Origin of the sequence: [Actinomadura] parvosata subsp. kistnae (genome assembly GCF_900323885.1) — a bacterium.
Taxonomy (GTDB): Bacteria; Actinomycetota; Actinomycetes; order Streptosporangiales; family Streptosporangiaceae; genus Nonomuraea; species Nonomuraea composti.
The window spans coordinates 4,311,760-4,425,597 of the sequence record NZ_OOHJ01000018.1 but is presented as its reverse complement, the minus strand read 5'-3'; the positions used below and the strand labels follow the sequence as shown (position 1 = coordinate 4,425,597).

Below are 113,838 nucleotides of genomic sequence, written 5' to 3'. Positions count from 1 at the left end.
ACTTAGGTGAGCCTTCCCTCATCTACCGGCGGTGCAAAGAAACGTGTTCGCCAGCTTTCTCATCGGACTACGCGAGGGACTGGAGGCGGCGCTCGTCGTCTCCGTCCTCATCGCCTTCCTCGTCAAAAGTGAACGCCGTGACCGGCTCCCCCACGTCTGGGGCGGGGTCGGCGCGGCCGTCGCGCTGTCCGTCGCCTTCGGCGCGCTGCTGACGTTCACCGCGACCCGGCTCGACTACTCCGGGCAGGAGTTGTTCGAGGCGATCACCTCGCTGCTCGCGGTCGTGTTCGTCACCTGGATGATCTTCTGGATGCGCCGGGCGGCCCGCGCGCTGTCCAAGGAGCTGCGCGGCAGGCTCTCCGACGCGCTGGAGCTCGGCTCGATCGCGGTCGTCGTGATGGCGTTCCTGGCCGTGGCCCGCGAAGGGCTGGAGACGGCGCTGCTGTTCTTCGCCTCCGTGCAGGGCGCCACCGCCTCCGCCGAGCCGCTGATCGGCATCTGCCTCGGGCTGCTCACGGCCGTGCTGATCGGCTGGGGCCTCTACAGCAGCGCCGTGCGGATCAACCTGACGAAGTTCTTCACCTGGACGGGCGTGCTGCTGATCTTCGTGGCGGCCGGCATCCTCAAGTACGGCGTGCACGACTTCCAGGAGGCCGGCGTGCTGCCGGGGCTCAACGCCCAGGCCTTCGACATCAGCACCGCCCTGCCCGCCGACTCCTGGTACGGCACCCTGCTGTCCGGGATGCTCAACATCACCCCGCAGCCCAGCGTCGCCGAGGTCGTGGCGTGGGCCGCGTTCCTCGTCCCCACCCTCTTCCTCTTCCTGCGCCGGCGGGTCCCCGCGCCCGCGTCCTCCGCGGCCTGAACAGGAGCGTCATGCGCAACGTCATCCGCCTTTCCCTCGCCCTGCCCGCCCTGGCGGCGCTGGCCGCCTGCGGCTCCGGCACGCCCGCCGCGCCGTCGGGCTCCGCCGCCGCCCCCGGCAAGGTCACCGTGGCGGCGACCGACACCGAGTGCAAGGTGGCCGCCTCCGAGGTCGCGGCGGGCACGACCACCTTCACGATCACGAACGGCGGCAGCAAGGTCACCGAGTTCTACGTGTACGCGCCGGGCGACCGGATCATGGCCGAGGTGGAGAACATCGTGCCGGGCCTGACCAGGGAGCTCATCGCCGAGCTGCCCGCCGGCTCGTACGAGACCGCGTGCAAGCCCGGCATGGTGGGCAAGGGCATCCGCAACGCGCTCAAGGTGACCGGCGAGCACAAACCGCTCAACGCGGACGCCAAGCTGGCCGAGGCCACGAAGAGCTACCAGCGCTACGTCAAGTCGCAGACGGACACGCTGCTGGTCAAGACGCAGGAGTTCGTGGACGCGGTCAAGGCGGGCGACCTGGACAAGGGCAAGGAGCTCTACCCGGTCGCGCGGACGTACTGGGAGCGCATCGAGCCGGTCGCCGAGATCTTCGGCGACCTCGACCCCGCCATCGACGCTCGCGAGGCGGACCTGACCGAGGGCGAGGAGTGGACCGGCTTCCACCGCATCGAGAAGGACCTGTGGATCCGCAAGGACGTCAGCAAGGACGGCCCCGTGGCCGACAAGCTGATCGCGGACGTCAAGGCCATCGTGACCAAGGCCAACGCCACCGAGCTGACCCCGCTCAACCTGGCCAACGGCGCCAAGGAGCTGCTCGACGAGGTGGCCACCGGGAAGATCACCGGTGAGGAGGACATCTGGTCGCACACCGACCTGTGGGACTTCGACGCCAACCTCGAAGGCTCGCAGGCGGCCGTGCAGGCACTGCGGCCGGTGCTGGAGGAGCGGGCGCCCGACCTGGTCAAGACGCTGGACGAGAAGTTCGCCGCGGCCGAGGCGGCGCTGGCGGTGCACCAGAAGGGCGACGGCTGGCGGCTGCACGACGAGCTGTCCAAGTCCGAGCTGAAGGCGCTGTCGGACGCGATCAACGCGCTGGCCGAGCCGATCAGCAAGATCGCACCCATCGTGGCGAAGTAGGGGGCCGGCTGCCATGGTGACCAGGAGAAAGCTGCTCGGCCTCGGCGCCGCCGGCGCCGCCGTGCTGGGCGCGGGGGCGGTGGCCGGGCGGTCGGTGCTGGACGAGCCGCCGCAGGCGCACGCCTCCTCGGCCGCCGACCCCGTCCCCTTCTACGGCGAGCACCAGGCGGGCATCGTCACGCCCGCGCAGGACCGGCTGCACTTCACGGCCTTCGACGTGATCACCGACGACCGGGCCGAGCTGGTGGAGCTGCTGCAGGAGTGGACGGCCGCGGCGGCCCGGCTGACGCAGGGCAAGGAGGCCGGCTCGTTCGGCGCGGTCGGCGGCGCGCCCGAGGCCGCGCCCGACGACACCGGCGAGGCGCTCGGCCTGCCCGCCTCCGGGCTGACGCTGACGATCGGGTTCGGGGCGTCGCTGTTCGACGAGCGGTTCGGGCTGGCGGCCAAGCGGCCGGCCCAGCTCGCGCCGCTGCCGAAGTTCCCCGGCGAGCGGCTCGATCCGGCCATCTCCGGCGGCGACCTGTGCGTGCAGGCGTGCGCGCACGATCCCCAGGTCGCCGTGCACGCCATCCGCAACCTGGCCAGGATCGGCTTCGGCCGGGTCTCCGTACGGTGGTCGCAGCTCGGCTTCGGCCGCACCTCCTCCACCTCCCGCAACCAGGTGACCCCGCGCAACCTCATGGGCTTCAAGGACGGCACGAACAACCTCAAGCTGGAGGACTCCGCGCTGCTGAACGACCAGCTCTGGGCCGCTGCCGCGGACGGCAGCCCGTGGATGGCGGGCGGCAGCTACCTGGTCACCAGGAAGATCCGGATGATGGTCGAGACCTGGGACCGCACGTCGCTGGCCGAGCAGGAGCAGATCTTCGGCAGGACCAAGGGCGAGGGCGCGCCGCTGGGCGGGAAGGCCGAGTTCGACGAGCTCGACTTCGCGGCCAAGGGGCCCGACGGGAAGCCGTACATCTCCGACGTGGCGCACGTGCGGCTGGCGCACCCCAGCTCGCACGGCGGCGCGCGGCTGCTGCGGCGCGGCTACAACTTCGTGGACGGCTCCGACGGGCTCGGCCGCCTGGACGCGGGCCTGTTCTTCATCGCCTACCAGCGCGACCCGCGCAGGCAGTTCGTGCCGATCCAGCTCAGCCTGGCGCGCCACGACGTGCTGAACGAGTACATCCAGCACGTCTCCAGCGGCCTGTTCGCCTGCCCGCCGGGGGTGCGGGACGCCGGCGACTACTGGGGGCGCGCCCTTTTCGAGGGATAGATCAGGAAATGTCGGGCGGATCTGGTAGGACAGGAGCCGCCGAACCCCCCGACTCTAGGAACCATCCGTGATCTTCGACATCCAGCCGACCAACAGCGACGACTACCGCGAGACGTACGCCGGGCTGCCGGTGCAACCCACGCCGCTCGACGAGGAGGACCCCCAGCCCGACCCCGGCGCCGTCGCCTGGTACCTGGACGCCTGCGACGGGGGCGAGTTCGAGGCGATCTCCGAAAGTTTCGACTGGTTCTTCGACAATGTCGACACCGCGAAGGTCAAGGCCATCGTCATCGGCGAGTGGGAGGACGCGTACGACACCGGCAGCGCCCCCATCGTCGCCCGCCTGGCCAAGAACGCCGACCGGCTGCCCGAGCTGCGCTCGATCTTCCTCGGGGCGATGACGTTCGAGCAGTCGGAGATCTCCTGGATCCAGCAGACCGACGTCACGCCGCTGCTGGAGGCGTACCCGAAGCTGGAGCGGCTGGAGGTGCGGGGCGGCACCGGGCTGGCCTTCTCGCCGCTGCGGCACGAGGGCCTGCGCGTGCTCCGGGTCGAGACCGGCGGCCTGCCCGCCCAGGTCGTCCGCGGGATCGGCGCCAGCGACCTGCCCGCCCTGGAGCACCTGGAGTTGTGGTTCGGCGTCGAGGACTACGGCGGCGACGCGACCGTCGGCGACTGCGCCGACATCCTGAGCGGGCAGCGGCTGCCCGCCCTGCGTTACCTGGGCCTGCAGAACAGCCCGTTCGCCGACGAGCTGGCCGCCGCCGTGGCCGCCGCGCCCGTCGTGGCCCGCCTGGAGGCGCTGAGCCTGTCGATGGGCTCGCTCGGGTACGAGGGCGCCGAAGCCCTGCTGAGCGGCCAGCCGCTCACCCACCTGCGCCGCCTCGACCTGCACCACAACTACCTGACCGGCGCCATGGCCGACCGCCTGCTCGCCGCCCTGCCCAGCACCGACGTGCGCCTCGACGACCGGCGCAGCCGCGAGGAGGACTGGCGTTACGTCGCGGTGAGCGAGTGACCACGAACCCGCCCACCGGCCCGACCACCGGCCCGACCGGCGACAACGTGAACGACTTCCACGACGAGGACTACGAGAGGCCGGCCGATCCTCGTGACCCCGGCGACGCGTTCTTGCCCGAAATGGCCGTCTACCGGGAAGACCTGGGCGGTATGCACCGGGAGCGGTTCGCGGGACTGCCCGTCAGGAGCCTGGACGAGGGGGTGCCCCGGCGGCCCGATCAGGTCGCCTGGCTGGTCACCGACGAGACCGGCTTCGGCTTCGAGGACGACAAGGACGACACGGCCCTGGCCGTCGGGCTGGACCAGCTGCTGCGCCGGGTGAACCCCGCCCAGGTCACGGCCATCGCCGTCACCGGGCACGGATGCGTCAACGCCCCGCGGCTGCTGGCCGCGCACGCCCGGCGGCTGACCCGGCTGCGCTCGGTGTTCCTCGGCTTCATCGAGCCCGAGTACTGGGAGATCTCGTGGATCCGGCACGGCGACATCACGCCGCTGCTGGAGGCGTACCCGAAGCTGGAGCGGCTGGAGGTGCGCGGGTCGCAGGGGCTGGAGCTGCGGCCCGTCACGCACGACCACCTCAGGGTGCTGCGCTTCGAGTCCGGCGGGCTGCCCGGGGCGGTGGTGCGGGCGGTCGGCGCGAGCACGTTCGCCGCGCTGGAGCACCTGGAGCTGTGGCTCGGCGTCGAGCGGTACGGCGGTGACGGGACGGCCGCCGACCTGGGCGGCATCCTGGCCGGCGCCGGGCTGCCCGCGCTCAGGCGGCTCGGGCTGCGGGACAGCGAGTGGCAGGACGACGTCGCCGCGGCCGTCGCCGCCGCGCCCGTCGTCGCCCGGCTCGAAGAGCTCAGCCTCGGCATGGGGATGCTCACGGACCGGGGCGCCGAGGCGCTGCTCAGCGGCCAGCCCCTGACCCACCTGCGCGTGCTCGACCTGCGGCACCACTTCCTCGGCGACGCCATGATGCGGCGGGTGCGCGACGCTCTGCCCGGGGTGGCCGTCGACCTGGAGGAGCGGCAGCCGGCCGAGGACGACGGCTGGATGTACGTGGCGGTGGCCGAGTGAGCGTCGGCTCGATGTACGTGGCGGTGGCCGAATGAGTGTCGGCTCGATGAACGGGGCGGTGACCCAGTGAGTGTCGGCTCGATGAACGGGGCGGTGACCCAGTGAGCGTCGGCTCGGCGAACGGGGCGGTGGCCGGGTGACCGTGCGGTTCGCCGTCGTCGGGACGCCCGGCGACCGGCGGGTGACGTTGTTCCGCGACGCCGTGCTCGCGCGCGGCCTCGCGGAGCCGTACGTCATCGCCTGGCGGGACGTGCTGGCCGGGCGGGAGCTCGAAGCGCCCGAGGGGGCGCTGCTGCGCGTCGACTCGCCCGGCGAGGACCCGCGGGCCGACGCGCTGCTGCGCGGGCCCGGCGAGCCGGCGCGGGTCGGCGGGGGCGCCGCGTGGTACCGGGCGTTCACCGCCGGGCTGGAGCGGGTCGCGGCGATCCCCGGCGTGCGGCTGCTGGGGGACGTCGGCGAGATCGGGGTGATGTTCGACAAGCGGCGCTGCCACGCGGTGCTGTCGGGGGCCGGGGTGCCGGTGCCGGAGGGGTTCGCGGCCGGCTCGTACGAGGAGCTGCGGGACGGCATGGCGGCCCGCCGGTGGGCCCGCGTGTTCGTCAAGCCGGCCCACGGCTCGTCGGCGTCCGGCGTGATCGCCTTCCAGGCCCACGCCGGGCGGATCCACGCCGTCACCTCGGCCACCTGGACGGACGGGGCGTGGTGCAACTCGCTGCGGGTCAGGACCATCACCGACGAGGCGCAGGCGCGCCGGCTGGTGGACTTCCTGGCGCCCGACGGGCTGCACGTCGAGCAGTGGTTCCCGAAGGCGGCGAGCGGCGGGCGGGCGTTCGACCTGCGGGTGGTGACCGTGGCGGGCCGGCCGACGCACGCGGTCGTCCGTACGAGCCGCAGCCCCATGACGAACCTGCACCTGGGCGGGACGCGCGGTGACCTGGAGACGGTGCGGGGGCGGGCCGGGCTGTGGGAGCGGGTGCTGGAGGCGGCGGCGAAGGCGGCCGGGTGTTTTCCGAACAGCCTGAGCACGGGGGTGGATGTGATGGTCGGATCGGACTGGCGGTCGGTGGCGGTGGCGGAGGTCAACGCGTTCGGCGACCTGCTGCCGGGGTTGGGGGATTTTTCGGGACATGGGCGGGACACGTACGCCGAACAGGTCGAGGCGGTGCTGACGACATGGACCTGAACCCGAACGCGGCGCCCGACCTGGCGCCGGGCCCGCATACGGACGCGGCACCCGACCTGGCGCCGGGCCCGCATACGGACGCGGTGCCCGATCCGGCGCCGATCCTGCGTACGGACGCGGTGCCCGATCCGGCGCCGGGCCCGCGCACCACCGCGCACACGCTGCCGCACCTGGACATGAACGCCGTCGTGGGCAGCCACGACCTCCTCCTCGTCACCCTGGACACGCTCCGCTACGACGTGGCCCAGGCGCAGGCCGAGGCCGGGCGGCTGCCCAACCTCCTGCCGCCCGGCGTGCGCTGGGAGCGGCGGCACAGCCCCGGCAGCTTCACCTACGCCGCCCACGCCGCCATCTTCGCCGGCTTCCTGCCCACGCCCGTCACCCCTGGCCCGCATCCCCGGCTGTTCGCGGCCACGTTCCCCGGCAGCGAGAGCACGGCGGCGGGCACGTGGGTGTTCGACGCGCCCGACCTGCCCACCGGGCTCGCCCGCGCCGGCTACCACACGGTGTGCATCGGCGGCGTCGGCTTCTTCAACAAGCTGACCCCGCTCGGCTCGGCGCTGCCCGGCCTGTTCGCCGAGAGCCACTGGGAGCCCGCGTTCGGCGTCACGAACCCCGCCTCGCTGGAGCGCCAGATCGACCGCGCCGCCGAGGTGCTGGCGCGCGTGCGCGGCCCCGTCTTCCTGTTCCTGAACGTCTCGGCCCTGCACCAGCCGAACCACCACTACCTGCCGGGGACCACCGGCGACTCCCTCGACAGCCACGCCGCCGCCCTGCGCTACGTGGACCGGCACATCGGCCGCCTCTACGCGCTCATGCGCCGCCGCCGGCCCTGCCTGGCCATCGTCTGCTCCGACCACGGCACCGCGTACGGCGAGGACGGGCACGTCGGCCACCGGATCGGCCACGAGGTCGTCTGGACGGTCCCCTACACCCACTTCGTCCTGGAGCGTCATGCGGCCGTATGAGAGTTACGTCTACGCCTACCCCCACAAGACCGCGTACCGGCCGCTCGACCCGCGCCCCCGGCTGAAGGAGGTCTGGGCGGGGGAACGGCCCGGCGCCCTGTACGTGCACATCCCGTTCTGCGAGATGCGCTGCGGATTCTGCAACCTGTTCACCCGCACCGGCGCCCCCGACGAGCTGGTCACCGCCTACCTCGACGCCCTCGAACGGCAGGCCGAGCAGGCCCGCGAGGCGTTGCAGGAGACCGGCTTCACCACGGCGGCGTTCGGCGGCGGCACGCCCACCTACCTCGGGGCCGGCGAGCTGGCCCGCCTGTTCGACCTGACCGAGCGCACGATGGGCGTGGACCTGGCGCGGATCCCGCTGTCGGTCGAGACCTCCCCCGCCACCGCCACGCCCGACCGCCTGTCCGTGCTGGCCGGGCGGGGCACGTCGCGGATCTCGATCGGCGTGCAGAGCTTCGTCCCCGAGGAGGCCCGCTCCGCCGTCCGCCCGCAGAAGCGTGCCGAGGTGGACGCCGCGCTCGACGCGATCAGGGCGTCCGGCGTGCCGGTGCTGAACATCGACCTGATCTACGGCATCGACGGCCAGACGCCGCGCTCCTGGCTGTACTCGCTGGACACCGCGCTCGGCTGGCGTCCCGAGGAGCTCTACCTCTACCCGCTGTACGTGCGCCCGCTCACCGGGCTCGGCAAGCAGGGCAGGGCATGGGACGACCAGCGGCTGGAGCTCTACAGGACCGGGCGGGACCACCTGCTGGCGGCCGGGTACGAGCAGGTGTCGATGCGCATGTTCCGCCTGCCCGGCGCCTCCACCGGCGACGCCGACTACTGCTGCCAGACCGACGGCATGATGGGGCTCGGCTGCGGCGCCCGCTCGTACACGAGCACCCTGCACTACTCCTTCGACTACGCCGTCGGCGCCCGCCACGTGCGCTCGATCATCGACGAGTACGTGGCCCAGACCGACTTCACCACCGCGAACGTCGGCTTCGCCCTCTCCCCCGGCGAGCGCCGGCGCCGCCACCTCATCCAGTCGCTGCTGCGGGCCGAAGGCATGTCACGAAGCCTGTACGCCGAGCGGTTCGGCACCGACGTCCTGGACGACTTCCCCCTCGCCACCACCTTCGCCGGCTGGCTCACCATCACCGACACCACGATCACGCTCACCCCCGAGGGCCTGGCGTACTCCGACGCGATCGGCCCCGCCCTGTTCTCCCCGCAGGTCAGGGCCCTCATGGACGGATACGAGGCATGCTGACCATCCTCTACCGCGGCCCCTCGCCAGCTGCGACTACGACTGCGCCTACTGCCCGTTCGCCAAGCGCCGCGACACCCCCGAACAGCTGCGCGCCGACCGGGCCGCGCTCGAACGCTTCACCGCGTGGGTCGCGGGGCGCGACTTCGAGGTGTCCGTCCTGTTCACGCCCTGGGGCGAAGGGCTGGTCAGGTCGTGGTACCGGCGCGCCCTCGTCGAGCTCTCCCTGCTCCCGAACGTGGCCAGGGTCGTCATCCAGACGAACCTGAGCTGCCGTACGGACTGGCTGGCGCAGGCGTCCGAACGGGCCGCGCTGTGGGTCACCTACCACCCGACGCAGGTCCCGTACGAGCGGTTCCTCGCCAAGGTACGCTCCCTCCCCGTCCGGCACAGCGTCGGCATCGTCGGCGACCCCGCCCACCTGCCCCACGCCCGCCGCCTCCGCGCCGACCTGCCGCCCTCCACCTACGTGTGGGTCAACGCCGAGGAAGGCCGCCTCTACACCGACGCCGAAGCCGCCGACTGGACCGCCATCGACCCCCTCTTCGCCTACAGCCGCTTCCCGCACGCCAGCGCCGGCCTGCCCTGCCGCACCGGCGACACCGTCATCTCGGTCAACGGCGACGGCACGGTCCGCCGCTGCCACTTCGTCCCGGAAGTGCTCGGCAACCTGTACGACGGCTCCTACCGCCCCGCCCTCCGCCCCCGCCCCTGCCCGGCACCCACCTGCGACTGCCACATCGGCTACGTCCACCTGGAGCCCCTGGGCCTCTACGACGTCTTCGCGGGCGGCATCCTGGAACGCATCCCCCACCTCCTGTGAACCGCCGATCGCGGTGCGCCGTCCCCCGAACCGGCATCAGGCGGCTGTGACGGTCACGTCTCGCGCTGCGGGTGGTAGTCCTGCTCGGCGATGCCGAACGTCCACGCCACGCCCTCCCGTGCCCGCCGCACCCACGGCGGGACCCGCAGGAAGTACGTGCGGCTGGTGCCGTCGGGCTCCGGGGTGGAGTTGACCACCTCCACCATCGCCAGCGGCTCGTCGTCGGGCAGCTCGACCCGCCACAACACGCCCGTCTCGTCGGACTGCACCGGCTCGGCGCCCGACTCCGCCAGGTAACGGTCGATGCCGAAGTGCTCCAGCATGGCGCGGCGCAGCTCGGTGTTCGGCTCCGCGCGGATGCGCTCCGGGGTGAGGCCGGTCATCGTGGCGCCGAAACCCGGCGGGACGGGCATGCCGTGCCAGGCGTGCAGCGCGAAGCCGTCGGCGTACGAGATCGCCGGGCCGTCGGCGCGGTGCGGCCTGCCCAGGTCGTCGAGGTGCAGCTCCACCGGACGTTCGGTGACGATGGCGAGCCGCTCGTACGGCCACCACCAGCCCGCCTGCTCGGCCACCCGCTTGAGCCCGTCGAGCCCGTCGAACGCCGACAGCCAGGGGGCGTCGTGCTGCCCGAGCACGGCGTCGAGCGTCACCCGCCGCAGACCCTCCCCGACCTGGCGGGCCTCCGCGGCAGCGCCCAGATCGCGGCCCGAGCCCACGTTCTGCCCCGAGCCCACGTTCTGTCCCGAGCCCACGTTCTGTCCCGAGCGCGTGTCCTGACTGGCGTTCGTGTCGCCGCCGGAGCTCGTGTCGCGGCCGGAGCTCGTGTCGCGGCCGGAGCTCGTGTCGCGGCCGGAGCTCGTGTCGCGGCCGGAGCTCGTGTCGCGGCCGGAGCTCGTGTCGCGGGTCGCGGCCCAGTCGGCGATGGCGCGGCGGAGGTCGCTGACAAGCCGCTCGGCCTGGGGCCACAGCCGCCCGCCCGTCTCGGCCCAGTGCTGCGCCCACCCGGCGTGCCCCAGCTCGGCGCACACCGCCGCCCTGGCCCGCTCCCACGGCCCGGTGCGAATCGTGTCCCGCACCAGCCGCCCGGGATCACCGTCCGCCAGCACGGCGAGCACCGCCGGGTCGGCGAGCACCGCTCCCGCAGCGGACGCGGCCGGGTCGGCGGGGGCGGAGGCTTGTACTTGTCGGAGGCTCGCGCGCAAGCGGGCGTCGCCGGTCAGGAAGCCCGCCACGATCGCGCCCGCCAAGGGGGACGGCAGGACGAGCACGTGCTCGGGCTCGGCCAGGCCCGCCTCGCGGTACGCCTGCCGGACGGCAGCCTCGATCCCCGAGCCGGGGCCGGTCGCGACCGTGACCCGTTCCCATGTCATGGTCGTCATCAGTCGGCCACCACCCGGTAGGAGCCGGGCACGTACTCGCGCTGCCGCACCACCCGGTACCAGCCCTTGGGCAGCGAGATCGCGGCGTGCTCCTCGTGGACGAGCCGGCCGCCCTCGGGCAGGTGCAGGAAGCCGCGGGACAGCGTGCCGGGGCCGGGGATGGCGTGGCAGTGCCCGGTGGCCTCGCCGTGCGCCAGCACGAGCCGCCCGCGGGCGTCGCGCGGCTCGGGGCGCAGCCCGGCGGGCACGGACTCCTCGGGCACGGGGACGATCAGGATGTCGCCCTGTCGGTACATCGACCAACCTCCAGAAGATCGGGGGGATGATCGAAAGCTAGCGGGGGGCACCGACAGAATCGCGGGTGTAGCCGCTCGTGCTGGTGTAGCCGGCCGCGTTGGTGGCGGTGACGGTGGTCCAGGGCCAGGTGTAGGGGACCCACGCGGATTCGAGCCGGGCCTCGGCGGTTCCGGGCCCGCCCCCGGCCGGTGCGCGCCCGGAGCCACCGGTCGGTGCGGGTCCGGCCTCGGTCGGTCCGGGCCCGGAGCCACCGGTCGGTGCGGGCCCGGCCTCGGTCGATTCGGGCCCCGCCCCGGTGGGATCGGGCCGGCCCTGCGAGGGCCGGCCCGGCCAGTGGCGTTCCTGGGGGACGACCGCGCCGCCCGGTTCGAAGCGCAGGGTGCCGCCCGTGAGGTGGTAGCCCTCGACGAGGACGCCGGGCCGCCCGTCCAGCTCCTGCGGGATCGCGTTGACGATGATCGGCTGCTGCCAGCCGGCGGCGATGTCGTCGGCCAGGGAGGGCGTGTCGTAGCGGGCCTGGCAGGTGAAGAAGGGGTCCCACCCGTACGAGATGATCTTGGCGGCGTGCGGTCCCGCGGCCATCACCTGCTGGTCGAGCCGGGCTTTGGTGGTGCGTCCGCGCGGCGGCAGCGGGTCGGCGCGCCCGCACTCGCCGGCAGCGGGTGTGGGTTCGAAGCCCTCGGCGTTCACCCACAGCTCGACCCCGTCGGGCACCCGGCGGGCCGCCGCCGCGATGTAGGCGCTGGTGGGGCCGTAGTACGCCTGCTCGTTGGTGACGTTCCCGACGACGGGGACGAGTCGCGGGGCCACCTTGGCGGGGCCGTCCTGGGGGCCGTGGACGGGGACCTTGCCGGTGCCGCGCCCGTCCTGGACGGCGACGGCCATGGGGGCGCCGGCCCGGGTGCCCGCGATGGCGGCCAGCCCCTGCTCCACCTGCGAGGGCGGGAAGCCGCGGCCGCGCCGGGCGTCGATGTAGGGGCTGACGACGATCCTCTTGCCGGGCAGCGCGGCGGCGACGACGGCGTGCTGGGCGGCGTACAGGGAGATGATCGGGTCGTTGCGCGCCCGCTTGCGCATGGCCAGCTCGAACGACTGGTACACCCCGCCGAAGGAGGCCAGCCCGCCGAACCGGGCCCGGTAGTCGGCCAGCACGCGGGCGGTGAACGCGTTGAGCGCGGCGGTGTGGGCGGTGTCGGGCTCCCACGGCTTGTCGGCGCGCTGCGCGGCGGCGGGCAGCCCGGGGTAGACGGTCATGCCGTACGCGTGCGCCTCCCGCATCAGGTTGCCCAGCCCGTCGCCGTCGGTGGCGACGAGCACGAGGTCGTGCTCGGTGGCGGTGCAGGTGGCGGCCAGCGTCAGCCGGTAGAAGGTACGCCCGCCGCCGTCGATCCGCCGGTCGATGCCGGGGCAGCGGAGCATGCCGGGCCCGAACTCCTCGCTGGTCGCGTACGTGTAGACGTGGCGGACGCGCACGCCGGGCACCTCGGCGCAGGGCCGGCCGTCGGCGGCGCAGGCGGGGAAGTCGGGGTCGGGCCGGGCGTTGAACCGGGGCCCGAAGGTGATGAGCGTGTCGCCGCCGATGGCGTGAATGGCCTCGACCATGCGCTGGGTGACGCACCGGTCGGCGCGCGGCATCACCCAGTAGCCGGTGACGGCGTAGGGGGCGATGACCCGGGTGTCGCGGGCCGGGCAGTCCTGCGGCTCGGGGTCGCCGGGGACGACCATGCCCACGACGAAGGCGACCGCCACGACCAGCCACAGAGCCTTCTGCACTCACGCCCCTTTCACGCCCGTCCTCCAGCCTACGCGGCGACCCCGCCGCGGGCAGTCACGATCCGATCGCGGAGAATGACATCATGCGGATCGATCTCAGTGGTAAGACGGCGCTGGTCACCGGCTCGACCCAGGGCATCGGCGCGGCCATCGCGACCGGCCTCGCGCGGGCGGGGGCCCGGGTGGGCGTCAACGGCCGCGGCGAGGGCTCGGTCGCGGCGGCCATCGAGCGGATGGACGGCGAGCGCATCGAGGCCGAGCGGGTCGGCGGCGAGCAGCTCCGTTACGACCTGGTGGCGGCGCCGGGCGACGTCTCGACCGACGAGGGCTGCGAGCAGGTGGTCCGGATGTTGCCGCACGTGGACATCCTGGTGAACAACCTGGGCATCTTCGGCGCGAAGCCGGCGCTGGAGATCGATGACGACGAGTGGCGGCGCTACTTCGAGGTCAACGTGCTGGCGGCGGTCCGGCTGACCCGCGCGTACCTGCCGGGGATGCGGGAGCGCGGCTGGGGCCGGATCCAGTACATCGCCAGCGACTCGGCGGTCGTCATCCCGCAGGAGATGATCCATTACGGCATGACGAAGACGGCGTTGCTGGCGGTCTCCAGGGGGTTCGCCAAGGAGGCCGCCGGCAGCGGGGTCACGGTCAACTCGGTGATCGCGGGGCCGACGCACACGGGGGGCGTGGAGGAGTTCGTCTACCAGCTCGTGGACAGGGAGCTGCCGTGGGAGCAGGCGCAGCGGGAGTTCATGCGGCTGCACCGGCCGCAGTCGCTGCTCCAGCGCCTGATCGAGCCCGAGGAGATCGCGAATCTGGTCGTCTACCTGAGCTCGCCCTTCGCGTCCGCGACGACGGGCGCGGCGGTGCGGGTGGACGGCGGGTACGTGGACTCGATCCTCCCCTGACCCAGGCGATCAGTACGACTGCAGCTCGATGAGGTTGCCCTCGGGGTCGCGCAGGTGGGCGGTGCGCAGGGTGGGCGCCCAGTCGGGGCGGTCCTGGGGCGGGGCGACCACGGTGGCGCCGTGCCCGGCCAGGCGGGTGGCCGCGGCGTCCACGTCGTCCACCTTCATGACCAGCATCGCCGTGTCCCGGCCGGACGGCGGCAGGTCGGCGGTGCCGATCGCCTCGGCGAGCCGGTTCCGTCCGAACAGGACGAGGCCGGCCTCGCCGCCGATGTCCCAGTTGGCGTAGCCGGGCAGGACCTTCACCGGCTCGACGCCGAGCAGCTCGCGCAGGACGGGGCGGTAGAAGGCGACGGCGGCGGGGAAGTCGCGCACCAGCAGGCGGGGGTAGAGGGCGTCCATCCTGAAGCCTCCAAATAGTTGGTGACCACCAATGATTGGTGACACCCTACACTTGGACACCATGGACCTGCCGCCCACCCTGCTCGCGACCACCACGTTCGTCCTGCACAAGGTCGGCGCGGGCAGCCGGCGTGCCCTGGCGGGGCGGCTGGCGGACGAGACGGGGCTGAGCCTGTGGGAGTTCGCGGCGCTGGCGGCGCTGGCCGACTTCGGGCCGGCCGCGCAGCGCGAGGTCGGCGACCGGCTGGGGCTGGACCCGAGCGACATGGTGCGGCTGATGGACGGGCTGATCGCGGCGGGGCTGACCGAGCGCGACCGCGACCCGGCCGACCGGCGCCGCTACCGGCTGTCGCTCACCCCTGAGGGGCGCCGGGCGTTCGAGCGGGCGCGGGAGCTGGTGGAGCGCGTGGAGCGGGAGACGCTGGCGCCGCTGACCCGGGCCGAGCGGGAACGGCTGCGCGAGCTGGTGACGAAGATCTTCACTCGTTGATCGCGGATGACCCCGCCGGCCCCTGAGCACCCGCGGCGACCAGGGGCCCGGCCATTTTCGTGATAGCCATGGCCAATCACCGGAAACGGCCGCGGAAAAACGGCGGTAACACCGTTCACAAGCGTCACACAAGCGCTCTTTGCAGGCCCATACAGATCATGTTAGAAGGGAGGGAAGCAGAGAGGACCGGGCACAGTGACGGTGATTCTCGACGGCATCTCCGTACGGCAGCGCGGAGAGACCTGGCTCGACGACATCAACCTCGAATTATCCGACGGAATGACCACCCTCATCGGCCCGATGACGGCCGGAAAGACGACGTTGATGCGCGTCGTCGCCGGCCTGCTGACGCCCGATTCGGGCCGCGTCGTGGTCGACGGGAAAGATGTCACGAAAATCTCCGTGCGAAAACGTTCGGTGGCTTTCGTCTACCAGCAATTCATCAATTATCCCTCGCTCACCGTCTACGAGAACATCGCCTCCCCCCTCCGCCTCGACCCCCGCTTCCGCCGCGCCGGCATCGACCGGCGGGTGCGCGAGGTGGCCGAGCTGATGGGCATCGCGGGCCTGCTGGAGCGCCGCCCGTCCGAGCTGTCGGGCGGGCAGCAGCAGCGCACGGCGATCGCCCGCGCGCTGGCCCGCCCCGTGGACGTGCTGCTGCTCGACGAGCCGCTGGCCAACCTGGACTTCAAGCTGCGCGAGCAGTTGCGCGCCGACCTGAAGACCATGTTCGGCGGCTCCTCGGGCGTGGTGCTCTACTCGACCGCCGATCCGAACGAGGCGCTGACGTTCGCCGCGCCGACCGTGGTCCTGGGCGAGGGCCGGGTGCAGCACGCCGGTGACGTCGCCGACATGTACGCGCACCCGCCGACGCTCGCGGTGGCGGCCACGCTCAGCGACCCGCCGCTCAACCTGCTGCCCGGCGTGGTCAGGGACGGCCGGATCGAGCTGCTCGGCACGTCCTTCCCCGCGCCGCGCGCGCACGCCTCCGGGCAGGCGGTCATGCTCGGCATCCGCCCCCACCAGGTGACGATCGAGCCCGTCGGCCCGGGCGCGCTGGAGCTGCCCGCCGAGATCAGGCTCGCGGAGGTGACGGGCAGCGCGACGTTCCTGCACCTCCTCCTCCAGGGCGGCCGTCACCTGGTCGCCCACCTGCCGGGCACGCAGCTCTTCACGCCCGGCGAGCCGGCGGTCGCGTACGTGAACCCCGCGCACATCTTCGTCTTCGACGAGGCGGGCGGGTCGGGCGGCCGGCTGCTGGCCACCAGTGCCGCGGAGGTGGACCTGCATGGCTGACATCCGGCTGGAGGGCGTGGGCCACAGCTACGACGGCGGCCGGACGTGGGCGGTCAAGCCGATGACGTGGACCTGGCGCAGCGCGCGGGCGTACGCGCTGCTGGGCCCGAGCGGCTGCGGCAAGACGACGCTCCTGAACATCATCTCGGGCCTGATCACCCCCACCGAGGGCCGCGTCTTCTTCGACGACCGCGACGTGACCGGCGTGCCCACCAGGGGCCGCGACATCGCGCAGGTCTTCCAGTTCCCCGTCCTGTACGAGGAGATGTCCGTCTACGACAACCTCGCCTTCCCGCTCAGGAACAGGAAGGTCCCCAAGCAGGAGGTGGACCGGCGGGTCCGCCAGGTCTCGCGGCTGCTCGGCCTCGACCAGGTGCTCGGCCGCAGGTCACGCCGGCTGGACGCGGGCCGCCAGCAGATCGTCAGCCTGGGCCGCGGCCTGGTGCGCTCGCAGGTGGCCGCCGTCCTGCTCGACGAGCCGCTGACGGTGGTGGACCCGGCGCTGAAGTGGACGCTGCGCAGCAAGCTCAAGGAGATCCACCGCGAGACCGGCCACACGCTGATCTACGTCACGCACGACCAGACGGAGGCGCTGACGTTCGCCGACGAGGTGGTGGTGCTCAACGAGGGCGCGATCGTGCAGGCGGGCGAGCCGTCGGAGCTGTTCCTGTCGCCGGCGCACGAGTTCGTCGGGCACTTCATCGGCTCGCCCGGCATGAACATGCTGCCCGCCGAGGTCGTCGGCCACGTCGTACGGGTCGGCGCGGCCGAGGTGGGCACCACGAAGGACGACCTGCCGCCCGGCCCGGTGCGGATCGGGGTGCGGCCGGAGTTCGTCCGGATCGCCCCGGCCGGCACCTCGCCGGGCGTGCCCGCCCGGGTGACCGGGATCGACCGGATGGGCGCGTACGACCTGGTCCACACGCTGGTCGGCGAGCACCCGGTGATCGCCAAGACCGAGGCGGGCTCCCCCTACCGGCCGGACGCGGCCGAGTACCTGCACTTCCCCGCCGAGCGCACGTTCCTGTTCCGCGACCAGGTCAGATGCGGCTCCCTCGCGCCGCTCGACGGAAGGGGGCCGGCGTGACCGTCGCAGGCAGCCAGGTGGGCGGCGAGGTCGTCGCCGCGCAGGAGCCGCCGCAGGCCGAGGAGGAGGCGCCGCGCGCGGCGCTGAAACGCAAGGACAACCGGGCCTGGTGGCTGGTCCTGCCGGTCGTGGTGTCGGTGGCGTTCACCGCCGTGATCCCGCTGATGACCGTGGTCAACTTCTCCGTGCAGGACGTCTTCAGCCCCGTCGACCGGGTCTTCGTCGGCCTGGAATGGTTCCGGACGATCTCCCGCGACCCCGAGGTGCGCGCCGCGCTCGTGCGCACGCTGCTGTTCTCCTTGCAGGTGCTGCTGCTGGAGATCCCCCTCGGCGTGGCGCTGGCCGTGGTGATGCCGCGCAGGGGCGTGTGGGTGTCGGTCGCGCTGGTGCTGGTCGCGCTGCCGCTGCTCATCCCGTGGAACGTGGTCGGCACGATCTGGCAGATCTTCGCCCGCGGCGACATCGGGCTGGGCGGCTGGACCGTCAACAACGTGCTCGGCATCAACTTCAACTACACGCTGGACTCCACCGACGCCTGGATCACGGTCCTGGTCATGGACGTGTGGCACTGGACGCCGCTGGTGGCGCTGCTGGCGTACGCGGGGCTACGCTCGATCCCCGAGCCGTACTTCCAGGCCGCGCAGATCGACGGCGCCTCGGCGTGGGCCACGTTCCGGCACATCCAGCTGCCCCGGCTGCGCGGGGTGCTGACGATCGCGGTCCTGCTCAGGTTCATGGACAGCTTCATGATCTACACCGAGCCGTTCGTGGTGACCGGCGGCGGACCCGGCAACGCCACCTCGTTCCTCAGCATCCTGCTGTCGAAGATCGCGGTCGGCCAGTTCGACGTGGGGCCCGCGGCGGCGTTCTCGCTGCTGTACTTCCTGATCGTGCAGGTCTTCTGCTACGTCTTCTTCACCGTGCTCACCAGGTCGGGGAGGTGAGCGCGATGACCAAGAGGCTGCCGTGGGCGCGCACGGTCTTCTGGTTGTACGTGGCCACGCTCATGCTGCCGCTGCTGTGGATGTTCGGCATGTCGATCCGGCCGAACGAGGACATCCTCGGCAGCTTCTCGCTCGTGCCGCAACGGGTCACCTTCGCCAACTACGCCACTTTCTTCACCGACTCGGCGTGGTATTCGAGCTATCTGAACTCCATCATCTACACCTCGCTGAACGCGGTGATGTCGCTCGTCGTGGCGCTGCCCGCCGCGTACGCGTTCTCGCGTTTCCGTTTCGCCGGCGACAAGCACCTGTTCTTCTGGCTGCTGACCAATCGCATGGCCCCGCCCGCGGTATTCCTGCTGCCGTTCTTCCAGATTTACCAGAGCGTCGGCCTGTTCGACACGCACCTCGGCGTGGCCATCGCGCACATGCTGTTCAACGTGCCGCTCGCGGTGTGGATACTCGAAGGATTCATGTCCGGAATTCCGCGGGAAATAGACGAGACCGCGGCGATCGACGGATATTCGCTGCCCCGGTTCTTCGTCCGCATCTTCCTGCCGATGATCCGGTCGGCGATCGGCGTCACGCTGTTCTTCTGCTTCATGTTCAGCTGGGTCGAGCTGCTGATCGCCCGGACGATCACCTCGGTCGACGCCAAGCCGATCGCCGCCACGATGACCCGCACGGTGAGCGCGGCCGGCGTCGACTGGGGCCTGCTGGCCACGGCGGGCGTGCTCACCATCGTGCCCGGCGCCATCGTCATCTGGTTCGTCCGCAACTACATCGCCAAGGGCTTCGCGCTGGGGAGGGTCTAGCGATGCTCGACTGGATGGTCTGGACCGTCCCCACGGCCCTGGTGTTCGCCGGGCTGGCCCTCCTGCTGGTCGTCATGGCCGTCTGGGCGCGCCTCTCCCCGCCGGTGGCCAGGCGGGGGTTCCTGCGCATCGAGACCGACCGGGGCGACCGGCTCTACATCGGCCTGATCAGCGCCGCCGTCGTGCTGGCCGGCTGGATCGCGATCACCGACCTGTCCATGTGGCTCGCGCTCGGCTGCGCGCTGCTGGTAGCGGTCGTGATCGGCATTTGGGGTTAAGAGAGGAGCCGTACGATGAGGCATCGGGCACGCAGGTCCACGGCCGTCGGCCTGGCCGCCATCGCCCTGATAGCGGCCGGCTGCACCCAGGGCGCGGAGAAGCCCGCCAGCGACTACAAGGAGGCCGACGGCAAGGCCGCGGCCCAGCGGTGGGTGTCGGAGGAGTTCACGCCGAGCACGCTGAGCAAGGACCAGCAGCTCGCCGAGATGGACTGGTTCATCAAGGCCGCGGCCCCCTACCGGGGCATGCAGATCAACGTGGTCTCCGAGACGATCACCACACACCAGTACGAGTCGCAGCAGCTCGCGAAGGCGTTCAGCGAGATCACCGGGATCAAGATCAAGCACGACCTGATCCAGGAAGGCGACGTCATCGAGAAGCTCCAGACGCAGATCCAGAGCAACCAGAACATCTACGACGCCTACGTCAACGACTCCGACCTCATCGGCACCCACTCGCGCGGCGACTACGTCTTCCCCCTGTCGGACTACATGGCCGGCGAGGGCAGGAACGTCACCTCCCCCACCCTCGACCTGAACGACTTCATCGGCATCAGCTTCACCACCGGCCCCGACAAGAAGATCTACCAGCTGCCCGACCAGCAGTTCGCCAACCTCTACTGGTTCCGCTACGACTGGTTCACCGACCCCGAGATCAAGAAGCAGTTCAAGGCCGCCTACGGCTACGACCTCGGCGTCCCGGTCAACTGGGCGGCCTACGAGGACATCGCCGACTTCTTCACCAACAAGGTCAACGGCAACGGCACCATCGACGGCAAGAAGGTCTACGGCCACATGGACTACGGCCGCAAGGACCCGTCGCTGGGCTGGCGCTTCACCGACGCCTGGCTGTCGATGGCCGGCAACGGCGACCCCGGCATCCCCAACGGCCTGCCCGTGGACGACTGGGGCATCCGGGTGGAGAACTGCCGCCCGGTCGGCTCGTCCGTCACCCGCGGCGGCGACACCAACGGCCCCGCCTCCGTCTACGCGCTGACGAAGTACGTGGAATGGCTGAAGAAGTACGCGCCCCGCGAGGCGGCCGGCATGAACTTCAGCGAGGCCGGCCCCGTGCCCGCGCAGGGCAACATCGCCCAGCAGATCTTCTGGTACACCTCGTTCACGGCCGACATGACCAAGCCGGGGCTGCCGGTCGTCAACGGCGACGGCACCCCCAAGTGGCGCATCGCGCCGAGCCCGCACGGCGCGTACTGGAAGAACGGCAACAAGCTGGGCTACCAGGACGCCGGCTCGTGGACGCTGCTGAAGAGCACCCCGCAGGACCGCCGGGCGGCGGCCTGGCTGTACGCGCAGTTCGTCACCTCGAAGACGGTGTCGCTGAAGAAGTCGATCGTCGGGCTGACGTTCATCCGCGACTCCGACATCAAGAGCGACTACTTCTCCCAGAACTCCAAGAAGTACGGCGGCCTCATCGAGTTCTACAACTCCCCCGCCCGCAAGCAGTGGACGCCGACCGGCACGAACGTCCCCGACTACCCCAAGCTGGCGCAGCTCTGGTGGCAGAACGTGGCCACCGCCGTGACCGGCGAGACCACGCCCCAGCAGTCCATGGACAACCTGGCCAAGCAGCAGGACGAGATCCTGGCCCGGCTGGAGCGGCTCTCGCAGCAGCGGCAGGGGTACGGCGGCCAGTGCGCGCCCAAGCTGAACCCCGAGCGGCCCGCCCAGTACTGGCTCGACCAGCCCGGGGCTCCGGCGCCGAAGCTGGCCGACGAGCGGGGCAAGCCCGAGACCCTCGACTACGACAAGCTGATCGCCACCTGGAAGCAGGGCAACTGACCGATCCAGCCGAGCGGCGGCCTGCTCCCTGAGCTGAGCCGCCGTGCGTGCGGCGGCCTGCTCCCTGAGCTGAGCCGCCGTGCGTGCGGCGGCCTACTCCTTGAGGTGGGCCGCCAGCCAGTCGAAGGCCCGCTCCTGCATCGGCACGTCGAAGCTGTGCGGCACCTCGGCGAACACGGCCGCGTAGCTCTCGGGGGCGTCGCGGTACCGCTCGCCGATGATGGCGTGGGCGCGGCGCATGCCCTCCTCGGGGAAGAGCTCGTCGCGCAGGGCGTACTGGACCATGAGCGGGCCGGGCGCGCGGGCGGCCATCAGGTCCGGCCAGTCGCCCAGCCGGGCCAGGCCCGGCGGCCACAACATCCACGTGTGCCTGGGCACGTGCCGGTCGAGCAGGTCGCGGTAGGAGGAGGCCATCGCGGCGACGACGACCGCGCGCTGGTCCGGGTCGAAGGCGCCGAGCAGCGCCGCCCGCAGGCCGCCGCCCGACAGGCCGGCGCAGCCGACCGCGCCGACGTCGGGGCGCGAGCGCAGGTAGGCCGCCGCCGCCAGGTCCTCGCCGGCGACGACGCCGGTGAACGAGGTGCCGAGCACGGTGCAGTACTTGGCGACGACGTGCTCGTGCGCCTTGGCCGCCGCGTCGTACCGATCGGCCTCGCTCAAAACCACCGCGCCGGTCCCGCCGGCAGGCGCCGCGCCGGTCTCACTGAGGGGCGCGCCCGGGGCGTCCCCACGCTGCGCCGCGGCGGGCGGCCCCTCAGTGGTCTCCAGGGGGAAGCGGCGGCTGCCCCACGTCAACACGTCGTGCGCGAGCACCACGAAGCCGCGCCGGGCCAGCGCGTTCGCGAAGGCCCGGCCGCCGTAGATGGCGTCCCTGAGCCGCCGCACCTCGGGTGACGGCGGCTCCGGCCCGTCGGCGATCTTCTCCTTGCCGGCGTACTTCATCCCGGCGTGGCAGTGCAGCGCCACCACGCCGGGCAGCGGCCCGTCCGCGTCGCGCGGTTTGAGCAGGTACGCCCGGGTGCGCGGCCCGAACCCGACCGTCCACGACAGCTCCTCGCCGTGCAGGTCGCCGTCGGTCCAGGTGCGCTCGACGCGGACGTCGGCGGCGGCGAGGTCGAGCACCCCGATGGCGTCCCGGGCCGCCGCGCGCAGCTCGGGCCCGGGCAGGACCGGGTACAGGCCGCGCTGCGCGGCGGCGATCCCGGCCAGCTCGGTGAAGACCCGCGCGGTCCCAAGCTGTTCAGACGACACGGGTGCCGTCTTCGGTGAGGCGGACGGGGGCTCCGGTGCGGGCCGAGACGTTGGCCGCGTGGCCGGTCAGGACGCTGCGGATGCCGTCGCGGTAGCCCGCCTGCCGCCTCAGCGGGTCGTCGCCCGGCCCGCGGAAGACGTCGTCGAGCAGCAGCCGGTCGCCGCCGCCGTGCCCGCCGGCCCCGGTCTCGATGGGCACCTCCTCGGGCTCGCTCCAGTGCCGCCGCAGCAGCAGCCGCTCGGAGGAGCCGGTCGCGTGCTCCTTGGAGGCCGCGCTCGGGTCGACAGCGGCGTGCGGGGGCGTCCACTCCCGCTCGCACACGTCCAGCTCCAGCCGCCCGGCGGTGCCGTTGAAGGCGACGCGGTACCCCTCCCACGGGGCGTGGGCGTGCAGCGAGTACGTCAGGACGGCCCGGTTGCTGTAGCGCACCATGACGGACATGTTGTCGTCGATGGTGATGCCCTCGCCGAAGACGTCCCGGTCGCGCAGGTAGCCGTCCTCGTGCTCGGCGTCCAGGTAGAGCCGCTTGAGCCGCTCGTCCAGGGAGATGTCGAGCAGGAACGGGTCGGTGCCGAGCCCGGGTGCGCCGTGGGCGCGCTCGGGGCGGCCGGTCAGGCCGCGCTCGCGGGCGTTGCCGGCGCCGTAGAAGCGCAGGTCGGTCTGGGCGAAGACGAGCTCGGGCGCGGCGCCCAGCCACCAGTTGACCAGGTCGAAGTGGTGGGTGGACTTGTGCACGAGCAGCCCGCCGGAGCGGGCCCGGTCGCGGTGCCAGCGGCGGAAGTAGTCGGCGCCGTGGATGGTGTCGAGCAGCCACTCGAAGTGCACCGAGGTGACCTCGCCGATGGCGCCGTCCTGGAGGAGGCGGCGGACGGCGGAGTTGCGGGGCGAGTACCGGAGGTTGAAGGTGACAACCAGCCTGCCGGTGCTGCGCTCCGCGGCGGCGGCGATGGCCGCGCAGCCGTCGGCGTCGGTCGTGAGGGGTTTCTCCACGATGACGTCGCGGCCGGCGTCGAGCGCCGCGCACACGTACGTGGCGTGCGTGGCGTCGACGGTGGTGACGATGACCGCGTCGGCGAGCTCGAGCACCTTGCCGAACTCCTCGGGGGCGAAGCACGGCACCTGTCCGCCGATCCGCTCGGCGTAGTAGCCCATGCGGGTGCGGTTGGTGTCGCACAGGGCGACGATGGTGCCGGCGTCGCGCCACTCACCGAGCAGCGCGTCGACGTACATCTGCGCGCGGTGCCCGAGCCCGACGAACGCGTACCTCATGCCTGTCCCAATGACCTTTCGGCTCAGCCCGCGATGGAGGCGTTGACCTCGGTGATCAGCTTCTGCGCGGCGTCGTCGGGGGTCATGCGGCCGAACATGACCTCCTCGGAGTAGCGGGTGATGATGTCCTCGGTGGCGCTGGAGCCCTTCGGCGGGGCGGCCGGCGGGTCGCTCAGCTCGCTCTTGTTCTCCTCCAGGAAGGTGAGCGTCTTCTGGTCGGCCTCGGGGAGCTTGTCGCGCACCGCGGCCAGCACCTTGGAGCTGGCCGGCAGGCCGCGGTCGCTGAGGATGATCGCGCCCGCCTCGGGGTCGTTGATCATGAAGTCGATGAACTTGGCGGCCTCGGCGGCGTGCTCGGTCTTGGAGGAGGCGCTGTAGAACATGGCGGGCTGGGTGAACATGCCGCCCACGGTGGCGCCCTTGATCTTCGGCATCCGCAGCAGGTCGAGCTGCTGGCCCGACGCCTTGGTGGCGGCGCCGAGCTGGTTGCTCCACCACATGCCCATGGCGCCGGTGTTGGTGCCGAGCAGCGACTGGTCGATGCTGGTGGCGCCGATCTCGGCGCTCTTGGCGGCGTCCGGCGCGCCCTTGCCCTTGATCAGGTTCTGCATGATCGACCACCATTCCTTGATGGTCGCGGGCGTCACGCCGAGCTTGTTGCCGTTGTAGAACTGCTCGCCCTTCTGCGTGGCGTAGATCTGCAGGTAGGCGGGGTTCCAGCTCAGCTGCGTGCCGATGACCTTGCCGCCGCTGCCGGCGGTGATCTTGTTGGCCAGCGCGACGTAGTCGTCCCACGTCCACGTCTTGTCGTCGGGGAGCTCGGCCTTGGACTGCTCGACCAGAGCCTTGTTGACGATCAGGGAGAAGGCGTTGACGCCGGTGGGGATGGCGTACTGCTTGCCGTCGATGGCGCCGGTGGCCAGCACCTTGGCGTCGATGTCGGCGGTGTTGACCTTGCCGGTCACGTCGGCGAGGGTGCCGCGGTCGGCGTACTCGCGCAGGCCGCGGATCTCCAGGCTCATGACGTCGGGCGCGTCGCTGCCGGCGACCTTGGTGGACAGCGTCTCGTAGTAGCTGGCCCAGTCCGAGAACTCGCCCTCGACGTCGATCGTCGGGTTCTTCGCCTCGAACTTCTTGATCGCCTCTTCGGTCATCTTCTGCCGCGCGTCACTGCCCCAATAGGAGAAGCGCAGCTTGATCTTGCCGTCGGCGGTCTCTCCGCCGCCGCTGCCACTGCCGCAGGCCGCGGTGACCGCCAGCACAGCGGTGGCGAGCAGGGCCGCCGACCACATCTTCTTGCCAGAGCTCACGGCTCTACCTCCTATGGGTGTTCACTGTCGGGGGGTGGAGGAGCTACTTCAGTCCCGTGGTGGCGACACCACGGATCAGGTATTTCTGGCCGGCCAGGAAGAACCCGAAGATGGGGCCGAGCGCGATGATCGACATGGCGAACATCGGGCCCCACGACGAGTCGCTGCTGGCGTCCAGGAACGTGCGCAACGCTACCGGTACGGTGAAGTTGTCGGGGTTGTTGAGATACAGGAGCTGGCTGAGGAAGTCGTTCCACGTCCAGATGAACGTGAAGATCGCCGTCGTGGCCAGCGCCGGCATGCACAGCGGCATGACGACCCTGATGTAGATGCGCCAGTAGCCGGCGCCGTCGATCTCCGCGGCCTCGTCCAGCTCGCGCGGCAGCGTGCGGATGAACTGCACCATCAGGAAGATGAAGAACGCGTCGGTGGCCAGGATCTTCGGCATGACCAGCGGCCAGATCGTGTTGATCAGCCCGAGCTCGGAGAACATGATGTACTGCGGCACGATCGTCACGTGGTGCGGCAGCATGATGGTGCCCAGCATGATCGCGAACCAGAACTTCTTCAGCGGGAAGTTCAGCCGGGCGAAGGCGTAGGCGGCCAGCGAGCAGGCCACCAGGTTCGCCACCACGGAGATGGCGGTGACCACCGCGGAGTTCCACAGGTAGTAGCCGAAGGGGTGCTTGAGCGCGTACCAGCCCTCGGTGTAGTTCTCGAAGGTGATCTGGCTGGGCAGCAGGCCCGGCTCGCGGAAGATGAGCTCTTCCGGCTTCAGCGAGCTGGAGATCATCCAGAGCAGCGGATAGAGCATGACCAGGCCGAAGCCGATCAGCAGGATGTGCTTGGCCACCCGCCCGCCCCGGAACGGGCGGAACAGGACCGGGACCGGCCTACTTGGTGTCGCCATAGAAGACCCAATACTTGGAAGCGAGGAAGTTCACCCCGGTGAGCCCGGCGATGATGAGCAGCAGGACCCACGCCATCGCGGCGGCGTAGCCCATGTCGTAGTTCTTGAACCCCTCTAGGTAGAGGTAGAGCGTGTAGAACAGGGTGGAGTCGGCCGGGCCGCCCTTCCCGCCGCTGACGATGAACGCCTGCGTGAACGACTGGAACGACTTGATGAGCTCCAGCACGAGGTTGAAGAAGATGATCGGGGTCAGCAGCGGGATCGTGATCGACCTGAACTGCCGCCACTTGCCGGCGCCGTCCACGGAGGCGGCCTCGTAGTAGCTGCTCGGGATCTGGCGGAGCCCGGCCAGGAAGATGATCATCGGGGCGCCGAACGTCCACACGTGCAGGAGGATCAGCGTGCCGAGCGCGTAGTCGGGGTGCCCCACCCAGCCGGGCCCCTCGATGCCGAACATCGCGAGCACCGCGTTGACCAGGCCGTCCGCGCCGAAGACCTTCCGCCACAGGATCGCGATCGCGACGCTGCCGCCGAGCAGCGAGGGCAGGTAGAAGATCGAGCGGTAGAACGACAGGCCGCGCAGGCCGCGGTCGAGCACCAGCGCGAGCGCGAGGGCGAAGGCGAGCTGCAGCGGCACCGAGACGATCACGTAGACCGTGGTCACCTGAAGCGAGTTCAGGAACCGGTCGTCCTCCGTGAACATCTTGATGTAGTTGTCGAAGCCGATCCACTTGGCCTCCTCCAGGAGGCTGTAGTCGGTGAACGACAGGTAGAGGGAGGCGAAGATCGGGCCGATCGTGATGACGAGCAGGCCGACGAACCAAGGGGCCAGGAAGAGATAGGCGGCCCGTGCCTCCCGGCGGGACCGTTTCGTGGAGCGGTGACCGCCGCGGGCGGGTTCGGGCACCGCGCGCCGGGGTTTCACCGCCACCGAAACTTCAGTCATCACGGACCTTCCGGCGAGAAGTGAATGGATAGCGCTTTCCTATAGCTGGCGGGAAAGTTGCGTCAACCCTTTGCAGGCGTTACATAGCCGTTACCGATATATCGACACGACGTTTCCGCAGCTAGCAAGCGTGACCACCCAATAAGTCTGATGAATTACGATCTGGATTAGTACAACCGTTTGCAGACGCTGCGTCATCGGGGAGCAGCGGTGGAGTCCCTGATCACGAGCCTGGTCTCCAGCGAGGTGGTGGCGCTGACCTCCTGGATGAGCAGGTCCACCGCCAGCCGCCCCGCGGCCGCCGTCGGCATGGCCACCGTGGTCAGCTTCGGGCGGTTCAGCCGGCCGGGCACGATGTCGTCTATCCCGACCACGCTCATGTCCTCCGGCACGCTCAGGCCCAGATCGCCCAGGCCCTCGATGAGCCCGATGGCCACCAGATCGTTGTAGGCCAGCACGCCCGTCACGCCGGAGTCGCGCACCCGGCCGGCGGCGGCGAACCCGCCCCGCTCCGTGGGCGCGTTCGGGCCGATGACGACGAGCTCCACCCCCGGCACCTGCTCGGCCGCCGTGCGGATCTCGGCGCTCGTCCACGACCCGGCCGGGCCCGACACCAGGGCCACCCGCCGGTGCCCCAGCTCCGCCAGGTGCTCCACGGCCAGTCTCGCCCCGTGCCCGACGTCCATCAGCACGGTGGCCGCGCCGCGCAGCCGCCGGTTGATCACCACGAACGGCACCCGCTCGGCCAGCCGCTCCAGCGCCTTGTTCGACGAGCGCGGGCTGCACAGCACCACGCCGTCCACCTGCTTGGAGAACGCCTGGATCAGCTCCTCCTCGGCCGCCGGCTCCTCGTCGGTGTCGGCCACGAACAGGTGGTAGTCGCGTTGCCTGGCCGCCGAGTGCGCCGCCTTGATCAGCGGCGGGAAGAACGGGTTGGCGATGTCGGCCACGATCAGGCCCAGGTTGTGGGTACGCCCCGTCGTGAGCGCCCTGGCCGCCCGGTTGGGCCGGTAGCCCAGCTCCTCGGCCACCGTGAGCACCCTGCTCCGGGTGGCGGCGTTCACCATGTGCGGCGCGGAGAACGTCCGGGACACCGTCGAGACATGCACGCCGGAGGCCCTGGCCACATCACGAATCGTCACTGTCACAGTCGCACACCCTAACGCAACCGCTTGCAGAACCAACGAGTACGATGAAAGCGCTTGCCGCACGCCCCTGCCCCAGGAGTCCCAGGGAACCCCCAGCTAGACGGGCGGCGGAGAAATCGCCTCTTGACGCTTCACCCTTCCGGACATGAAGGTTTAGTGCAACTGTTTGCAGTCTTGAAGGAGCCCCACACGGTGAGCAGAGTCCTCGTCACCGGAAGCGCCGGACGCCTCGGCCGCAGCGTGGTCAGCACGCTCGCGGCGGCCGGGCACGAGGTCATCGGCGTCGACCGCGCCCCAGGCACCCCGCCGGAGGCGGCGGTCACCCTGCCGGCCGACCTCACCGACACCGGTGAGACGTTCGAGGTCCTGGCCAGGTTCAGGCCCGAGTCGGTGATCCACCTGGCCGCGATCGCGACCCCGTTCAGCGTTCCGGAATCGGTGATCTTCAAGGTCAACACGCAGCTCGCGTACAACGTGTGCTCCGCGTCGGTGGCCCTGGGCGTGCCGGGCGTGGTGGTGGCCAGCAGCCCCACCGTCATGGGGTACGGCGCGCCCGGCGGCTGGACGCCGGCGTACCTGCCGATCGACGAGCAGCACCCGGTGCGCCCGTGGAACGCCTACAACCTGTCCAAGGTGACCGCCGAGGAGACCATGAAGGCGTACGCCAGGGCGGGCACGACCAAGCTGGCCGCCGTCCGGCCGTGCTTCGTCATCCCGCCCGAGGAGTGGGCGGGCGCGCCCACGCAGTCCGGCCACACGGTGCGCGAGCGGCTCGACCGGCCGGAGCTGGGCGGGGTGTCGCTGTTCAACTACATCGACTCCCGCGACGCGGCCGAGATGATCGCCGTGCTCTCCGAGGCGCTGCCCGACCTGCCGAACGGCGAGGTGTTCTTCGCCGGCGCCGCCGACGCGCTGGCCAGGAAGCCGCTGGCCGACCTGCTCCCCCAGGTCGTGCCCGGCACCGAGACGCTGGCCGCCGGGCTCACCGGCACCTCCCCCGCCTTCTCGACCGCCAAGGCACAGCGCCTGCTCGGCTGGCAGCCCAAGCGCAGCTGGCGTACCGAACTCAAGGATGTAACCGAATGAACCTCAGCGGTGTGCTGTTCTTCCCCGTCACCCCCTTCGACGCCGACGGCGCGCTCGCCGAGCAGGTGCTGGCCGAGCACGTACGGCAGGGCATGGAGCACGGGCCGGGCGGCGTCTTCGTGGCGTGCGGCACCGGCGAGTTCTCGGCCCTGTCGGAGGCCGAGCACGCGCGGGCGACGCGGGTGGCCACGGAGGTCGTGGCCGGGCGGGTGCCGGTGTTCGCGGGCGCGGGCGGGCCGATCGGCGCGGCGCTGAACCAGGCACGGGCCGCCCGCGCGGCGGGCGCGGACGGGCTGCTGCTCATGCCGCCCTACCTCGCGCAGGGGCCCGGGCACGGCTTCGAGGCGTACGTGCGGGCGGTCGCCGAGGTGCTGCCGGTGATCGTCTACCAGCGCGGCTCGGTGGTGCTGGAGCCGGAGGCCGTGGTGGCGCTGGCCGGCATCCCCGGCGTCATCGGGCTCAAGGACGGCCTGGGCGACATCGACCGCATGCAGCGCACCGTGCTGGCCGTGCGCGAGCAATACCCGGACTTCCTGTTCTTCAACGGGCTGCCGACGGCCGAGCTGACCATGCCCGCCTACCGGGGCATCGGCGTGGAGCTGTACTCCAGCGCCGTGTTCGCGTTCGCGCCGGAGATCGCGCTGGCCTACCTGAACGGCGACGAGCGGCTGCTCACCGAGTTCTACGCGCCGCTCGTGCGCCTGCGCGGCAAGGTGCCCGGCTACCCGGTCGCCCTGGTCAAGGCCGGCGTGCGGCTGCGCGGCCTGGACGCAGGCGCCGTCCGCCCGCCGCTGGTCGAGGTGAGCGAGGAGCACCTGGCCGAGCTGGAGGCGCTGATCAAGACCGGGCTGGAGCTGGTCGCGCCATGACGATCGCCGACCTGCGTACGGAGCTGCGCACCGCGCCGCTGCCCCGGCCGTGGGGCGCGGACGTGCCGGACAACCACGTGATCGTCACGCACGTCACGCTGAAGGACGGGCGCACCGGCACCGGCTTCTCCTGGACGCCGCAGATCGGCGCGCACGCCGTCAAGGCGCTGCTCGACCACGACCTGCGCGAGGCGCTGATCGGGCTGCCCGCGCACCCCGAGGTCGTGTGGGACCGGCTGTGGCGGCACCTGCGCGAGGCGGGCCCCGGCGGGATCACCACGATCGCGCTGGCCGGCGTCGACCTGGCGCTGTGGGACCTGCGCTGCGGTACGGAGTCGCTGCCCGACGTGCTGGGCCGGCGGCGCGAGGAGGTGCCGGTCTACGGCAGCGGCGTCAACCTGCACTACTCCCTGGAGGAGCTGGTCGCGCAGGCCGAGCGCTGGGTCGCGGCCGGCTACCGGGGCGTCAAGATCAAGGTGGGCCGGCCCGACCTGGCCGAGGACGTGGCGCGGGTGGCCGCCGTCCGCGAGGTGATCGGCCCCGACCGGCTGCTCATGATCGACGCGAACCAGCGCTGGGACCTGCACCGGGCCCGCCGGGCACTGGCCGCGCTGCGCGCGTTCGATCCGCACTGGATCGAGGAGCCGCTGCCCGCCGACGACGTGGCCGCGCACGTGGAGCTGCGCCGCTCCATCGACGTGCCGGTCGCGGTCGGCGAGAACGTCTACACCACCTACGGCTTCCGCGACCTGCTGGCGGCCGGGGCGTGCGACATCGTCCAGCCGAACGTGGTGCGGGTCGGCGGCATCACGCCGTTCCTGCGGATCGTGGAGCTGGCCAGGACGTACGACGTGCCGGTCTACCCGCACCTGCTGGGCGAGGTGTCGGGGCAGCTCGCGCTGGCGCTGCCGCTGCCGGTCATGGCCGAGGACGTGGAGGACGCCTCCTTCGCCCGGCTGGGCCTGCTGGCGCAGCCGTATCCCGTGGAGATCGCCGGTGGCGTGCTGCGCGCGGGCGGGCACGCCGGGCTCGGGCTGAGGTGGTCGTGATGGCACCCGTGAAGGTGGTCCTGGCGGGCGCCACGGGCCACGGCAGGCACCACCTGGACATCCTGCGCGAGCTGGCCGGTCGTGGCGTGGTCGAGCTGGCCGGGGTCTGCGACCTGCGACCCGTCGAGGTGGACTTCTGCGCGCCGCTCCAGTCGTCCGACCTGGGCGAGCTGGTCGCCAAGACCGGCGCGGAGATCACGATCGTCTGCACGCCGATCAACACGCACGCCGACCTCGCGATCGCCGCGCTGCGTGCCGGCTCGCACGTGCTGCTGGAGAAGCCGCCCGCGCCCAGCCCGCAGGAGCAGCGCAGGATCGCCGAGGTCGTCGCGGAGACGGGGCTGGCCTGCCAGGTCGGCTTCCAGTCGCTCGGCTCGGCCGCGATCCCCGCCCTGCGCAGGCTGATCGCGGACGGGCGGCTCGGCCGGGTGCGCGGCATCGGCGGCTGGGGCGCCTGGCACCGCCCGTCGGCCTACTTCACCCGCGCCTCCTGGGCCGGCAAGCGGCGCCTCGACGGCGTGGACGTGATGGACGGCGCGCTGACGAACCCGTTCGCGCACGCCATCGCCACCGCGCTGGCCCTGGCCGACGGCCCGATCGCGGAGATCGAGACCGAGCTGTTCCGCGCCCACCCGATCGAGTCCGACGACACCTCCTGCGTGCGGGTGCGGCTGGAGGACGGGTTCACGATCACGATGGCGGCCACGCTCTGCGCGCCCTGCGTAGAGCCGCCGCCGGGCACGGGCGGGCGCGGCGAGGCCCACCTCGTCGTGCAGGGGGACGCGGGCCGGGCCACGCTGACGTACACGCACGACCGGCTGAAGGTGGAGCTGCCCGACGGCTCGGTCACCACGACCGTGCACGACCGGGTGGGGCTGCTGGAGAACCTCATCGACCACGTCCGCACGGGCGCCGAGCTGCTGGTGCCGCTGGCGGCCACCGAGCGGTTCACGCAGGTGCTGGACGCGATCCGGCTGGCGCCCGAGCCGACCCCCATCCCCGAGCGGCACCAGCTCGTCGAGCGGGACGCGGCCGGCGAGGTCGTCAGCCGGGTGCTGCCCGGCGTGACCGACCTGGTCCGGCGGAGCGCGCTGGAGCTGGCGCTCTACTCCGAGCTGGACGTGCCGTGGACGCGGGTCGAGCTGCTCGTGGCGGAGCGCCCGGTCGCCGTCTATGAGCCACGCCCCGACCTGCCCGCCACCGACTCGCCCCGCCCGTACCTGCACGCGGTGCGCACCCTCGGCGGGGTCGAGGTCACGCAGGTCCGGCCCGAGGACCACGTGCACCACCTCGGGGTCGGGGTGGCGATCTCCGACCTCGGCGGGGTGAACTTCTGGGGCGGGCGCACGTACGTCAAGGACCAGGGGCCGACCTGGCTGGACGACCACGGCACGCAGCGGCACGTGGCCTTCACCCGCCTCGACGACGGCGGCTTCACCGAGCACCTGGAGTGGATCGGCCCGGACGGCCGGCCGGTGGCGCGCGAGGAGCGCACGGTGGCGGCCCGGCCGCTCGGGCAGGGCTGGGCGCTGGACTTCGCGTTCACCCTCACGAACCTGACCGGCGCGCCGCTGGAGATCAACAGCTCGGCCACCAAGGGCCGGGCGGGCGCCGGCTACGGCGGCTTCTTCTGGCGCGCCCCAGGCACTTCGGGGGAAAGGACCACCCTCCCGGGAGACGAACGGGCCGTGCACGGCAGCACCGGCCCGTGGCTGGCCATGTCCGGCACCACGCCGGAGGGCCGGGACTGGACGCTCGTCTTCGCCCAGGCGGACGGCGACCCCTGGTTCGTCCGGGTCGAGGAGTATCCGGGGGTGGGGCAGGCGCTGGCGTGGGAGCGGCCGCTCACGTTCGAGACGACGCTGAGGCGGCGGGTCGTCACGGCGGTGCTGGACGGCCGCCTGGACGCGGACGCGGCCTCCGCCGTGGCGGGTGAGCTGCTGCGCTGACCGTCCCCTTGCCCCCGTTCAGGACGGGTCGGAGGGCTCGTGGTTCGAGGTCGCCCTCAGCCAGCGCAGCGCGCCGCGTGACAGGGCCGTCAGGATGTCGGCGGCCTCGTCCAGGTCGGGGTAGCGGCCCTCCAGGTGGCCCATGGCCAGGGCGTTGGTGGCGGCGTTGATGCCGTCGGCGATCATCTCCAGCCGCCGCCGGTCGCGCTCGTCGTCGGCGGTGTAGCCGAGGGCAGCCAGGTCGGCGGCGTGGTGCTCGCGGTAGGCGGCGGCCGTCTCCACCGCGAAGTCGCGCAGCGAGGAGGAGGGGTCGTGGCGCGCCCTGATCTGGATGCGCAGCAGCTCGGGGTGCCGGCAGATCGACTCCAGCGGGATGCGGAACGTCTCGCGGTGCAGGCCGAGGTCGCCGGGGTGCTCGCGGGCCTTGCGGCGCGCCTCGCGCATGGTGGCGCGCAGCCGTTCGCCGCCCTCCTCGGCGAGCACCCGCAGCAGCTCCTGCATGTCCTTGAAGTGCACGTAGAAGCTGGACTGCGCGATGCCGGCGGCCTTGGCGACCTTGACGGTGCTCAGCCCCGCCTCGCCCTCCTCGTCGAGGATGGCCAGGGCGGCGCGGATGAGCTTGCGCCTGGTCAGGTCTTTCGCCTCACTCCTCGTGAGCGGTGTGCTCGTCATGAGTCCCCTCCCCTCCCGTAACGATTCTCCCGCGCCACTTGTGCGGAATTTCACCGATAGTACTATCGGTGAAATTGCTCTCGGGGGATCAGCCGGGAGGAGGCGTGGATGAAACGCTGGAGGACACCGGTCACGTTGTCGCTGGCCGCGATGGTGATGCTGGCGTGCAGCGGCCAGCGGCCGGCCGAACCGCCACCGCAGTCCCAGTCCGGAGCGCCGGCCGCGACCGGCCCCACCCAGGGCGGGCGCCTGGTCTACGCGGTCAGCGCGGATGCCAACGGGTTCAACCCGGTCACCGACCAGTTCGCGGCACAGAGCTACAGCATGACGGGCACCATCATCGAGCCGCTGGTCGCCGTGGCCGCCGACGGCTCCTGGAAGCCGTACCTGGCCGAATCGCTCACCCCCAGCAAGAAGTACGACGAGTGGACCATCAAGGTCAGGCCGGACATCTCCTTCTCCGACGGCATCTCCCTGACCGGTGACATCGTCAAGGCCAACCTCGAAGCCCAGAAGCGCTCCCCGCTGACCGCCGCCGCCATGATGCCGATCAAGTCGTTCGAGCTGGCCGACCCGATGACGGTCAAGGTCGTCCTGAACCAGCCGTGGGTGGCCTTCCCGTACCTGCTGGCCGTGCAGACCGGCATGATCGTCCCGCCGGCCTCGCTCAACGACCCCAAGACGGCCAGCCTCAAGCCCGTCGGCACCGGGCCGTTCGTCTTCAAGGAGTACGTGCCGGACAACCGCATGGTCGTCACCCGCAACCCGCACTACTGGCGCGCCGGCCTGCCGTACCTGGACGAGATCGAGTTCAGGATCCTGCCCGACACGCAGACCCGCGCCCAGACCCTCGAAGCGGGCGGCGTGGACGCCATCGGCACCTCCCGCGACGAGGACCTGACCAAGTTCGGCGCCATGAAGGACCAGTACACCGTGCACCGGGCCCAGGGCATGGCCGTCGCCGAGTACATGTTCCTGCTCAACACCGCCGTGCCCCCGCTCGACGACGTACGCGTACGCAGGGCCCTGGCCCACGCCATGGACCGCGAGACCGTCATCAAGACCCTGCGCGGCGGCCTGACCGAGCCCGCCGACGGCCCCTGGTCCAAGGACTCCCCCTGGTACGCCCCCGGCGGCTACCCCGCCTACGACCTGGCCAAGGCGACCGCCCTGGTCAAGGAGGTCGAGGCGGAGAAGGGCCCGATCCGCTTCGAGCTGATCTCCACCCCCGACCCGAACACCATGCAGGGCGTCGAGCTGGCCCAGGACATGTGGCGCAAGGCCGGCATCGAGGTGTCGATCAAGCAGGCCGACCAGGCCGACCTGATCAACCGCGCCATCACCGGCAATTTCTCCGCCACCGTGTGGACCCAGTTCTCCGCCCAGGACCCCGACGGCGAGTACGTCTGGATGCACCAGGCCTACGCCAAGCCCGTCGGCGCCATCTCGCTCAACATGACCAGGCTCAAGGACGAGAAGCTGAGCGCCGCCCTCGACGCGGGCCGGATGAGCCCGGACGAGGCCACCCGCAAGCAGGCGTACGCCACCGTGCAGCAACGGCTGCGCGACCAGGTGCCGTACGTGTTCGTCGACCACCTCAACACCGGCGCCGTCATCGCCAAGACCAAGGTGCGCGGCATCGGCGAGCACGTCCTGCCCGACGGCGAGAAGGGGCTCCCGCTGACCGGCTCGCCCATCCCGTACCACCCGTTCACCCAGCTCTGGGTCAGCGAGCGGTGATCGTCCTCCACCGGCTCGCCCGGCTCCTGGTGGTGCTGGTCGTGGTGACGTTCCTGTCGTTCGTCCTGCTCAACCTGCTGCCCGGCGACCCGGTCACGCAGATCCTGGGCCTGTCGGCGACCGAGGAGTCCCGCGCGCGGCTGCGCCAGGAGCTCGGGCTGGACCAGCCGCTGCTGGTGCGCTACCTCGACTGGCTCGGCGGCCTGGCCGGCGGCGACTTCGGCACCTCGTACATCACGAGGATGCCGGTCGGCGCCGAGCTGGCCGAGCGGCTGCCCGTCACGCTGGAGCTGCTGGTCGCCGCGCAGATCGTGGCGCTGGGCCTGGCCGTCCCGGTCGGCGTGGCCGCCGCGCGCCGCGCCGGGCGCGCCCTCGACCAGGCGCTCACCGCGCTCAGCTTCGCGCTGCTGTCCACGCCCGTGTTCGTGCTCGGGGTGCTGCTGATTCTGCTGTTCGCCGTCACCTGGCGGGTGGTGCCCGCGACCGGCTGGACGTCCCTGTCGGTCGACCTGGGCTGGAACCTCACCTCCGTGGTGCTGCCCGCCGTGACGCTGGGCTGCGGGCAGTTCGCCGTGTACGCGCGGCTGCTGCGTACCGACCTGATCGCCACCCTCCAGGAGGACTACATCACGCTGGCCCGCGCCCGCGGCCTGTCGCCGCGCCGCATCCTGTGGCGGCACGCGCTGCGCCCCTCCGCGATCACCCTGATCACCGCCGTCGGCCTCAACCTGGGCGCCCTCATCGGCGGCACCGTCATCATCGAGACCCTGTTCGGCCTGCCCGGCGTCGGGCGGCTCATCGTCGACTCCATCTTTTCCCGCGACTACCTGACGGTGCAGGGAGGCGTCGTGCTGATCTCGGTCGGCTATGTGGTCGTGAACTTCGCGGTGGACCTGGTGTACGCCGCCGTCGATCCCCGGATCCGTCGTGCGTAGGCGGCTGGGCTTCGGGGTCTGGCTCGCGGCGGGCTGGATCGGGCTGGTGCTGCTCGCCGCGCTGCTGGCCGACTTCCTGCCGTTCGCCCGCTACGACGAGACGCTGGCCGGGCCGCCGCAGTCGGGGCCCAGCGCCGCGCACCCGTTCGGCACCGACGGGCTCGGCCGCGACGTGCTCAGCAGGGTCGTGTACGGGGCGCGCGTCTCCCTCGGCGTCGGCCTCGGAGCCGTCCTGCTCGGCCTGGGCGTCGGCGCGCCGCTCGGCATCCTGGCCGGCTACCGGCGCAGGGCCACCGACGCGGTCATCATGGCCGTCAACGACGTGGCGCAGGCGTTCCCCGCGCTGGTGTTCGCGCTGGCCGTGGTCGCCTTCGCCGGGGCGAACCTGCGCAACGTGCTGATCGTCCTCGGCGTGCTCGGCGTGCCCTCCTGGGTCCGCCTCATCAGGGGCGCCACGCTCAGCTTCGCCGAGCGCGAGTTCGTGCTGGCCGCGCGCGTGCTCGGCACCCGCGACCGGCGCATCCTGTGGCGCGAGATCCTGCCGAACGTGGCCGTGCCCGCCGCCTCCTACGCCTTCATCGGCATGGCCGTGGTCGTGGTCGCCGAGGGCAGCCTGGCCTTCCTCGGCCTGTCCGTCCAGGCGCCCACCCCCACCTGGGGCGGGCTGATCAACGAGGGCCGCACGCTCATGGAGACCGCGCCGCACGTCGTGCTGGCCCCCTCGGTCGTCATGTTCCTGACCGTGCTGTCGTTCAACCTGGTCGGCGACCGGCTGCGGGCGCTGACCGACGTGCGCGAGATCGGCCTGGAGCCGGTACGCGCGCCCGCCGCGCTCCCGCTGCCCACCCCCACCCATCCCGTCCGCGACACCCTCCTCCAGGTGGAGGAGCTGCGCACGCACTTCGTCACGCCGCGCGGCGTCGTCAAGGCCGTGGACGGCGTCTCGTTCACCCTCGACCGCGGCCGCACCCTGGCCATCGTCGGCGAGTCCGGGTCCGGCAAGTCCATGCTGATCCGCTCCGTCCTGGGCCTGCTGCCCGGCACCTCGATCAGGGGCGGCCACGTGTACCTGTCGGGCGACGACCTGACCGCCTACGGCCCCGCCGAGATGCGCCCGGTCCTCGGCCGGCGGCTCGGCACCGTGTTCCAGGACCCGATGACCGCGCTGAACCCCGTCCGCACGATCGGCACCCAGGTCATGGAGCCGCTGCGGGTGCACCTGCGCATGAGCCGCCGCCAGGCCCGCGCCGAGGCGGTCGAGCTGCTCGCCTCGGTCGGCATCCCCGACCCCGTCCGCATGCTGCGCCGCTACCCGCACCAGCTGTCCGGCGGGATGCGGCAGCGGGTGACGATCGCCATGGCGCTGTCGTGCCGGCCCGACGTGCTGTTCGCCGACGAGCCGACCACCGCGCTCGACGTGACCATCCAGGCGCAGGTGCTGCGGCTGCTGCACCGGCTGCGCGCGGAGCGGGACATGGCCGTGGTGCTGGTCAGCCACGACCTGTCCGTGGTCGCCCAGTGGGCGGACGAGGTCATCGTCATGTACGCCGGAAAGGTCGTCGAGCGGGGGCCGGCCGCCGAGGTGTTCGCGCGGCCCCGCATGCCGTACACCGAGTCCCTGCTCCAGGCGGCGCCCCGGCTCACCGACCCCGTGCACCACCGGCTCCGCGTCATCCCCGGCCGGCCGCCGGACCTGGCGCACCTGCCCGCCGGGTGCGCGTTCCACGCGCGTTGCCCGTACGCGCGGGAGCGCTGCGAGCTGGAGCCGCCGCCCCTCTCCGAGGATCACCATCACCCGTACGCCTGCTGGTACCCGCGCCCGGGCACCACCGCCGAGCAGGACGTCAGGACGACAGGAGCTGACAGCCGTGGCCGGTAGCGGAACCGCGCACCTGCGCCCTGATGACGAGGTGCTGCTGCGGGTGGAGGATCTGGTGGTGGAGTTCCCCGCAGGGCGGGGCCGCACCGTCCGGGCGGTCTCGGGAGTGAGCTTCGACCTGGCGCGCGGCGAGACGCTCGGCATCGTCGGCGAGTCCGGCTGCGGCAAGTCCAGTGCCGCGCGGGCGCTCGTGCAGCTCCCGCCGCCGCGCTCCGGCTCGGTCAGGCTGGACGGCCTGGAGCTGACCGCCCTGCGCGGCGAGGCCCTGCGCAGGACCCGCCGGCGCCTCCAGATGATCTTCCAGGACCCCATCTCCTCGCTCAACCCGCGCCGCCGCGTCCGCGACATCGTCGGCGAGGGCCCGCGCGTCTGGCAGTTGCCGGGCGACCGCGTGGACGAGGTCCTGGAGGCCGTCGGCCTCGACCCGGCCACGGCCGCCGAGCGCCGGCCGCACGAGTTCTCCGGCGGGCAGTGCCAGCGCATCTCCATCGCCAGGGCGCTGATCCTCGACCCCGAGGTGGTGATCTGCGACGAACCCGTGTCGGCGCTCGACGTCTCGGTGCAGGCCCAGATCCTCGGCCTCCTTGAGGACCTGAAGGACCGCTACCGGCTCACCCTCGTCTTCATCGCCCACGACCTGGCCGTGGTGAAGAACGTCAGCGACCGCATCCTCGTCATGTACCTGGGCAAGGTGTGCGAGCTGGCGCCCAGCGCCGACCTGATCAGCCGCCCGGCGCACCCGTACACCCGCGCCCTGATCGCCTCCATCCCCGGCGGCGGCGGTCTCGACCTGCCGCCCGCCGACACGTTGATCAGTGGCGAACCTCCGTCGCCGGTCGACCCGCCCTCAGGGTGCCGCTTCCGTACGAGATGTCCGCGCGCCGCGCCGCGGTGCGCCACGGAGGAACCCCACATCAGGCAGGTCGGCGACGACCACTGGCTCGCCTGCCACTTTCCCGTCAAGGAGTAATACCGAAATGGCGATCGATTTCACCCTTGCCCCCGAGCACGAGGAGATCCGCAAGCGGGTCCGCGCCTTCATCCAGGGCACCGTCATGCCGGCCATGGAGGACCTGAAGGAGGGCGACCGCGACCAGTACCTGCGCACGATCTTCCACCTGCGCTCGCTGGCCAAGGCCGAGGGCTTGTGGCTGCCCCACATGCCGAAGGAATGGGGCGGCATGGGCCTCGGGCACGTGGAGCTGGCCATGGTGCAGTCGGAGGCGGCCAAGACCCGCATCGGGCCGTGGGTGCTCAACTGCCAGGCCCCCGACGAGGGCAACATGCACACCCTCCTCCACTGGGCCACCGACGAGCAGAAGGAGAAGTACCTGCGGCCCCTGCTCGACGGCACGCAGATGTCCTGCTTCGCCATGACCGAGCCGGAGGTGGCCGGCTCCGACCCCACCCTGATCCGCACACAAGCCGTCCAGGACGGCGACGAATGGATCATCAACGGCCACAAATGGTTCATCTCCAACGCCCGCCGGGCCAGCTTCGCCATCCTCATCGCCCGCACCGAACCCGACGTGCCCGAAGGCTCACGCGGCGCCAACACCGCCTTCCTCGTGGACCTGCCCAACCCCGGCTGGAACGACGTCCGTGAGGTGGAGACCATGCACGGCTCCACCGGCCACAGCGAGATCGTCATCAAGGACCTGCGCGTGCCCGACAGCGCCGTCCTCGGCGGGCGCGGCAACGGCCACCGCCTCGGGCAGTACCGCCTCGGCCCGGCCCGCCTCGCCCACTGCATGCGCTGGATCTCCCAGGCCGAGACCGCCCTCGACATGATGGTCGACCGGGCGCTCAAGCGCTACAGCCACGGCTCCCTGCTGGCCGAGAAGCAGGGCATCCAGTGGCTCATCGCCGACTCGGCCATGGAGCTGTACCAGTGCAAGCTCATGGTCCTGCACGCCGCCTCGAAGATCGACAAGGGCGAGGACTTCCGTACGGAGGTCTCGATGGCCAAGCACTTCGTGGCCGGTAGCCTCAACCGGATCATCGACCGGGCCATCCAGGTGCACGGAGCCCTGGGGTACTCGACGGACACGCCGCTGGCGAGCATGTTCCAGCACGCCCGCTGGGCCCGCTTCGCGGACGGGGCCGACGAGATCCACCAGATGCGCATCGCCGAGCGCACGATCGCCGCCTACCAGGCGACCGGCTCCACCAGCTCCGCCACCGGCGGCCTCCCCCTCTGACCGTTCCCGTCCGTACGGCACCCTCGCTTTCGTACGGCACCTTCGCTTTCGTACGGCACCTTCGCTTTCGTACGGCACCTTCGCTTTCGTACGGCAGCCCTCACCGTGGGAGGCCGGCCTCCGTGGGGTCCGGTGTCGCGCGCCCGACCAGCTGTTGCAGGGCCGCGACATGCCCCTCGAAGGCCGCCCGCCCGCGCGGCGTCAGCATCACCAGCGTGCGGCGCCGGCGCCCGGCCCCCTCCTTGCGCACCTCCGCGTATCCCGCCTCGGCGAGGGTCGTGACCTGCTTGGACAACGCCGAGTCGGTCAGTTCCAGGCTCTCCTTCAGGAAGGAGAACTCGGCCCACTGCGCCGCCGCGAGCAACGACACCAGCCCCAGCCGGGTCGGCGGATGGATCAGCTCGTCGAAACCGGCGGGCACCGTCATGCCGCCGCCCGCCTCTTGACCAGCGCCCGGTACAGCGGCTCACCGGCCGCGACGATCACCGCGAGGACCACGCCGGTGACCGTGTTCCGCAGCGGGAAGTCGCTCCCGTCGAGCAGCCACACCGCGGCGAGCACCAGGGCACCGGCGGCGAGCGCGCAGCCGCCGAGCACGGCCCAGAACCGCCCGTTCAGCGCGGAGGCGTGCAGGACCGCCCGGCTGCGCCGCCCCGCCTGGGTGAAGCAGGCCAGCGCGGCGACCAGGGCGACGAGAAGCAAGGCGAGCTGCGGCCCCTTGCCCACGGGAAGGTCCATCGCCGCGAACCCCGCGACCATCAGCACCATGCCGGTGGCGTCCCACCCGCGATGCCGCCCCCGGGAGGCCCCCTCGAGCACCTGGTCGCGCCGCTTGGCGATCTCCGCGAGGCCGGCCTGAGCGTCGTCGGCGTGGTTCATGGCGATCCCTCCACTCTTTGACTTTCCTACCAGGAAAGCTAACACTCGACTTTCCCGCCAGGCAAGTCAAAACTTCGGGACGGCCACCCTCGGGACCGCCACCCCGGGACCGCCACCCTCGGGACCGCCACCCTTGGAAGGGGCACCCTCGGGAGGGGCGCCCGGGCTGGGAAGCCGTCAGACCGGAACCGTCGGGGCGGGGAGCGGCATGATCTCGCGCTCGTAGTAGGGCCGCAGCTCCTCGCCCCGTTGGAACAGCTTGTCGAGCTCCCCCTGGCAGGCCTCGATCACCTCCCGGTCGTCGATCCGCCGGGCCCCGCTGTGCGCTCCCGACTCGTCGTACGTCACCTCGTACATGGCCACCGTCCCGAGCACGACCAGCTCCGGCAGCCGCCTGCCGACCTCGATCTCGGCCACCTCGCCCGCGTCGAGCACCCGGACCTGCTCGGCGGCCTCGCCTCTCAGGGCCAGCAGGTGGGCCTCCCACCGCACGTACGACGTGACCGGCTGCTCGACGATCCGGATCCGCCGCCGGGGGTACCTCTTGGCCGGGCGCTCGCGTGGCGCCCCGCGCCCGTCGTCGACCAGCTTGAGCGAGCGGTCCCAGTCGCCCTCCACCATCGCGGCCCAGCTCGGCTCGCCCCGGAAGCTCTGCAGCCGTTCGAGCTTCCAGAACACGCCGTCGAGCTGATGGAAGTTCGGCCAGAAGTCGTCGAGGTACTCGTCCGCGCTCAGCACGGCGGCCGGTATCTCGTGAATGCGCTCAAGCACAGGTCCCTGCCAATCACCACGAAGTTCCTAAGTGGTATCTCCCCAGGTCAGCTCGGGCGATTCTGCACCGATCCGATCAATTCCCCTCTCGAGAGCGAGGCTTGGCCCGCACGTGCATCCGCTCCCCCTGCCTCCCGAACAGGTTCAGCACCTCCACCGGCGAATCCCCCGCCGCCCCGAACCAGTGCGGCAGACGCGTGTCGAACTCGGCGGCCTCACCCGGCCCCAGGATCAGATCGTGGTCGGCCACGACGAGCCGCACCCGCCCCGAGAGCACGTACATCCACTCGTAGCCTTCGTGCGTGATCGGCCGCGGCTCGTTCTGCTCGGCCGGGATGATCGACTTCCACGCCTGCAGCGGCCCCGGCTGCGTGGTCAGGGGCACCACGGTCCGCCCGTTGCGGACCAGCGGCTTGGCGCGGACACGCGGATCACCGATCTCCGGCGCGCCGACCAGCTCGTCGAGCGGCACCTGGTGCGCCTGCGCGATCGGCAGCAGAAGCTCCAGGCTGGGGCGCCGCTGCCCCGACTCCAGCCGCGACAACGTGCTCTTGGAGATGCCGGTGGCCTCGGCCAACGCCGACAGGCTCACCTGCCGCTGCGTACGGATGCGCCTGAGCCGCGGCCCCACCTGCGCCAGCGTCTCGGCCAGCGCGGCCTGCTGCTGCACCGTTCCCATCCCGCTCCTCCTCACCGTACGGGGACACCGCTCCCCTCCCACTGTTCCAGAAACAGCAACAGAAGTTGTCATCCGGGACCTCTCGGTCGCACCATCGGCGCCGGAGGTGATCGCTGTGAACAAGGCGATGAACGCACACGACACCGGCGAGCTGAGCTTCGACGTGGTGATCGTCGGCGCCGGGGCCGCCGGCCTGAACGCCGCCCTGCTGCTGGGACGCGCACGGCGCAAAGTGGCCGTGATCGACGCCGGCGAGCCGCGCAACGCCCCGGCCGCGCACATGCACGGCTTCCTGTCCCGCGACGGCCTGCCCCCTGCCGAACTGCTCGAACTCGGACGCGCCGAGATCACCCGGTACGGCGTACAGCTCATCGAGGGCCGGGTCGAGAACATCAGCCACGAGTCCGTGGACGGAGGCGTCGGCCCCGAGCCAGCGACCGAGGGCGTCAGCCACGCAGCCACGACCGCGGCCGAAGACGGCGGGCCCGCCTTCACCGTCCGGCTCGCGGGCGGCCAGGTGCTCGGGGCCCGCCGCGTCCTGGTGGCCACCGGCCTGCGCGACGAGCTGCCCGACCTGCCCGGCGTCCGCGAGCGCTGGGGCAAGGACGTGCTGCACTGCCCCTACTGCCACGGCTACGAGGTACGCGACCAGCCCCTCGCCGTCCTCGGCACCCACCCCGGCGCGGTGCACCAGGCCCTGCTGCTGCGCCAGTGGAGCGACGACGTGCTCTTCGTCCGGCACACCCTCGACCTGACGCCCGAGGACAGGGACCGCCTGGAGTGCCACGGCCTGCGCGTCATCGACGGCACGATCGACCGCCTCGCCGTCGAGGACGGCCGGCTGCGCGGCATCGAGCTCACCGACGGCCGCGCGCTCCCCCGCGCCGCCGCCTTCCTCTTCCCGCGCATGGTCCCGCAGGACGAGCTGCTGACCGGCCTGGGCTGCATCAAGGACGACGGCGGCTGGGTCGTCACCGACCGCACCGGCCGTACCAGCGTCCCGGGCGTCTGGGCGGCCGGCAACGTCATCGACCCGCGCGCGCAGGTGATCACCGCGGCGGGCATGGGCTCAGCCGCGGCCTTCGCCATCAACGGCGACCTGACGGATGAGGACGTGCGACGCTCCGTCGAACGCCGCCGCCAGGCCCACCCGGCCAGTGCCCGCTCGGAAGCCGCCCACCTGAACGGGGCCCGCTCGGAAGATGTCCACCCGGAAGGTGTCCGCCCGGAAGCTGGGCGTCCGGAAGCTGGGCGTCCGGAAGCTGGGCGTTCGGAAGCCGGGCGTGCGGAAGGGGCGGGCCGGTGAGCGTCGAGACCGCACGGGGGCGGCGGCCGCGGATCGTGCGCGGCCGCCTGCCCCTGGGGGTGTACCTGCTGGCGTTGAGCCTGTTCGCGATGGGCAGTGCGGAGTTCCTGCTCGCCGGCGTCCTCCCGGCGATCGCCGGCGATCTGCGGATCACCCTGTCGTCCGCCGGGGCGCTGATCTCGGCGTTCGCCGCCGCCGTGGTCGTCGGCGGCCCGCCGCTGGCCATCGTGACCCTCCGCTGGCCGCGCCGGACGGCGCTGGTGGCCACGCAGGCCGCGTTCGCCGCCTGCGTGGTGGTCGGCGTCCTGACCGACAGTTACGCGGTGCTCCTGGTGACGCGTTTCCTGTCGGGCCTCGCGTACGCCGGGTTCTGGGCGGTGGCGGCGGTCACGGCGATCGGCCTGGTGCCGCCGGACCGCGCGGCGCGCGCCTCGGGCGTCGTCGTCAGCGGCCTGAGCCTGGCGATGGTGGCCGGCGGCCCGGCCGGCACGCTGGTCAGCTACTTCACCGGCTGGCGCGGCGGCTTCTGGGCGGTGGCCGGCCTCACGGTCGCCGGCGCGATCCTGACGCTGGTGGCGCTGCCCGCCACGACCGCGCGCGGCACCGCCAGTGTGCGGGACGAGCTGCGTACGATGCGACGCCCCCAGCTGTGGATCGTGTACGCGGCCACCCTCCTCAGCACGGCCGCCTACATGATCACCTACAACTACCTCGCGGCGTTCCTGTCGGACGTCACCCGCGTGCCCGGGATCTGGATCCCCGCGATCCTGACCCTGTTCGGTGTGGGGGCCTTCGCCGGGCTGTCCATCGGGGGCCGGATCGCCGACCGGCTGCCCATCCACGCCCTCCTGGCCGGAACGCTCGGCATCCTGGCCACCTCGGTCCTGCTCGGAGCCTTCGCCAGGCACGCGATCGCCGTCGTCCCCCTGGTGCTGATCCTGGGGGTGGCCGGGTTCGTCCTGAATCCGGCGATCTACGGGCGGGTGTTCGCCATCGCGGGCCAGGCGCCAACCCTGGCCGGCGCCACCACCGTCTCCGCGTTCCAGCTCGGCATCAGCCTCGTGCCCGGCTTCGCCGCCGTCGTGCTCGACGCCGGGGCCGGGACCGAGGCCATCCCGTGGCTGGGCGCCGGCCTGGCGGCGCTCACCACAGCGCCCATCCTGCTCGACCGCATGCTGTCGCGCCGCGCCTGATCGCGTGCGGCGCCTCAGCCGCCGCTCGACCGCATGCTGTCGCACCGCGCCTGATCGCGTGCGGCGCCTCAGCCGCCGCTCGACCGCATGCTGTCGCACCGCACCTGATCGCGTGCAGCGGCTCAGCCGCCGCCGAAGGGCTGGGTGCCGTCGTCGACGGTGGTGCCGCCGTCACCAGGCCCACCGGAATCACCGCCGTTGCCGTGATTGCCGTTGTTGCCATTGTTTCCGTTGTTGCCGTGATTGCCGTTGTCGCCGCTGTCGTCCAGCGTCGGGTCGCCGCCGTCGCCCAGCGGATCGTCACCCACGGCCCCGTTGTCGTCGGGGGCGCCGGCGCAGGCGGGGTCGGCCGCGCAGGCCGGGTCGCCCCCGGTGTCGTCGCCCTGGTCCTCGGACGGGTCCTTGGTCGGCTTCGGCGCCGGCTTCCGTACCAGGTCGTGCGGCTCCCCCGCGAAGGCGGGCGGCGGGAACTGCTCGACCGGCTTGCCCGCCATCGCGACCGCCATGAAGTCGCGCCAGATCTTGGTGGGCGTCCCGGCGCCCTGGATGTTGCCGAGGGAGACCTCCTTCTTCAGGGCATATCCGTTGGGGTCCTTGAGGACCTTCCGCGTCTTCGGATCGACCTGCGGGACCTCCTTGTACATCCCGACCGCCGCGGACAACTGAGGCGTGTACCCGACGAACCACGCCTCCTTGTTCTCGTTGTTCGTGCCGGTCTTCCCCGCGATCGGCCGCCCGTCGGGCAGCGCGGTGCCCCTCGCCGTGCCGTACTTGACGACCTGCTGCATCGCGTAGGTGGAGTCGGCGGCGGCGTCCGGGCCGATGACCCTTCTGGTCTGCGCGGCCTCCTTCATGACGATCTTCCCGGTGTACGTCTTGACCGTCAGGACCACGTGCGCGTCGTGGTGCACGCCGCCGTTGGCGAAGATGCCGTACCCGGTGGCCTGCTCGACCGGGGTCACCAGGCCGGCGCCGATGGACATGCCGTACGCGTGGTCCTTGATCGCCCGTTCCACGTCGTCCTTGTCGATCCCGGCGCCCTCGGCGATCTTCGCGACCTCCTCCAGGCCGACCTCCTGCGCCATCGTCGCGAACGCCGTGTTCACCGACTCGGCGGTGGCCCGGTCGATCTGCACGGCCGGGCCCACGTCGTGCGAGTTGCCGATCGGTTTCGTGCCCGGCAGCGTGACCGGCCCGTCGCCGGACACGTAGCTCCGCAGGCTGTACCCCTTCTGCAGCCAGGCGGCCAGCACGTACGGCTTGAAGGCCGAGGCCGCCTGCTTGTTCGCGTCGAAGGCGTTGTTGGTGAAGCTCTTCAGGTAGTCGTGGCCGCTGTAGAACGCGACCACCCGGCCGTTACGCGGATCCACCGCGGCCATGTTCGCGTGGATGTACTTGTCGCCGACGGCCGCGAGGTTGCTCTCGACCGCCTTCTTCGCGGCCTGCATCAGCTTCTTGTCGAACGTCGTCGTGACCCGGTACCCCTCCTTGCGCAGGCGCTCCCGGCTGATCCCCCGCTTCTCCAGCTCACGCTGCACGATGTCGACCATGTAGCCGTTGATGCCCTTGAGGGTCTCCTTCTTGTCCAGCCTGGCCAGCTTCGGGAACTTCGCCGTCTCCGGCAACCGCCCGTACTTCGCCGGATCGACGATCGCCATGCCCCGCGTCACGTACGCGAACCGCTCCTTGGTCGGCGCCCAGTTCTTCTCCGACTCCGCCCGGTCGAACGCGTCGGGGCTCTGGATCCGGCCCGCCAGGTACGCCCCCTCGGCGGGCGTCAGCTTGTCCACGTCCTTGTCGAAGAACGCCTGCGCGGCGGCCTGGATCCCGTTCGCGCCCCGCCCGAAATAGATCGTGTTCAGGTAGTTGGCGAGGATCTCGTCCTTCGACATCTCCTTGCCCGCGCGGATCGAGACGAAGATCTCCTTGACCTTACGCGCCAGCGTCCGCTCCTGGCTGAGGCCGTCGTAGTAGCCGCGCGCCATCTCCTGCGTGATCGTCGAGCCACCCTGCACCTGCTGGCCCGTCACCGTGCTCCACACCGCCCGCATGATCCCCGACACCGAAATGCCGGGGTCCGTGCGGAACGTCCGGTTCTCGGCGGCGATGAACGCATCCTGGACGTGCCGCGGGATCTTCGAGATCGGCACGATCTCCCGCTTGGTGCCGAGCCGGGCGATCTCCGTCTTGCCGTCCCGGTAGTAGATGATGCTGCCCTGCTCGGTCGCGTGCTGCTGCTTCTCCTTGGGGAGCGGGGTGAGCGCGTACGCCACCATGACCATCCCGAACAGCCCCGCCACCAGGACCACGACCCCGACGACGACCAGCTTCCAGCTCGGGATGAACCGCTTCCACCCGGTACGCCGCCTCCGCCCGCCCTCATCTACAGGCGAGCCGCCTTCCCCATCCCCGGCCCCACCGCCGCGACCACCGCGACCGCCGTCGGACCCGCCGGCCGCCCGGGCAGCGCGACCACCCTCGGTTGCGCCGACCGCTCGCCCAGGGTGACCGGCACCGGCACCACCCGCGCGCCGACGCCCACGCCGCCCGTCACCTGGACCACCGGCTCCTTCGAAACGCGCCTGCCCGTCAGCCTGGCGAGGTGCGGCCCCGCGATCGCCCACGCCTTCCCTGGACGGGCGCCGGCGCCTCCGCGGACGCCCCGACGCACCGGACCACCCCTCGGCGTTCTGGTCACGACCGGTCGACTCCGGCCCAAAGCTGCTGTTACTCACGGATCCTTGGTTCACTCAAACGGAGACGCGATGGATAGCGGTTAGCCATAGTAGTAATGATCGCCAAATCGCGCGCCAAAATCCCACATCTCCCCACCGCGCTGCCCGCGCTGCACTGCCCTGCGGCGCGCCGCTCCCTCCGCTGCGTCATGACCAGGTGAGCAGTTCCAAGTCCCCCAGGTCCCGCAGCCCGATGCGGTCCTCCTCCGCGAGGATCGTGACCATCGCCAGCGCCTCGTCAAGCGTCACATACCGCCCATGGGAGCAGCCGACCTCCGCGTCCGGCGTCTCGGCCCAGAGGCGGGTTCCGCCCTCCCACGCGAGCTGGAGCACGTCGCCCGACCGGCCCTCGTAGCAGGCGAAGTTGCCGTCGCGGGAGGTCAGCCACAGCAGCAGGTCGCGGCTCTCCTGGGCCGTCATGACGACCGGGTCGTCCGAGTAGGCGGCCCAGGCGTAGTCGCAGAAGGTGACGCGCAGCCCAGGCCGAGGGTCAGGCGCGCGGGTCTCACCCCGCTCCGGATGCTGCGGGCCTGAGGGCTGCGGATGGTGCGACAGCCAGGCGAAGCGGCGCCGTTGCCAGGTCATCGGCACGTGGATGCGCTGCCCGGCATCGCCGTCCCACTCGACCCGCAGCCCCCGCCGCCGGAGCGCCTCCGCGATCTCGGCGCCGATCCGGTCGGCGCGGGGCGCGTCCTCAAGGTCGCCGCGCCCGAAGGCGAGGTAGAGGCCGTCGCCCGCCACGGCCCGTTCGGCGTCCTGCTCGTGGTAGAAGACGTAGCCGCGCACCCCGGACAGGCCGGCGATCTCGCCTCTGATGTCGGTGATCCCGCAGGTCATACAGCACGTGTAGTGCTCGCGGGCGAGGATCCCCGCCTGGGCGAGCTCGCCCATGGCCAGGCTGAGCCGGTCGTTGTCGGTGGTCGCGGGCCAGCGGGCCTGGGCGGCCAGGTGGGCGGCGAACTCCTCGGCCGTGACCTCTCTGACGGCTTCATCCAACAGGGCCTGGTCGTCGACCTCGTCCGCCCAGGTTTCGAGCACGCCCCGGACGACGCGTTCGAAGTCGTGCCGCCCGGCGGCCACGGCCGTGTGGATCTCCTCCGTGATCTGGTCGCGGACGGATTCATCGAGCAACTGCCACTGGGCGACGTTCATGGCGGATCACTATGCCAGCCGGTCCCGACGTTCGGCCGCCGCCGTGAGGAGGCCGCCGGGCTCCGCCCCCGGCGCTCGGGTGGCGGCCAGGTGGCGGGGGCTCGGCCGGTGGACGAGGTAGCGCCGCAGCACGGGCTGCCACCGGTTGGCGGGTTGCTCCAGGAGGGCGGCGACCGCGAGGCAGTACTTGCTCACGCTCACCGGCCGGACCCCCAGGCCGCGCAATACCTTGTCGACCAGCGCCTTCCCGTCGACCGACTTGGACTCCAGCAGCACCAGATCTCCCCGCGCCGGAGCGCTGCCCTGCCCGTCGCGGAACATCAGCCCCGTGTCGCAGGTCAGCCGGGCCGTGCCGGACCGGTCGATGAGGGTGACCCGCTTGTAGTCGGTGGCCAGCACCGGCTCCAGCGTCTCGGGCGCGATGAGGTGCAGCTCGCCGAGCAGCGTGTCGCGGACGAAATCCAGCGCTTCGTCCGTGAGCGTGTCGCCGGGCACGCTGTCGTACGGGATGCGGTGCTTGTCGGTGCTGCCGCGCCCGCCGCTGAGCTTGAGCTCCAGCCACCGCCCGCCGCCGTCGAGGTACGTACGGGTGCGGAGCTTGAACCTGCGCCGCCGGTCCTGCCGATGCTGGTGGTACGTGAGCAGGCACGGCGTGTCGAAGTAGGTGGAGGTGTAGCGGAACTGCCGCCGGCCCTCGATCGCCAACGCCAGGAACCGCTCACCCAGCTCGGCCGCGAGCCGCGCCATGGTGGCGGTGGTGACGATGTACTTGTGGTCCATCCGGCTCATCAGCTCGGGCACGTCCTCCAGCCCGATCGGCGGCATGCTGGCGGCGACCCCCGCGAGCAGCGCCTCCGCGTACGGTTCGGTCGTTCCCCCCTCTCCTGCCGACTGCGGGAAGCCCACCGAGCCCGCCGAGCCCGTCATGCCCGTCATGCCCGCCATGCCCGCCATGCCCGCCATGCCCGTCGGGCGCCGGAGGCGTCCTGGGTGGCGTCTCATCGCACACCTGCTCGCGCGTTAGGCGTCACATAGCGGACGTCCACCACCGTCACGTCGCGGACGTAGTCCACCTGCGTGATCTCGCACTGCAGCACCCGGGCCCGCAGCCGGCTCTCCAGGTCCACCCGCAGCGCCTCCGGGTCGGCGTGCACGACGTCCAGGGTCACGAGCTGGTGGCGGGTCCGGCCGAGGAGGCCGGGGTGGTCGGCGATGTACATGACGGCCAGCAGCACGCCGTTGAGCAGGAGGGCGGTCAGTGGCCAGGCGGCGGCGATGCCGTTGACCAGCCCCAGCACGATCGCGACGAAGTAGTAGGCGATCTCCTGCTGGGTGATCTCGCTGGATCGCAGCCGGATGATGGACAGCACGCCGAACAGCCCGAACCCGACGGCGATGTCGACCCGCTGGACCAGCAGCAGCGACACGACCGCGAAGATGCCCACGTTGAGTGCGATGTAGGCGAAGAGCAGGTCGCGCCGGTGGTGGCGCCGATAGTAGAGGCCGTAGGCGAGCAGGACGATCGCCACGAGGTCCATCGTCAATCCGGACAGCACAGCCGCTCCTTCCGCAGTGTTCCCGGTGAACAGCTTGGTGGTGGGGGGTGAAGCGGTGGTGAGGTGAGGATTAGGCAACTCTCATGCGGTAGCCCGTGCCCCGCACGGTCTCGATGCGGTCGGCGCCGATCTTGCGGCGCAGGTAGCGTACGTAGACGTCCACCACGTTGGAGCCGGGGTCGAAGTCGAACCCCCACACGTGGCTGAGCAGCTGCTCGCGCGTCAGCACCTGGTCGGGATGCCGGCAGAAGATCTCGGCCAGCGCGAACTCCCTGGTGGACAGGTCCACCGCCCGGTCGCCGACGTAGACGCGGCGCGTTCGCAGGTCGAGCGACAGGTCGGAGACCCGCAGCACGGTCACCTCGGGCGTGCGGTCGGCCCGCAGCCGCAGCCGCACCCGGGCCAGCAGTTCCTCGAAGGCGAAGGGTTTGGCGATGTAGTCGTCGGCGCCGCCCTCCAGCCCCGCGACCGTGTCGCTCACGCTGTCGCGCGCGGTCAGGATGATCACCGGGATGGTCACCATGGACCCGCGCAGCCGCCGCAACACGGTGAACCCGTCGCTCAAGGGCAGCCCGATGTCGAGGATGAGCAGGTCGAAGCCGCCGGCGCTGGCCAGGTCGTACGCCGCCACCCCGTCCGCGACGACGGCGGTCACGAAGCCGTTGGCGCGCAGCCCCTTCTCCACGAAGGAGGCGATGCGCGCTTCGTCCTCGGCGATCAGAATCCGGTTCAACTGAGCCTCCACAGCTCCCACAACGGAAGGGACATGACGAAGCAGGCCCCTCCTCCAGGTGCCTCCGTCGCCTGCACGGTGCCTCCATGGGCCTGGGCGATGGATCTGACGATGGCCAGCCCGAGCCCGGCGCCGTCGTGGGCGCCGGTGCGGCCGGCGCCGCGGACGAACCGTCCGAAGATCCGCTCGCGTTCGGCCGGTGCCACGCCGGGGCCGCTGTCGCGTACCCACAGCTCGACGCGCCCGTCACGCACGGCGGAGCCGACGGCGATCACGTCACCGTCGGCGGTGTGGCGCACGGCGTTGGCCACGAGCTGCATGAGCGCCTGCGTGAGGCGGTGGCGGTCGGCGGGCAGGCGGGCCTCGGCCACCTCGTCCACCCGCCACTGGCGGTCGCCGAGCGCGCGGGCCTTGGCGACGACGCTGACGGTGAGGTCGGCCAGCTCGACGTTGTCGAGCGCGAGGAACCCGGGCTGCTCCGCCTTGGCGAGGGTGAGCAGGTCGTCGACGATGCGGTTCATCCGGTCGAGCTCGTCGGTGACGAGGGCGAGGGTTTCTGCGCGGTCGTCGGGGTCGTCGCTCATCAGCTCGAGGTGGCCGCGGATGACCGTGATCGGCGTGCGCAGCTCGTGGCCGGCGTCGTCCATGAAGTGGCGCTGCACGACGAAGGCCTGTTCGAGCCGGTCGAGCATGTGGTTGAACGTCGAGGCGAGCGCCGCGACGTCGTCGTCGCCCGGCACGTCGAGCCGGCGGGTCAGGTCGCTGGAGTCGCTGATCTGCTCGGCCGTCTGGCGGACCAGCCGCACCGGCGACAGCACCTGCCCCGCGACCAGCCAGCCGGCGGCTCCCGCCAGCGCCATCGCGGCCAGCGCGGACAGCCCGAGCACGCCGACGGCGTCGACGATGTCGTCGCGGTTGCGGTCGTAGAAGTGCGCGACGACGAAGTGGCCGCGCCGGGGGTCGCCGGACACGCTGACCGGGATCACGGCGTAGTGGACCGTTCCCTTGCTGGTCTCCATCTCGTGGCGCTCGACCCTGGTGGCCCTGGCCATGCGCGCGACCAACCGCTCGTCGGTGTCGAGGCGGACGGGCGGCGGCACCGCGCTGATCTTGTGGGCCTTGCCGTCGAGGATGCTGAAGAAGGTCTCCCACCGGTCGGGCGCGTTGAGCTGGAGGTAGCCGATCATCAGGTCTTCGACGTCGGCCAGCGGCTGCCCCGACTGGGGGTCGTGCGCGCTGGCGGCGTAGCGGCGGAGCTTTTCGACCTCGTTGCCCAGTTCGAGGTCCATCCGGTGGTCGAGGCGGGCGAGCAGGGTGGACCAGGTCACGGAGACGGCGACGGCCAGGGCGATTCCGACGACGACGAGCATCCAGCCCACGATCCGGGCCCGGGCGCTCAGCCGCATGTGGCCGCCTTCCCATCAGTCGTCGCCGTCATCGCCACCGCCGTCGTCGCCATCATCGTCGTCGTCGCCGTCATCGCCGCCGCCCGGCCTCGGGGAGGGCGGTTTGACCGGCTCCGCCTTGGTCTTGCGCGGGGCCGGCCGCTCGGCCCGGGCCGGCTCCTCGCTCTTGGACGGCTCGGGGCCGGCCTCCGGTGACGCCTTGGCGGAGCTCACCGGCTCGGCCTCGCCGGTATCGCCCGCGCGTCCGGGCTGCTCGGGCGCGCTCCCGTCGTCACCGCGTACGGGCCTGGCCGCGCTGCCCCGGCCGGACGACGGCGAGACCACGACGGGCCCGCCCAGGTCGAGCTCTTCGTCGGCCGCCCGCACCAGCCCCACCGTCATGACCCCGGCCGCCGCCGCCACGAGGGCCAGGAGGATCACCGTTCCCCGATGTTTCATGCGCTCGACCCTGCCGCCTTTCGAGGAGACCACGCTGAGGTGCAGATGAGAAACCTCTCATCTGCTTGCCCCTCCCCGCAGTAGAATCATGTTCGGTATGCGTGGTGGGTAGGCGCCGGGAGGAGAGCGCTCATGCGGGTACAGGACAGGGTCGTCGTCGTCACGGGCGCCGCGAGCGGCATCGGCCGCGCCCTGGCACGCAGGTTCGCCGACGAGGGCGCGAAGGGCGTGGTCGTGGCCGACCTCGACGAGGCGGGCGCCACCGCCGTGGCCAAGGAGATCGGCCCGCGCGCGACCCCCGTACGCGCCGACGTCTCCAAGGAGGAGGACGTGGCCGCGCTGGCCGACACCCCGTTCGGCCCGGTGGACCTGTTCTGCTCCAACGCTGGCGTCATCGGCGGCCACGGCCTGGACGCCCCCGACCGGGAATGGCACACCCTGTACGCGGTGAACGTCCTGGCCCACGTGTACGCCGCCCGCGCCGTCGTCCCCTCCATGGTGGCCAGGGGCGGCGGCTACCTGCTCAACACGTGCTCGGCCGCGGGCCTGATCAGCTGCCCGGGCGACGCGCCGTACGCGGTGACGAAGGCGGCGGCGGTCGCGTTCGCCGAGTGGCTGGCCATCCACTACGCCCCCAAGGGCATCAAGGTCAGCGTCCTGTGCCCGCAGGGCGTACAGACGGCGATGCTGGAGCACGGCATCGGCACCGATCACCTGACGGCCAGGGCGGTGCGCGCCTCGGGCGCGATCCTCGACCCGGCGGACGTGGCGGCGGCGGTGGTCGACGGCCTGGCGGCCGAGCGCTTCCACATCTTCCCGCACCCGGAGGTCGCCGAGTACGCCCGCCGCAAGGCCGAGGACCCGGACCGGTGGCTGGCCGGGATGGCCGGTTTCGTCGCCGGGCTAGAGCCCTGACCTGGGCGTTCGTGTGACGGGTGAGGCGTTTGAGTCGAGCGGCCGGGGTTAAGTCTCCGGGGGATGAACCTGTGGGAGTACGTCGAGGACCGGTGGGACCTCATCCTCTTCGAGACCGTGCAGCACGCCAGCATGGTCGCCCAGTGCGTGCTGGTGGCGGCCGTCCTCGGCGTGCTCGTCGGGGTGGCCACCTACCGCCGCCCCAGGCCGGCCGCGGTCGCGACGTCGATCGCCGGGGTGCTGTTCACGATCCCGTCGCTGGCCATGCTGGGCCTGCTGATCCCCCCGCTGGGGCTGGGGGTGGCGCCGAGCGTGACCGCGATCGTCCTGTACGCGCTGCTGCCGATCATCCGTAACACCGTGGTGGGCCTGCGGGGCGTGGACGCGACGCTGGTCGACGCGGCCAGAGGCATCGGGATGAGCCGCCGCGGGTCGCTGGCCCGGGTGGAGCTGCCGCTGGCCTGGCCGGTGATCCTGACGGGCATCCGGGTCGCCACGCAGCTCGCGATGGGCATCGGCGCGGTGGCCGCGTACGTGTCGGGCCCGGGCCTCGGCGAGCAGATCTTCTCGGGCCTGGCCCGGCTGGGCGGCGCGAACGCGGTCAACTCCGCCCTGACCGGCACGATCGGGGTGGCGATCCTGGCGCTGCTGTTCGACGGCTGCTTCGTCCTGCTGGGCCGGCTGACGACTCCCGGGCTCAGGCATGGCTGACGGGGCCACCGTCGGCGTGCCGATCGAGCTGCGCAAGGTGACCAAGGCGTTCCCCGGCGGCGGCGAGCCGGCCGTGCGGGAGCTGGACCTGCACATCCCGGCGGGTGAGATCGTGGTCCTGCTCGGCCCTTCCGGCTGCGGCAAGACGACCACCATGCGGATGATCAACCGCCTGATCGAGCCGACGTCGGGCGACATCCTCATCGGCGGCCGCAGCTCCCGCGACATCGACCCCGACCGCCTGCGCCGGCACATCGGCTACGTGATCCAGCAGGCCGGCCTGTTCCCGCACATGACGGTGGCGGCGAACATCGCGCAGGTGCCGAGGATGCTCGGCTGGCCCCGCAAGCGCATCGCCGAGCGGGTGGACGAGCTGCTCACGCTGGTCGGCCTGGAGCCGGAGACGTACCGCAGCAGCTATCCGCGCCGCCTGTCGGGCGGCCAGCAGCAGCGGGTCGGCGTGGCCAGGGCCCTGGCGGCCGACCCGCCGGTGCTGCTGATGGACGAGCCGTTCGGCGCGCTCGACCCCATCAGCCGCGAGCGCATCCAGGACGAGCTGCTGCGCCTCCAGGAGGAGCTGGCCAAGACGATCGTGTTCGTCACGCACGACGTGGACGAGGCGCTGAAGATCGGCGACCACATCGCGATCATGCAACGTCCCGGCCACGTCGTGCAGTACGCCCGACCGGCCGAGATCCTGACGAACCCGGCCGGCGACTACGTCGAGCAGTTCCTCGGCGGCGGCTCCTCGATGCGGCTGCTGCGCCTGACCCAGGTGGGCGACATCGAGCTCGACCGGATCCCGTACGCGTCCGAGGACATGGACGCGCGCGACCTGCTGCGCGAGGTCGAGCTGGACGGCCGCGGCCACGCGCTGATCCTCGACGGCATGCGCCGCCCGCTCAGGTGGATCGCCCAGGCCGAGCTGGAGGGCGTCCACGGCCCGGTCGGCGACGCGGGCGAGCCGGTGACGGTCTCGATCGGCCACCGGATGACGTTGCAGGACGCCCTGGAGACGCTGCTCAACGCCGACACCGACGTCCTGCCGGTGCTGGGCAGGCGGCGGGCGTACGCGGGGGCGCTGTCGCTGGGCACGGTCCAGAACGCGATCCAGTCCATCAAGGCCCGCGAGCGGGAGCGGCGCCTGCGCAGGGGCGAGGCCCCGTGACGGTCGAGAGCGCGGCGGCCAAGGAGGAGACCACGCCGGAGCCGCGCATCGGGCGGTCGTGGCACGTCATCCTGCCGCCGCTGTGCTATCTGGCCGTGGCGGCGGCGATGGTCGGCTACACGCAGGCCGTGCCGCTCGACGGCATCGAGCACGGCTCGCTGAACCTGACGTTCCTGCGCCGGCGCACGTGGGAGCACGTCGAGCTGGTGTTCTTCTCGACGGTGCTGGTGCTGGTCGTGGCGCTGCCGCTGGGCGTGCTGCTGACCCGGCGGGCGCTGCGCAGGGCGACGCCCGTCGTGCTGGCCTTGGTGAACCTCGGCCAGGCCACCCCGGCGGTGGGCCTGGTGGTGCTGCTGGCGGTGCTGTTCACCATCGGGTTCTGGACGGCGGTGGTGGCGTTGTTCGCCTACAGCCTGCTGCCGACGCTGCGTAACACGATGGTGGGGATCGAGCAGGTGGACCCGCGCCTGGTGGACGCGGGCCGGGGCATCGGCATGTCGGCGGCCGGGGTGCTGTTCAAGGTGGAGCTGCCGATGGCGGTGCCGGTGATCCTGTCTGGGGTGCGCACGACGCTGGTGCTGAACGTGGGCACGGCCGGCATCGCGGCGTTCATCGGCTCCGGCGGGCTCGGCGACTTGATCACGACGGGGGTGAGCACGCAACGCAACCTGGTCCTGATCACGGGCTGCGTGCTGATCGCGGTGCTGGCGCTGATCATCGACTGGCTGGGCGGCCTCGCGCAGCGCTACCTGTCGCCGAAGGGCCTGACGTGAGAGCGCTGGTGGCGCTGCTGCTCGTCACAGGTGCGGTCGCCGCGTGCGGGCTGCGGCCCGCGTCGTCGTTCGTGCCGCCGGTCGGGCCGGGCAGCATCCGCCCGGTGCGCGCGCTCGACGGCGTGCGGGTCAGGGTGACGTCGAAGGAGTTCACGGAGCAGCTCGTGCTCGGCAAGATCGCGGTGCTCGCCCTCACCGCCGCCGGCGCGGACGTGGCCGACCAGACGAACGTGCAGGGCAGCGTCAACGCCCGCGCCTCGCTGACCAGGGGCGACGCCGACCTCATGTGGGAGTACACGGGCACGGGCTGGATCACGTACCTGGGCCAGGAGACCCCCATCCCCGACGCGCGGCGGCAGTACGCGGCCGTGCGCGACCTCGACCTGCGGCGGAACGGCATCGTCTGGCTGCCGCCGGCCCCGCTGAACAACACGTACGCGATCGGCCTGAAACGCACCACGGCGGAGCAGTACGGACTGACGAAGATCTCCGACCTGACGAAGATCCCCGTGGCGCGGCGCACGTTCTGCGTCGACCACGAGACCTTCGGCCGCGACGACGGCTTCCTCGGCATGCTGCGCGGCTACGGCCTGACGTACGGCGCGGACGTCCCGCGCGCCGGCGTGCGCCGGGTGTCGGTCGGCATCCTCTACAACGCGATCGCCAGCGGCCAGTGCGCGATGGGCCTGATCAGCACGACCGACGGCCGGATCAAGGCGCTCGACCTGGTCGTGCTGGCGGACGACCGGCACTTCTTCCCGCTCTACAACGTGGCCGTCACGATGCGGCGGCAGCTCGCCGACGCCCACCCGGAGATCGCCGGGATCTTCGCGCCCATCTCCGCGAAGCTCACCGACGAGGTGATGCGCGACCTCAACGCGCAGGTGGACGTGGATGGCGACGTGCCCGTCCTGGTGGCCCGCGACTGGCTCAGATCACAAGGATTCGTGACATAGCTGGCGTTAGCCATACCCGATGAAGGGCAGGCCGCTGGCATGTCGCAAACACCACCACCCCAGAACCAGCCCTACCCCGGCCACACCGGCGAGATGGCGCCCGAGCCGCGCGACGAGATGCGCGACTACGTCGGGCGTGACCTGCTCAGCGGCAAGAAGGCGCTGATCACCGGCGGCGACTCGGGCATCGGCCGGGCGGTCGCGGTGGCGTTCGCCAAGGAGGGCGCGGACGTCGCGATCGCGTACCTGACCGAGCACGAGGACGCCGCGCACACCCGCAAGCTGGTCGAGGAGACCGGCCGGCGCTGCGTGCTGCTGCCCGGCGACCTGGCCGACCGCGCGCACTGCGTCTCCGTCGTCGAACAGGCGGTCTCCGAGCTGGGCGGCCTGGACGTGCTGGTGAACAACGTGGCCTACCAGGCGCCGGTGGACGGCCTGGAGGAGCTGGACGACGAGCAGTGGGAGCACACGTTCGCGGTCAACATCCACAGCTACTACCGCGTCACGAAGGCCGCGCTCCCGCACCTGCGGGAGGGCGCGGCCATCGTGAACACCTCGTCGATCAACGGCCTGCGCGGCAACAAGACGCTGATCGACTACGCCGCCACCAAGGGCGCCATCAACGCCTTCACCTACTCCATGGCCCAGAACCTGGTCGAGCGCGGCATCCGGGTCAACGCCGTCGCGCCGGGACCGGTGTGGACGCCGCTGATCCCGGCGACCATGCCGGAGGAGAAGGTGGAGCAGTTCGGCAAGCAGGTGCCGATGGGGCGGGCCGCCGACCCGGACGAGATCGCCCCGTCGTACGTGTTCTTCGCCTCGAACCGGCTCTCGTCGTACTACACGGGCGAGGTGCTGGCCCCGATCGGCGGGGAGACGCTGCCGGGTTAGGCGCGGCCCGCGTCCTTGATGGACACGATCGAGGCGGTCTGGAGCTTCTTGTGCCCCTTGCCGTCGCCGCCGACGGTGGCCGTGTAGGTCTTGTACGTCCAGCTCAGGCTGTACTTGATGGTGATCTTGTGCTTGGTCGTGCACCGGTTGTGCCAGTAGACGGTCACCGAGGTGTTCCCGTCGCCCCAGGACCAGGCGAAGCACCCGACCACCCCCCGGTGGACGTCGGCGGAGGCCGGCGTGGCGGCGAGCCCTGCGACGACGGCGGACGCGGCGGCGACGACCGCCGCGCGAGTTCTGATCGACACGAAAGATCCTCTCTTCTGGTGGTCGTGGAAGCCCCGGCCGGGCTCACTGCCACGTTGCCACCAGAAGAGCGGAAATCCCCGCCATCAATGTCCAGACCTGCGGGTTTGGACATTGGACAATGCGTCACTCCACGTAGATCGTGCCCCCGAGCCGCCGGAACTCGGCCGCCTTCTCGGCGTAGCCCGCGTCCCTGATCTCGTGGCTGATCCGCATCGAGCAGAACTTGGGGCCGCACATCGAGCAGAAGTGCGCGGTCTTCGCGGGCGCGGCCGGCAGCGTCTCGTCGTGGAACGAGCGCGCCGTCTCAGGGTCGAGCGACAGGTCGAACTGGTCCTCCCAGCGGAACTCGAAGCGCGCGTCCGACAGCGCGTCGTCCCACGCCTGCGCCTGCGGGTGCCCCTTGGCCAGGTCCGCCGCATGGGCGGCGATCTTGTACGTGATCACGCCGGTCTTGACGTCGTCCTTGTCGGGCAGGCCCAAGTGCTCCTTGGGGGTGACGTAACAGAGCATGGCCGTGCCGTACCAGCCGATCATGGCGGCCCCGATGCCCGAGGTGATGTGGTCGTAGCCGGGCGCGATGTCCGTCACGAGCGGGCCGAGCGTGTAGAACGGGGCGTCGTCGCAGAGCTCGCGCTGCAGGTCGACGTTCTCCTTGATCTTGTGCATGGGCACGTGGCCCGGCCCCTCGATCATCACCTGGACGTCGTGCTCGCGCGCGATCGCCGTCAGCTCGCCCAGCGTGCGCAGCTCCGCGAACTGGGCCTCGTCGTTGGCGTCGGCGATCGAGCCGGGGCGCAGGCCGTCGCCCAGCGAGTACGACACGTCGTAGCGGGCCAGGATCTCGCACATCTCGGCGAAGTTCTCGTACAGGAAGCTCTCGCGATGGTGCGCCAGGCACCAGGCGGCCATGATCGAGCCGCCGCGCGAGACGATGCCCGTCTTGCGTCCGGCGGTCAGCGGCACGTGCGCCAGCCGCACGCCCGCGTGCACGGTCACGTAGTCGACGCCCTGCTCGCACTGCTCGATCAGCGTGTCGCGGTAGACCTCCCACGACAGCAGCTCCGGCCGGCCCTTCACCTTCTCCAGCGCCTGGTAGATCGGCACGGTGCCGACCGGGACGGGCGAGTTGCGCAGGATCCACTCGCGGGTCTCGTGGATGTCGGCGCCGGTGGACAGATCCATGATCGTGTCGGCGCCCCAGCGCGTCGCCCACGTCATCTTCTCGACCTCCTCCTCGATGGAGGAGGTGACGGCGGAGTTGCCGATGTTGGCGTTGATCTTCACGAGGAACTCGCGGCCGATGATCATCGGCTCGGACTCCGGGTGGTTGACGTTCGCGGGGATGATGGCCCGGCCGGCGGCGACCTCCTGGCGTACGAACTCGGGGGTGACGCCCTCGCGCACCGCCACGAACTCCATCTCCCTGGTCACCAGCCCGCGCCGGGCGCAGCCCACCTGCGTGACCGGGTGGCCCGCGCGCGCCCGCTCCCGCACCCACTCCTCGCGCCGGCGCGGCAGGCCCGCCGCAGGTCCGGCTCGTAGGCCGGGTCGGTGTACGGGCCCGAGGTGTCGTACAGCGTCACCGACGAGCCGTTCGACAGGCGCACCTCGCGCATCGGCACCCGCAGCTCACCTTGGTAAACCTTGGAAAAACGCGCGCTCGTCATCGCGCAAACTCCCTTCGCCGGCATTATCCGGAGCAGGTTCTGGCGGTCGGCGGCTGTCAGCCGTCCTCTCAGCCCGGTCTCCACCGGGCTCCCGCGTTGGTCGGCGGTGATCGTACCCACGCCCCGCCCCGCCCGAAACCCGCGCCGCGCAGGTTTGGCGATCGCCGTCAGCGGTACGGTCCCCATCAGGGGAAACATGAAGAGATTCGCCGCTGTCGCAGGACTCATCGTCGTGCTGGCCGCGTCCGGCGCCACCGCCGCCGCCGGGGACGGCATGGATCGGCACGAAGTCAGCCAGGAACAGTACGACACTCTGATCGCCCAGTGCCGCTACTCCGACACGGGGAAGGCCAAGTGCCGGGCGGCCGTCAAGCGCATGTACCGCGTCGGCAGGACCGACCCGGGGCTCGACTGCCGCACCTACTCCGGCGTCACCGTCTGCGGCACGCTCAAGCTCAGCAGGTCCGAGCGCAGGTGCGCCCGCGACTCCGAGGCACAGGGGCTGCCGTTCCGCCGTGCCGAGGTGGAGTGTTACGCGCTGTCATGATCGTCGTAGGGGTGGACGGCTCCCGTACCGGGCTGGAGGCCGCCGGCTGGGCCGCCGCCGAGGCCCGGCTCAGGCAGGCGCCGCTGACCGTCGCGCACGCCGTGCCGAAGTGGGTGTGCGAGGGCGCCGTCCGCTACGCCGAGGTGGCCCAGTGGATGCGCGACGGCGCCGAGACCGTCCTCACCGCCGCCTGCGAACGCGCCCGCCGGGTGTGGCCCGAGGTGCGCCTCGACGGCGTGCTGCTCCCCGGCGACCCCCGCTCGGCGCTGGTCAAGGCGGCCGAGGAAGCCGAGCTGCTGGTGGTGGGCAGCCGCGGCATCGGCGGTGTGCGCGGCCTGCTTGTCGGATCCGTCGCGTACGGCGTCGCCGCCCACGCGCCCTCGGACGTCGTGCTCATCCACGACCCGCCCCCGTCGCCGCACGGCGAGATCGTGGCCGGCACCGACGGCTCACCCGGCGCCGGGCGGGCCCTCGACTTCGCCTTCACCGAGGCCGAGCTGCGCGGCGCCCGGCTCCATGTCCTGCGCGCGTGGGCCTGGCCCCAGCCCGGCGGCTTCGAGCCCGCCTCCCGCGAGAGCGAGCAGGACACCCTGCGTGCCCTGAAGGAGTCGCTGGCCGGGCACCGGGAGCGGCACCCGGGGGTGCACGTGGTGGCCGAGGTCGTGCACGGGCACCCCGTCGAGGTGCTCAAGGAGGCATCCGCGCGCGCCGACCTGCTGGTGGTCGGGTCCAGGGGGCACGGGCAGCTCGCGGGCATGCTCATCGGCTCCATCAGCCAGGCCCTCCTGCACCACGCGCCGTGCCCGCTGGCGGTCGTGCGCCGCTGAAAGTTACATCCGTCCGCCCAGGTCAGCACCCCGCCATGATCGTCGTGCTTCCCGGACCCGCGCCCGCGATCCTACGATTCGCGCAGGCTTGGGAGCTGCCGTCGCTCCTGCGTTTCGCGCAGGCTCGGGAGCTGTCGCCGCTCCTACGTTTCGCGCAGGCGTACGGACGGGAGAGCACACGATGTTTCGTGCAGGTGTACGGACGGGAAGACGCACCATGCGCAGGACCACGATCGTCTCCGTGTTAGTGACGCTGGCCGCGGCGGTGTTGTTCGCCGCCACGGCCACGGCCAGCGCCGCCCCCATCAAGATCATGCCTCTGGGCGACTCCATCACCGGCTCCCCCGGCTGCTGGCGGGCCCTGCTCTGGAACCGGCTCCAGAGCACCGGCCACACCAACATCGACTTCGTCGGCACCCTGCCGCCGCAGGGCTGCGGCGTCTCCTACGACGGCGACAACGAGGGACACGGCGGCTACCTCGCCACCAACGTCGCCAACCAGGGCCTGCTGCCCGGCTGGCTCTCCGCCACCAAGCCCGACATCGTCCTGATGCACTTCGGCACCAACGACGTGTGGAGCAACATCGCACCGGCGACGATTCTGAGCGCGTTCACCACCCTCGTGGGCCAGATGCGGGCCAGCAATCCCAACATGAAGATCCTCGTCGCCAAGATCATCCCGATGAACCCGTCCACCTGCGCCGACTGCGCCCAGCGCGCCGTCACCTTCAACAACGCCATCCCTGCCTGGGCCGCCGCCACCTCCACCCTCCAGTCGCCCATCACCGTCGTGGACCAGTGGACCGGCTTCAGCACCAGCACCGACACCTACGACGGGGTGCACCCGAACGCCGCCGGCGACCAGAAGATGTCCGACAAGTGGTACCCGGCCCTGGTGGACGCCCTCGGCAACACCGCCACGCCCACCGTCACCACCACCATCACGCCCCCGCCGCCCGGCGGCTGCACCGCCACGTACAAGAGCACCGGGCAGTGGCAGGGCGGTTTCCAGGGCGAGGTCACCGTCACCAACACCGGCAGCGCGTCCCGCTCCTCGTGGACGGTGGCGTGGACGTTCGCCGACGGTCAGCAGATCACCCAGCTCTGGGGCGGGACGCTGAGCGCGAGCGGCTCCTCGGTGACCGTACGGAACGCGACGTGGAACGGGTCGCTCGCGCCCGGGGCCTCGACCACGTTCGGCTTCCTGGCCTCCTGGACCGGCGCCAACACCGCTCCCACGCCTACCTGCTCGTAACCACTTGATCACCAGTAACGGAGGGATCACTGATAGCGGCGGGATCATTCGTAGCGGCGGGATCGCTCGTAGCGGCCGGATCCGGATCGCTCGTGATGGGCGCCACCCGTGGGGACGCCAACCGGACATAGTCCTCCGTGTTGAGCGCCACGGAGCGATCGAGCCTGCCGGCGTTGAAGAACAGCTCGGGCTGGTCCAGCAAGGAGGGGTCTGCGACCAGCTCGAGCCGGGGGTCGTAGCTGAACGGCAGCACCGTCCCCGTCACGCTGCCCGCCAGCTCCTCGGCCTTCTCGGTGGCGGCGAAGGCCACGTACGTGCCGCCGAGCAACGCCTTGACCGCCTGCAGATCGAGCCGCGCGTCACCCGGCACGACCGCCAGCACGTACCGGGACTGCTTCTTGCCGATCTTGACCATCACGATCAGGCACTTCGCCGCCTGCGCCACCGCGTTCCCGCGCAACGCGCTGACCTGCTCGGTCCGCCCCTCGGGCGCGTGCTCGATCAGCCGATACCGCGCCTTCGCGGCGTCCAGGTCGGCGATCAGCCTCTCGTAGGCCGCGTACGGCTGTGGCTCACCAGTCACTGCTCAACAGCTCCTTCGCCGCGGCGATGCGATCCTCGTCGCGCTGGTAGAACACCCACTGCTTGATCTTCCGGCCGCGGATCAGGCCCGCCTTGGCGAGCACCTTGAGATGCTCGCCGCAGGTCGGCTGGCTCACTCCCAGCTTCTCGGCGATGAACAGCGAGCAGACGCCGTCCCGTACGAGATCGCCGTCGCGCTGCGGCGGGAAGTGCCGCTCGGGCTCGCGCAACCACTCCAGGATCAGCAGCCGCTTGTCATTGGCCAGCGCCTTGACCAGATCGACGTCCAGCACTAAGCCATTATGGCAATTAGCTAATTACCTGTCCACCAAGCCTTCGGGCGCCCGCAGCCACGACCGACGAGAACTCCCTCATCCCCGACATCAAGGGGCTCAATGAGAGGCCTGAACGACCGGAGCCCCTTCACTGGCCTGCACCAGCACGAACCCCTGCCCCCTGAACGCCAGCTGCATGGCCTCCCCGCTCCCCCGCCCGATCAACGCCCCCATCTTCATCGTCCGGTTGACCCCCACCTGCAGCCCCGAACTCCAGCACACCGCGGACTGCCCGTCGGCGAACGTCGGCATGCGCGCCACGTCCAGCAGCACCGGCGTGCCATGCGTGGTCACCGCCACCCACCCGGTCCCCGTCACCGTCGTGTTGAACAGCCCCCGGCCGCCACCCCGGCCCCCTGCACCCGCTGGATGTCCCAGGTGAGCTGCGGCTGAAACGCCAGCAGGTTACGCCCGTTGACCGTGATCCCCTCGTTCTCCAGATAGAACAGGTGGATGTCGTCGGCGTTGTCGGCGAGGTAGAGCAGCCCCTCCCCCCGCACCCGCATCAGCGAGGCGCCTTCCCCCGTCATGGCCTTCTTGAACAGCTTCCCGATCCCGCCGGCGCCCTCGTAGTCGAAGTCCATCTGCCCCTGGAAGGCCACCATGGACCCCTGCTTGGCCAGCACCTCGTGGGGCAACTGGACCCGCAGCATCTTGCCGTTCTCGAGCGCGAACCCCGGGGGCAGCTGCTGAGGATCCAAATTCCGAAATATCGAGCTACGCACGTCCGCGACCAACCTTTCCTGGCTACCACTGATGACTCTCACGGCGTGTAGACCGGCCCCAAGACCCAGCCCCGACGACCCCAGCCCCCGCACCGCCGTCCCACCGCATCACCCTCACCCGAGAGCGAGATGCCCCAATCCAACCAGGTTGCCCACTCCCCCCGCCAGAAACCCGCCAGCCCCTCCCACCCCTGAAACGCCCACACGCCCACGGAAACGCCGCCCAACCACCCACCGAACGACCCCGCCCAGCACAACGGCCGGGACTCGCGCATGTGATCCGCGAACCCCGGCCGCCACACCCACCCCTGGGAGCGAGCGCTCAAAGCACAACCTCCCAGGTCAAACACTCACTCCTTGGCGCCGGCCGCCAACTCCCGCACGACCTGAATCAACTCGGCAGGATCGAACGGCTTGGTCAGATACGCGTCCACCCCGATCCCCCACCCTCGGATCTTGTCGTCATCCTGCGCCCTGGCCGTGATCAGCACGACCTTGATGTGGCTGGTGGCCTCCTCCGTCCGCAACCGCTGCGCCGTCGTCCACCCGTCCAGGAACGGCATCATCACATCGAGCGTGATGACATCGGGCATGACGTCGAGCACCCGCTCCAGACAGTCCTGCCCATCGGTGGCGGTCACGACCTCGAACCCCTCCAGGTTCAGGTTGACCGCGATGAGCTGCCGGATGACCTCGTCATCGTCTACGACCAGTACTTTCCCAAGAACCTCACCCACGGGCGCAAAGCTAACGCGTAGCGGCACGGTCACGAGCGGTTTCGCCGGAAGTGTTCGCGAGGCTTTATCTGGTGCGGAGTGGTCATCAGATGCTGGTAGCCTAGTCACACGTTGAGCCCCCTTAGCTCAGGGGATAGAGCACCGGCCTCCGGAGCCGGGTGCGCAGGTTCGAATCCTGCAGGGGGCACTCGACCTTGATCAGCGGTTCCGGCCGCTGGCCAGGGTAAACATCACAGGTACGGGCGGGCCTCCAGTCTCACGGAGTCCCGCCCGTTCTCGTTGTAGCTCGCTGGTTGTGGACCAGTTGTGGACCATGATCGCACCGGTTGCCGACTTGCCTCCCTTCCAAGCCTGCGTTGACATCGGCGAGCGTCAGAAGATCCTCCATCCGAGTGCGGAACATCGTCAGGGACCACCAACTTGCGGCTAATACTACAGTCATGTTTTGTGATCTATAGCTGGATCTTGTTGTGGCGTAGCCAGCGTTTCCAGTAGTGGCTGCTGCGGGCGCGGGCTTGGTGGGCGCGTCGGAGATGTGACCAGGCGAGGGCGCGGTGCAGGAGCTGGTTGATGGGGTGGGTGACGGCGCTGGTCAGATGTGCCAGGAGACGGCGGATCTCGGCTGGGGTGAGGGGGACCAGGCCGCACGTGCTTTTGGGGCGTGGGCGGCGGTGACGACCAGGTAGGCGTGCGCGAGCATGGCCAGGGTGATGTGGCGGTGCCAGCCGTCGTAGCGGCGGACCTGGTACTGATCCAGGCCGACTTCGTTCTTGGCGGACTGGAAGCACTCCTCGATGGCCCAGCGGGAACCGGCGATGCGGACGAGCTGGTCCAGCGGGGTGCCTGCAGGACCGAAGCACAGGTAGTAGGCCATCTCCAGCTCGCCTTGATCGTTCGGGGTGAGGCTGCGGCGGACCAGGAGCCACCGCTGGAACCCGCCGGGTTGGCCGAGCTCATCGGCGGCATGGGGCGGCAGCGTTGCCATCGCCCAGTCGTACAACCTCGGCCCCTTGGCCCCATCACCCGCTGACAGGCGCTTCCATGCCTGTGCAGGAGCATCGGCGGTTACCGCGTCGGCCCGCGAGCCGGTGTTGCCGTAACCGATGCCACTGCCGAGCGACTGGCTCCTGGGCACGGCGACGACGTACCCGACCTTGCGTTTCTCCAGGAGAAGGCGGAACTTGTGGTCCTGACCATACGCCTCGTCCGCGGTCACCCAGGAAGCAGGCACGCCGCCGTCCAGGGCCCGCTCCAGCATCGCGGCCGCCAGCGCCGGCTTGGTGGCGAACGGCACGCTGTCCGGGATGCCGGCCTGCGCGCACCGGGCCCGATCACCGGTCCAGGACTTCGGCAGGTACAACTCGGCATCCAATAACGCGCGCCCGCTTGGCGTGGCGTAGGCGAGAAACACCCCGAGCTGGCAGTTCTCCACCCGGCCCGCCGTGCCCGAATACTGCCGCTGCACCCCGGCCGAGCGGGTGCCCTTCTTGACGAACCCGGTCTCGTCCACGATCAGCACGCCGCTCGCATCGCCCAACTGCTCGACCACGTAATCCCGCAGGTCCACGCGAACTTCCCGCGGGTCCCAGCGCACGTTGTTCAGCAGCCGCTGCATCCGATGAGGCTGCGCATCACCCGCAGCCTCAGCCAACTGCCAGCCGTTCTTCCGCTCCACCGGCGCCAACAGCCCGACCAGATACGCCCGCGCCTGCCGGCGCGGCTCCACCCGACCAAAGCGGGGGGCAACCCGCGCGAACAGCTCATCCAGCCCCGCCGCCCACGACTGGAGATCCTCAGACGTCACCACATCCGACACAGGCTCGACTATAGATCACGAAACATGACTGTAGTACTAATACTCCAGCCGCACTTCAGCGGACGGTCCGAGGTGTCGCCGGTGAGTTGTGCACGTTACAGCGCGCTGGTGCACGCCGGTCTATAGGTACGCATGCGTACCCATGCGTACTCCCGCGTGAAAGAGGAACGGCCACCGCTGTGATCATTCAGGTGTGATGGAACTGAAGATCATGCGGTGGCCGCGTTGGCCAGGGTAGAACATCTCAGCGCCGCTCGTCTGCAGGCAGGTCTGGATGAGGCGTTCGCGCTGGTAGCCGGTCGATTCAGACGCCCCGAAGTTCGGCAGCGTGCTCGTGCATGTGTCGGCGGACTGCTGTCCGGGCTGGAGCGTAAGAACGGCTGGTCGCTGGCTGAGTACGCCGGTGAGGCCACCCCAGATGGCATGCAGCGTCTGTTCAACGCCGCCAAGTGGGACGTTGACGGCATGCGCGACGACATCCGCACCTATTTGATGCAGCATCTGGGCGAGAGCGATGCCGTGCTGGTCGGCGACGATACCGGCTTCGCCAAACAGGGCACCCGCTCGGCAGGAGTGCAGCGGCAATACACCGGCACTCTCGGGAAGATCACCAACTGCCAGATCGGAGTGTTTCTGGGTTATGCCTCCAGCCGTGGCCGGGCCGTCCTGGATCGCGAGCTCTACTTGCCCAGAGACTCCTGGATCGCCCGCCCGGAACGCTGCGCGGCCGCCCGCGTCCCCGAGCAGATTGGCTTCGCCACCAAGCCGCAACTCCTGCAGGCCATGATCGAACGGGCGCTCGCGGCCGGCGTGCCGTTCGGCTGGGTGACCGCCGATGAGGCCTACGGCGACAACGGACCCCTGCGCCGCTACCTGGAAGGCCAGCAGATCTCCTACGTGCTCGCGATCTCCCGCGCCCACCAGATCACCACTGGCGCTGGCAAGGTCCGCGCCGACATCATGGCCGCCAAGGTACCCCGATCCGGATGGCAGCGCCTGTCCTGCGGCCCGGGAGCCAAGGGCGAACGGCGCTACGACTGGGCCCTGATCACCACCGACAACCCGGCGCACCGCCTGCTCATCCGCCGCTCCCTGAGCAACCCCCGCGAGCTGGCCTTCTACCTGTGTCACACGCCACGGCCGGTGCCGTTACAGCGCCTGGTCGAAGTGGCCGGAGCCCGCTGGACGATCGAGGAATGCTTCCAGACCGGCAAGAACGAAGCCGCCTTCGACCACTACCAGGTACGTCTCTATCCCGCCTGGTATCGCTACATCACCCTCGCCATGCTCGCCCTCGCCTTCCTGGCCGTGACCCGTGCCGCCCTCGGCGCCAGATCTGACCCACCGGCCGGCACCAGCCCGCTCATCGAGATCTCCGCGAACGAGATCCGCCGCCTCTTCGCCCTGCTGACCCGACCACCTACCCGACGGCCCCACATCCTGCACTGGTCACGCTGGCGACGACGCCATCAAGCCCGCGCCCGACAAAGCCACTACCAGCGACGACAGCTCAAAGATCGATAAGTGCGGCTGGAGTACTAAGAGGTCGTGCAGCCCCTCTTTCGACACGCTGGCCGAGCGAGAGCGGCCCAACGCTTCTGATCAGCCTGCCACCCGGGTACGCCAGCTGCTATGACCTTCCGATGAGCAGGGAGTTACAGGAACACGATCGAACGACACGTGCTCCCACTCACTGCGGTGGCCACTGACTTGCAGCCAGTTGACCTGGTTGACGTGATGATGGGTGGACCGGCGCCAGTTCGCCTTGTACGGCACCTGCAGCCAGGTTCGCGGCGAACTGGTGGAGTTGGATACCTGCCAGCCATGCACCGCCGCACCGCGCGGTCCTGATCAGTGCTGTCCTACCGGACTGAAGCACAGTCACCTGCCGCCCCCTTGATACATGGCGTCTTTCGGTTGAGAATTGAACGTCCCGTTGTCCAACTAGGCACCTAGGAGCAGTATGAGTGTTTCGGACGGAGGGCGTACAGCTGCGAGGGGTTTTCAATACCAGTACATTCGCACTCTGGAAGCCTTGATTCATAGCTTGAGAACGAATGACATCCACGCGTGCCGAATAGAGGGACCACCGGGATCATCCGCGATTCCGAGCGTAGACTCCGTGGATTTTGACCTGATACATAGTTCTGGAAGGGTTCTTCTAGCAGCTCAGGTCAAAAGCGCAAAAACCGGGCGCACGATAAATGCATCGGATGCCCTCGTGATCTTGCTTAAGCTAATAAAGGGCTGCGAGGCTGATCGATATGAACTCATTACGGCTGCTGCCCCGGATGACCGATGCATTCGGCTGGCAGAGCTTCTAAGCGCACAAGGACTCCCCCCTGAGACCCGAGCAAAAAAGATTCGGTCACTTTTCAGAAAATCATTTAAATTCACATCCATTCTCAGCCAACTTGCGGCGCAGCATTATGATCGACTATTGCGCGCAAGAATAGTGTTCGACCATCGAAGCCTCGAAGATATCCGCGACATACTCCGGAATCGCATTAAAGACATTAGGGCAAGTAATCATATCAGGGTAGGCGAAAAATCTACCGGCTTGATCCTTGGGTATCTCATAGCGGAAATCCTTCGAAGAGCAGCCGATGCGGACGCTTCTGAATGGGTGCTAAGTGATTTCCGACGCGAGTTGTCAGTCTCTGACGATGACCTTATTCGCTCTCTTGGAGGGCAAGAGTTGGGGGTTATCTATGGGCCAGTTCCACCTGTTCCAGAGGTGGAAAGATCCGCACTACTTGCGGAGATCGCCGAAAATTTCACGATCCGCAACGACAAGCTACAGAAACCTCAATACTGCATCTTGACCGGACTGTCTGGTATCGGAAAATCCAGCCTAGCTTCTTCTTATCTAGCTGACAGTGCTGATCGTTACGATGTGATTTTTTGGATTGACGCGTCGAGCGGCGAGGCGATGTATGCCGCTTATCGAAAGATCATAGATGTGCTTTCAAGGGGACATGTCACAGACGATGGATCGTCCAATGCCATTCGAGATCGTGCTTGTGATCTACTTCGACAAATTCCTGGCACATGGCTAATTGTCTATGACGATGCGGATTTGCAAGTCGTTCGCGACTGGCTGCCGAAAACTGGTAACGGCCATGTTCTTGTTACTTCCACCGACACTGGCGGTTGGCGCCCCGTAGGTAGCGTCCTAAGAATCGACTCAATGACCACTAGTGAAGCATTGCTGCTTACCAGAAAGCGTCTGGATATCCAGGAGTCTGAATGGCCAGAGACCAAGGAGGCTCTACTCGATTTGATTGAGGCTTTTGAGCGATGGCCGTTGGCAGTAGAGCTCGCTTGCGCTTATATTTTGAGCTGCAATATTGCGGTCCGTGACATCAGTAGCTATCTTTCTCACGTTCGCACACAGTCGCTCGACGACGAGATTTCTATTCCTATCGGATATCCTAGAACTCTGGTGTCGGCGATCAGGATGGGGATCCATAGAATTCAGGAAGTTCTTTCAGACGACGTAATACTGCGGAATAACGCGATGGGCTTGCTATGCGTAGCCTCCTACTTTTCACCCTCACAAATCCCAGTACAACTTATTGCCACCTCGGCACTGATTCCAATTGATGACAAGTCTGGCAAAGAAGTGGGTTCTGTACTCGTTGATGAGGCGCAGACAAAGCTGAGGGAGATCATTCGGGCTTTTACACGAGTCTCGTTTGTCCGCTATTCCAAATCACTGTCCGATTCCATCGATGGCGCAACGGATAGCTCTAAGCTAACAGTCAATATGAATGCGATCCTTCAAGAGGTGCTAAGAGATTACTTTGAGAATGGCATTCAGATCGAGCATGTGATAGTTCAGGCTTGTTACCACACCGAGCGATGGCTCACTGCGGCAGTAGAGACCGGGCGCAGCGAACTCTCGTGGGAGGTTGCACAACATGCGGCATCCCTAGTTGGACATGCGAAAAGGCTAAACGTGCGGTCCAACCGGGTCGCACATCTGATGGGAAATGTTGGAGGATTCTACTACTCGTTTGGCAGACATGAAGCGGCACGGCACCTGCTCGAAACGGAAATAGCGTGGCTTGATGGCGTCAGCGAATCTAGTGAGCTCCTAGGCGCTCAAGCGCGTCTCGTCCTAGCCTCAATCATAAGGGCGGAGGATAGTCACCAAACGGAAGCCATTGCTGCTCATATCGAACAGGTTTTGCAGTATGTGAGAGTCATATCTCACGGTGATGTGCATGCAGTTAGGGCCGCTATCTTCATCGCAACCCAGGTACAAGTTTTTCTCGAAGCGCTCGCTTCGGATGCTCCTGGCGACGTGAACGTGTCGCGACTACTCAAGTCGTGTCGATCGATCGTGCGTAGGCTCCCAAAGACTCCAGCATCACGCTTGCTAGTCGGCATGCAGGAGGCCAACGATCTGATTGCGCATGGAAAAGTTGAACGGGCAAAGAAGCTCATTGAGAGTCTGCTCTCAAAAGGCGTGTCCATGATGTCGCAGGAGATAGAACTGCGCCGATTGCTGATTGAGTGTCTATCGCATCAACACAAATGGGGTGCGACGCTAACTGAGCTTTCGGAACTTTGGCCGATCTTGGGTGCAAATACACTTTATCGCCATACAACTGAACTTATTATGCATAATGTTGGCCTCCATGCAGCCGTTGCGTCTCTCATGCTGGATGATGAGGAAGCGGCAGATGTTCTTCTTGAGCTGGCTGAAAAGATGAACCTGTCCGAGCTCATGCATACGACCTCGCCTCAACGGGCAATCCGGTTCGCACTTCTGAGCGTAGTTATATCTGCTAAGCGAATGGACCTAGAGTCACTTGAGGCTGCGCTGGCAAGCGCAGACTTCACACAGATAAACGCCGCCAATCCGTCTGACTCTGCATGGCTTAAACTTCTAGATGTAGTTCATAATTGGCTAGTTCGCAACGCGGTTGAGGCGGATACCAAACACCAACGGGCATCAAATTTCTTCGAACGTCCAACGTTTAGTATCGATGTCAACTCGATACCGACGCACTCGACTAAACAATGGAACGCCGATCCAGAATTTTTGAGAAGGTATGAGGAAACAAACGTAGCCAGTCTATATCTACTCACCTCCGATCCAGCGTTCTCACGGGTGGGCTTGTTGAGTTCGGGGAGGTCGAATCCGCTGGATACGAAAGCGCCGCTCACCTATCCCGTGGCGATTTTTGAACCTCGCTACTTCCTCGGTATAACACTCCCTAACACCGGTGCATCGATAGAGGCTCAGATTGAAGGAATTTGTCAGGCGGGCCTACTTCGCCTCTCTCCGGCAGCTCCTGCTATTCGACTGATCGATGGCTGGAAGCTAACTTGGAGCCAACCCACAGGCGGACTTGAATTGCTTGACGGCGAAGGCGGGAAATGGGCGGTCTCAGATACCTTGCCTCCAGCCCATTGGAAGCGTCTTGCGCGCGAGCGTGGACGCGTGGTTGTGCTCTATGGGTTCGGATTCAATCTTCATGCTGCAGAACCCAGTGCGAAGGTGATGACTTCGAACGAATTCGCAGACGCATTGATCTCTGGGATGTCACGAGGATTGATCGCTATTGGTAGCATCGAGTTCGCACAGAGCCGTTTCAGTGATGCCATCTTGCATCCTTTGAGGAAGTGGAAAACGTGAGCTCACTCTAGAGCTGAAACTGGATGCTTGGGGCTATTTCCTTCATAGCGCAGTAACGGGTAGCCGGGACGGTCGCCCGCAGTACAGGTCCTCAAGTGTACGGAGAAGTCGGTTGGTCGCGTGCCGGGCTTCTATGTAGCAGCAGAGTGCTCCTTGCTCGTGCGAAGGTCAGCCTGTTCTCTGTCGCACACACCGCTTGAAAACATAGTCAGATTCCTGTCATGAACATGAGAACCTAATCAGATTACGAGGGCTGCCTCGATTCGGCGATTGATTTGACCGTCACGCCCATCCAGACACTTGGCGTATCGCTTGAGAAGGACCTCCACGCTGTTGCCGGCACGTTCCGCTACCACCGTCGCATCGACGCCTGCGTTGAGCCATGTCGAGAGGGCTGCATGGCGCAGGTCGTAGGGCCTTCCCGCGAGGGGTGAGGCGACCAGTTGCGGGGTGAAGGCGAAGCGGCGGGCCTCCTCCCAGGCCCTCGAATAAGTGGATGCGCCAAGGACTCCACCGCGCTCGTTGCGGAACAGCCGGCCGTCTGTGGCCGTGCCGAACTCTTCGAGGTGCGCGCGCAGGATGCGCACCAGTTCCGGCGGGATCGGCACGGGCCGGACCTCGCGTTCCTCTCGCTGCTTGAGTCCGCGCTCGTCGTGCACAGTCCCGCTGTCGGTCCACTGCTTGCCACTGCTTGGACGGGTGACTTCGAGAGTGAGCAGTCCCCATCCCTCCTCCGGCAGCAGGCAGTCTGTTTCTCGAAGTCCGATGGCTTCGGCAGGGCGGAGGCCGGCGAAGTACAACGTGCGAAGAAGGCCACGAGGCGGCGTCCCCTCGCACGACGCCAGCTACCAACGTAAGAGAGGCTCACGAGGAGTTCGCGGGCCTGGACAGGGTTGACCACGCATCGCCGGTCAACGGTGTTGTCCCTAGGAGCTGTTTGGAGTTCGGATCATGTGGTCGAGGTAAGGAGTCTTAACCACAAGGTCGAGCCCCGGAGGTAGAGCCCCGCCTCGTAGCTTTCCGGGGCTTTGTCGTAGCGGGTGGCCAGGCCACGCCAGGTCTTGATCTTTTGAAAGCAGCGTTCGACGGTGTTGCGTTGCCGGTAACGCTGCGGATCGAAGGTGATGGGCCGCCCACCGGCCGACCCCTTCTTCTTCCGGTTGGCCTGCTGGTCGCTCTTCTCCGGGATGACCGCGCGGATCCGGCGGCGACGCAGATAGGCGCGGTTGGCCTTGGAGGAATAGGCCTTGTCCGCGGCCACCGCAGCCGGGCGGGTCCGGGGCCTGCCCACCGGCCCGGCCACCCGGATCTTGTCCAGCACGGCGGTGAACCGCGGGCAGTCGGCAGCTTGGCCGGGCGTGAGCACGAACACCAGCGGTAGCCCGGCGGCATCGACCGCGGCATGAATCTTGCTGCTCAGCCCGCCCCGGGATCGGCCGAGCGCGGCCGCCTCCGCCCGCGCCTTACGGCGTCGCCGGACAGTGGCGCGCTCGTGCGGCGGTGACGTGCCGGCCTCGGGTGCGGCTTGGGGCGCATCACCCGCAGCACCGGCGGCTGCTCCGCCAACGGAGCCCCCTTTTCCTCGGTCAGCGCCTGCTCCAGCGCATCCAAGGTCTCCCCGGCCACCGCCAGCCCGGCCGACTCCTGATGCGCCCGCACGATCGTGGAATCCACGCTGACCAGTTCCAGTCCCACCTGCCCGCGCGCTGCGGCCTCGGCAATCAACGCCTCCATCAACCCCTGGAACACCCCGGCATTGGCCCAGTTGTTGAACCGGGAGTACACCGTGGACCAAGGCCCATAGCGTTCCGGCACGTCACGCCAGCCCGACCCCGTCCGGAACCGCCACAAGATCCCATTGAACTGCTCACGCATCCGCCGTGGCAGCGGCCCGGTAGCCGCCACCGGCAGATGCGGCTCGATCAACGCCCACTCGGCATCGGTCACATCAAAGCGCGCCACATCGGAGTTCTACCAGCCACAGCCAGCCCAGCGTCGACCTAGCCAAGATCCGAACCCCAAACAACTCCTAGTGCTGTGACCGGAAATGATCACCGGGTTGGGTGAGGGGGGTCAGGCTGCCGGTGCGAGGGGCCGGCCGCCCCAGCGGATGCCCTTCTCGCTGCGGATCCGGGCGCGTTCGCGGCGTTGAGCGGCCAGAACGTCGGGATGGCGGGCGTTGGCGTTGCGCCAGCGCAGATAGGCGTGCAGGGCCCGGGTTTGGACGGTGTGGTTCGGGTGGTCGGAGTTGGCCAGGGTGAACTGGCGCAGCGGCCCGAAGTGGGCCTCGATCGGGTTGGCCCAGGAGGCGTAGGTCGGCGTGAACAGCAGCCTGACCTTGTGTTTCTTGGCCCAGGTGCGGATGCGCCAGTTCTTGTGCGCTGACAGGTTGTCCAGGATCACGTAGATCGGTGCGCCGTCCGGCCGGGCGGCCCGGATCGATTTCAGGGCGGCCCAGGTGTAGTCGATGCCCTTGCGCGCCCGGTTGACGCCCCACAGCAGGTCGTCGCCGACGGAGTAGCAGCCGTGGAAGTACCGCACGCCCTGGGTGCGGCGGTAGGTGGCCGGCAACCGGTCCGGCTCACCGGCGGGTGCCCAGCCCGTCCCGGCGGTGGGACGGATGCCGAGCGGGCCGAACTCGTCGAAGGCGAAGGTGCGCTCGGGGCGGTGGGTGAGGGCGTACTCGATCTCCTCCAGCTTGGCGTCGAAGTCCGTATCGGGCGAGTCCTTCCAGGTCTTGGTGCGCTGGAAGGTGATCCCGCGCCGATGCAGCAGGGTGCGTAACGCCTCCCGGCCCAGGGTGATGGCCCGGCCGGGCAGGCGGCGCAGATAGTGCAAAAGCTTGCGGATGGACCAGCGGGTGAACGGCTGGCCGAGCTTGGTCGGGCGGGTGGTGGCCGTCGCCGCGATGAACTCTTCGTCGTCAGGACTCATCAGGCGGGGACGGCCTCCCGCCCACTGAGGGTCCAGGCAGGCCAGCCCGATCTCGTTGAACCGGTGGATGACGTCCCGCACGGTGTCCTCGTCGGCCTGCACCAGGCGCGCGATCACCGGGACGGTGTTGCCGCCCGCCGAGGCCAGCAGGATCATCGCCCGCCGGTAACGCACCGTGCTCATCGTGCCGCGCCGTACGATGCGCTGCAGCTTCTGCCCCTCTTGGTCCGAGAGCCTGCGGACCTTGACCGGTTGCGTCACCGGGCCTCCCGACTGCTGAACGAACGTGATCAGCTGATCCAACCGGCAACACCGTCCTACGCGCCAACCCGGTGATCGTTTCTGGTCACAGCACTAGAGAGCGTTTGTCGGCGATCTGCCGGGTGACCTTCTTGTCCGGGCACAGGTCCGGAGGCAGGGCCTTGAGAGCGGTGGCGCGGCGCATCACCTCCTTGCGGAGCAGCGCCAGTGAGTCGGCGGCGTAGCAGATGGCCTCGTCCTCGATGCCGGAGACGTAGCGGTGGCAGTTCTGTTCGTGCGGGTCGAGGTCGCCGGTGCCCTTCAGCTCGTGGATCCACAGTTCCGCGCTCGGGTCGAGCGCCGCGCCGGAGGCCAGCACCCGTACCGAGGCGGTCTTGCCCTGGCCGGGCTGGGAGCCGATCAGGATGTTCTGAGCGACTACGGCACGCGCCGGGCTCGATCATGATGACCATCCGACGCACGTACTACTCGGGGGAGACCCAGGTCGAGACGGCTGACATAGTGGTACCAGCTGACCGGTTCACGCTGGTCTACAGCGGCAAGATGGGGCGCGCCTCTGGCCAATAGCCATTCGTCGGGCCTCTCACTTCACTTGATCGACGACCACAGAATGATTCCGAAGACTTCACTGTGGCCGCTATCGACTGGGAGCCTGACTACCCTCAGGGTTCTGATTGGGCTGAGAGTTTCCTGATTACAATGGCCCAGCGACCGGCGAAAACCCTCGCATCGACGGCAGTCCTTGGACATCGTTGATGCGTGCGACTGCAGCGACTACGGGCACGAAGTGCAGATCTAGCGAGCCGCGTCTGGCGAGGCAGTCGCTGCCCGGCGAACCCTGTTGGCGTCCAGTCCTTGCTCGGCGAGGTCCTTGCGGAGCCGGACGTCAGCTCGACGGTGTCGACCTCAATCGCGTTCGGCGAGGTGTGCGGGCGTTGCGAGGACTCGAACGCTGCCTCGCCCTCAGCCTGGTAACGCGCGATGAGCTCGGACACCCAGCCCTTGGACAGGTCGGTGCCCATGGGTGTTCGACGCCTACCACCACGCCGAGTTGGCCTCCGAGAAGTCTCCGGGAGATGCTGCCCGGTGCGGGCTCTTAATCGCCATCCCTCATGCCATAGAATATCGCCATGGACGCCCCCATATTCTCGACGTTCGATGCGGAAGAGTTCGAGAAATTCTGCCGCGACCTATTGAGCAGACTGGGATTTCAACAGATCAACTGGCGTAAAGGCGCCACACGCGGAGTGAACGCGGGCGATGGGGGGCGGGACATCGAGGCGGTCTATCCTCGCATCGACCCGGACAGAAATCAATTTTTCGAGCGATGGTTCGTCGAATGCAAACATCATGCTAAAGCTGTTTCCCGTGGACATCTTGACGAATTGCTGGCGGCTGCGGAAGCCAACAGAGCAGACGTAGCGCTTTTCATGGTCAGCGGAAACTTGTCCAACAGCGCCAAAGACCATCTCGAACAGTATGCCAGAAATAGGAACCCCCCCTTTCGGATCAAATACTGGGAGGGTCACGATCTGTACGCACTGATCGAGCGCTCCTATGGTGTCGGCCAGGCGACAGCCATGCAGGACACCTCCGAGATGCGTTTCATCGACGCGCTCATCCAACTCAACCACGAGAACGCGAATGTACGAGCAGGGGCTTTGTCTCTGCTCGAGAGGGTCGGCGAAACCACGGCCGAGTGGCGGCAGCGAGTGATCGACCGAATCTGTCACTACCTGCGCCACGGTCATCACGGGCATATCGATGACGAGACCCGCAAGGTCGCGCAGAAGATTCTCACGGACCACCTCTCTCCCTACGGCGAAGGCAGTCTTTGGAGCGGCATACGACTGGATCTGGCCGGAGCCCATCTAGTGAGCCTGGACCTGACCAAGGCCGACATCATGGCCGCCGACTTCACCGGTTGCCGTTTCACCGGCGCTACGCACTTCAATGGCGTCGGCTTCGGCGACAATGCTATGTTCGACGGCTCGACTTTCGACGATGGCGTAGATTTCCATGGGGCCAAATTTGAAGGCCCCGCTTCCTTCCAGAGATGCTCCTTTCAGGACCACGTCTCTTTCTCTCATACCCGTTTTCAATCGATGACCGATTTCAGCGACTCCGTCTTCTCGTGCATCGCCGGGTTCAGCAGCACTGCGTTTGATAACCTGACAGTATTCATCGGCGCTGTCTTCAAAAAAGATGCCTTGTTTCCCGGCGTCCAGGTCCGCAATGATGCGATATTCACAGACGTGCGCTTCGAAACTGAGGCATGCTTCGAGCTGGCGAAGTTCGATGCCGTGGTCGACTTTGGCAATTGCCATGTGGGGATTGACATGGACTTCTCGGTCGAGCTCAACGGTCTCTACTCTCCCACGCTTCCGCCCGGATTCCGGCTTGTTCGCAAGGGGTTCCTCGAGGTCGCCGTCGTCAAGGAACGCCGAAGGGGACGTACCGAGCGCATCGGCAGCTCAGGGCGGACTCGGGGAGGACCTCATATATGAAACAAGGAACCGGCCTTCGTTAGCTCCAAGGCGGTGGCGAGCCGAGGCCCATCTCAACCCCGGGTCGCACATACTGGCTCACGGCGAGGATCAACTCCTGCGGGCCCTGCTGTGGGCCAGTCGTGGGCCATCAAGCCACCCACCTGCGTTGCCGAACGCCTAATGCCTGGTCAGATCGCTAACATGGGCGAAATCCGCAGCCCTCTCCGGAGCCGGGTGCGCAGGTTCGAATCCTGCAGGGGGCACACAGAACAACGGAACCTGCTTCGGTCGCCGGTCCTCTCTCGGGAGGGTCGGCGATTGTGTTTGTCAGGGCCTTGATCGCTGGCGGGTTGTCTTCCTTGACGGTGATGCGGAGCGTCTTCCTTCGACGGCTCCTGACGGCGCACGTCCCGGTCGGGGTGAGGGCCGCCGTTGCCCGACCCCGGCGCCGAGCAGGCTCCAGCCCTCTCGCCGGTCAGGTGTCCGCCACGGCGGAGGAGTAGTCGAAGAGCAGGTCGTCCGGCACGTCCGTTGCGGTGCTGATTGCTTGCAGATGAGTGGTACGCAGCATCGGCAGGTTGGCCTCGCCGCCGGGGCCGCCGGTGCGGGCGGTGCCGCCGTCGATGGGGAGCAGCGGGACGGGGCCCAGATGGCTGTCGTTGATCTTCAAGGTGCCCCCGTTGCGTACTTCCGTCCTGAAGGCGGCGATGACGGCGCGGTCGGTGGCCCACAGGGAGTTGCGCAGCCCGTAGCGGTTGGCGTTGAGGAAGGCGATCACGTCGTCGATGCGGGCAGGGTCGGCGATCACCGCTGTCAGCAAGGGGCAGAAGGTCTCCTCGCATGCCGCGCGCAGCGTTCGTGCCTGCTTCAGGCCGTCCACCCGCAGCAGGGCGGGCCGGATGAACGGCCCCCGGGCGCGTGGCACCTCATGGACGTCGACGAACTCGCCGCCGGTCACCAGCGTCGCGCCCGCACCGACCGCCTCCGCGACGACCTCGGTGAACTCCGCGCGCCGGACGACCGGGCTGAGGATGACATCGGTACGTTCCGGGCGTCCTACGACCAGCCGTTCGATCTCCCGCCGCAGTCCTTTGATCGCCTCATCGGCGATCTGAGGGTGCAGCACGGCGCGGTTGGGGGTCAGGCAGATCTGTCCCGACGCGTAGAAGGCCTCCAGCATGGCCGCGATCGCCAGGTCCAGGCGAGCGTCCCGCCACACCACCACAGTGTCGTTGGCCGACAGTTCCAGGATCGGCTTCTTGCCGTGCCGCAGGCATTCCGCCGCCAGCTCCAGCCCCCGGCGGGACGGGCCGAAGTAGTAGATGTCGTCGAGGTCCGGGCTGGCCAGCCACTCCGGCACCACCTCCCGCACGGGAGCACACAACGCGCTGAACACGCGGGCATGGCCGGCCAGCAAGGGCGCGATCAGTTCATGGCAGACGAACGCCGCGCTGAGCGGGGCGCTGGGCGGCAGATCGACCACGACCGCGTTGCCTGCGGCCAAGGTCATCACCGCGGAGAACACCAGGGTCGCGGCGGCGGCGTTGCGCGCCGGGATCAGACCGACCACGCCGTCCGGCTTGCGTACCAGCTCGATCCTGCGGCCGTTGACGCGGTGATCGCAGTTCATCAACCTGGCCGCGACGGTGGCGGTTCTGGGATGCACCGCCGCGAGCATGGTGGAGATCTCCATCCGCGCCACGCGTACCGGATGGCCCTCCGCGACCAGAAGATCCAGCAGCTCATCATGCCGGGCGCGCAGCACCTGGTGGAAGGCGGTCACGAAGCCCACGCGCTCGGCCAGCGGGACCCTGCCCCAGGCCGGCTGATGGGCGCGGGCGGCAGCCAGGGCCTGACGGCGCTGGTCGGGGCCGCTCAGGGCGACCCTGCCGACCAGGGACGGGTGGGTGAACGCATCGGGGCCGGCCGCGCCGGTGTCCAGCGTCGCTTTCAGCGCCGCCATGTCGTACGGGGCCTCGAGCGCGTCACCGGCCCGTACCCAATGCACCCATCCCGCGCCGTCCGCATGGCCATCCACCGGATGGCCGCCGACCAGCGACCGGTAGCTGCGCAACACGCCTCAAACCCTGCCGAACAGCCAGTGTCCGAGCGCGTCGGCGCTCTCATCGGGGTTGGTGTAGTAGTCGCGCATGGCGGCCAGCAGTTCGGTGACGCTCAGGGAACCGCTGCCATCGGTGTCCAGCTTGCTGAAGGCCAGGTCGGCGTTCTCCACGGAGGTGCGCATCACCTTGTGGAACTCGGCGAACTCCTGACGGCTGACCGTGCCGTCGCCATCGGTGTCCAAGAGCCCGCACAACGCCTCGGCCATGGGCAGGAACGCCCGGTCGAAGCCGGTGGGATCGTCGACGAACGCTCGCGTCATGCCCGTTCGATACTCCTGAGGAGTGAGCCGTCCGTCGCCGTTGACGTCGGCGGCCGAGCACAGCGCGTCCCAGAACCGGACCATCCCCGCGGCCATGGCGGTCGCCTTCGGCGAGGTCGGGGACTCGCCGAACTGGGCGACCAGGCGCGAGCCGACTCCGAGCAGGTCGTCCCGTTCGATCGTGCCGTTGCCGTCGACGTCGAGATGCCCGAAACAGGTGTCGATCTTGCGGGTCATCAGGTCCAGAGGTTGCATGGCCGGCCTTCCGTCGGAGATCGTCACGCCAGTCACATGAGATGACCGGCCTTACCTCTTTGTATTCGCATCGTCACTCACAGTAAACGGCGGGCTATGTTGGTGTCTCCGACCGGCAAGGTCACCAGTGCCGGCTGCTGTGATCAGCGCGAGATCGCCTGTGGGGCGCTCGATGAGAGGAACCGCGGTGCCCGGCACGGACCTGGTGTTCCGCAGCGGCGCGCGACCGGTCGAGACGCTACGGGGTGACGGCGGCGGGCGCCACGACGGTGGCGATGGCCTGTGTGTCGGCGAGAGCAGCCCTGCCAAGCGTCAAGGCAGCCATCGTGCGCGCAGCACACCGTCAGGGTCGGGGAGTACGCCGGCCATCAGCGGAGCACGTTCGTCCTCGTACCCGGAAAGAACCATCACCGCGCGGGCTTCAGCCAGCACGGCGGGCAGTGCCGCGTATTCGGTTTCGTCGACGGTCAGGCTGGTGATGTGCCCTCGGGAGTTCTGCCAGACGATCTCGATGAGGCCCTCATGGGGAAGGCCGGCTAGGGCGGCCCGCACGTCTGTCGACAGGTCGGGCCAGATCAGCAACCTGGCCCGCGGGGTCAGGCCGTCACGGGTCGAAGCAAGCCCGTCGAGGGTGAGGCGATGCCAGCGCGAGGCGTTGGAGAGGTAGCCCTCCTCAAGCAGCACCGCACCTTGCCTGTGCATCCATGATCGATCATCCCTTTGGACGTGGAGCTTGGATCGGCATCGACCACTCTTGTCACGAGGGGCCCACCAGGGACCAGGGTGAGTCACTGGCCCGATCCCTGGCGGGCCCGCGATGGCGGACCGCCGGTCCGTCAGGCGTCGGGGCGGATGTTGTGGTTGAGGCGGAACAGGTTGGCCGGGGCGACCCGCCGCTTCAGCGCCACCAGCCTGCGCAGGACCTCCGGCCGGTATCCCTGCTCGACCGCGTCGACGTCCGCCATGAAGCTGAGCAGCGTGTACCCGGTGCACCACGGCCGCAGCAGCTCCATCGCCGCGGACTGGGCCGCGTGGGTCTGCGCGGGGTCGGGGGCGCCGATGGTGGCCATGAAGATGGTGAAGGCGGCGTCCCGGTACGAGATCGCGTTCGGCACGAGGGGTTCGCGGGCGAAGGCTCCGCCGAGGTGCCGGATCTCCACCAGGTCCGGCGCGGCGGCGGGGGCTTCGGCGATGGCGATCAGGGCGTCGACGGTCTCGGCGGTCAGCTCGCGCAGGAGGCCGCCGCGTTCCTGGACGGGGGCCGGGTCGAGGGGGTCGGAGTGGATGGAGGCGCAGTCGGCGTACGGCATCTCCCGGACCAGATCCATGAGCGGTGCCGCGGCGGCGCGCAGGGGCTCGATGAGTGCGGCGCCGGCAGGTGCGGGGTCGGTGCAGGAGAGGCGGATGCTGACGACCTGCCGCCCGCGCAGCGGCTCCGGGAGGAAGGGGAGGTCCGGCAGCCGCAGGAGCGCGGCGGAGGACGACATGGTCTCCGGGACGGTCTCCGTCCAGGCGCGGTAGGCGTTGAGTACGGTGCGGGCGCTCGCGGCCGGGAAGATGAGGGAGCCGCCGTACAGGGTGGTCACGGGGAAGAGCGCGATCTCGACGGCGGTGACGATGCCGAAGTTGCCCTTGCCGCCGCGCAGCCCGAAGAACAGCTCGGGATCGTTGGCGGCGGTGACGGTGCGCAGCTCGCCGTCGGCGGTGACCACCTGGATGCGGTGGACGTGGTCGGCGGCGTAGCCGTGGGCGCGGCCGAGCGTGGGGCTGTGCCCGCCGGCCAGGACGAAGCCGATGGCGCCCACGCTGGGGCTGGCGCCGTTCAGTGGCGCGAGGCCGAACTTGGTGATCTCGGCGACGGCCTGCCCCCAGAGCACGCCCGCCTCGATCCAGGCGGTACGGGCCTCGGCGTCCACGGTGACGCCCCGCATGGCGCGGGTGGTCACCAGCACCGCGTCCGGCCCGATCGGCACCGGCTGCACGGCGTGCCCGGTGGCCATGGCGGCGATCGGCGCGTTCCTGGCCGCGGCCAGCCGCACCGCGGCCTGGACGTCGCCCGCCGACGCCGCCGCGATGACGACGCCCGGCCGCACGTCGGCTCTCAGGTTGTAGGTACGGGTCTCGTCGGCGTAGCCGTCGTCCCCTGGCAGCAGCGCCCGCAGGTCGGCAGGCAGTTCTTTCCGGTCGAAAGGGGAGGGACCGGTGGGCGGGCGCTGGTCGCGCATGGAAGTGCTCCTGATGTGGGGATCGTCTGGCGCTCCAGAAGGTAGGCAGGCCGTGTCGACGGCATCGATACGACCGTTGTCGGCGCCGGCTACACGAATGGTTGACACCGCATGCGTCCGGTTGACGATGGATTGCCCGGCGAGCGGGGCCGGCACGAAGTGCTCGCCGGGCGCGGAACACTCGCAAGAATGAAGGAGCTGCCGCCGTCCGACGCCGAGCTGACCCTGCGCGCCCAGGCGGGCGAAGCGCCCGCGCGACTGGGTGTGGCATGCCTTCGACGAGCTGTCGCCGCCGTTGCGGATGCCTGACGAGATGAGACGGACATGACCATGCACAAGAGCCACACGATCGACGTCGAGGGCGTCGCGCAGCGCTACCACGTGGCGGGCAGCGGGCCCGTCGTCCTGGCCCACCCCGGCGGCCCGGGGCTGGCGTGGGAGTACCTGCGCATGCCCGCCGCCGAGCGGCACCTCACGATGGTGTACGTCGAGCCGATCGGCACCGGCGCGTCCGGCCGCCTGCCCGCGCACCCGCACGGCTACACCCGCGAACGCTACGCGCGAGCCCTGGACGGCGTGATCGACCACCTCGGCGCGGGCCCCGTCCACCTGCTCGGGCACTCCCACGGCGGCTTCGTCGCCCAGCACTACGCCCTGACCCGCCCCGACCGGCTCGCCGGCGTCATCCTGTACGGCAGCGCCCCGGTCACCGGCCCCGAGCACTTCGCCGAGGCGGCCCGCACCATGGAGGCGTTCGCGCGGCGGAACGCCGGCCGTCCGGAGCTGAAGGGCGTCCTCGACACGTGGCAGTCGCTGGGCGGCCTGTCCGACGACGAGGGCACCACCCGGGCCGCCCGCGGCATCCTGCCTGCCTACCTCGCCGACTACTGGGACCATCGGGAGAGGTACGCCCCGCTGTTCTCCATCACCGGCACCTTCGTCTCCGGCCTCGACGACCAGGGCGTCCCCGACCTGATCGACGACCGCGCCGCGCTGCCCTCGATCAAGACGCCCGCGCTCGTCATCGCCGGCCGCCACGACGTCATCTGCGGCCCGCGCTGGGCGAACGAGCTGGCCGCCGGCATCCCCGGCGCCGAGCTCGTGACGCTGGAGCGCAGCGGGCACCTCGGGCACGTCGAGGAGCCGGACGCCTTCACCCGCGCCGTGACCTCCTTCGCCCTGGCCACGGCCGGCTGAGCACCCCCTCGGGCCGGCGGCGGTGAAAGTTCCGGCCTCGACATGCGCGGACGGCGGCGGTGAAAGTTCCGGCCTCGACATGCGCGGACGGCGGCGGTGAAAGTTTCGGGCTCGACATGCGCGGACGCCGGCCCGTGCCCTCCGCGCTGGTCGGCCCGGCCCCTCCGCCTTATGGTGACGATCTCGAACCCCCCGGCCTCCCGCGAGAGGGACACCATGGCATTCAACGTTCGTCGTCCTGCCCAGGTTCTGCTCCTCGTCCTCGCCCTGACGCTGACGGCGGGCGCGGCGCTGTGCACTCCCGCCGCGTTCGCCGCCACCCTCCGCTCGGCCACCTCCACGGGGTGGGGTCCCAGCCCGGACGCGGGCAGGGCCGCGGCGGAAGGCAACGCCCGGGCCGCGCTGAACCAGCAGGCCGCCGCGGCGGGCGAGGTCTGCTCGGGCGTGTCGGTCACCACCAGGCACCTCTACACCGCGCCCGACGGCTCGGCGTGGATCTATGAGGCGACCGCGACGGGCGACTGCGCGGTGCCGCCGACGACGCCGCCGCCGTCGTACACGGTGCCGCGCACGGAGACCCGCCAGGGCGGTGGCGCGAGCCCGAACGCCGCCGTCGAGAACGGCTCCCAGGCCGCCCGCGCGGCGCTCCTGGCGGCGGGCCAGGCCTGCACGGGCTACTCCACGACGTCGTCCCTGGTCTACTCCGCGCCCGGCGGCGCCTGGTGGATCTACAACGTCACCGTCTCAGCCACCTGCACCCACTGACCGGAGAACCCTGCGGCGCATGCCGTCCACCGGGGACCTGTCCGCGACGCGCCTTCCGCGCGAGAATGCCGAGGGGGACGAGCTCAAGGAGCGGCGATGAGACCGTTGCTGATCACCATGGGCAGCCGTGGCGACGTCCAGCCGTACCTGGCCCTGGCCTGCGGGATGCTGGCCGCCGGGCACGCGCCGCTGCTGGCCGCGCCCCGCGGGTACGCATCGCTCGCCGCCGCCCGCGGGGTGGAGTTCGCGCCGCTGAACGACGAGATGCTCACGCTGCAGGACAAGGTGCGGGGGCAGGGCGTGCGCGCCGCTGTCACCGCCGCCCGCTCGGTCAAGCCGATGCTGCGCCGCCTGCTCGACGACCAGGCCGGGCTCACCGCGCACAAGGCCGACGTGGTCGTCTACCACCCGAAGTCGCTCGGCGGGCCGTACGTCGCCGAGAAGCTCGGCGTCCCGGCCCTGGCGGGGCTGCTGCTGCCGCTCTACCTGCCCACCGCCGCCTTCCCCTCCCCCATCCTGCCGGTACGGGCACAGCGCGCTCAACCGGGCGAGCTGGCGCGTCTCCTCCGCCGTCGAAGCGCCCTATCGCGGCACGGTGCGAAGCTGGCGGGCCGGGGCGCTGGGGTTGCGTGCCGGGTTCCGGACGGTGGCCGGCCTGGTCGAGGCGGGCGGCGTCCTGCATGCCTGGAGCCCGCACCTGCTCCCGTCGCCCGCCGACTGGCCCGCCGCCGCCCGTCCCACCGGCTTCTGGACGCTGCCCCCCACCGACTGGACGCCGCCCGAACGGCTGGCCCGGTTCCTGGACGACGGCGATCCGCCGATCTACGTCGGGTTCGGCAGCTCCTCCAGCGGCGACCCGGAGGCGCTGACCGCCACGGTGCTGGAGGCCGTTCGCCTGAGCGGGCGGCGCGCCGTCGTGGCCACCGGATGGGGTGCGTTGCGCGCGGGCACGGAGCCGGACGGCGTGCTGGTGATCGAGGAGGCCCCGCACGAATGGCTGCTGCCGCGCGTGGCGCTCGCCGTGCACCACGGCGGCATCGGCACGGTGGCCGCCGCGCTGCGGGCCGGCGTCCCGCAGGTGGTGCGCCCGTTCCTGGGGGACCAGCCGTTCTGGGCGGAGCGCCTGCACCGCCTCGGCGTCGCGCCCGCCCCCGTCACCGGGCGCCGCCTCACGCCCGCCGGGCTCGCCTCCGCCATCGAGGCCGCCGCCGCCCTGACCCCCGCAGCCCAGGCCCTCGGCGCGAAGGTGCGCGCCGAGGACGGCGTCGCCACCGCCGTCGCCCGCATCGGCGACGCGGCCCAGGACCGCGCCTGACGGCGCTCGGCGTCGTGGCGGCCTACGCGACGTCGGGCCGCGTCATCAGCGGGGAGCGCACGTGCACCGCCAGGTCAGGGCTGGTCAGGGGCACGATGTTCCAGGTCGCCGCCGCTGTCCCCGCCGCGGCGCGCACCGTCAGCCGGAGCCGGTGCGGGGTGGTGATGACGTAGAGCTCGGCGACGAACGTCTCGCCCTGCCAGGCGCCGGACGCGACGACCGGGCGGCCGAGCGGCGCGCTCTCCCGCCACGCGCCGTGGCCGATCTCGACGTCGAGGAGCGGGCCGAGCCGCAGGAGCCAGCCGCCGTCCACCGGCTCGACGGCGACCGCGGCCCCATCGGGCAGGGCCGGGTCGCCGGCGGCGGCGTCGAAGGACGCCTTGGCGGAGCGGCCCGGAGCGGCCTCGCCGGGCACCGGCGCGAAGGACAGGCGGCCCAGGCGGCCGGCCAGGGACCGGTCGTCGCCCTCCTCGTCCAGGCCGGGCAGCAGGCACTCCCAGATCGCGTCGAGCACCACCTGGGGCTGCCGGTGCCCGCCGGTCGTGGCGACCACGAGCTCGTGCGAGGGGACGACCACGCAGAGCTGGCCGAAGGAGCCGTCGCCGTGGAACCCGTGGCGCGACACCCAGAACTGGTAGCCGTAGCCGCGCAGGTAGTCGGCGTCCCCCGAGCCGTCCTCAAGGGGCAGGGTGTCGACGTGCCGGCGGGTCGCGAGCTCCACCCACTCGCGCGGGACGAGCTGACGCCCGCCCCACCGGCCGCCGCGCAGCAGCAGCTCGCCGAAGGCGGCGACGGCCTCGGTCGTGAGGTGCAGCCCGTGGAAGCCGAACGCGGCGCCGCTCGCCACCCGGTCCCATTCGGCGTGCTCGATGCCCATCGGGCCGAACAGGCGCTCGTCGAGCAGCTCGGGCAGGCCGCGGCCGGTGACCCGCTCCACCATGCGGGCCAGGACGAAGGTGGTCGGGTTGTCGTAGACGTGCCGGGTGCCCTCCGTCTCGGCGAACGGCACGCGCAGGAACCCCTTCACCAGGTCGCCCGGCTCCAGCCGCCACGCCTCTGCGAGGCTGTCGGTGCGGTGCCCGGTCGTCATGGACAGCAGGTGGTGCACGGTGAGACGGCGCCCCTGCTCGGAGACGCCGGCCGGAACGTGGCCGGGCAGCACGTCCACGACCCGGTCGTCCAGCGCGAGCAGCCCGTCGGCGATCGCGAGGCCCACGGCGACCGAGATGAACGACTTGGTCAGCGAGTACAGCAGGTGCGGGCGCCCGGCCGAGTACGGCGCCCACCAGCCCTCGGCGACGACGTGACCGCGGTGCACGACCATGAGGGAGTGGCACTCGACGGCCCGCGCTTCGAGCCGGTCCAGCAGCGCGGCCACCGCGCGGGACGACGCTCCCGGCGCGGACCGCGGCAGCAGGGCACGCTGAGAAGACATTCCGGCACCCTATGACAGGGGCGGCGCCGGACGGGAACGAATATTCACGTGGCCGAGCCCGGCCACCGCGAACGACATCAGGAGCCCGCCCATGAACCTCGATCATGTACTGGTCAGCCGGGACGCCGACTTCGTGACCATCACCATGAACCGGCCGCAGCGGCGCAACGCCCTGTCGCTGGCCCACCTGCGCGACCTCATCGAAGCGTTCGGCGCCGCCGGCGACAGCGACGCCGCGGGGATCATCCTGGCCGGGGCGGGCCCGGTCTTCAGCGCCGGCCACGACTTCGCCGACGTCGCCGAGGCCGACGAGAGCGCGGTCCGCACCCTCCTCGACACGTGCCTGCAGCTCATGGAGCTGATCGAGTCGGTGCCGCAGCCGGTCGTCGCCCGCGTGCACGGCCTGGCCACCGCGGCGGGCTGCCAGCTCGTCGCCACCTGCGACCTCGCCGTCGCCGCCGACTCGGCCGGGTTCGCCGCGCCCGGCGGGAAGGGCGGCTGGTTCTGCCACACCCCGATGGTCGCCATCGCCCGCAACATCGGCCGCAAGCGGGCCGCCGAGCTGGCCTACACCGGCGACACCATCACCGCCGCGCAGGCCCTCGAATGGGGGCTGGTCAACCGGGTGGTGCCCGCCGCCGACCTCGACGCCGCCGTCGCCGACCTGCTCGGACGGGCCACGCGCGGCAGCCGTTCCTCCAAGGCGCTGGGCAAGCGCACCCTGTACCAGCAGTTGTCGCTGCCGCAGGCGGAGGCCTACCGGCTCGCCACCAAGGTCATGGCCGAGTCGTCGCAGTCGGCGGCGGCCCGCGAGGGCATGTCCGCGTTCCTGAGCAAGCGCCAGCCGAAGTGGAGCGACTGAGGGGGCTTGCGTCTCAAGCGGCTTGAGGCGCGACAGTGGCCCCCATGAGCGACGACGAGCTGTACCCCATCGGAGACGCCGCCCGCCGCAGCGGCCTGAGCGTGAGCGCCGTCCGGTTCTACGCCGACATCGGGCTCATCGAGCCCACGGCACTGAACGAGGCCGGGCACCGCATGTACGACGTCCACGCCATCGCCCGGCTGGAGCTCGTCCGCACGCTGCGCGAGCTGGGCACCGACCTGGACGAGATCCGCCGCCTGCTCGAAGGCGGCACGACCCTGCACGACCTGCTCGCCACCCACCTGGAGGTCGTCGAACGCCAGGAGCGCACGCTGCGGGCCAGGCGGGCGGTGCTCAGGGCGCTGATCAAGCAGGGCGGCACGACCGCTCAGGCCGCCCTGATGCACAAGCTCGTCTCGATGACGGACGAGGAGCGCGAGCGGATCATCGACGACTTCTGGACCGGCGTCGGCGAGAGCCTGGACGTGCCCGAGGGCTTCGTCGACCGGTTGCGGGCGATGCGCCCCATCCTGCCGGCGGATCCCAGCGCGGCCCAGCTCGAAGCCTGGATCGAGCTGGCCGACCTGGTGTCGGACGCCGGGTTCCGCGACGCGGTGCGCGCCTACCTGCGGGACGCCTACTCGGCGCCGGAGGCCCGCACGCTGGCGACCGCGCCGTTCCAGGACTTCATCCACGGCAGCGGGGCCTCGCTCATGGAGGAGCTGCTGGCGGCCTACCGGGCCGGGGAGCCGCCCCGGTCGGCGCGCGCGCAGCAGGCGGTCGTCCGCTTCATGGAGGCGGCCACCGCGCTGTCCGGCACGCCGCTCACGCCTGAGGTACGCGACCGGATGGCCGACGGGTACCGGCGGATCCCCGCCATCCTGCGCGAACTCGCCGAGGAGGAACCCGCCGCCGCCTACGACGACACCCATGGCCGTTACCTGTCGCTGGTGGCGCGGATCAACGGCACAGCGGTCGAGGAGGACCACGACGCCATCCCGTACGCGTGGATCGCGGAGGCCATGCGTCACCGCTTTGACAGGTGACGCGTACGCGTGCGAGGATCATCACCAGTTGAACCGGTGACTCAATGAAGGACTCCCCATGACAGTCGTGCGCTTCCACCTGCTCTCCTCCCTCACCCCCGCGGCGGCCATGCGTGTGCTGACCGACTTCGGCCCCGCCCGCGCGCAGAGCTGGCCCAGCATCGACGCCCAGCACTTCACCGTCCACCAGCAGGGCGAGAGCTGGGCCGAGGTGACCGAAGGCACGGCCGCCGCCTGGGAACGCGCCCGCTACGAGTGGGATCCCGAGCAGGGCCGCGTGGTCATCACCACCCTCGACTCCAAGCTCTTCGGCCCCGGCGGCGGCTGGGACATCCGGCTCACCCCCGAGGGCGACGGCACGCGCGTCGACGTCGAGCTCACCCGGCGGCCCCGCACGCTCAAGGGCAAGCTGCTCGCCGCCCTGCTCCCGCTCGCCGCCCCCTCCTCCCTCCGCAAGTCCTTCGGCGAGCCGCTCAAGGCGAAGTAGGGCTCCTGGATGAAAGTTTCATCGCTCGTTGACACTGGGGAAAGCGCTTTCCTACGGTGAGGCGAACCGCGCGGAGCAGTACGCCATCGTTGTCCGAGGGAAAAGGTGAACCAGGGATGAGACGAGCAGTCGCGTTGCGACTCCAAGCGGTGCTGGCCGCCATGGCCGCCGCCGCCGTGACCGGGGTGGTCGCCGTGTCGTTGCCGGTGACGCAGGCGTCGGCGGCGGCCGGCGGCGCCACCGGCTACGCGAGCGCCAACGGCGGGACGACCGGCGGCGCGGGCGGGCAGACGGTACGGGCCACCACGGGCACCGCCATCCACGCCGCCCTGTGCGGCCGGGCCAGCAGCAGCACCCCCATCACCATCGAGGTCGAAGGGACGATCAACCACGGCAACACCGCCAAGGTGTCAGGTGAGAGCTGCAACACCGCGGCCGGCGTGATCGAGCTCAAGCAGATCAGCAACGTCACGATCATCGGGGTCGGCGGCGGGGCCGTCTTCGACCAGCTGGGCATCCACATCCGCGAGTCGAGCAACATCATCATCCGCAACGTGACCGTCCGCAACGTCAAGAAGTCCGGCTCGCCCACGTCGAACGGCGGCGACGCCATCGGCATGGAGAGCGGCGTGCGCAACGTGTGGGTCGACCACGTCACCCTGGAGGCGTCGGGCGGCGAGTCGGAGGGCTTCGACGGCCTCTTCGACATGAAGGACGACACCCAGTACGTCACCCTGTCCTACAGCATCCTGCGCAACTCGGGGCGGGGCGGGCTCATCGGCTCCAGCGAGAGCGACCGCTCGAACGGCTACGTCACCTTCCACCACAATGCGTACGAGAACATCGACTCCCGCACTCCCCTGCTGCGCGGCGGCATCGCCCACATCTACAACAACTCCTACGTGAGCCTGAACGAATCGGGCATCAACTCCCGCGCCGGTGGCCGCGCCAAGGTGGAGAACAACTACTTCAAGGACTCCAAGGACGTCCTCGGCACCTTCTACACCAGCGAGGCCGGCTACTGGCAGGTCGCCGGCAACATCTTCGACAACGTGACCTGGTCCGCGCCGGGCAGCGAGAACAACCCGGCCGGGCCCGACCCGCGCTCCACCACCACGGTCACCGTCCCCTACTCCTACACGCTCGACGGGGCGAGCTGCGTGCCGGACATCGTCCGGCAGACGGCCGGCGCCGGCAAGGGGCTGCGGGAGTCGGACGGCACCTGCACGCCGCAGACGCCGACCGCCACCCCCACGGTCACGCCCACCGTGACCCCGACCGTCACCCCCACCTCCACGCCCAACGGCCAGAACCTCAGCATCGGCGCCGGCTCCGACGGCTCCAGCAAGGCCGACGGGACGAGCTACGGCAACGTCCGGGACGGGAACCTGAGCACCTACTGGTCACCGTCGGGCGCCATCGGCGACATCTCGATCAAGTGGGGCGCCGCGACGACGGTCGGCCGGGTCGTCATCCGCGAGGCGGCGGGCGCCGAGGGCGGCATCGGCGCCTGGCAGCTCGTCAACGCCGGCACCGGGGCCGTGCTGAAGTCCGGCAGCGGGGCGGGCGCCATCACGTTCACGCCGGCCGCCCTGAGCAAGATCACGTTCAGGATCACCGGCTCGACCGGAACGCCGAAGGTCGCCGAGTTCGAGACCTACGCCGCATAACGATCCAGGTGGAGGGCGGGGGCCGCAGGCTCCCGCCCTTTGGTTGCATGAGCGGCCAAAGATCGGGTAAGCCGGGCGCTATGTCGGTTTCAGGTTACGAGGGCTGGTTACTCGCCGGCCGCTACCGGCTCCAGGACGAGCTGGGGCGGGGCGGCATGGGACGGGTCTGGCGCGGCCACGACGAAGTGCTGGACCGCCCCGTCGCCGTCAAGGAGGTCACTCTCGACCGGCGGCCCCAGTCCGAACGGGAGGCGCTGCTCGGACGCACCATGAGCGAGGCCCGCCTCGCCGCCCGGCTCTCCCACCCGAACGTCGCCACCATCTACGACGTGGTGGTCGCCGACGAGCGGCCGTGGATCGTGCTCCAGCTCGTCCCCGCCCCGACCCTCGCCGACGTGCTCGCCACGCGCGGGCCGCTGCCGCCCGTCTCCGTCGCCCGCATCGGGCTCCAGGTGCTGGACGCCCTGCGCGCCGCCCACGCCGCCGGCATCGTGCACCGCGACGTCAAACCCGCCAACATCCTGCTGGACGGCGGCGAGAGCCACGCCGTGCTGACCGACTTCGGCCTGGCCACCAGCCTGGAGAAACCGGTGGACCTCACCATCGCGGGCGAGGTCGTCGGCACACCCGCCTACATCGCCCCCGAACGCGCACGCGGCGGGCCGCCGACGCCGCAGAGCGACCTGTGGTCGCTGGGGGTGACACTGTACGCGGCGGTGGAGGGGCGCTCGCCGTTCGAGCAGGAAGGGGCGCTGGCCACGATCAGCGCCGTCCTGACCGCCGAGCCGGCGCCGTTCGAGCGGGCCGGGGCGCTGGCCCCCGTCATCGCGGGCCTCCTCGAGAAGGACCCCGCCCACCGCACCCGCCTCATCGCGGCGCGCCGCCAGCTCGAACGGCTCCTCACCCTGTCCGGCGACGACCTCCCCCTCACGCTCGCCACCGAAGCCGCGGCCGGCTCGGCGGCCAAGGAGCCCGATCCTCCTTCTCCCGCCGAACCGCCCAAGACGGGAGACCATGCCCTCGCCTTCGCCGGCGACGGCGACGGCGGCGACGACGACGACGACCAGGCGGATCCGGGCACCTGCCGGCCCACCCAGGCCCGCTCCGCTCAGGCCCGCTCCACCCAGACCCGCCCCGCTCAGGCCCGCTCCACCCAGACCCGCCCCGCTCAGGCCCGCTTCACCGAGACGCGCCGCGCCCAGCTGCGGCACGTGGCCGTGGTGTCCGCGCTGATCGCCGGCGTGCTGGTGGCCAGCTTCTGGCCGGACGCCTCGACCGCGCCGCCCGTGGCGCAAGCGCGTCCGCAGGACCGGACGTCCGCCACCCCGTCCCCCGAGCCCACCCCCACCGCGGTGCCGGCCACGACCGCCGTGCTGAAGGCCCGTCCGGTCGCGGTCCGGCGCCGGGCCAGGGACCACGCGGACACGCCCGCGGCGGCGGCCGCGCGTGAGGTGGCGCAGCGGCCGGGGCAGGGCAAGAAGGTGACCAACCCGAGCGGCCGCACGCCACCCGGGCACAGCGCCGGGCACCCCGGCAAGGGCAACGCCAAGGGCCGCTCGTAGCCGGGACCGCCCCATAAGAGGCGGGAGGTCGTAAGCGCGCGTTCAGCGCCGCGCAAGCGCCGGCGCCGATCATGGCGCGGGCGCCTGCCCGACCTCCGGCAATAAGGATCACCATGAGCCTGCTCGACTACACCCGGTCCACCCGCCTGTGCTCCATGGCCGAGCTCGACGACCGGCTGCGCGCCGCGATGACCTCCTACGCCGACCAGCAGCTGCTCGGCGACCTGGACCGGATGGCGGAGGTGTGCTGCGAGACCCGCAGCGTCCCGGTCAAGACGCCGCGCGGCTTCCTGGGCGTCTTCAGGGCGGCCGGTCTGGAGGTGGGGCCGTTCACGACCGCCGCCCTCGTCACGACCGGCGTCATCGTGATCGCCACGGTCACCGACAAGGGCACGGAGGTGCGGCTGGGCGCCCGCCTGGCGGACGTCTCGCTCACCGTCGCGGACCCGGCCACGTACGGCAACGCGACGGGCGTGCACGTGCAGGCCCGCTGGTTCGGCTCGACGGAGGCCAGCTCCTACCTGCTCCCCCTCGACACCGGCCCGGCCGGCCGGACGTTCCTGGAGCGGCTGCGCGAGCTGACCGCCGCCACCCGCCACCTGTAGCGGGCGGTGGGCAGCGACCGGGCAGGAAACGGTCATGACTGTGAGCACCCCGCCGGGTGACGCTCCCTCGGGGCCTGAACGCCAGGCGTACCTCCGGGACGGAGCGAGCACCAAGGGGAAGAGAGCGTGTGCGGCGATGCGAGTGCGGCGAAGCGGCAGGAGTTGACGGACGACCCGACGGGGCGCCCGGCGCGGGCCGTGTTCGACGCGATGCTGGAGGGATGGGCCCGGCACCAGCGCGGCAGCCAGCGCTGCAGGTCCGCGACGATCGGCCTGCGTGAGGACGTCGTGCGCAGGTTCGCCCGGTTCACCCGCGCCTATCCCTGGCAGTGGTCGCCGGAGCACGTCGATCTGTGGCTCACCCATCTGACGGTGGAGCTGCGCCGGGCGCCCTCGACCGTGCGCGGTTACTACTCGGCGCTGCGGTTCTTCTGCGAGTACGTGACGGCGCCGTACCAGGGGTGGACGCGGGAGTGCGCGGCCCGTTTCGGCAGCGTCCCAGTGCAGGTCTGCCTGGACGACCGGGCGCCCGGCCCGCTCGCCGAGCCGGGGCGGCGCCCGATGACGCGTGAGGAGGTCCAGCGCTTCCTCGACCACGCCGACGAGCAGGTGGAGGAGGCGATGCGACGGGGGCTCAAGGGGGCGCTGGCCCGGTACCGGGACGCCACGCTGTTCAAGGTCGTCTACGCCTGGGGGCTGAGCGGGTCGGAGGCGTCGGGGCTGGACGTGAGCGACTTCCAGCCGCACGCGGACCAGCCGGAGCTGGGCCGGTTCGGGGCGCTGAGCGTGCGGACGAGCCGGCGGGCGAGGGGGCTGCCGCAGCGGCGGCGGACGGTCGTCAGCACGATGCCGTGGGCGGTGGAGGCGGTGCGCGAGTACGTGGCCGAGGTGCGGCCCCGCTACCGCACCAGCCTGTCGCGGGCGCTGTGGCCGACGGAGCGGGGCGGGCGGCTGCGGACCAGGGAGATCGAGGAGCGGTTCGCGGCCTACCGCGACGCCCTGGGGCTGGATCGGAGCCTGACGCCGTACTGCCTGCGCAGCGCGTACATGGCCCATCTGCTGATGGACGGCGCGAGCCTGACGTTCGTGCAGGAGCAGGTCGGGCACCGCCTGCCGGCCACCACCGCGAGCTGCGCCCGCCTGGAGACCGGGGAGGCGAGGTGAGCGTGAGGTACGAGTACCGGTGGCATCTGCGCAAGGTCATGGCGCAGCGCGGCATGTACGCGACGACGGATCTGCGGCCGCTGCTGGTCGAGCGCGGGTTCAGGCTGTCGCAGAGCCAGGTCTACCGGCTGGTGGCCGAGCGGCCGGTGCGGCTGAACCTGCGGGTGCTGATGGCCCTGCTGGACATCCTGGACTGCACGATGACGGATCTGATCGAGCCGGTCCCGGCGCGGGGGGATCGGGCGCCGGCCGGGGGCAGTCCCCGCCCGCCCCGGCCGAAGCGGGCGAACGTCCTGCCGGAATAGCCTTCGGCGAGGGCGGGCGTTCGGCGGGAGAAACTTGTCGCCCATTCACGAGGCCGGCCGGTGAATCGATGGGTGTCCCTTTATGAGAGGTGTCGCAGAAAGGCGCACGATTTCTGCATCTGACGAATGACACCGCAGGTGAGCAGCCTGTTTGCCAGTGTTGTTCCGCGTCTTATATGAGCGCGCCAATGTGGATAAGTACTCATTGATTAGGCCGGATCGCTGCATTGTGAGCGGCTAGAGTTGTGCCCATGTCGTCGGGGAGAGGCGGAAAGTCCGAGCTGCTGGGTCAGCGTGTGCAGGCGGCACGAGCATCGGCGTTCGTGGGGCGCGAGGAGGAGCTCGCGGTCTTCGGCGCCGCACTCCACGGAGGCCGGTGGAGCGTCCTTTACGTGCACGGCCCCGGCGGGGTCGGCAAGTCGGCGCTGCTGCGGCGCTTCGCGCAGGAGGCGGCGCTGGCCGGCCGGTCGGTCGCCCGCCTCGACGGGCGCACGCTGGAGCCGTCGCCCGCGGCCTTCGAGCGCGAGGCCGAGCCCGTGCTGCGCGACGAGCGGGCGGTGCTGCTGGTGGACACCTTCGAGCGGATCCAGGGCCTGGAGGGCTGGCTGCGCGAGCGGTTCCTGCCCAGGCTGCCGCTGGGCGCGCTGGTGGTGATCGCCGGGCGGTTCCCTCCCGACATGCGGTGGCAGGCCGACCCGGGGTGGGCGGACGCGCTGGAGGTGCTGTCGTTGCGCGACCTGCCCCCGCGTGACGCCGCGGCGCTGATGGACTGCTGCGGGGTCGCCGCTGAGCTGCGCGAGCCGTTGCTGGCCTTCGCCGGCGGGCACCCGCTGGCGCTGCTGCTGGGCGCGGCGGTCGCGATGAAGGACGGCGGCGCGAGCAAGCGCTGGACCCCGCGCCACGACGTGGTCTCGACCCTGCTCGACCAGCTCGTGGGCGAGGTGCCGAGCCCGGCGCACCGGCACGCGCTGGAGGTCTGCGCGCACGCGTACATGACGACCGAGGACCTCCTGCGCGCCGCGCTGCCCGACGACGCCGCGGCGCTGTTCCGATGGCTGCGGCGGCTGCCGTTCGTGGAGTCGAGCAGCCTCGGGCTGTACCCGCACGACGTGGTGCGCGAGGTGCTGGAGGCCGACCTGCGCTGGCGCGACCCGCAGGGATACGCCGACATGCACGACCGCATCCACGCGCACCTGGCGGAGAAGGTGCGCACGGCCGCCGACTCCGAGGTGGTGACCGCGGTGACGGCGCTGTTCTACCTGCACCGCAACAACAACGCGATGGTCGAGCCGCACAGCTGGTACGAGGAAGGCGAGGTCCAGGAGGGCCCGCTGCGCCCCGGGGACGCCGAGCGGCTGGTGAGCCTCGCGCACGCGGCCGAAGGCGAGGAGTCCGCCGCGTGCGCCGCGTTCTGGCTGGCCAGACGCCCGTCGGAGTTCCGCGTCTACACCCGGGCCGAGACCGGCGAGCCGATCGCCTGCTACGCGTGGCTGCGCCTGGAGGAGCCGGACGCGGAGGAGTGCGCGGCCGACCCGGTCGTGGCCGCCGCGTGGGAGCACGCCCGCGCCACCGCTCCGCTGCGCGCCGGCGAGCACCTGGCCGTGGGCCGGTCGTGGGTGCTGCCCGCCTACCGGGGCAAATCGCCGGTGATGGACCTGCTGCAGTGGCGGGTGATCGGCAACTGCCTGCGGGCCGAGCGGATGGCCTGGTCGTACGTCGCGGTGCGCCGGCCGAGCATGGACCGGGTCGAGTGCTTCCGCCGGCACGACATGCGGGACATCCCCGACGCCGCCCGGGTCGGCGACGGGTCGTACACGCTGTTCGCGCACGACTGGCGGGCGGTGCCGGCGCACACGTGGCTGGAGCGGCTGAACCGGGCGCTGATGCCGGAGCCGTACGAGACGGTGAGCGGCCTGGTGGTCATGTCGCGGGAGGAGTTCGCCGAGGAGATCCGCAAGGCGCTGCGCCTGCTGGGCCGCCCCGACGCGCTGGCGCGCTCGCCCCTGACCCGCAGCCGGCTGGTGGCCGAGCACGGCGGAGGTGACCCGGGCGCGGTGCTGCGCGAGCTCCTGGAGCGGGAGATCGAGGCGCTGGGCGAGGATCCGCGCTCGGTCAAGTTCCACCGCGCGGTGGCCGCCACGTACGTCAAGGGCGCCCCCACCCAGGAGCTGGCCGCGGAGCGGCTCGGCCTGCCGTTCACCACCTACCGCCGCCACCTGGTCTCGGGCATCGAGCGGATCTGCGAGAGCCTGTGGCAGCGGGAGCTGTACGGCCCGCAACCCCTCGAACCCGCGGCCCGGCCCCCGGCCGGCGGCCCACCGGGGAAATGACGGCGAAAGCTAAGGTTGTCCGCATGCAGGGGGGAAACGAGCAGGTTCTGGGGCTGCGCCTGCGCGCGGCGCGCGAGCGGTCCTTCGTGGGCCGGGAGGAGGAGCTCGGCGTCTTCGACGCGGCGCTGCGCGGCTCCTGCAGCGTCCTGTACGTGCACGGCCCCGGCGGCGTCGGCAAGTCCGCGTTGCTGCGCCAGTTCGCCCAGCGGGCGGCGGCGGGCGGGCGGCGGGTCACGGCCGTCGACGGGCACACGCTCGACCCCGTCCCCGCCTCCTTCGAGGCCGAGGCGGCGGCGGTGCTCGGCGACGACGCCGCGGTCCTGATCATCGACACGTTCGAGCGGGTGCGGGGCCTGGAGGGCTGGCTGTGCGAGCGGTTCCTGCCCGGCTGCCGGTCGGCGCGGTCGTCGTGGTGGCCGGGCGGGTGCCGCCCGACCTGATGTGGCAGGCCGACCCGGCCTGAGCCGACGCGCTGCGCGTGCTGCCGCTGCGCGACCTCGGGCCGGCGGAGGCGGCGGCGCTGCTGGACGCGCGCGGCGTGAGCGACGAGCTGCGCGCGCCGCTGCTGGCCTTCGCCGGCGGGCACCCGCTGGCGCTGTCGCTGGGCGCCGCGGTGGCGATCCGCGACGGCAAGGCGAGCGCGCGCTGGACTCCCTCGCAGGACGTCGTGGCCACCCTGCTCGACCAGCTCGTGGGCGAGGTGCCCAGCCCGGCGCACCGGCACGCGCTGGAGGTCTGCGCGCACGCGTACGTGACGAGCGAGGACCTGCTGCGCGCGGTCCTGCCGGACCAGGCGGCGGAGCTGTTCGCGTGGCTGCGGCGGCTGCCGTTCGTGGAGTCCCGCCCCGGCGGGCTGTACCCGCACGACGTGGTGCGCGAGGTGCTGGAGGCGGACCTGCGCTGGCGCGACCCGCAGGGGTACGCCGACATGCACGAGCGCATCAGCGCCTACCTCGCCGGCCGCATCCGCGAGGCGAGCGACCCCGAGGTGCTGGGCGCCGTCGGCTCGCTGTTCTTCCTGCACCGGGCGGTCGGCTCGACCGCGCGGTTCCAGAGCTGGAGCGGCGACGGCGAGGTGTACGAGGACCACTTCCACCCCCGCGACACCGAGTCGCTGGTCCGCCTGGCGGCCGAGGTGGAGGGCGAGGAGTCCGCCGCCGCTGTCGCGTTCTGGGCGCCGCGTCGGCCGGAGGCGTTCCGCGTCCTGCGCCGCACCGCGTCCGGCGAGATCGTGGCCTTCTGCTCGTGGCTGCGGCTGCACGAGTACGCGGAGGAGGAGGCCGCGGCCGACCCGATCGTGGCCACGGCCTGGGCCAACGCCCGCGCGCTCGGCCCGCTGCGGCCGGGCGAGCACCTGGCCGTCGGCCGCACCTGGACGCGCCCCGACTACCAGGGCGCCTCGCCGGTGTCGGACCTGATCCAGTGGCGCAGCATCGGCTACTGCCTGCGCGCCGACCGCATGGCCTGGTCGTTCATGGCCATGCGCCACGACGACCCCATGCGCGACTACCTGCGCTACTACGACATCCACGACGTGGGCGAGCACGCCTGGCTCGGAGGCACCGAGTGGGCGCTGTTCGCGCACGACTGGCGGGTGGCGCCGGCGCAGGCGTGGCTCGACCGGCTCAACCGGCTGCTGCTCACCGGCGCGGCGGAGCCGCCGGCCGCGCCGGCGCGGAGGCTGGCCGTGCTGACGCCCGGGGAGTTCGCCCAGGCCGTACGCAGGGCGCTGAAGAACCTGACGCGGCCGGGCGAGCTGGCCGCCAGCCCGCTCACCCGCAGCAGGATCGTCGCCGAGACCGGCGCCGATCCCGCCGCGGCCCTGCGCCGGCTCCTGGAGCAGGCCGTGGCCGGCCTGGCCGAGGACCCGAAGGCGGCCAAGTTCCATCGGGCACTGGCCGCCACGTACCTGCACGGGGCGCCGACGCAGGAGCTGGCCGCCGAGCGGCTCGGCCTGCCCTTCACCACCTACCGGCGGCACCTGCTCGCGGGCGTCGAACGGGTCTGCGAGGACCTGTGGCACCGCGAGATCTACGGCGCGCCCGGGAGCTGAGCGCGCCCGGGCCGGCTTCTGGTCTCTTGCCGGTGTTCTCTTGCCCAGGGGCGTCTCTTGCCGGCGTGTCAGCGGCCGGCGCTCCGGGACAGCTTCTGGGAGATCACCCCGCCGAGGCTGATGATGCCCTTGGTGTTCGGGTGCGCCGCGGCCGGGGAGATCTCGCTGGAGCCGGAGTTGCGCAGCGGCTCGATCCAGCGCTCGCTCGGGCTCGCGCACATGTCGTGCCCGATGGACGGCCCGTAGGTGTCGACGTAGATGGCGCCGCTGCGCTGGGCCTGCTCGGCGATCGCCTTGTTGAGGCGCACGGTGATGTTGCGCAGGTACGCGAAGTCCCCGTCGGCGAACGGCACCTGGGCGGAGCGGCAGCTCTTGCCGCTGTCGGGCAGCAGCGACGGGTAGCCGACCAGCGCGATGGCGGCGTTGGGGCTGCGCCGCCTGGCGTCGATCACGACGTCACCGATGCGGGACTTGACGGAGTCGAGGGTGGCCAGGATCCGGTCCTCGCCGGACTTCTTGTAGTGCTGGCGGCAGGGGTCGCCGGTGGGCTGCCGCTGGCCGAGCAGGACGCAGTTCACGACGATCTCGCTGAAACCGATGTCGTTGCCGCCGATGGACACCGTCACCAGGTTCGTGTCGGGCTTGAGCGCCTTGATCTGCGGCTCCTGGCCCTCGTAGGAGTTCCAGATGGCGCGGGTGGTGGCGCCCGCGCAGGCGACGTTCTTGTAGGCGGCGGGGTCGGCCGCGGCGCGGATGACGGCCGGGTAGTTCAGCTTGCCCCGGCCGCACTCCTTGCTCTCCACGGGCGTGATGCCGAACCCGGAGGCGTAGGAGTCGCCGAGGGCGACGTAACGCACGGCGGACGCGCTGCTCGCGGTCGCCGTGGCGGTCCCCTGGCCCGCGGTGACGAGCGCGGCGCAGGCGCCGAGCAGGGCGGTCGCGGTCACGGTCGCGCGACCGGCGGCACGCAGGCGGGCGGTTCCGAACATGAGGGTCTCCATCGATGAGTAACGGGTGCGATCGGGTTCCGGCCCGCCGCCGCGCGCTCGGAGTGACGGCAGCCGGCCGGGACCCGCTGTCGTACTCTGGTGGCGGCCATTGCTCATTCACCAGATCGTTTTCTGTCCAGTGGCCGACCGGCGGCAGCGCCGCTTTCTGATCGCCGCCGGTCAGGGACCGGACTGTGAAGTGGACACCGCCCACCGGGATGATGTGCCGGCAGACATCCGGACAGGAGAGGTGGACGATGGAGCTGCGTCAGATCGTGCCAGGGGTCTTCGCCTGGGTCCAGCCGGACGGCACGTGGTGGGTGAACAACGCCGGGGCCGTCGCCGGTGACGACGGCGTGTTCGTGGTGGACACGTGCGCGAGCGAGCGGCGTACCCGCCGCTTCCTCGACGCGCTGGCGGCGGCGACCGGCGGGGCGCCCGTGCGGATGGCGGTCAACACCCACCAGCACGGCGACCACGCGTACGGCAACAGCCTGCTGCCCGAGCAGGCCATGATCTTCGGGCACGCGGCCACGCGGGCGGCGCTGCTGGCCGACCCGTACATCGACGGGTGCCCGCCCGTGTGGACGCCCGTGCCCGACTGGGGGAACGTGACGCGCCGGCCGCCGTCCGCGGTGTTCCGCGACGAGCTGACCGTGCACCTCGGCGGGCGGCGGATCGAGCTGCGGCACCCCGGCCACCCCGCGCACACGCCGGGCGACGTGGTGGCCTGGCTGCCCGGCGAGCGGGTGTTGTTCGCCGGCGACCTGCTGTTCAACGGGCTCACCCCGATGGTGCTGATGGGGTCGCTGGAGGGGGCGCTGCGGTCGCTGGACTGGCTGGCCGGTTTCGAGCCCGAGCACGTCGTGCCGGGGCACGGGCCGCTCGCCACGGCCGCCGACCTGCCCGAGGTGCTGGCCGCCCACGAGCGGTACTACCGGTTCGTGCTCGACGTGGCGCGCAAGGGCCGCGAGAAGGGGCTCGGGCCGCTGGACGCGGCGCGGGAGGCCGACCTGGGCGAGTTCGCCGCGTGGGCGGACGCCGAGCGGCTGGTGCTGAACCTGCACCGGGCCTACGCCGAAGCCGCCGGCGCCGACGTGGACCTCGTCGCCGCCTTCGGCGACGCCATCGCCTGGAACGGCGGGCCCCTGCCGACGGCACTGTGAACGTGGCGGGTTTCGGCCAGAGATCGGGCTGTCGAATGAACAGTCACCGTCTCTAGCGTCCCTCCCGATCCAATCAGGAACGTGACGATCGGGAGTTTCTCAGTGACCAGGAAGAGCAACGGACTGCTGGCCGCGCTGGTCGCCACCGGCGTGGCGCTGGGCGCCGGCGCGTGCGGGGCGGACAAGATCGAGGCCGCGGGCGGCGCCGGCGGATGCGACACGAGCAAGGGCAGGCTCGTCGTCGGCGTGATCGCGCCGATGTCGGGCAAGCTGTCGGCGATCGGGCTGGGCATCCGCAACTCGGTCCAGCTCGCGGTCGAGCAGGCCAACGCCTCGTGCGCGGTCAAGGGCTACCAGCTCGCGATGGACGCGCAGGACGACGAGGCCAATCCCGACAAGGGCGCCGCGGCGGCCCAGCGCTTCGCCGACGACCCCAACGTGGTCGGCATCGTCGGCTCCTACAACTCGGGCGTGGCCCGCGCGATCCAGCCGAAGATCGCCACGGCGAAGCTGCTGCAGATCTCCCCCGGCAACACCGACCCGGCGCTGACCAGGGGCGCCGACTTCGCCACCGCGCCGAAGCGGCAGTACGACAACTACTTCCGCGTCGTCGGCACCGACGACCTGCAAGGCCCTTTCAACGCCCGCTACCTCGTGGAGAAGGAGGGCAAGAAGAAGCTGGCCATCATCACCGACGGCAAGGCCGTGGGCGAGAGCATGGCGACCGAGTTCGCCAAGGAGGCCGAGCGGCTCGGCGCCCAGGTCGTCATCAGGGAGAAGGTCAACGAGAACGACAGCGACTTCTCCAGCGTGCTGACCAAGGTCAAGGGCGTGCGGCCGGACGCGATCTTCGTAGGCTCGGAGTACCACGTGGCCGGCCCGCTCAGCAAGCAGGCCAAGGACCTGGGCCTGGACGTGCCCATCTCCGGCAACGACGGGCTGTTCGACCCGCAGTTCATCGCGCTCGGCGGCAAGGAGGGCGACGTCGCCACCTCGGTCGGCGCCCCGATCGAGAAGCTGGACAGCGGCAAGGGGTTCGTGGCGGCGTACAAGAAGAAGGGCTTCGCCGAGGGCTTCGGCGGCTTCGGCTCCTTCGCCTACGACGCCGCCAACGTGATCGTCTCCTCCGTCGGCAAGGTGACCGCCAAGAGCGACTGGACGGGGGCGATGGAGCAGCGCGAGGCGCTGATCCGGCACGTCCAGGCGTACCGGACGGACGCCGGCGCCAACGGCACCATCGGCTTCGACCAGTACGGCGACAGCGTCAACAAGATGTTCACCGTCTACAAGGTCACGTCCGGCGCGTGGAAGGACGTGCTGAGCGACCGGTTCGAGGCGAAGTGAGCCGTGGCCACACTCGCCCAGCAACTCGTCAACGGATTGGTGCTGGGCGCGCTGATCGGGCTGATCGCGCTCGGCTACACCATGGTCTACGGCATCGTGCAGCTGATCAACTTCGCGCACGGTGAGGTGTTCATGGCAGGTGCGTTCGGCGCCCACTTCGCCTACCTGCGCCTGCTGCCCGCGGGCACGCCCTGGTACCTGGCCCTGCCGGTCATGACGGGCGCGGCGGTGGCGGTCTCCGTCGCCGTCGCCGTGGCGATGGAGCGGTGGGCGTACCGGCCGCTGCGCGGCGCCCACAAGCTCGCCCCGCTGATCACCGCGCTCGGCGTGTCGATCCTGCTGCAGGAGGTCGTGCGGGTCTTCTACCCGGGCGCGACCGCGCCGCTGGCCTTCCCGCGCGCCTTCGCCGGCGGCAGCCTGACGCTCGGCCCCGTGCTGGTCCTGTGGACCGGGGTGCTGGCCGTCGTCGTGGCGCCGCTGCTCGCGACCGGCCTGCACCTGTACGTGGAGCGCTCCCGGCTGGGCCGCGCCATGCGCGCCACCGCACAGGACCCGGACACCGCCCGCCTCATGGGCATCGACCCCGACCGGGTGGTCCTGGCGACGTTCGTGATCGGTGCCGTCCTGGCCGGGGCGGGCGCCGTTCTGTACGGCGTCCACTACACGCAGATCGACACCGCCATCGGCTTCCAGAACGGCATCTTCGCCTTCACCGCGGCCGTGCTCGGGGGGATCGGGAGCATCCGCGGGGCCATGCTCGGCGCGCTGTGCATCGGGCTGGTGAAGTCGCTGGCCGGCCAGTACGCCTGGGGCGGCGCCCAGTACGACTACGTCTGGGTGTTCGTGCTGCTGATCCTGGTGCTGATGTTCCGGCCGCAGGGCTTCCTCGGCCGGCCGGAAGGGGTGCGCGCATGACGTCGACCGACACCGGATCGACCACCGGCGTCCGGGGGCCGGTGACGCGTGCCCGGCGTTCCGCGCGTTCCGTGCTTTCCGTGCGTTCCGTGCGTCGCGTGCCGGGTGCCGTGCTCGTCCTGGCGGGGGCGCTGTCGCCGTGGGCCTCCGTCGTGCTGCCCGGCGGGGCCTACCCGGACCTGGCCACGCTGCACCTGTTCGACGCTCCCCACCTCGTCACCGGGTTCCGCCTGCACCTGGTCCTGCTGGGGCTGGCCGCGTTGCTGCCCCGCGCCGCCCGCCCCGCCGGCGCGGGGGTGCTGATCATCGCGTTCGTGCACACCGCCTTCCTGGCCGCGCTCGGCGCGGTGTCGTTCGGCGGCCCGGTGGCCCTCGCCGGTGGCGCCCTGCTGGTGTGGCAGGGCCGTAGGGAGCCGGCGCCGCGGTGGCCGCTGCCCGGCCGGGCGGTGGTCTGGCCGGCGCTGGCCGCCGCGTTCGCCGGCCTGCTGTGGCTGGTGTCGGCGACGCTGACGGCGGGCGGGCAGAGCCGGGCGACGAACCCGCACGGCGGCGCCGAGTTCCTGGCCTTCCTCGGCTTCGCGGTCGCGCTGCTCGGCATCCTGTCCGCGTACGGGGTGCTCGCGTGGCTGTCGGCCCTGGCCGAGCGGCACCGGACGTTCAGCGTCGCGGTCCTGCTCGGCTGCGCAATGCTGCTGCCGCTCACGGGGGCCGGCACCGGCTACTGGATGACGGTCGCCTCCACCATCGGCGTCTACGCGGCCACCGCCATCGGGCTGAACATCGTCGTCGGCCTGGCGGGGCTGCTCGACCTCGGCTACGTGGCCTTCCTCGGCATCGGCGCCTTCACCGCGGCGAACCTCGCCCACACCGTCCCCTTCCCGGTCGCCGCGCTGGCCGGAGCGGTGGCGGCCGGGCTGCTCGGCGTCGTGGTGGGCGCGCCCACGCTGCGCGTGCGCGGCGACTACCTGGCGATCGTGACGCTCGCGTTCGGGGAGATCTTCTTCCGCGCCGCGCAGAACGACCTCGGCGGGCTGACCGGCGGCGCGAACTCCATCCCCGGCATCCCGCCGATCACCCTGTTCGGCCAGGCGTTCGACCGCCCCGTCGGCGCCCTGCCCGCGGGGTTCCTGTACTACGCGTTGACCGTGCTCATGGTGGCCGGGGCGATGGCGGTGCTGGCCAACCTCAAGCACAGCCGCACCGGCCGCGCGTGGCTGGCGATCAGCGCGGACGAGGACGTCGCCAGGGCCATGGGCGTGCACACCGGCCGGGCCAAGATCCTGGCCTTCCTCGTCGGCGCCACGCTGGCGGGCCTGGCCGGCGCGGTCTTCGCCCACAAGCTGGGCACCGTCGGGTACGAGAGCTTCGACTTCAGCGAGTCCGTGACCCTGCTGGCGGCGGTCATCCTCGGCGGCATGGGCACGGTGCCGGGCGCGGTCGTGGGCGCCTCGCTGCTGTTCGTGCTGCCGGAGAAGCTGCGCGAGTTCAGCGACTACCGGCTGATGCTGTTCGGCCTCGCCCTCATCCTGATCATGCGTTTGCGGCCGAAGGGGCTGGTGTCCTCATGACGTTGACCGCGCAGGGCGTGTCCATGGCGTTCGGCGGGCTGCTCGCCCTCGACGACGTGTCGCTCACCGTGCCGGAGCGCCGCGTCGTCGGCCTCATCGGCCCGAACGGCGCCGGCAAGACCACCCTGTTCAACTGCCTGACCGGCCTGTACGCGCCCACGTCCGGGCTGGTCCTGCTGAACGGGCGCCCGCTGCCGCCCGACCCCGCCGAGGCCGCGCGCGGCGGGATCGCCCGCACCTTCCAGAACATCCGCCTGTTCCCCGAGCTGTCCGCGCTCGACAACGTGCTCGTCGGCCGGCACACCCGGATCAGGCAGGGCCTGCTCGCGGCGCTCCTGCGGGGGCCGGGCTTCCGCAGGAGCGAGGCGGAGGCGGTCGAGCGGGCCCGCGCCGAGCTGGCCTTCGTCGGCCTCGACCCGGCCGGCCGGGCCCCGGCCGGCAGCCTCGCGTACGGCGACCAGCGGCGCCTGGAGATCGCCAGGGCGCTGGCCGGCGACCCGTCGGTGCTCATGCTCGACGAGCCCACCGCCGGCATGAACGCCACCGAGACGGCCGCCGTCCGCGAGCTGATCGCCGCGATCAGGGAGCGCGGCATCGCCGTGGTCGTGATCGAGCACGACACCAAGTTCATCTTCTCCCTCTGTGACCACGTGCACGTGCTGGTGCGCGGGCGGCTGCTGGTGGACGGGCCGCCCGAGGCGGTACGCGCCGACGCGCGGGTCATCGAGGCCTACCTGGGAGCCGCCTGATGCTCGAAGTGGAAGGGCTCGCGGTCGCGTACGGCGCGATCGAGGCCGTCAAGGACGTCACCTTCACCGTCGAGGAGGGCCGGATCGTCTGTCTCGTCGGCACGAACGGCGCCGGCAAGACCACCACGCTGCGGGCCGTCTCCGGCCTGCTGCGCCCGCACCGCGGCGAGATCCGCTTCCTCGGCCGCCCGATCCACCACCTGCCCGCGCACACCGTGCTCGCCCTCGGCATCGCCCACTGCCCCGAGGGCCGCCGCCTGTTCACCGGGATGACGGTCGAGGAGAACCTGATGCTCGGCGCCCACCTGCGCCGCGACAGCGAGATCGCCAAGGACATGCTGCGGGTGTACGAGCTGTTCCCCGTGCTCGGGGAGCGGCAGGGGCAGCGGGCCGGGCTGCTGTCCGGGGGCGAGCAGCAGATGCTGGCGATCGGGCGGGCCGTGATGGCGCGGCCGAAGCTGCTCATGTTCGACGAGCCCACCATGGGGCTCGCCCCGATCATGATCCAGCGCATCCTCGACACCATCGCGCTGCTGCGCGACCAGGGCACGACCGTCCTCATGGTGGAGCAGAACGCCCTCGCCGCGCTCACCCTCGCCGACCACGGTCATGTGATCGACCTCGGCCGCACCACCCTGTCGGGGCCGGGCCGCGAGCTGCTCGCCGACCCCCGGGTGCGCTCCGCCTACCTCGGCTGATCCCGGTCCGCCCGGATCAGGTCGGCGGCGCGTTCGGCGATCGCCACGACGACGGCCTGCGGGTGGCCGCGGTTGATGACCGGCATGACGGAGGCGTCCACCACGCGCAGCCCCGTGAGGCCGCGTACCCGCAGCCGGGAGTCGACCACGTCGCCGATGGCGCAGGTGCCCGCCGGGTGGAAGATCGTGGTGAGGTGGTCGCGGGCATACCCGGCCAGCTCGTCGCGGTCGTTCGTGTCGCGCCACGGCGCCATCGGCCCCTCGACGAACGGCTTCAGCGCGGGCGCGTCCAGGACGTCCCTGGCGATGGTCAGGCCGGCGACGATGCGCGGCAGGTCTTCCGGGGCGGTGAGGTAGCCGGGGTCGATAAGCGGCGCCTGCTCCGGGTCCGGCCCGGCGGGGCGCAGGCTGCCCCGGCTCTCCGGCCGCAGCAGCACCACGGTCAGCATGAGGCCGTGCCCGGGCGGGCCCGCCGGGAAGTGGGGGCCCTGCGCGGCCGGCATGAAGATCAGCTCCAGGTCGGGCGCGGCCAGCTCCGGCGAGCTGCGGACGAACGCCGCCGCCTCCCCGCCGTTCGAGCCGAGCAGGCCCCGGCGCTCGCGCCGCCACAGCTCCAGTTGCGCCGGGTCCTGCGCGCCCAGCAGCGTCACCGGCTGGGCGCAGCGCACGTACACCGGGCAGGTCGGGTGGTCGTGCAGGTTCGCGCCGACGCCGGGCAGCTCGTGCCGCAGCGGGATGCCCGCCTCGGCCAGCGCGCCCGCCGGGCCGACGCCGGACAGCATCAGCAGGTGCGGCGAGCCGATCGCGCCCGCGCTCAGCAGCACCTCCCGGCCGGCGTGCGCGGTGCGCACGTGCCCGTCCCCGGTGCGGTAGCGCACGCCGGTGGCCCGCCCGCCGTCCAGGACGATCGCGTGCGCGGTGGCGCCGGTCACGACCGTCAGGTTGGGCCGGCCGGCGGCCGGGCGCAGGTAGGCGTCCACGACGCTCCACCGCTCGCCCTGGTACTGGTTGACCGGCGTCGGCGCGAAGCCCGAGTTGTCCGGCTCGTTCAGGTCCGCCAGGCGGCGCAGGCCGCGCTCCGCGCACGCCTCCAGGAACGCGGCGGTCGCCACGTTCGGCTCCCGCAGGTCGGAGATCCACATCGGGCCGTCCGTGCCGTAGGGGCCGCTCTCCCCGTCCTCGCCGGCCCGGCGCTCCGCCCGCCGGAAGTACGGCTCCATCACCTCGTACGACCAGCCGTCCCCCTCCCCCTGCGGCCAGTCGTCGAAGTCCGCGCGGTGGCCGCGTACCCACATCTGGGCGTTGACGGACGAGCTGCCGCCCAGCACGCGGCCGTGCGGCAGGTACACGCCGCGCCCGCCCAGCCCGGCCTGTGGCGTGGTCAGGTGCCGCCACGCGTGCGGGCCCGCCACCAGCCTGGACCACTGCAGCGGCATCCTGAACGCCGGATCGTCGTCCCGCTCCCCCGCCTCGATCAGCAGGACCCGGCGGGACGGGTCGGCGCTGAGCCGGCTCGCCAGCACGCAGCCCGCCGAGCCGGCACCGACGATCACATAGTCGTAGGCGCTGTCTTCGGACATCATGTGTCCCCCTTCCTGTCGACACATCCGGACGACACGGGCGGGACCGTAGAGCGTGGGAATGACCAACCGGCAGCTCATTCGCTGCCCGATGAACGACCATGTGCCGGGCCGGCCTCAGGGGGCGGTCGGCAGGACCTTCCGTACGAGGTCGTCGGCGTACTGGGGGCTGAGCCCGTCGGGCCGGAACAGGATGCGGTAGATCATGGGCGCGACCAGGTGATCCATGACCGTCTCGACCCCGGGCGCCGGCTCGCCCCGCCGCCTGGCCCGTTCGAGGACGACCTCGACCTGGTCGGCGGCGTAGGCGGAGCACTGGCCGGCGTTGGAGCCGTCGGGGTCGCCGAGCAGCGCGTCGCGCAGGTAGGCACGGCCGGTGGCCGAGCCCATCTCGTCGAGGAACTGGGTGGCCCAGGCCGACAGGTCGGCACGCAGGTCGCCGTGGTCGTCCGGTGGTGACTCGGGGCGCAGGCGCTCGACGGCCACGTCCGACAGCAGCTCGTGCAGGTCGCCCCAGCGCCGGTAGATGGTCGAGGGGGTGACGCCGGCGCGGGCCGCGATGGCGGGCACGGTCAGCGCGGCGCGGCCCTGCTCGGCCTCCAGCTCCCGGACGGCGGCGTGCACGGCCTGCTGCACCCGGGCGCTGCGCCCGCCGGGGCGGATCGCCGGCTTGGACCTGGTCTTGGCGCTCATGCCCGCATCTTAATGCGAATAAATTGCGTCAAGCGGCCACCGGCGCCAGGGTCCCGGCGCGGTCCAGTGCCTGCTCGCAGGCGCGGCCGACGCTCAGCAGCCGGCTCTCGCCCAGCGCCGGCCCCATGAGCTGCAGGCCGATGGGCAGGCCCGCCTCGTCGTGCCCGGCGGGCAGGGTGAGCGCGGGCACGCCCGTGATGTTGGCGGGGGCGCTGAGCCGGACGTAGGCGTCGGAGACGGCCTCGACCGTGCCGTCGGGCCAGGTCACGCTGTCCTGCCCGGCCGGGGCCGCGGTGATCGGGGTGGCGGGGGCGGCGATCACGTCCACCCGTCCGAACAGCTCCGACCAGGCCTGGCGCATGAGCGAGCGGGCCCGGCGGGCCCGCACGTGGTCGGCCGCGGGCAGCAGCGCGCCGGCTTCCAGCAGGACGCGCACGTCCGGCGCGTACAGCTCGGGCGAGGAGCGCAGGGTCGGCTCGTGGTACGCGGTGGCCTCCGGCACCATCAGCCCCCACTGGGTGGCCTGGATGAACCGGGCGTAGGGGATCTCGATCTCGACGAGCCGGGCGCCGAGCTGCTCCAGGCGGGCGACGGCGGCCCGCACGGCGGCCTCGACGGCGGGATCGACGTGCTCGAAGTAGTGGTTGACCGGCACGCCGACCCGCAGCCCCCGCAGGCCCTCGCTCTCCCCCGCCTCGAACGCGGCGCCGGGCAGGCTCGCCGGGTCCCTGGGGTCGTGGCCGGCCAGCGCGGGCAGCACGAGCGCGGCGTCCGCCACCGTACGGGTGATCGGCCCGACGTGGTCGAGCGACCACGACAGCGGCACGACCCCGTGCCGGGAGACCAGGCCGTAGGTCGGCTTGAGCCCGACGACGCCGTTGAGCGCGGCCGGCACGCGGATGGAGCCGCCGGTGTCGGTGCCCAGCGCGAACAGGGCGCTCCCGGCGGCCACGGCCACCGCCGAGCCGCCGCTCGACCCGCCGGCGACGCGGCCCGGGTCCCAGGCGTTGCGGGTCTGGGGGGTCGTCAGCCCGTACGCGAACTCGTGCGTGTGCGTCTTGCCCACCAGGATCGCGCCCGCCTCGGACAGGCGCGCGGCCACGGCGCTGTCGGCGGCGGCGAGATGCCCCTGCCGGACCTGGGAGCCGGCGCCGGTGGGCAGCCCGGCCACGTCGATGAGGTCCTTCAGCCCGAACGGGATGCCGTGCAGCGGGCCCCGGTAACGGCCGGCGGCGATCTCCCGTTCGGCCTCGGCGGCCGAGGCGCGGGCGGTCTCGGCGATCACGGTCGCGTACGCGTGCAGCGTGCCGTCCACGGCGTCGAGCCGGGCGAGCACGGCGTCGGTCAGCTCCACCGGGGACACCTCGCGCCGCGCGACGGCCGCGGACGCCTCGGCGACGGTCAGCTCAACCAGCGACATCGGCGCGCTCCCTTCCGGCGGGCGCGGTCGCGGCGTGCCGCCATCCGGCGGGCAGGACGGCGGGCAGGGCGGCGGGCAGGGCGGCGGGCAGGGCGGCGGGCAGGGCGGCGGGCAGGGCGGCGGGCAGGGCGCCGGGTGCGGTCTCGCCCAGGTCGAGCTCGCGCAGGGTGCTGACGACGGCGCGGATGTGGTCGGCGGTGGCGGCCACGGCCGCGTGGCGCTCCTCGGCGAGCGGCAGCCCGGCGCGGTCCGCCCAGCGGGCGGCCTCCTGGGCGGTGAGGGTGAGTGTCATCTGGACCTTCCCAACTAAAAGCCAAAATTTCGCTTTTAGGGAGCATAGGGGGGTACCGTCACTAACGCAAACGTTTAGCTTTAACGCGTTCAACGAGGGAGACCCACCATGCCCGCCGACTCCTGGACCGCCGGCGACCTCGTCATCCAGCGCATCGACGAGACGGAGTTGCCACCCCAGACCGGCCCCTGGCTGCTCCCGGACGCCACCCCCGACCTGGTGTCCGGCGAGCCGTCGCTACGACCCGGCTTCGCCGACGACCGCGGCACCCTGCGCCTGACCACGCACAGCTTCGCCATCACCACCGGCGGCCTGCGGGTGCTCGTCGACACCGGCATCGGCAACGGCAAGACCCGCGCCAACCCCGCCTGGCACGACCTCGACACCCCGTACCTGAGCCGCCTCGCCGCCGCCGGCCACTCCCCCGAGGACATCGACCTCGTCGTCCTCACCCACCTGCACACCGACCACGTCGGCTGGAACACCCGCCCGGACGGCGCGGACTGGATCCCCACCTTCCCCAACGCCCGGTACGTCACCTCCCGGGCCGAATGGGACCACTGGGCGGCGGCCGACATGGACGAGCCCCGCAAGGCCATGTTCCGCGACTCCGTGCACCCCATCAGGGACGCGGGCCTGCTGGACCTCGCCGACGTGCCGCCGCAGGGCGTGGAGGTCGCGCCCGGCGTACGGCTCCTGCCCACGCCGGGTCACACGCCGGGCCACGTGGCGGTGTCCCTCGGCGACGGCGCCGCGCTGATCACCGGCGACTGCGTGCACCACCCCGTGCAGCTCCGCCGTCCCGACATCACGAGCTGCGTGGACATCGACCCGCGGCAGGCGGTCGAGACCCGGCGGCGGCTGCTCGCCTCGCTGGCCGGCACGGGCACGCTGCTGCTCGGCAGCCACTTCCCCGCGCCCACCGGCGGCCTCGTGGAGCGGGACGGTGAAACCTTCCGGCTCGTCCCGGCGGCGGGGTGACCGTACAGAGAGCGTCGATCCACTGCTTGGACATTCAGTCCAAGCAGTGTACGGTTCGTCCAGAGATGTTCTTCTGGAGGACCCACGTGGATGAGCACCCTTACTCGACGGCGTTCCGCAGCGGCGACCTGGTGGCCGTCTCGGGCCGGCTCGGCGTGAGCGAGCCCGGCGTGCTGGTGCCCGGCGGGTTCGACGCCGAGTGCGCGCAGGCGTTCGCCAACCTCGACGCGGCGCTGCGCTCCGCCGGGGCCGGCCGCGGCGACGTGATCAAGGTGGTCGCCTACCTGACCGACATCGCCGACCGGTCCCGGCTCAACGCCGCCTACGAGGGGTTCTTCAGCCCGCCGCGCCCCGCCCGGAGCTGCGTCGGCGTCGCCTCGCTCCCGTACGGCGGCGCCATCGAGATCGAGGCACTCGCCCGCGTACGGGAGGAGCCCGCCGGTGAAGCGTGAGCAGGACGCCATCCTCGCCGCGCTCACCCCCGTCGTGGACGGCATCGTGGCGACGCTCGGCTCGTTCTGCGAAGTGGTGGTGCACGACTTCCGCCGCCCGGAGAGCTCCGTGGTCGCCATCGCCGGCACCGTCACCGGCCGCAGCGTCGGCGGCTCGATGAGCGAGATCGGCATGGGCCTGCTCGCCCGCGGCGACCAGGCGAGCGACCAGCTCAACTACGTCACCCGCACCAAGGACGGCAAGCTCGTCAAGTCCTCCACCATGGTCCTGCGCGACAGCGCGGGCACCATGTTCGGCGCCCTGTGCGTCAACCTCGACATCACCGCCGTCACCCAGGCGCACGCGCTGATCGGGGAGCTGGCCGGACTCGCCGCCCCCACCGGCGCGCCCACCACGACGTTCGGCGACGACATCGACTCGGTGGTGGCCGCCATCGTCGACGCCCACCAGCTCGACCAGGGCAAGCCCTGGGCGGAGCTCGGCCGCGAGGAACGGCTGGAGCTGTTCAGGACCCTCGACGAGCGCGGCGTGTTCGCCGTGCGCCGGGCGGTCCCCCAGGTCGCGGCCCGGCTCGGCATCTCCCGCGCCTCCGCCTACAGCTACCTCTCCCAGGCCCGCAGCGGATCCGACACCTCTCAGGAGCAGCAAGCATGACGAACGCCCTTCCGG

104 protein-coding genes, 1 tRNA gene, 5 pseudogenes and 1 riboswitch (1 of these 111 only partly in view) are annotated in these 113,838 nt (G+C 70.7%); of the genes and pseudogenes, 66 read left to right on the top strand and 44 right to left on the bottom strand.

Annotation, left to right across the window (positions count from 1 at the left end; genetic code table 11):
* Positions 1-43: 43 nt before the first annotated feature.
* The 9 genes and pseudogenes from efeU (at position 44) to KIS93_RS40950 (ending at position 9,582) form a co-directional block, all read left to right on the top strand.
* Complete coding sequence (gene efeU, locus KIS93_RS40990) at positions 44-865, top strand: iron uptake transporter permease EfeU (RefSeq protein ID WP_080042623.1); 822 nt, start codon at positions 44-46, stop codon at positions 863-865.
* 11 nt (positions 866-876) lie between these two features.
* Positions 877-2,010: an iron uptake system protein EfeO gene (efeO, locus tag KIS93_RS40985; RefSeq protein WP_080042624.1), complete on the top strand. Its 1,134-nt coding sequence runs from the start codon at positions 877-879 to the stop codon at positions 2,008-2,010.
* 13 nt (positions 2,011-2,023) lie between these two features.
* Positions 2,024-3,271: an iron uptake transporter deferrochelatase/peroxidase subunit gene (efeB, locus tag KIS93_RS40980; protein WP_080042625.1), complete on the top strand. Its 1,248-nt coding sequence runs from the start codon at positions 2,024-2,026 to the stop codon at positions 3,269-3,271.
* Between the two features lie 67 nt (positions 3,272-3,338).
* Positions 3,339-4,289: an STM4015 family protein gene (locus KIS93_RS40975; protein WP_230465556.1), complete on the top strand. Its 951-nt coding sequence runs from the start codon at positions 3,339-3,341 to the stop codon at positions 4,287-4,289.
* Positions 4,286-5,353 (top strand): STM4015 family protein, encoded by a 1,068-nt coding sequence (locus KIS93_RS40970; protein WP_230465557.1) that lies wholly within the window; start codon positions 4,286-4,288, stop codon positions 5,351-5,353. The genes KIS93_RS40975 and KIS93_RS40970 overlap by 4 nt, the downstream gene beginning before the upstream one ends.
* 136 nt (positions 5,354-5,489) lie before the next feature.
* Positions 5,490-6,536 carry an STM4014 family protein gene (locus KIS93_RS40965; RefSeq protein ID WP_329607629.1) on the top strand — a complete coding sequence of 349 codons (1,047 nt, stop codon included), beginning with the start codon at positions 5,490-5,492 and terminating at the stop codon, positions 6,534-6,536.
* 176 nt (positions 6,537-6,712) lie between these two features.
* Entirely contained in the window at positions 6,713-7,504 is a 792-nt protein-coding gene (locus KIS93_RS40960) for an STM4013/SEN3800 family hydrolase (protein WP_080047217.1), read from the top strand.
* Positions 7,491-8,762 (top strand): STM4012 family radical SAM protein, encoded by a 1,272-nt coding sequence (locus KIS93_RS40955; RefSeq protein ID WP_080042626.1) that lies wholly within the window; start codon positions 7,491-7,493, stop codon positions 8,760-8,762. Before KIS93_RS40960 ends, KIS93_RS40955 begins: the two co-directional genes overlap by 14 nt.
* Positions 8,756-9,582 (top strand): annotated as a pseudogene (locus KIS93_RS40950) (STM4011 family radical SAM protein). Before KIS93_RS40955 ends, KIS93_RS40950 begins: the two are co-directional and overlap by 7 nt.
* Positions 9,583-9,635: 53 nt before the next feature.
* Here the strand turns inward: KIS93_RS40950 and KIS93_RS63745 are convergent.
* From KIS93_RS63745 to KIS93_RS40935, 3 genes are read right to left on the bottom strand one after another with little or no spacing between them, the layout of a single operon-like run.
* Entirely contained in the window at positions 9,636-10,961 is a 1,326-nt protein-coding gene (locus tag KIS93_RS63745) for a DUF6745 domain-containing protein (protein ID WP_222107738.1), read from the bottom strand.
* The gene (locus tag KIS93_RS40940) at positions 10,961-11,257 is read right to left on the bottom strand and encodes a hypothetical protein (protein ID WP_080042628.1); all 297 of its coding nucleotides are present in this window, start codon (positions 11,255-11,257) and stop codon (positions 10,961-10,963) included. The genes KIS93_RS63745 and KIS93_RS40940 overlap by 1 nt, the downstream gene beginning before the upstream one ends.
* A gap of 37 nt (positions 11,258-11,294) precedes the next feature.
* The gene (locus tag KIS93_RS40935) at positions 11,295-13,031 is read right to left on the bottom strand and encodes a hypothetical protein (RefSeq protein ID WP_080042629.1); all 1,737 of its coding nucleotides are present in this window, start codon (positions 13,029-13,031) and stop codon (positions 11,295-11,297) included.
* An 83-nt stretch (positions 13,032-13,114) separates the two neighbouring features.
* Here KIS93_RS40935 and KIS93_RS40930 point away from each other — a divergent pair, with 83 nt between their 5' ends.
* Complete coding sequence (locus tag KIS93_RS40930; RefSeq protein WP_080042630.1) at positions 13,115-13,939, top strand: SDR family NAD(P)-dependent oxidoreductase; 825 nt, start codon at positions 13,115-13,117, stop codon at positions 13,937-13,939.
* Between the two features lie 9 nt (positions 13,940-13,948).
* On the opposite strand, the gene KIS93_RS40925 is transcribed toward KIS93_RS40930, so the two are convergent.
* A complete protein-coding gene (locus KIS93_RS40925) occupies positions 13,949-14,341 on the bottom strand; it encodes a VOC family protein (RefSeq protein ID WP_080042631.1) in 393 nt (130 codons plus the stop codon).
* 61 nt (positions 14,342-14,402) lie between these two features.
* Here KIS93_RS40925 and KIS93_RS40920 point away from each other — a divergent pair, with 61 nt between their 5' ends.
* From KIS93_RS40920 to KIS93_RS40890, 7 genes are all read left to right on the top strand, one after another.
* Positions 14,403-14,831 (top strand): MarR family winged helix-turn-helix transcriptional regulator, encoded by a 429-nt coding sequence (locus KIS93_RS40920; protein ID WP_080047218.1) that lies wholly within the window; start codon positions 14,403-14,405, stop codon positions 14,829-14,831.
* 195 nt (positions 14,832-15,026) lie between these two features.
* A complete protein-coding gene (locus KIS93_RS40915) occupies positions 15,027-16,127 on the top strand; it encodes an ABC transporter ATP-binding protein (RefSeq protein WP_080042632.1) in 1,101 nt (366 codons plus the stop codon).
* The gene (locus tag KIS93_RS40910) at positions 16,120-17,214 is read left to right on the top strand and encodes an ABC transporter ATP-binding protein (RefSeq protein ID WP_080042633.1); all 1,095 of its coding nucleotides are present in this window, start codon (positions 16,120-16,122) and stop codon (positions 17,212-17,214) included. Before KIS93_RS40915 ends, KIS93_RS40910 begins: the two co-directional genes overlap by 8 nt.
* Positions 17,211-18,158, top strand: a complete 948-nt coding sequence (locus KIS93_RS40905) for a carbohydrate ABC transporter permease (protein WP_222107737.1) — start codon at positions 17,211-17,213, stop codon at positions 18,156-18,158. The genes KIS93_RS40910 and KIS93_RS40905 overlap by 4 nt, the downstream gene beginning before the upstream one ends.
* Positions 18,159-18,163: 5 nt before the next feature.
* The gene (locus KIS93_RS40900) at positions 18,164-18,973 is read left to right on the top strand and encodes a carbohydrate ABC transporter permease (protein ID WP_080042635.1); all 810 of its coding nucleotides are present in this window, start codon (positions 18,164-18,166) and stop codon (positions 18,971-18,973) included.
* A 2-nt stretch (positions 18,974-18,975) separates the two neighbouring features.
* Positions 18,976-19,251: a DUF2160 domain-containing protein gene (locus KIS93_RS40895; protein WP_080042636.1), complete on the top strand. Its 276-nt coding sequence runs from the start codon at positions 18,976-18,978 to the stop codon at positions 19,249-19,251.
* A gap of 15 nt (positions 19,252-19,266) precedes the next feature.
* Positions 19,267-21,051, top strand: coding sequence for an ABC transporter substrate-binding protein (locus tag KIS93_RS40890; protein WP_080042637.1), 1,785 nt, complete (start codon positions 19,267-19,269; stop codon positions 21,049-21,051).
* Positions 21,052-21,144: 93 nt separating this feature from the next.
* On the opposite strand, the gene KIS93_RS40885 is transcribed toward KIS93_RS40890, so the two are convergent.
* The 6 genes from KIS93_RS40885 to KIS93_RS40860 form a co-directional block, all read right to left on the bottom strand.
* Positions 21,145-22,302: an alpha/beta hydrolase family protein gene (locus KIS93_RS40885; protein WP_080042638.1), complete on the bottom strand. Its 1,158-nt coding sequence runs from the start codon at positions 22,300-22,302 to the stop codon at positions 21,145-21,147.
* Complete coding sequence (locus tag KIS93_RS40880; RefSeq protein WP_080042639.1) at positions 22,292-23,572, bottom strand: Gfo/Idh/MocA family protein; 1,281 nt, start codon at positions 23,570-23,572, stop codon at positions 22,292-22,294. Before KIS93_RS40880 ends, KIS93_RS40885 begins: the two co-directional genes overlap by 11 nt.
* 23 nt (positions 23,573-23,595) lie before the next feature.
* Positions 23,596-24,882 (bottom strand): extracellular solute-binding protein, encoded by a 1,287-nt coding sequence (locus tag KIS93_RS40875; RefSeq protein WP_155128486.1) that lies wholly within the window; start codon positions 24,880-24,882, stop codon positions 23,596-23,598.
* Positions 24,883-24,925: 43 nt separating this feature from the next.
* A complete protein-coding gene (locus KIS93_RS40870) occupies positions 24,926-25,792 on the bottom strand; it encodes a carbohydrate ABC transporter permease (RefSeq protein ID WP_080042641.1) in 867 nt (288 codons plus the stop codon).
* Complete coding sequence (locus tag KIS93_RS40865; protein WP_080047219.1) at positions 25,776-26,738, bottom strand: carbohydrate ABC transporter permease; 963 nt, start codon at positions 26,736-26,738, stop codon at positions 25,776-25,778. The genes KIS93_RS40870 and KIS93_RS40865 overlap by 17 nt, the downstream gene beginning before the upstream one ends.
* Positions 26,739-26,932: 194 nt before the next feature.
* Positions 26,933-27,886 (bottom strand): LacI family DNA-binding transcriptional regulator, encoded by a 954-nt coding sequence (locus KIS93_RS40860; RefSeq protein WP_155128488.1) that lies wholly within the window; start codon positions 27,884-27,886, stop codon positions 26,933-26,935.
* A 192-nt stretch (positions 27,887-28,078) separates the two neighbouring features.
* On the opposite strand from KIS93_RS40860, the gene KIS93_RS40855 reads away from it, so the two are divergent.
* From KIS93_RS40855 to KIS93_RS40840, 4 genes are read left to right on the top strand one after another with little or no spacing between them, the layout of a single operon-like run.
* The gene (locus KIS93_RS40855) at positions 28,079-28,972 is read left to right on the top strand and encodes an NAD-dependent epimerase/dehydratase family protein (protein ID WP_080047220.1); all 894 of its coding nucleotides are present in this window, start codon (positions 28,079-28,081) and stop codon (positions 28,970-28,972) included.
* Positions 28,969-29,841, top strand: coding sequence for a 5-dehydro-4-deoxyglucarate dehydratase (locus KIS93_RS40850; protein ID WP_080042643.1), 873 nt, complete (start codon positions 28,969-28,971; stop codon positions 29,839-29,841). The genes KIS93_RS40855 and KIS93_RS40850 overlap by 4 nt, the downstream gene beginning before the upstream one ends.
* The gene (locus KIS93_RS40845) at positions 29,838-30,890 is read left to right on the top strand and encodes a mandelate racemase/muconate lactonizing enzyme family protein (RefSeq protein ID WP_080042644.1); all 1,053 of its coding nucleotides are present in this window, start codon (positions 29,838-29,840) and stop codon (positions 30,888-30,890) included. The genes KIS93_RS40850 and KIS93_RS40845 overlap by 4 nt, the downstream gene beginning before the upstream one ends.
* Positions 30,890-32,839: a DUF6807 family protein gene (locus KIS93_RS40840; protein WP_080042645.1), complete on the top strand. Its 1,950-nt coding sequence runs from the start codon at positions 30,890-30,892 to the stop codon at positions 32,837-32,839. The genes KIS93_RS40845 and KIS93_RS40840 overlap by 1 nt, the downstream gene beginning before the upstream one ends.
* 18 nt (positions 32,840-32,857) lie before the next feature.
* Here the strand turns inward: KIS93_RS40840 and KIS93_RS40835 are convergent, their stop codons facing one another.
* Positions 32,858-33,511 carry a TetR family transcriptional regulator gene (locus tag KIS93_RS40835; RefSeq protein ID WP_080042646.1) on the bottom strand — a complete coding sequence of 218 codons (654 nt, stop codon included), beginning with the start codon at positions 33,509-33,511 and terminating at the stop codon, positions 32,858-32,860.
* A 108-nt stretch (positions 33,512-33,619) separates the two neighbouring features.
* On the opposite strand from KIS93_RS40835, the gene KIS93_RS40830 reads away from it, so the two are divergent.
* The 5 genes from KIS93_RS40830 to KIS93_RS40810 are packed head-to-tail and all read left to right on the top strand — an operon-like array spanning position 33,620 to position 40,266.
* Positions 33,620-35,251 (top strand): ABC transporter substrate-binding protein, encoded by a 1,632-nt coding sequence (locus KIS93_RS40830; RefSeq protein ID WP_080042647.1) that lies wholly within the window; start codon positions 33,620-33,622, stop codon positions 35,249-35,251.
* The gene (locus KIS93_RS40825) at positions 35,248-36,186 is read left to right on the top strand and encodes an ABC transporter permease (protein ID WP_080042648.1); all 939 of its coding nucleotides are present in this window, start codon (positions 35,248-35,250) and stop codon (positions 36,184-36,186) included. Before KIS93_RS40830 ends, KIS93_RS40825 begins: the two co-directional genes overlap by 4 nt.
* On the top strand, positions 36,179-38,065 hold the full coding sequence (locus KIS93_RS66085; RefSeq protein WP_080042649.1) for a dipeptide/oligopeptide/nickel ABC transporter permease/ATP-binding protein: 1,887 nt from the start codon (positions 36,179-36,181) through the stop codon (positions 38,063-38,065). The genes KIS93_RS40825 and KIS93_RS66085 overlap by 8 nt, the downstream gene beginning before the upstream one ends.
* Positions 38,055-39,035 carry an ABC transporter ATP-binding protein gene (locus tag KIS93_RS40815; RefSeq protein WP_080042650.1) on the top strand — a complete coding sequence of 327 codons (981 nt, stop codon included), beginning with the start codon at positions 38,055-38,057 and terminating at the stop codon, positions 39,033-39,035. Before KIS93_RS66085 ends, KIS93_RS40815 begins: the two co-directional genes overlap by 11 nt.
* Before the next feature lie 7 nt (positions 39,036-39,042).
* Positions 39,043-40,266 carry an acyl-CoA dehydrogenase family protein gene (locus KIS93_RS40810; RefSeq protein WP_080042651.1) on the top strand — a complete coding sequence of 408 codons (1,224 nt, stop codon included), beginning with the start codon at positions 39,043-39,045 and terminating at the stop codon, positions 40,264-40,266.
* A 100-nt stretch (positions 40,267-40,366) separates the two neighbouring features.
* Here the strand turns inward: KIS93_RS40810 and KIS93_RS40805 are convergent, their stop codons facing one another.
* The 4 genes from KIS93_RS40805 to KIS93_RS40790 all read right to left on the bottom strand — a co-directional run bounded on the left by KIS93_RS40805 (position 40,367) and on the right by KIS93_RS40790 (position 42,595).
* On the bottom strand, positions 40,367-40,693 hold the full coding sequence (locus tag KIS93_RS40805; RefSeq protein ID WP_080042652.1) for a winged helix-turn-helix domain-containing protein: 327 nt from the start codon (positions 40,691-40,693) through the stop codon (positions 40,367-40,369).
* Positions 40,690-41,145 (bottom strand): hypothetical protein, encoded by a 456-nt coding sequence (locus KIS93_RS40800; protein ID WP_080042653.1) that lies wholly within the window; start codon positions 41,143-41,145, stop codon positions 40,690-40,692. The genes KIS93_RS40805 and KIS93_RS40800 overlap by 4 nt, the downstream gene beginning before the upstream one ends.
* 177 nt (positions 41,146-41,322) lie before the next feature.
* Complete coding sequence (locus tag KIS93_RS40795) at positions 41,323-41,916, bottom strand: DUF6879 family protein (protein ID WP_080042654.1); 594 nt, start codon at positions 41,914-41,916, stop codon at positions 41,323-41,325.
* A 76-nt stretch (positions 41,917-41,992) separates the two neighbouring features.
* A complete protein-coding gene (locus KIS93_RS40790; protein ID WP_080042655.1) occupies positions 41,993-42,595 on the bottom strand; it encodes a helix-turn-helix domain-containing protein in 603 nt (200 codons plus the stop codon).
* 127 nt (positions 42,596-42,722) lie between these two features.
* Between KIS93_RS40790 and KIS93_RS40785 the strand changes: the two genes are divergently transcribed.
* Both KIS93_RS40785 and KIS93_RS40780 read left to right on the top strand, forming a co-directional pair.
* On the top strand, positions 42,723-43,901 hold the full coding sequence (locus KIS93_RS40785) for an NAD(P)/FAD-dependent oxidoreductase (RefSeq protein WP_080047221.1): 1,179 nt from the start codon (positions 42,723-42,725) through the stop codon (positions 43,899-43,901).
* Positions 43,898-45,094, top strand: coding sequence for an MFS transporter (locus KIS93_RS40780; protein ID WP_186404682.1), 1,197 nt, complete (start codon positions 43,898-43,900; stop codon positions 45,092-45,094). The genes KIS93_RS40785 and KIS93_RS40780 overlap by 4 nt, the downstream gene beginning before the upstream one ends.
* 122 nt (positions 45,095-45,216) lie before the next feature.
* Here KIS93_RS40780 and KIS93_RS40775 read toward each other — a convergent pair whose 3' ends face one another.
* The 8 genes from KIS93_RS40775 to KIS93_RS40740 all read right to left on the bottom strand — a co-directional run bounded on the left by KIS93_RS40775 (position 45,217) and on the right by KIS93_RS40740 (position 53,114).
* Entirely contained in the window at positions 45,217-47,403 is a 2,187-nt protein-coding gene (locus tag KIS93_RS40775; RefSeq protein ID WP_080042656.1) for a transglycosylase domain-containing protein, read from the bottom strand.
* 74 nt (positions 47,404-47,477) lie between these two features.
* Entirely contained in the window at positions 47,478-47,657 is a 180-nt protein-coding gene (locus tag KIS93_RS40770) for a hypothetical protein (protein WP_080042657.1), read from the bottom strand.
* 319 nt (positions 47,658-47,976) lie between these two features.
* On the bottom strand, positions 47,977-48,981 hold the full coding sequence (locus KIS93_RS40765) for a DUF6891 domain-containing protein (RefSeq protein ID WP_080042658.1): 1,005 nt from the start codon (positions 48,979-48,981) through the stop codon (positions 47,977-47,979).
* A 9-nt stretch (positions 48,982-48,990) separates the two neighbouring features.
* Positions 48,991-49,983: a polyphosphate polymerase domain-containing protein gene (locus KIS93_RS40760; RefSeq protein ID WP_155128490.1), complete on the bottom strand. Its 993-nt coding sequence runs from the start codon at positions 49,981-49,983 to the stop codon at positions 48,991-48,993.
* Entirely contained in the window at positions 49,980-50,519 is a 540-nt protein-coding gene (locus tag KIS93_RS40755) for a DUF4956 domain-containing protein (protein ID WP_080042660.1), read from the bottom strand. The genes KIS93_RS40760 and KIS93_RS40755 overlap by 4 nt, the downstream gene beginning before the upstream one ends.
* An 88-nt stretch (positions 50,520-50,607) precedes the next feature.
* Complete coding sequence (locus KIS93_RS40750) at positions 50,608-51,270, bottom strand: response regulator transcription factor (protein ID WP_080042661.1); 663 nt, start codon at positions 51,268-51,270, stop codon at positions 50,608-50,610.
* Entirely contained in the window at positions 51,267-52,676 is a 1,410-nt protein-coding gene (locus tag KIS93_RS40745; protein ID WP_080042662.1) for a sensor histidine kinase, read from the bottom strand. Before KIS93_RS40745 ends, KIS93_RS40750 begins: the two co-directional genes overlap by 4 nt.
* Before the next feature lie 15 nt (positions 52,677-52,691).
* Positions 52,692-53,114: a hypothetical protein gene (locus tag KIS93_RS40740; protein ID WP_155128492.1), complete on the bottom strand. Its 423-nt coding sequence runs from the start codon at positions 53,112-53,114 to the stop codon at positions 52,692-52,694.
* A gap of 132 nt (positions 53,115-53,246) precedes the next feature.
* Here KIS93_RS40740 and KIS93_RS40735 point away from each other — a divergent pair, with 132 nt between their 5' ends.
* From KIS93_RS40735 to KIS93_RS40710, 6 genes are all read left to right on the top strand, one after another.
* The gene (locus KIS93_RS40735; RefSeq protein ID WP_080042664.1) at positions 53,247-54,029 is read left to right on the top strand and encodes an SDR family oxidoreductase; all 783 of its coding nucleotides are present in this window, start codon (positions 53,247-53,249) and stop codon (positions 54,027-54,029) included.
* 63 nt (positions 54,030-54,092) lie between these two features.
* Positions 54,093-54,740 (top strand): ABC transporter permease, encoded by a 648-nt coding sequence (locus tag KIS93_RS40730; protein WP_080042665.1) that lies wholly within the window; start codon positions 54,093-54,095, stop codon positions 54,738-54,740.
* On the top strand, positions 54,733-55,908 hold the full coding sequence (locus KIS93_RS40725) for an ABC transporter ATP-binding protein (protein WP_080042666.1): 1,176 nt from the start codon (positions 54,733-54,735) through the stop codon (positions 55,906-55,908). The genes KIS93_RS40730 and KIS93_RS40725 overlap by 8 nt, the downstream gene beginning before the upstream one ends.
* Positions 55,905-56,681, top strand: a complete 777-nt coding sequence (locus tag KIS93_RS40720; RefSeq protein WP_230465560.1) for an ABC transporter permease — start codon at positions 55,905-55,907, stop codon at positions 56,679-56,681. Before KIS93_RS40725 ends, KIS93_RS40720 begins: the two co-directional genes overlap by 4 nt.
* Positions 56,678-57,637: a glycine betaine ABC transporter substrate-binding protein gene (locus tag KIS93_RS40715; protein WP_080042667.1), complete on the top strand. Its 960-nt coding sequence runs from the start codon at positions 56,678-56,680 to the stop codon at positions 57,635-57,637. The genes KIS93_RS40720 and KIS93_RS40715 overlap by 4 nt, the downstream gene beginning before the upstream one ends.
* Before the next feature lie 39 nt (positions 57,638-57,676).
* Positions 57,677-58,528: an SDR family oxidoreductase gene (locus tag KIS93_RS40710; RefSeq protein WP_080042668.1), complete on the top strand. Its 852-nt coding sequence runs from the start codon at positions 57,677-57,679 to the stop codon at positions 58,526-58,528.
* On the opposite strand, the gene KIS93_RS40705 is transcribed toward KIS93_RS40710, so the two are convergent.
* Positions 58,525-58,836: a hypothetical protein gene (locus tag KIS93_RS40705; protein ID WP_080042669.1), complete on the bottom strand. Its 312-nt coding sequence runs from the start codon at positions 58,834-58,836 to the stop codon at positions 58,525-58,527. The genes KIS93_RS40710 and KIS93_RS40705 overlap by 4 nt on opposite strands.
* Positions 58,837-58,960: 124 nt before the next feature.
* Positions 58,961-60,504, bottom strand: a pseudogene (thiC, locus tag KIS93_RS40700) (phosphomethylpyrimidine synthase ThiC).
* Positions 60,497-60,609: riboswitch (TPP riboswitch) on the bottom strand. (Overlaps the previous pseudogene by 8 nt.)
* Before the next feature lie 91 nt (positions 60,610-60,700).
* On the opposite strand from thiC, the gene KIS93_RS40695 reads away from it, so the two are divergent.
* From KIS93_RS40695 to KIS93_RS40685, 3 genes are all read left to right on the top strand, one after another.
* Positions 60,701-61,051 carry a hypothetical protein gene (locus KIS93_RS40695; protein ID WP_080042671.1) on the top strand — a complete coding sequence of 117 codons (351 nt, stop codon included), beginning with the start codon at positions 60,701-60,703 and terminating at the stop codon, positions 61,049-61,051.
* Positions 61,048-61,878, top strand: coding sequence for a universal stress protein (locus KIS93_RS40690; RefSeq protein ID WP_186404681.1), 831 nt, complete (start codon positions 61,048-61,050; stop codon positions 61,876-61,878). The genes KIS93_RS40695 and KIS93_RS40690 overlap by 4 nt, the downstream gene beginning before the upstream one ends.
* 217 nt (positions 61,879-62,095) lie before the next feature.
* Entirely contained in the window at positions 62,096-63,133 is a 1,038-nt protein-coding gene (locus KIS93_RS40685) for a cellulose binding domain-containing protein (RefSeq protein WP_080042673.1), read from the top strand.
* Here KIS93_RS40685 and KIS93_RS40680 read toward each other — a convergent pair.
* The 4 genes and pseudogenes from KIS93_RS40680 to KIS93_RS40665 all read right to left on the bottom strand — a co-directional run bounded on the left by KIS93_RS40680 (position 63,120) and on the right by KIS93_RS40665 (position 65,512).
* Positions 63,120-63,716: a YbaK/prolyl-tRNA synthetase associated domain-containing protein gene (locus tag KIS93_RS40680; RefSeq protein ID WP_080042674.1), complete on the bottom strand. Its 597-nt coding sequence runs from the start codon at positions 63,714-63,716 to the stop codon at positions 63,120-63,122. The two genes, KIS93_RS40685 and KIS93_RS40680, sit on opposite strands and share 14 nt — an antisense overlap.
* Complete coding sequence (locus KIS93_RS40675) at positions 63,706-64,008, bottom strand: ArsR/SmtB family transcription factor (protein ID WP_080042675.1); 303 nt, start codon at positions 64,006-64,008, stop codon at positions 63,706-63,708. Before KIS93_RS40675 ends, KIS93_RS40680 begins: the two co-directional genes overlap by 11 nt.
* 99 nt (positions 64,009-64,107) lie before the next feature.
* Positions 64,108-64,655 (bottom strand): annotated as a pseudogene (locus KIS93_RS40670) (AIM24 family protein).
* Between the two features lie 470 nt (positions 64,656-65,125).
* Positions 65,126-65,512 (bottom strand): response regulator transcription factor, encoded by a 387-nt coding sequence (locus KIS93_RS40665; protein WP_080047223.1) that lies wholly within the window; start codon positions 65,510-65,512, stop codon positions 65,126-65,128.
* 115 nt (positions 65,513-65,627) lie between these two features.
* On the opposite strand from KIS93_RS40665, the gene KIS93_RS40660 reads away from it, so the two are divergent.
* Positions 65,628-65,699: transfer RNA gene (locus KIS93_RS40660), tRNA-Arg, on the top strand.
* Between the two features lie 405 nt (positions 65,700-66,104).
* On the opposite strand, the gene KIS93_RS40655 is transcribed toward KIS93_RS40660, so the two are convergent.
* Complete coding sequence (locus tag KIS93_RS40655; protein ID WP_155129960.1) at positions 66,105-67,316, bottom strand: IS701 family transposase; 1,212 nt, start codon at positions 67,314-67,316, stop codon at positions 66,105-66,107.
* Positions 67,317-67,553: 237 nt separating this feature from the next.
* Here KIS93_RS40655 and KIS93_RS40650 point away from each other — a divergent pair, with 237 nt between their 5' ends.
* Together KIS93_RS40650 and KIS93_RS40645 are read left to right on the top strand one after the other, a co-directional pair.
* Positions 67,554-68,852: an IS701 family transposase gene (locus KIS93_RS40650; protein WP_420895885.1), complete on the top strand. Its 1,299-nt coding sequence runs from the start codon at positions 67,554-67,556 to the stop codon at positions 68,850-68,852.
* Between the two features lie 598 nt (positions 68,853-69,450).
* The gene (locus KIS93_RS40645) at positions 69,451-72,978 is read left to right on the top strand and encodes an NB-ARC domain-containing protein (protein ID WP_186404680.1); all 3,528 of its coding nucleotides are present in this window, start codon (positions 69,451-69,453) and stop codon (positions 72,976-72,978) included.
* Positions 72,979-73,217: 239 nt separating this feature from the next.
* Here KIS93_RS40645 and KIS93_RS40640 read toward each other — a convergent pair whose 3' ends face one another.
* The 4 genes and pseudogenes from KIS93_RS40640 to KIS93_RS40625 form a co-directional block, all read right to left on the bottom strand.
* On the bottom strand, positions 73,218-73,778 hold the full coding sequence (locus KIS93_RS40640; protein WP_281261989.1) for a tyrosine-type recombinase/integrase: 561 nt from the start codon (positions 73,776-73,778) through the stop codon (positions 73,218-73,220).
* 149 nt (positions 73,779-73,927) lie between these two features.
* A pseudogene (locus tag KIS93_RS40635) lies at positions 73,928-74,940 on the bottom strand (IS5 family transposase).
* A gap of 111 nt (positions 74,941-75,051) precedes the next feature.
* Complete coding sequence (locus KIS93_RS40630; protein ID WP_080046718.1) at positions 75,052-76,173, bottom strand: IS630 family transposase; 1,122 nt, start codon at positions 76,171-76,173, stop codon at positions 75,052-75,054.
* A gap of 85 nt (positions 76,174-76,258) precedes the next feature.
* Positions 76,259-76,531 carry a hypothetical protein gene (locus tag KIS93_RS40625; RefSeq protein ID WP_080042678.1) on the bottom strand — a complete coding sequence of 91 codons (273 nt, stop codon included), beginning with the start codon at positions 76,529-76,531 and terminating at the stop codon, positions 76,259-76,261.
* Between the two features lie 772 nt (positions 76,532-77,303).
* Here KIS93_RS40625 and KIS93_RS40620 point away from each other — a divergent pair.
* Entirely contained in the window at positions 77,304-78,680 is a 1,377-nt protein-coding gene (locus KIS93_RS40620; protein ID WP_080042679.1) for a pentapeptide repeat-containing protein, read from the top strand.
* 457 nt (positions 78,681-79,137) lie between these two features.
* Here KIS93_RS40620 and KIS93_RS40615 read toward each other — a convergent pair whose 3' ends face one another.
* The 4 genes from KIS93_RS40615 to KIS93_RS40600 form a co-directional block, all read right to left on the bottom strand.
* Positions 79,138-80,739, bottom strand: a complete 1,602-nt coding sequence (locus KIS93_RS40615) for an aldehyde dehydrogenase family protein (RefSeq protein WP_155128498.1) — start codon at positions 80,737-80,739, stop codon at positions 79,138-79,140.
* Positions 80,740-80,742: 3 nt separating this feature from the next.
* Positions 80,743-81,300 (bottom strand): EF-hand domain-containing protein, encoded by a 558-nt coding sequence (locus KIS93_RS40610; protein ID WP_080042680.1) that lies wholly within the window; start codon positions 81,298-81,300, stop codon positions 80,743-80,745.
* Between the two features lie 312 nt (positions 81,301-81,612).
* Positions 81,613-81,984 (bottom strand): hypothetical protein, encoded by a 372-nt coding sequence (locus tag KIS93_RS40605; RefSeq protein WP_155128501.1) that lies wholly within the window; start codon positions 81,982-81,984, stop codon positions 81,613-81,615.
* A 152-nt stretch (positions 81,985-82,136) separates the two neighbouring features.
* Positions 82,137-83,525, bottom strand: coding sequence for an FAD-binding oxidoreductase (locus KIS93_RS40600; protein WP_080042682.1), 1,389 nt, complete (start codon positions 83,523-83,525; stop codon positions 82,137-82,139).
* Between the two features lie 324 nt (positions 83,526-83,849).
* Between KIS93_RS40600 and KIS93_RS40595 the strand changes: the two genes are divergently transcribed.
* From KIS93_RS40595 to KIS93_RS40580, 4 genes and pseudogenes are all read left to right on the top strand, one after another.
* A complete protein-coding gene (locus KIS93_RS40595; RefSeq protein WP_080042683.1) occupies positions 83,850-84,722 on the top strand; it encodes an alpha/beta fold hydrolase in 873 nt (290 codons plus the stop codon).
* 216 nt (positions 84,723-84,938) lie between these two features.
* The gene (locus tag KIS93_RS40590; protein ID WP_080042684.1) at positions 84,939-85,487 is read left to right on the top strand and encodes a hypothetical protein; all 549 of its coding nucleotides are present in this window, start codon (positions 84,939-84,941) and stop codon (positions 85,485-85,487) included.
* A gap of 96 nt (positions 85,488-85,583) precedes the next feature.
* Positions 85,584-85,913, top strand: a pseudogene (locus KIS93_RS69210) (glycosyltransferase); the annotation flags it as partial.
* A gap of 169 nt (positions 85,914-86,082) precedes the next feature.
* Positions 86,083-86,802, top strand: coding sequence for a glycosyltransferase (locus tag KIS93_RS40580; RefSeq protein WP_155128504.1), 720 nt, complete (start codon positions 86,083-86,085; stop codon positions 86,800-86,802).
* Between the two features lie 22 nt (positions 86,803-86,824).
* Here the strand turns inward: KIS93_RS40580 and KIS93_RS40575 are convergent, their stop codons facing one another.
* Positions 86,825-88,237, bottom strand: a complete 1,413-nt coding sequence (locus KIS93_RS40575; RefSeq protein WP_080042685.1) for a serine hydrolase domain-containing protein — start codon at positions 88,235-88,237, stop codon at positions 86,825-86,827.
* 91 nt (positions 88,238-88,328) lie between these two features.
* Between KIS93_RS40575 and KIS93_RS40570 the strand changes: the two genes are divergently transcribed.
* The 11 genes from KIS93_RS40570 (at position 88,329) to KIS93_RS40520 (ending at position 100,321) form a co-directional block, all read left to right on the top strand.
* On the top strand, positions 88,329-89,099 hold the full coding sequence (locus tag KIS93_RS40570; protein WP_080042686.1) for an enoyl-CoA hydratase-related protein: 771 nt from the start codon (positions 88,329-88,331) through the stop codon (positions 89,097-89,099).
* A gap of 44 nt (positions 89,100-89,143) precedes the next feature.
* Entirely contained in the window at positions 89,144-90,145 is a 1,002-nt protein-coding gene (locus KIS93_RS40565) for a MerR family transcriptional regulator (RefSeq protein WP_080042687.1), read from the top strand.
* A 58-nt stretch (positions 90,146-90,203) separates the two neighbouring features.
* Positions 90,204-90,632, top strand: a complete 429-nt coding sequence (locus tag KIS93_RS40560; protein WP_080042688.1) for an SRPBCC family protein — start codon at positions 90,204-90,206, stop codon at positions 90,630-90,632.
* A 116-nt stretch (positions 90,633-90,748) separates the two neighbouring features.
* Positions 90,749-92,302, top strand: coding sequence for a pectate lyase family protein (locus KIS93_RS40555; protein WP_080042689.1), 1,554 nt, complete (start codon positions 90,749-90,751; stop codon positions 92,300-92,302).
* A gap of 80 nt (positions 92,303-92,382) precedes the next feature.
* Positions 92,383-93,864, top strand: coding sequence for a serine/threonine-protein kinase (locus KIS93_RS40550; protein WP_186404678.1), 1,482 nt, complete (start codon positions 92,383-92,385; stop codon positions 93,862-93,864).
* A 113-nt stretch (positions 93,865-93,977) separates the two neighbouring features.
* Positions 93,978-94,469: a hypothetical protein gene (locus KIS93_RS40545; protein WP_080042691.1), complete on the top strand. Its 492-nt coding sequence runs from the start codon at positions 93,978-93,980 to the stop codon at positions 94,467-94,469.
* A 162-nt stretch (positions 94,470-94,631) separates the two neighbouring features.
* Positions 94,632-95,633, top strand: a complete 1,002-nt coding sequence (locus KIS93_RS40540) for a tyrosine-type recombinase/integrase (RefSeq protein ID WP_080042692.1) — start codon at positions 94,632-94,634, stop codon at positions 95,631-95,633.
* A complete protein-coding gene (locus tag KIS93_RS40535) occupies positions 95,630-95,938 on the top strand; it encodes a helix-turn-helix domain-containing protein (protein WP_230465562.1) in 309 nt (102 codons plus the stop codon). Before KIS93_RS40540 ends, KIS93_RS40535 begins: the two co-directional genes overlap by 4 nt.
* Before the next feature lie 251 nt (positions 95,939-96,189).
* Positions 96,190-98,268, top strand: a complete 2,079-nt coding sequence (locus KIS93_RS40530; RefSeq protein WP_155128507.1) for an ATP-binding protein — start codon at positions 96,190-96,192, stop codon at positions 98,266-98,268.
* Between the two features lie 23 nt (positions 98,269-98,291).
* Positions 98,292-98,708, top strand: coding sequence for an ATP-binding protein (locus KIS93_RS40525; RefSeq protein WP_186404677.1), 417 nt, complete (start codon positions 98,292-98,294; stop codon positions 98,706-98,708).
* 38 nt (positions 98,709-98,746) lie between these two features.
* Complete coding sequence (locus KIS93_RS40520; RefSeq protein ID WP_080042695.1) at positions 98,747-100,321, top strand: hypothetical protein; 1,575 nt, start codon at positions 98,747-98,749, stop codon at positions 100,319-100,321.
* Between the two features lie 68 nt (positions 100,322-100,389).
* On the opposite strand, the gene KIS93_RS40515 is transcribed toward KIS93_RS40520, so the two are convergent.
* The gene (locus KIS93_RS40515; RefSeq protein WP_186404676.1) at positions 100,390-101,310 is read right to left on the bottom strand and encodes an SGNH/GDSL hydrolase family protein; all 921 of its coding nucleotides are present in this window, start codon (positions 101,308-101,310) and stop codon (positions 100,390-100,392) included.
* Between the two features lie 257 nt (positions 101,311-101,567).
* On the opposite strand from KIS93_RS40515, the gene KIS93_RS40510 reads away from it, so the two are divergent.
* The 6 genes from KIS93_RS40510 to KIS93_RS40485 all read left to right on the top strand — a co-directional run bounded on the left by KIS93_RS40510 (position 101,568) and on the right by KIS93_RS40485 (position 107,750).
* Entirely contained in the window at positions 101,568-102,476 is a 909-nt protein-coding gene (locus KIS93_RS40510; protein WP_155128510.1) for an MBL fold metallo-hydrolase, read from the top strand.
* Between the two features lie 102 nt (positions 102,477-102,578).
* Positions 102,579-103,820: a branched-chain amino acid ABC transporter substrate-binding protein gene (locus KIS93_RS40505; RefSeq protein WP_222107736.1), complete on the top strand. Its 1,242-nt coding sequence runs from the start codon at positions 102,579-102,581 to the stop codon at positions 103,818-103,820.
* 3 nt (positions 103,821-103,823) lie between these two features.
* Positions 103,824-104,735: a branched-chain amino acid ABC transporter permease gene (locus KIS93_RS40500; RefSeq protein ID WP_186404675.1), complete on the top strand. Its 912-nt coding sequence runs from the start codon at positions 103,824-103,826 to the stop codon at positions 104,733-104,735.
* Between the two features lie 80 nt (positions 104,736-104,815).
* Entirely contained in the window at positions 104,816-106,303 is a 1,488-nt protein-coding gene (locus KIS93_RS40495) for a branched-chain amino acid ABC transporter permease (RefSeq protein WP_186404674.1), read from the top strand.
* On the top strand, positions 106,300-107,052 hold the full coding sequence (locus tag KIS93_RS40490; RefSeq protein ID WP_222107735.1) for an ABC transporter ATP-binding protein: 753 nt from the start codon (positions 106,300-106,302) through the stop codon (positions 107,050-107,052). Before KIS93_RS40495 ends, KIS93_RS40490 begins: the two co-directional genes overlap by 4 nt.
* Positions 107,052-107,750 (top strand): ABC transporter ATP-binding protein, encoded by a 699-nt coding sequence (locus tag KIS93_RS40485; protein WP_080042699.1) that lies wholly within the window; start codon positions 107,052-107,054, stop codon positions 107,748-107,750. Before KIS93_RS40490 ends, KIS93_RS40485 begins: the two co-directional genes overlap by 1 nt.
* Here the strand turns inward: KIS93_RS40485 and KIS93_RS40480 are convergent.
* The 4 genes from KIS93_RS40480 to KIS93_RS40465 all read right to left on the bottom strand — a co-directional run bounded on the left by KIS93_RS40480 (position 107,738) and on the right by KIS93_RS40465 (position 111,735).
* Positions 107,738-109,333 carry a GMC family oxidoreductase gene (locus KIS93_RS40480; RefSeq protein WP_230465565.1) on the bottom strand — a complete coding sequence of 532 codons (1,596 nt, stop codon included), beginning with the start codon at positions 109,331-109,333 and terminating at the stop codon, positions 107,738-107,740. The two genes, KIS93_RS40485 and KIS93_RS40480, sit on opposite strands and share 13 nt — an antisense overlap.
* A 114-nt stretch (positions 109,334-109,447) precedes the next feature.
* Positions 109,448-110,023: a TetR/AcrR family transcriptional regulator gene (locus KIS93_RS40475; RefSeq protein ID WP_080042700.1), complete on the bottom strand. Its 576-nt coding sequence runs from the start codon at positions 110,021-110,023 to the stop codon at positions 109,448-109,450.
* Between the two features lie 28 nt (positions 110,024-110,051).
* Positions 110,052-111,443 (bottom strand): Asp-tRNA(Asn)/Glu-tRNA(Gln) amidotransferase GatCAB subunit A, encoded by a 1,392-nt coding sequence (locus KIS93_RS40470; protein ID WP_080042701.1) that lies wholly within the window; start codon positions 111,441-111,443, stop codon positions 110,052-110,054.
* Positions 111,430-111,735 (bottom strand): hypothetical protein, encoded by a 306-nt coding sequence (locus KIS93_RS40465; RefSeq protein ID WP_186404723.1) that lies wholly within the window; start codon positions 111,733-111,735, stop codon positions 111,430-111,432. The genes KIS93_RS40470 and KIS93_RS40465 overlap by 14 nt, the downstream gene beginning before the upstream one ends.
* 108 nt (positions 111,736-111,843) lie before the next feature.
* Here KIS93_RS40465 and KIS93_RS40460 point away from each other — a divergent pair, with 108 nt between their 5' ends.
* The 4 genes from KIS93_RS40460 to KIS93_RS40445 all read left to right on the top strand — a co-directional run.
* Positions 111,844-112,716, top strand: a complete 873-nt coding sequence (locus KIS93_RS40460; RefSeq protein WP_080042702.1) for an MBL fold metallo-hydrolase — start codon at positions 111,844-111,846, stop codon at positions 112,714-112,716.
* An 86-nt stretch (positions 112,717-112,802) separates the two neighbouring features.
* Entirely contained in the window at positions 112,803-113,168 is a 366-nt protein-coding gene (locus KIS93_RS40455) for a Rid family hydrolase (RefSeq protein WP_222107734.1), read from the top strand.
* Positions 113,158-113,823, top strand: a complete 666-nt coding sequence (locus KIS93_RS40450) for a helix-turn-helix transcriptional regulator (RefSeq protein WP_080042704.1) — start codon at positions 113,158-113,160, stop codon at positions 113,821-113,823. The genes KIS93_RS40455 and KIS93_RS40450 overlap by 11 nt, the downstream gene beginning before the upstream one ends.
* Positions 113,820-113,838: the start of a threo-3-hydroxy-L-aspartate ammonia-lyase gene (locus KIS93_RS40445; protein ID WP_080042705.1), read on the top strand. The gene runs 974 nt beyond the window's last position; the window shows 19 of its 993 coding nt (coding positions 1-19); the start codon lies at positions 113,820-113,822; the stop codon falls past the right edge of the window. Before KIS93_RS40450 ends, KIS93_RS40445 begins: the two co-directional genes overlap by 4 nt.

What these genes read in the sequence shown, in the direction of transcription:
- KIS93_RS40530 (WP_155128507.1), top strand. Translation starts at nt 96,190, where the DNA reads ATGTCGTCGGGGAGAGGCGGAAAGTCCGAGCTGCTGGGTCAGCGTGTG.
- KIS93_RS40560 (WP_080042688.1), top strand. Translation starts at nt 90,204, where the DNA reads ATGACAGTCGTGCGCTTCCACCTGCTCTCCTCCCTCACCCCCGCGGCG.
- KIS93_RS40760 (WP_155128490.1), bottom strand. Translation starts at nt 49,983, where the DNA reads ATGAGACGCCACCCAGGACGCCTCCGGCGCCCGACGGGCATGGCGGGC.
- KIS93_RS40620 (WP_080042679.1), top strand. Translation starts at nt 77,304, where the DNA reads ATGGACGCCCCCATATTCTCGACGTTCGATGCGGAAGAGTTCGAGAAA.
- KIS93_RS40590 (WP_080042684.1), top strand. Translation starts at nt 84,939, where the DNA reads ATGGCATTCAACGTTCGTCGTCCTGCCCAGGTTCTGCTCCTCGTCCTC.
- KIS93_RS40550 (WP_186404678.1), top strand. Translation starts at nt 92,383, where the DNA reads ATGTCGGTTTCAGGTTACGAGGGCTGGTTACTCGCCGGCCGCTACCGG.
- KIS93_RS40570 (WP_080042686.1), top strand. Translation starts at nt 88,329, where the DNA reads ATGAACCTCGATCATGTACTGGTCAGCCGGGACGCCGACTTCGTGACC.
- KIS93_RS40710 (WP_080042668.1), top strand. Translation starts at nt 57,677, where the DNA reads ATGTCGCAAACACCACCACCCCAGAACCAGCCCTACCCCGGCCACACC.
- KIS93_RS40810 (WP_080042651.1), top strand. Translation starts at nt 39,043, where the DNA reads ATGGCGATCGATTTCACCCTTGCCCCCGAGCACGAGGAGATCCGCAAG.
- KIS93_RS40870 (WP_080042641.1), bottom strand. Translation starts at nt 25,792, where the DNA reads ATGGCGACACCAAGTAGGCCGGTCCCGGTCCTGTTCCGCCCGTTCCGG.
- KIS93_RS40790 (WP_080042655.1), bottom strand. Translation starts at nt 42,595, where the DNA reads ATGGGAACGGTGCAGCAGCAGGCCGCGCTGGCCGAGACGCTGGCGCAG.
- KIS93_RS40895 (WP_080042636.1), top strand. Translation starts at nt 18,976, where the DNA reads ATGCTCGACTGGATGGTCTGGACCGTCCCCACGGCCCTGGTGTTCGCC.
- KIS93_RS40725 (WP_080042666.1), top strand. Translation starts at nt 54,733, where the DNA reads ATGGCTGACGGGGCCACCGTCGGCGTGCCGATCGAGCTGCGCAAGGTG.
- KIS93_RS40930 (WP_080042630.1), top strand. Translation starts at nt 13,115, where the DNA reads ATGCGGATCGATCTCAGTGGTAAGACGGCGCTGGTCACCGGCTCGACC.
- KIS93_RS40805 (WP_080042652.1), bottom strand. Translation starts at nt 40,693, where the DNA reads ATGACGGTGCCCGCCGGTTTCGACGAGCTGATCCATCCGCCGACCCGG.
- KIS93_RS40460 (WP_080042702.1), top strand. Translation starts at nt 111,844, where the DNA reads ATGCCCGCCGACTCCTGGACCGCCGGCGACCTCGTCATCCAGCGCATC.
- KIS93_RS40920 (WP_080047218.1), top strand. Translation starts at nt 14,403, where the DNA reads ATGGACCTGCCGCCCACCCTGCTCGCGACCACCACGTTCGTCCTGCAC.
- KIS93_RS40785 (WP_080047221.1), top strand. Translation starts at nt 42,723, where the DNA reads ATGAACGCACACGACACCGGCGAGCTGAGCTTCGACGTGGTGATCGTC.
- KIS93_RS40600 (WP_080042682.1), bottom strand. Translation starts at nt 83,525, where the DNA reads ATGCGCGACCAGCGCCCGCCCACCGGTCCCTCCCCTTTCGACCGGAAA.
- KIS93_RS40690 (WP_186404681.1), top strand. Translation starts at nt 61,048, where the DNA reads ATGATCGTCGTAGGGGTGGACGGCTCCCGTACCGGGCTGGAGGCCGCC.
- KIS93_RS40735 (WP_080042664.1), top strand. Translation starts at nt 53,247, where the DNA reads ATGCGGGTACAGGACAGGGTCGTCGTCGTCACGGGCGCCGCGAGCGGC.
- KIS93_RS40845 (WP_080042644.1), top strand. Translation starts at nt 29,838, where the DNA reads ATGACGATCGCCGACCTGCGTACGGAGCTGCGCACCGCGCCGCTGCCC.
- efeB (WP_080042625.1), top strand. Translation starts at nt 2,024, where the DNA reads ATGGTGACCAGGAGAAAGCTGCTCGGCCTCGGCGCCGCCGGCGCCGCC.
- KIS93_RS40740 (WP_155128492.1), bottom strand. Translation starts at nt 53,114, where the DNA reads ATGAAACATCGGGGAACGGTGATCCTCCTGGCCCTCGTGGCGGCGGCG.
- efeO (WP_080042624.1), top strand. Translation starts at nt 877, where the DNA reads ATGCGCAACGTCATCCGCCTTTCCCTCGCCCTGCCCGCCCTGGCGGCG.
- KIS93_RS63745 (WP_222107738.1), bottom strand. Translation starts at nt 10,961, where the DNA reads ATGACGACCATGACATGGGAACGGGTCACGGTCGCGACCGGCCCCGGC.
- KIS93_RS40730 (WP_080042665.1), top strand. Translation starts at nt 54,093, where the DNA reads ATGAACCTGTGGGAGTACGTCGAGGACCGGTGGGACCTCATCCTCTTC.
- KIS93_RS40575 (WP_080042685.1), bottom strand. Translation starts at nt 88,237, where the DNA reads ATGTCTTCTCAGCGTGCCCTGCTGCCGCGGTCCGCGCCGGGAGCGTCG.
- KIS93_RS40595 (WP_080042683.1), top strand. Translation starts at nt 83,850, where the DNA reads ATGACCATGCACAAGAGCCACACGATCGACGTCGAGGGCGTCGCGCAG.
- KIS93_RS40685 (WP_080042673.1), top strand. Translation starts at nt 62,096, where the DNA reads ATGCGCAGGACCACGATCGTCTCCGTGTTAGTGACGCTGGCCGCGGCG.
- KIS93_RS40470 (WP_080042701.1), bottom strand. Translation starts at nt 111,443, where the DNA reads ATGTCGCTGGTTGAGCTGACCGTCGCCGAGGCGTCCGCGGCCGTCGCG.
- KIS93_RS40835 (WP_080042646.1), bottom strand. Translation starts at nt 33,511, where the DNA reads ATGACGAGCACACCGCTCACGAGGAGTGAGGCGAAAGACCTGACCAGG.
- KIS93_RS40510 (WP_155128510.1), top strand. Translation starts at nt 101,568, where the DNA reads ATGGAGCTGCGTCAGATCGTGCCAGGGGTCTTCGCCTGGGTCCAGCCG.
- KIS93_RS40565 (WP_080042687.1), top strand. Translation starts at nt 89,144, where the DNA reads ATGAGCGACGACGAGCTGTACCCCATCGGAGACGCCGCCCGCCGCAGC.
- KIS93_RS40515 (WP_186404676.1), bottom strand. Translation starts at nt 101,310, where the DNA reads ATGTTCGGAACCGCCCGCCTGCGTGCCGCCGGTCGCGCGACCGTGACC.
- KIS93_RS40465 (WP_186404723.1), bottom strand. Translation starts at nt 111,735, where the DNA reads ATGACACTCACCCTCACCGCCCAGGAGGCCGCCCGCTGGGCGGACCGC.
- KIS93_RS40925 (WP_080042631.1), bottom strand. Translation starts at nt 14,341, where the DNA reads ATGGACGCCCTCTACCCCCGCCTGCTGGTGCGCGACTTCCCCGCCGCC.
- KIS93_RS40525 (WP_186404677.1), top strand. Translation starts at nt 98,292, where the DNA reads ATGCAGGGGGGAAACGAGCAGGTTCTGGGGCTGCGCCTGCGCGCGGCG.
- KIS93_RS40695 (WP_080042671.1), top strand. Translation starts at nt 60,701, where the DNA reads ATGAAGAGATTCGCCGCTGTCGCAGGACTCATCGTCGTGCTGGCCGCG.
- KIS93_RS40490 (WP_222107735.1), top strand. Translation starts at nt 106,300, where the DNA reads ATGACGTTGACCGCGCAGGGCGTGTCCATGGCGTTCGGCGGGCTGCTC.
- KIS93_RS40485 (WP_080042699.1), top strand. Translation starts at nt 107,052, where the DNA reads ATGCTCGAAGTGGAAGGGCTCGCGGTCGCGTACGGCGCGATCGAGGCC.
- KIS93_RS40880 (WP_080042639.1), bottom strand. Translation starts at nt 23,572, where the DNA reads ATGAGGTACGCGTTCGTCGGGCTCGGGCACCGCGCGCAGATGTACGTC.
- KIS93_RS40940 (WP_080042628.1), bottom strand. Translation starts at nt 11,257, where the DNA reads ATGTACCGACAGGGCGACATCCTGATCGTCCCCGTGCCCGAGGAGTCC.
- KIS93_RS40850 (WP_080042643.1), top strand. Translation starts at nt 28,969, where the DNA reads ATGAACCTCAGCGGTGTGCTGTTCTTCCCCGTCACCCCCTTCGACGCC.
- KIS93_RS40545 (WP_080042691.1), top strand. Translation starts at nt 93,978, where the DNA reads ATGAGCCTGCTCGACTACACCCGGTCCACCCGCCTGTGCTCCATGGCC.
- KIS93_RS40840 (WP_080042645.1), top strand. Translation starts at nt 30,890, where the DNA reads ATGGCACCCGTGAAGGTGGTCCTGGCGGGCGCCACGGGCCACGGCAGG.
- KIS93_RS40830 (WP_080042647.1), top strand. Translation starts at nt 33,620, where the DNA reads ATGAAACGCTGGAGGACACCGGTCACGTTGTCGCTGGCCGCGATGGTG.
- KIS93_RS40475 (WP_080042700.1), bottom strand. Translation starts at nt 110,023, where the DNA reads ATGAGCGCCAAGACCAGGTCCAAGCCGGCGATCCGCCCCGGCGGGCGC.
- KIS93_RS40865 (WP_080047219.1), bottom strand. Translation starts at nt 26,738, where the DNA reads ATGACTGAAGTTTCGGTGGCGGTGAAACCCCGGCGCGCGGTGCCCGAA.
- KIS93_RS40955 (WP_080042626.1), top strand. Translation starts at nt 7,491, where the DNA reads ATGCGGCCGTATGAGAGTTACGTCTACGCCTACCCCCACAAGACCGCG.
- KIS93_RS40900 (WP_080042635.1), top strand. Translation starts at nt 18,164, where the DNA reads ATGACCAAGAGGCTGCCGTGGGCGCGCACGGTCTTCTGGTTGTACGTG.
- KIS93_RS40960 (WP_080047217.1), top strand. Translation starts at nt 6,713, where the DNA reads ATGAACGCCGTCGTGGGCAGCCACGACCTCCTCCTCGTCACCCTGGAC.
- KIS93_RS40910 (WP_080042633.1), top strand. Translation starts at nt 16,120, where the DNA reads ATGGCTGACATCCGGCTGGAGGGCGTGGGCCACAGCTACGACGGCGGC.
- KIS93_RS40610 (WP_080042680.1), bottom strand. Translation starts at nt 81,300, where the DNA reads ATGCAACCTCTGGACCTGATGACCCGCAAGATCGACACCTGTTTCGGG.
- KIS93_RS40755 (WP_080042660.1), bottom strand. Translation starts at nt 50,519, where the DNA reads ATGGACCTCGTGGCGATCGTCCTGCTCGCCTACGGCCTCTACTATCGG.
- KIS93_RS40890 (WP_080042637.1), top strand. Translation starts at nt 19,267, where the DNA reads ATGAGGCATCGGGCACGCAGGTCCACGGCCGTCGGCCTGGCCGCCATC.
- KIS93_RS40555 (WP_080042689.1), top strand. Translation starts at nt 90,749, where the DNA reads ATGAGACGAGCAGTCGCGTTGCGACTCCAAGCGGTGCTGGCCGCCATG.
- KIS93_RS40765 (WP_080042658.1), bottom strand. Translation starts at nt 48,981, where the DNA reads ATGAACGTCGCCCAGTGGCAGTTGCTCGATGAATCCGTCCGCGACCAG.
- KIS93_RS40800 (WP_080042653.1), bottom strand. Translation starts at nt 41,145, where the DNA reads ATGAACCACGCCGACGACGCTCAGGCCGGCCTCGCGGAGATCGCCAAG.
- KIS93_RS40745 (WP_080042662.1), bottom strand. Translation starts at nt 52,676, where the DNA reads ATGCGGCTGAGCGCCCGGGCCCGGATCGTGGGCTGGATGCTCGTCGTC.
- KIS93_RS40480 (WP_230465565.1), bottom strand. Translation starts at nt 109,333, where the DNA reads ATGATGTCCGAAGACAGCGCCTACGACTATGTGATCGTCGGTGCCGGC.